Genomic DNA, 115,343 nt, shown 5'->3' with positions numbered 1-115,343 from the left:
GAACGTTTTAAAAGCTTTGAAAAGCTGAAGATTCCATATATCTATGAGGAATTGAGCACCCCTGAAGTTTTAGTGATGGAATGGGTTGATGGTGTTAGGATAACGAATGTTGAGTTTATTAAAGAGCATCACATTGATCAATCGGAACTGGCTGAAAATCTATTTCGGATTTTTTTACCGCAGTGGCTGGAATCTGGAATCTTTCATGCAGATCCACACGCGGGAAATGTGCTTCTGCAGGAGGATGGGACAATTGTTCTTCTGGACTTTGGAATGATAGGGGAGATTACGAAGAAAGATGCAAAGCATTTTCAGGAATTGCTGGAAGCGGTGTTAATGAAAAATGATAAAAAAGCAGCGGATGTTCTTGCAGAATTGGAGTTCATATTGCCGCAGGCAAATCCAGGAATCATTGAAAAGGTGCTTGAAGAAGCGTTATCACTTAATCTTTCACAATTGAAGCAGCTTGATATGATTGCGTTAAAAAAAGAAATGAACGATATGGTAAAGGCGCTTCCCGTCCAGGTCCCTACCCGTTTTGTTTTTTTGGGCCGTTCCTTTGTGACCATTGAAGGGATGATTCACACAATATGTCCAGAAAAGGAAACACTTGAAGTGATTAAGCCCGCTTTTCTTCATTGGCTGAAGAGCAGTGACACGAATAAGTGGAAGCTGCTGATAAATTGGCTTTATTCCCAGCCCATCTTTCATGCAGTGCCTAAACTGCTTAATTCGTTCCAGCCATCAAAGGAACATCAGCAGCGAAGAGAGTTTGAATTCGCCATATTTGAAAATCAAAAGAAATTCACGATATATTTTGGACTGCTTGGTATGGCAGGATCCTTTTCATCCATGCATGTGCAAAACGAGAGCCTTCTTTATATCTCAGCTGGAGTTGCAGGACTTTCAGCTTTCGCCTATTTTTACACTTCTATGAAGGAAAGAAGATGGCTGAAAATGAATTTTATGGGTCAAAAATAGTGGCTTATCTAAAAGACTTGCTTATATAGGCAAGTCTTTTTATAGCAAAATATGGCGATTGATTGAACGCAGGCGTTCTTAATCTGAAAATAGAAGCATTCATAGTTGCTTATTGGTTTTGATTTCCTGTAAATTGATGGGTAACTAGTTTTTATTATGAATTGAAAAGGTGATCGTTTGAAAATAAATACAGCGAAGTTTATTGCCATCCTTTCCGTTTTAGCGACTGTTTTATGGGTTTTTGGCTTAGCATGGACGATTAATAATTATTTTTTCAGCAAGTCTGATAGTGCCATTAAATCAGACACATCTGATATAGCTGAAGTAAATGATTCAGGAGACTATCAAATTATAGCCCTTGGAGATTCATTGACGCGGGGAACAGGTGACCAATCAGGTAAAGGTTATGTGGGTTATTTAATGGATGATCTTAAGGGAAAAACAAAACAGGATATCAGGCTTTCTAATTTAGCAATTAAAGGACAAGTCTCAGAACAGGTAGTCGAACAGCTTCAGAAGCCTGAGATTAAGAGACAGGTCAGCACCGCGGACGCAGTTGTAATGACCATCGGGGGAAATGACTTATTTCAGGGCGGCCGAGCACTGGAGAATTTGTCATCTGCTGAAAACGATCAAGTTAAAGCAAGATACTTAGAGAACTTAGATAAAATCATTCAAGAAATCCGGAATGCAAATCCGGAAGCAATGATTTATCATGTCGGCCTCTATAATCCGTTCAACGACCTTGATGATGCAAAAACGACTTCTGCTATTGTTCGTCAGTGGAATTTCGAATCAGCAGAAATAGCTGCGGGATATCCAAAGGTCATTATGGTTCCTGTCTTTGATTTGTTTGAGCAGAATGTAAACAATTATTTATTCAGCGATAAGTTTCATCCGAATTCAGAAGGCTATAAGCTTATTGGAGAGCGTTTGTCATCTTTGATCGTGTTTAGTGAGGAGGGGAATCAGGATGACTAATATACAAGGAACATTAATAGTAGAAAATTTGCGAAAGTCGATTCGGAAAAAAGAGATTATCAAGGACATCTCGTTTCAGCTCCAGCGGGGAGAAGTGTTTGGTTTTCTAGGTCCAAACGGCGCAGGTAAAACGACAACAATCCGAATGCTGGTCGGCCTGATTAAACCAACATCAGGCAAAATTTCGATTTGCGGTCATGACCTGAAATCTGATTTTTCAAAGGCTATTGCGAACATCGGCTGTATTGTAGAAAATCCCGAGCTTTACCCTTACTTGAGCGGACTTGAGAATCTTCATTATTTCTGGAGAATGGTGCCGGGTATTCCAAAGGAACGAATTGATGAGGTAGTAGAACTTGTTGGTCTGCAAAATCGAATTGGGGATCGGGTCAGCACATACTCCTTGGGAATGCGCCAGCGTCTGGGGATTGCACAAGCTTTAATAGGAAGGCCTAAAGTACTGATTTTGGATGAGCCGACAAATGGTCTTGATCCTGTAGGAATAAGAGAGATGCGCGAATTTATCCGTTTCTTAGCTGAAAAAGAAGGACTTAGTGTGCTCGTTTCCTCACATCTGCTCAGTGAAATTCAGTTAATGTGTGACAGAGTCGCCATTATTTCTAAGGGAGAGATTCTTAAAGTCGACACTGTTGAACATCTTCTTTCTGAAAAAGAACGGGTCATTTGGAAACTGGATCCGCTTGAAAAAGGGAGAGCCATTTTAGAAGCAGAAACAACACTTGTGGATGAAGCTGCTGGCAGGCTTATTACTTATAATGAAGAAGAAAAAATCCCTTTATGGAATGAAAAGCTAGTGAAGGCAGGGGTAAAGGTGAAAGAAATTCAAACAAAGCTGCCTACACTTGAAGATTTATTTATCGAGCTAACTGAGGGTGAGACCATTGATTAACCTTGTCTATAATGAAATGATTAAAATTGTCCGGAAAAAGCGTCTTTTTATTATTATTGCAATTGTTGCTGTCCTTGTAGCTCTTTTTACATATGCACAAATGAGAGAGGCAAAAACGCTGCAGGAAGAGTTGGGTACAAGTGACTGGCGAACACAGCTGCAGCAGGAAATTATTAATGGCCAAAACCGGTTAAGCTCAAGCGGAATTTCAGCTGAGTGGAAAAAATTCCTGCAAATTCGAATGGAACAGCAGCAGTATTACCTCGACAACGACATTAATCCAAGTGCCCCAGGGGCCCCAACCTTTATGCGAATGTTTGTTGAAAATTCAATTAATCTCTTACTTCCGCTGATGGTCATGGTCGTTGCAGCAGACCTCGTATCCTCTGAAGCCAACAGGGGTACAATCAAGCTGCTCCTGACAAGGCCGGTTAAAAGGTGGAGGATTCTTCTAAGCAAATATATTACGTTAATCCTCTCTGTTTCATTCATCGTTTTGTCGGTCGGAGTGCTATCGTATCTCATTTCTGGCACCATCTTTGGCTATGGCGGGTGGACAATGCCGATTTTAACCGGGTTTACGGTGCAGGGAGAAGAGCTGATTACCGATCAGGTTCGCTTAGTTGAACAGTGGCAATATGTATTAATGGAGTTTGGCTTAGTCTGGTTCGTCGCACTTGTCATTGGGACGTTAACATTCACGCTGTCTGTGCTGATGAGAAGCACCGCATCCGTCATGGGAGTAATGCTTGCAGCTTTGATTTCAGGAGCGATCTTGGCGAACATGGTCTCATCCTGGGAATCAGCGAAGTACTTCTTTATGGTCAACTTAAGACTTACCGATTATGTCAGCGGAATGGCACCGCCGATTAATGGAATGACTCTTGGTTTTTCGATGAGCGTACTCGCCATTTGGGCAGCAGCTGGTTTAGTTGTTTCATTCTTTGTTTTTTCGAGAAGAGATATTTATTAGCGGGAAGACCTGACGAGGTCTTTCCGTTTTTGCTTAGGCCGGAAAAATTCATTTTTTGGCCGGAAAAACTTAAATTTTGGCCGAATCAAAGTATGAGGTAAATAAAGGAGGTTGTTTTTATGTGCCGAAGTATATAGAAGGCCAATTAGGAGGAGATCAATTGATCGTAAAAGCACATCCAGCGTCAGTATATATTCAAAAATTAGAAGCTTTATTAAGAAGACTGCCAGCTTCACATTCTAAAAGAAAGCGGGTCGAAGAAAATTTAGCCAAAAGGATGGCTGGAGATAGAGGAGAAAAGGCAATTGACTTTCATTTAAGTTATTTGAATGAGAAAGACTATTACATTTTTTATGATATACGACTATTTGATGGTTCTCACTATTTTCAAATTGATACTCTTATCCTGTCAAAGCATTTATTGTCATTTTAGAAGTGAAGAATATTATGGGAAAGCTGTATTTTGATTCGGATTTTAACCAGCTTATTCGTACCCTTGATGAGAAAGAAGAACCCTTTCCTGATCCAATTTTACAAGTAGAACGCCAAAGTCTTCAATTTAAGAAATGGTTGGGAAGACATATCAAAAAATATATTCCAATAGAATCACTTGTTGTCATTAGTACCTCTCGTGCAATTCTCCAAACTAATCCTCAGAATGAAAACATTTATCAAAAAGTGCTCCTAAGTACAAAGCTTCCATTAAAAATTGATTCATTTAATAGGAATCATCAAAAAGAATTAATAAGTACAAAACAACTGGAAAAAATTTCTGAGAATATTTTGGAAGGTGACACACCTTTAGAAATTGATGTTTTAGAGAATCTGAAGATTTCGAAGAATGAACTATTAAGAGGAGTAAAATGTGCAAAATGTTCGCTGATAAGCATGTATCGAATAAGAGGCAAATGGAAATGTTCAGAATGTCACTTTATTTCTAAAGACGCCCATATTCAATCATTAATTGATTACAGCTTGCTTTTTGAGACATCAATAACAAATAAAAAAATGAGAGAGTTCCTGAATCTAGAATCTAGTAATATATCAAAAAAAATACTCGCTTCACTGAATTTAACTCATTTAGGAAATACAAAAGACCGATTCTACAATCTCTCAAACCTCCAAAAAAAGCACCCGCAATAGCGGGTGCAAAATGAGAATAAAATGGAGAACGAATTGTAAAACATTTGCTTCAAAATAAAATTAAGCTTTTTGCGGAACCGGTAAGCCTAGTCCCTCAGCAACACGCTGTCCAAACTCTGGATCAGCTTTATACAGATGCGCAATTTGGCGCAGTTTGATTTCTTCTTTTGTAACAGGAGTTATGGCTTCAACGTAGTTTTGTACAAGACGAGCGCGTTCTTCTTCACTTAGTAAGCGATAAAGATCTCCAGGCTGAGTGTAGTGATCGTTATGATCGTAAGAAACGCTGTCAGCCACACCTTGAACAGGGTAAGCAGCCTGTTTGTTTTCAGCTGATTCTGCTGGGCCGCCGTAGCTGTTTGGCTCGTAGTATACAGAGCCGCCGCCGTTGTTGTCAAAGCGCATTTGACCGTCGCGCTGGTAGTTGTTTACTTCATTTTTCGCACGGTTAATTGGCAATGCCTGATGGTTCGCACCTACACGGTAACGGGCTGCATCATGGTAGGCAAATAAACGGCCTTGAAGCATTTTGTCTGGAGATACGTCGATTCCAGGTACGAGTGTTCCAGGTGAGAATGTTGCCTGCTCGACTTCCGCAAAATAGTTTTCCGGATTACGGTCGAGTACCATTCGGCCAACCTCGATTAACGGATAGTCTTTTTGAGACCATACTTTTGTAACATCGAATGGATCAAAGCGATATGTGTCGGCATCTTCTAAAGGCATAATTTGTACATACATTTTCCATGCAGGGAAATCGCCTTTCTCAATTGCATTAAATAGGTCTTCTGTATGGTAGTCTGGGTTTTCTCCAGCAATTTTTGCAGCCACTTCAGGAGCCAGGTTTTTAACGCCTTGTTCTGTTTTGAAGTGATATTTGATCCACACGCCATCGCCTTCAGCGTTTGTCCATTTGAATGTATGACTTCCGAATCCATGCATATGACGGAATGTAGCAGGAATTCCGCGGTCAGACATTAAAATAGTAACTTGGTGAAGTGATTCAGGTGATAGTGACCAGAAATCCCAAACTGCATCAGGATTTTTCAAATGTGTTTGTGGATGACGCTTTTGAGTATGAATGAAATCAGGGAATTTAATCGCATCGCGAATGAAGAAAACAGGTGTGTTGTTTCCGACTAAGTCATAGTTTCCTTCTTCTGTATAGAACTTCAATGCAAAACCGCGCGGGTCGCGAACCGTATCAGAAGAGCCGTTTTCTCCAGCTACTGTTGAGAAACGAACGAACATCGGTGTACGTTTGCCTACTTCTGATAAAAAGTTAGCTTTTGTATATTGTGTAAGGTCATTTGTTACTTCAAAATAACCGTGTGCTCCTGCACCTTTAGCATGAACGACGCGCTCAGGCACACGTTCTCTGTTGAAATGAGCAAGTTTTTCTAAAAGGTGGACATCCTGAATTAATGTTGGACCGCGAGAACCGGCTGTTATTGAATTTTGGTTATCCCCAACTGGTGCACCCCAACTGGTTGTAAGATTTTTTTTATCATTAATCATAAAACGAATCACCTCATAGTTTAATAATTTTTAACCCATTTACAATGATAACATCTCTCAGTAAAAAATCAATACTATTTTATAATTATTATAAATAAATAGGTATTAAAATAAATTGAATAATCAATATAGTAATAATTTCGGGATTTCACTCTTTATTACCTTCTTCACTTCCGCACTTTCTGAAAAAAACCTTTAAATTGAAGCGGGCGCACTCTTGTTTTTTTATGTGATAAACTAAAGAAAAAAGAAAGGATCCAAAGTGTATGAAAGAATCAGGACATCAACCGACAGTTGATTCCAAGTATATTCAGCAGCATCTGGCTAATGAAAGAACCTACTTAGCCTGGATCAGAACTGCGATTTCACTTGTTGGAATTGGGTTTGTGGTGGTGAATTTACATTTCACAATTCAAGAGAAGATTAGTCTGCTTGCTGATCAAACTGCTATTTTAATTGGGGCGATCGCATTTATACTCGGGATTCTCACTGTCCTTTTTTCAACTATGGAATATAAGAAAAAAATGGTGCAGATTAATACACAGACATATAAAGCGCCCTTTAATCTTGTTCTCCTTCTTTCCATTTCAATAACACTGGTTATTTTGATTATGGGTTTTTTATTTTTAGTTTACATTTGGAATACGTTTGTATAAGCAATCCGCATTCAGGATTGCTTTTTTTAATGAAAAATTAAGGGTATGTGAACCATAAATATATCTTGCAAATGGTTCGATAATTTGAAATAATACATATATGAACATATACTCATATATTGAGTTTTAAGGGGGATGAAAATGGGACATTCACATAATCATCACGGTCATGATGGGCATCATCACCATCATACAAGCAATAAAAAAGCCCTGTTGCTGGCTTTCGCAATTATCACAGTTTTCATGATAGTTGAAGTAATTGGCGGATTGATGACAAATAGTTTGGCTCTTTTATCAGATGCGGGCCATATGCTCAGTGATGCGGCAGCGTTAGGTTTAAGTTTTCTTGCGTTAACCTTCGGGGCAAAAGGAGCATCTGCGTCTAAAACGTTTGGTTATAAAAGGTTCGAGATTCTGGCAGCCTTCATTAATGGCATTACTCTAATCGTGATTTCGCTCTATATTTTTTGGGAAGCGTATCAGCGTTTTGCAGATCCGCCTGAGGTGATAAGTTCCGGTATGCTCTTGATATCAAGCATTGGACTTGTCGTTAATATCGCTGCCGCTTTCATTCTTATGCGCGGGGACAAGGATGAAAATCTGAATGTAAGAAGCGCTTTTCTGCATGTGATTGGGGATATGCTTGGATCAGTCGGTGCAATTATCGCAGCTCTTTTAATTATGTTCTTCGGATGGGGGTACGCAGATCCGATTGCAAGCATCATTGTGGCGGTGTTGATTATTATCAGCGGACTCCGGGTGACGAAAGATTCTTTTCATATTTTAATGGAGGGTGTGCCTGGAAATTTAGATACCAAGGATATTCGTGAATCTCTGTTAACGATGGAAGAAGTTTGCGATGTCCACGATCTCCATGTATGGTCGATTACTTCCGATTTTCCTGCATTAAGCTGCCATTTAGTAGTTGTTGAGAGCGGGCGAAATCAGCAGGAATTATTAAAAAAAGCGAATATGATTCTGCATGATAAATTTGGACTTCATCATACAACGATTCAGATTGATGTAAAAGACTCAGCCTGCTGCAAAGATGATCACTGTAATTAAAAAAAGAGGTATTTGTGTTTGGAAGATGGTTACAAGCACTGCATAACGTATGAAATCTGACAGTAATTGTCTGAGCGGTCACAAACGAGGTTGAGCGGTCAGAAACAGGGAACGAAAGGTCACAAATAAAGGACGAGCGGTCAGAAAAGGGGCCCGAGGTGGTCAAACCAATGAATCACGGCTATCAAAGTTAAAGAAAGAGTGTTCTGTTGCTAGAAAAAGAGGTAATTGTGTTTAGAAGATGGTATTCCTCACTTCATACCGTTTGGAAATCTGACAGTAATTGTCTGAGCGGTCACAAACGAGGTTGAGCGGTCAGAAACAGGGAACGAATGGTCACAAATAAAGGGCGAGCTGTCAGAAAAGGGGCCCGAGGTGGTCAAACCAATGAATCACGGCTATCAAAGTTAAAGAAAGAGTGTTCTGTTGCTAGAAAAAGAGGTATTTGTGTTTAGAAGATGGTATTCCTCACTTCATACCGTGTGGAAATCTGACAGTAATTGTCTGAACGGTCACAAACGAGGTTGAACGGTCAGAAACAGGGAAACCGGACGGTCATAAATTAAGGGCGAGCAGTCAGAAAAGGGGCCCGAGCGGTCAAACAATTGAATCACGGCTATCACAGTCAAAGAAGGAGTGCACTATTGATAGAAAAAAAGAGACGAATTTTCGTCTCTTTTTTTGTGTGTGCCAGACAAGTTCATCATTATGGAAAATGATAAAAGTTTAAAACTGGTTAATAAGTTCTGCATTTCGGTTGAAGATCGGTTCCGCTTTTCGTAGTGTCCAGCTCCACCGCCTAACTCCTCGGTCAGAACGGATCTGCCAGTAAAGTCAAACCCGGACTTTTCACAGTTCCTTTTCTGCCTTTCGGAGCTAAACAGGCGGTTCTGCTTTTCTCCCTTAATGCCTTGCATGTTCAATGGTTTGTTTTAATAGTCCGATTACATGTTCATCATCATGTGAATAATATAAAGTTGTCCCTTCGCGGCGGAAGGTAACGAGGCGAATGTTTTTTAGAAATCTAAGCTGATGGGACACTGTTGATTGAAGCAGGGATAATGTTTCAGCGATTTCATTGACGGATCGTTCGCCTTGCGTCAGCAGATTTAAAATGCGGAGTCGAGTTGGATCTGATAAAGCTTTGAAGGTCTGGGAAGTGATAAAGAGTGTTTCCTCATCCAAATCATGGAACCCATCAGTTTCTTGCTTTTCTTTTTTCATCTTGAATCTCCTCTGCCTTCTAGTATTGCTTTTATTATAGGAAAGATTGTCTGTTTATACAAACATTCACTTGAGCAACTGCATTTTTATGTTTTTTTGAATTAGTGTAAGGTTTTTTAACATTAAATAATAAAAATTTTTAGAAAATTGGTTGACTAACAAAAAAATTCCGATAAAATAAAGATAAATAAACTCATGTTATATTATATAACATATAATGTTATAAGATGAGCAATTAGGGGGCGCTAAAAATGGATTCAATGTATCTATTAAATAGCTTGTGGGTAGTTCTGGGCGCTATTTTAGTCATTTTCATGCAAGGCGGTTTTATCTTACTTGAAGCTGGTTCAACCCGAATGAAAAATGCCGGTCATATCGCCGGTAAAACAATTTTCACGTTTGGATTGGCATCACTTGTGTTTTGGGCGTTAGGTTTTGGATTTATTTTCGGAGACAATGCAAATTTCCTTGTCGGTTTATCTCATTTTTTCTATTCAGGCTATGAATTGGAAGGGATGAATCTTTCTTCATCGGTGTTCTTTTTGTTTCAGCTTGCTTTTGCAGGGATAGCGATAACGATTGCACTTGGGGGATTTGCAGAACGTGCGAAGCTATCAATCTACCTTGTCTTCACTGTTCTATTTTCAGCGCTGGTTTATCCGGTAGTTGCACATTGGATTTGGGGAGGCGGCTGGCTTGCGGAGCATGGAAAACAGGATTTTGCTGGTTCGACGGTTGTTCATTTAACAGGGGCAATGGCAGCATTTGCGGCGACCATTTTATTGAAGCCGAGAATTGGAAAATTCAATCAGGATGGCTCTGCAAATAACATATTTGGTCATAATCAGGTTTTCACAGCTTTAGGTGTTTTAGTGCTTTGGATCGGCTGGTTCGGATTCAATGCAGCAAGCACACTTGGTGTGGATAATGGATTTTTCGGATATGTTGCACTGAATACTAATCTTGCAGCAGCTGCCGGAGCTGTGGCGGCTCTTCTTATTTCCTGGGTGGTGCTAGGGAAATCTGACGTTCCAACAATGCTGAATGGTGCATTGGCAGGACTTGTGGCTATTACTGCTTCATGTGCGTTTGTTGATACGTGGGCAGCTGTTCTAATCGGGTTTATTGCTGGAATTCTGGTTTTCTATAGTGTGAGATTCTTCGAGAAGAGAAAAATAGATGATCCGATCTACGCTTTATCTGTTCATGGAGCAGCTGGAGTTTGGGGTACGATTTCAACAGGTTTCTTCGCAACACCTGAACTTGCAACAGTCGGGAAGCCAGGTTTGTTTTACGGCGGAGGATTTGATCAGTTAGGTGTTCAGATTATGGGGGTAGGAGTATCTGGCGCGTATGCTTTTATTGTGTCATTTATTATCCTGGCAGCAGCTAAAAAGCTCTTGAACGGGCTTCGGGTAACTGAAGAAGAAGAAATTATGGGTCTTGATATGAGTGAGCATGGAAGTTATGGCTATCCTGAAGTATTCTTATCAAAAGAGGATAAGATCAGCTCTTAATTTGCGGGGGCTAGAGGGATGTGCAGGAAATGAGAGAAACCTATGAATCGATTCGAGAATGGAAAGATGATGAGATAAAAAAACACACATCTGATACACATTCTTTAAATCAATTCCATGATAAAGTCATGCGTGCGGTTTTTAATGTATCTCTGCAAAAAATGAAAGAGGAAAAAGGGAATCCTCCTTCAGCCTATACGTGGTTTGTGATGGGAAGTGCAGGGAGATTTGAGCAGGGGGTCATCAGTGATCAGGATCATGGAATGGTTTACGAGGAAGAAGGAATGGATGCTGATAACTATTTTCTGGCACTTGGAAAAGAAGTATCTCTTGGGCTGCATGTGACGGGTTATCCTTACTGCGAGGGAAAGGTCATGAGCTCCAACCCGATTTGGTGCAAATCGCTTAAAGCCTTTGAAAAACAGCTTTTCAATTGGATGGATGAGGTCAGCTTTGAGTCCATGAGGTATTTGCAGATCTTTGTTGATGCAAGAGCATTAGCGGGTGAGGAAGAGTTTATCACACATTTAAAAAGTGTCATAGACGATTGCCGGAAAAAGTCTCCGAAGCTATTAAAGCGATTTATGGATAACATCATGCACATCAAGCCTTCAGTTGGTCCGCTGGGTCAAATTTTCACAGAAAGCAACGGTCCTTATCAGGGTTCTCTTCATTTAAAGCAGGCAGCCTTTTTGCCGTATGTTAATGCGATTAGGATTTTGGCGGTTAAAGAAGGAGTTTTAGCTGCTTCAACGCTCGACCGGATACAAGAGCTTAGCAAAGATGCATTTTATAAAAAAGAATTAAGCGAATATAAAGAGAGTTTTACGCATTTGCTGCAGTATCGAATGTCAAATTTAAAGAGAATAGAAGAATACGATGATGTTCATTACCTTCCCATTCAGAAGCTCAGCCGTGAGGAGAAAAAAGAAATAAAAACCATTCTGAAGAACGGGAAAAAGCTGCATCACTTTGTTCAAGGCATCATTGAAAAGGGTGTTCATAAATGAAATCGAATCCATTCATTCATTTTATAAGAGAGGTGCATGGGAAGTTTCAAACGAGTGTATTTGGGGCGGTTCAAAATGGACAAAATTCTCAGCAAATCGCCTTCATGCGCCAGCTTCAGCGTGAAATGAAAGCAGAGGAGACGTTATCGATACCATTAGACGATCTGAATGTCGTTGTATTTGATATCGAAACGACTGGCTTTTTTCCAGAGCAGGGGAATGAAATCATCTCGATCGGAGCAGTAAAAGTGAAAGGGCGCCACCTTCAGGAGGAGGATATTTTCTATTCGCTTGTCAGGCATGAAAATAGGCTATCAGACGAAATAAGTGAACTGACAGGAATCAGTAATGAAGATTTAAAGGACGCTCCGCCTCTTGAAGAAGCATTGATTCAGTTTTATCAATTTGTAAAAGGCGACACTCTTGTTGCCCACCATTCTTCACATGAAAAAAACTTTATGCAGCATGCAAGCTGGAAGCTGTTTCGGGCACCTTTTAAGCACCGGATTGTTGACACTTCTTTTTTATCCCGCATTGCAGAGCCGAATGCGGAATATGTAAGGCTTGAAGATTGGTGTGAGCATAAAGAGATACCCGTTGTAGATCGTCATCATGCATTGGGAGATGCGATTTTGACCGCGAAACTTTGGTGTAAATATGTGGATGAGGTTAAGGGGCAGGGCTGCAGGAATTTGAGAGATATTTATGAGAGAATTGCCATCATGTAAAGAGAAGCATTACTTCGGGTTAAAGGAGTAATGTTTTTTTGTGGAAATAGGGTTCAATCCTGTCAATATAAGGGTAAGGGAGAATATAGACCAGTGAAGTCAAGGGGGATATAGTGTGAAGCAGGCGATGTTAATTGTTAATCCATCTTCAGGCAAGGAAAAGGGGATTGAATATACAGATTACGCTTTAGATACAATGAGAAAAATGGGATACGAAACGGAACTGAGAGAAACAAAGGGTGCGGGAGATGCGATGCATTTTGCTCGTGAAGCATGTGATCGCAAGCTTGATTTTGTTGCGGCGATGGGCGGCGATGGAACGATAAACGAAGCAATTAATGGAATGGCTGAGCAAGAGCATCGCCCGTTATTCGGCTTAATTCCGCTTGGTACAGTTAATGATTTTGCCAGAGCGCTGAATATTCCCTTAGATCCCGAAGAAGCAATTGCCATTTTAGAGCATCAGCATTCAAGAAGAATTGATGTTGGAAAAATAAATAACCGTTACTTTATAAATATCGTAGCTGTAGGAGCTTTAGCTGAAGCATCGTTTTCCACCCCTGTTGAACAAAAAACAAAACTTGGTCCACTAGCTTATATCCTAGAGGGTTTGAAGAAGATGAAGGAGAAGCAGCCTTTCGAACTTAGGGTTCAGTCTGACGAAGGTGTCTGGGAAGGTGAGGCGCTGCTGATGCTTGTTGCACTCACAAATTCTGTGGGCGGCTTTGAAACCATTGCTCCTGAAGCAGAGGTGAATGATGGAAAGCTTCATGTCATGATCATAAAGGACATTGCCTTGCCTCAATTTCTGCTGCTGCTTCCTAAAATCATGACCGGAGATCTTAGCAAAAGTGAACATGTTGAGTATTTAAAGGTACCATATCTTGAAGCGTCGTCCACTTATAAAATGATTGCGAACATAGACGGGGATGAAGGGAATAAACTTCCTATAAAAGCAGAAAATCTTAATAGGCACCTTGAAATTTACGTTCCAAAAGAACAATAGGAGGCATGTTTTATGAATTTGACGCTGACAGAGCAGGCAAAAGAAAAACTCCGTGAAATCCCTGGTGATAAAATGATTCACTTATCTTTTGACAGAGGAAGCTGTGATATCGTGAACACGCTGTATGAGATGAAGGTCATTAATATCAGAGAAACAGAATCCTATGAAAAGATCATTCAGTCTGAACAGCTCGATTTCATCGTGGATGATGATTTTGAAGATTCGTATGATCATGAATTGACGATCGATTATAAAAACAACTTTTTTGTTTTCAAAAATAAGAATCAAACGTTTAATAACAGAATAGGGCTCCGATACGTTTGAGAGAAGGGTGAAACAATGCCCTTCTCTTTTTAATTAATGCAATTACCAAAGACAGCTAGAATCTTGATTTTGGTGTTCAAAATGCAGACTGGCGAGTGAAAAGACAGTTCTAGCTTGTTGGATGGGGAAGTCGGCTTGTTGGAGAACTGTTTTGGCTCGTTGGAATGGAATATCGGCTTGTTGGCAGTTTTGGAACAGAATATGATGTTCCAAACGGAAATTCGGACTTATTATCCGAAAAGCTAGATTTATTTCTGCTGAACCTCGGGAGCCGGACTGATCGCTTATTATCCTTACCGGAAATTAAATCATTTCCAGTTGAAATACAAACTGCAATTGGCCATTCCATCTAGTTTCTGCTGATATTCATTCATCGTATTCTGGCTAGCCGATGCGATACACTCAGTCCGTTTTATATTTAGTTAATGCTAATTCACAATGTTTTTTTAGCTGCTGCAGCAGCGACAGCGCCAATTTTTCTGTCAGCTTGCTTGATAGCCTTCCCATTATTTTTGCCATTGTGGATAAATAAATAACATCATAGGTTTGGGTAACATTTGTTTCACCTTGTAAATCCTCAAGCTGATAAGAAATGATCATCTTGAAAGCTTTTCCCTCCAATGAATAAGAGTATGTGGAAGGTTCTAGAGCGGACAAATTTTTCCCGTGAAAAGAAGTTCGCATCGCACCTTCTTTTTGCACTTGGACAAAAGCTGCACCCTCCTTTTTTTCTTCTGCAGGCTGTTCGTATTGAATCTTTTCAATTTCCTTCGTCCATGACTCGCGTGCGGAAGGGGTTGAAATCTGTTCAAAAACAAATCCAATAGGTGCTCCAATAGTGACTGTATGACTCAAGATAGATTATCCTCCCATTTTTTTGAATGAAGAGCTTGCTCTAAATTCAAAAGTGCTGATGTTTCTAATCGTTTTATTTCCTCAATTAATCCAGCCAGGTGGAAAAATAGCTCCTTGCGAACGGACTCTGAAAACTCAAGATGTTCACTGGCTTCTGCTTTTAAATCCAATATTTCTGCAGTCATTTTTTTATATTCTTCTAAGTTAAATCTCTGACAATAAAAATACTCATTCAGCTCCTGAAATTTGTCTTTCATTAAGCGGAATTCAGGATAATCGCTGTTTAATGAATCCTCAGCAATTTGTCTCCAAATATGGCCTGACTTTTCGTATAGAGAGCTTGTCTCAGCTAATAGCGGCTCATTTATTAATGTACCGATCTGATGTAAAAACCTCGCGTATGAGCTGCGCAGCGCGTATCCATCTGTATTTTGTACAATCCAGTAATACGTATAATAAAGGGCATTCACAAGATGCTTCGTATTGTAGAATAGACGCCCGAAGCTTTGTTTGCTGGAAGATGTCAAACTTGTCATCCACCTGTCCAATGCGGTGATTCCAAAATTGCTCATTCTCGGATTATGTGCACTTTTTATACTGATTTCAATGCCAGCTCTGGCGGCAGCTGCTATTTTTTTAGCCGTCATTTCTTCAGCAGCACCTTTCAAGAAAATCGATTGATTAATCACCTTTCTTGTTGCGAGGTGATCCCGTCCTAAAATGAGGTCTTCAATTGATATTTCAAGCGGTTCCTCTTTTCGTAATGCGATTTTGGCAAGTCCTGTATTTGTATTGATTTCTAGAACGAGACCATACGTTTGATAGCCATTTTTGGTAATCGTATTTCTTCGAAATACATCTTCATTAATTGCGACAATAACCGGGGTACCGTTTGAAACTTGCTTATAGAGCTGATCAAAAGCAGCTTTCCGGTCTTTCGTCTGCTTAACCGAAGGCTTTAAATCCAATGCTTTTAATACGCCGGAAATAAACGCTTCACTGCTTTCCCATAGTGCTCGCGTTCCAAGAAAAAAGCTGGAAAAGTCCTCTTGTTCATAAAAGAATGTAAAGTAGCCGTATCCAGCACCTCCTCCGATTCCAAGCAGCATTTCTTCTGAGAGGAGTTCATGTAAAGGTTCTTTTGAATGATGTTTCAGTAAATTTAATAGTGCACTTGTATCTGAGTGAAATCCCATTTTGTACCTCCGTGGTGTTTGCTATTGCAAACTTTCTTTTACTATATCAATCTGTGTTTGCTATTGCAAACAAAATTTATTATATTTAATGATACAGGAGGGATCACGTTGAATATTGGAAAGTATGTAAAAGAGTTCAGACTGCAGAAAGGCTGGACACTAGCAAAACTCTCCAGTGAATCTGGAGTCTCTAAACCTTATCTTTCACAAATTGAGAATACGCCAAACAAACAAGTTTCCGCAGAGAAGCTTTATCAAATTGCAATTTCCCTTGAGGTAACAATGGGCCAGTTGATGGGAAAAGAAGTCGTGCTGAAACGCGAGGCAGATATTCCTCCAAGTCTGCTTTCTTTTGCAGAGAAAATAAATCTTTATGACGATCAAATTCAAATGCTGGCAAACATTAAATATAGAGGCAAGCAGCCATCTTCTGAAGAGGAATGGGAGAAGCTTTATTTGGCGATCAAAACGACAATTGAGAGTGAAGAGAATGGAATCTAGAGAACTAGCGTTTTCGCGTGCCGAAAAATTGATGGATCAATACTTTGGTTTTGGAGGATCTTTTCCTATCAATATGAAAATGCTAGCATCTATAGCTGGAATATCAGTCCAGGAAAAATTTATGCAGAATGATCAATCAGGCAAGCTTATAATTCAAGGCGGAAAACTAGTTGCTTTCGTGAATATTTTCGATTCGCCGCAGCGGCAGAATTTTACGATCGCCCATGAAATTGCTCATACGTTAATGGATGAATTTGATCATATACAATATAGAAAAAAAGCCGGCGTTCACAACGAATTGGAGATGCTTTGTGATGAAATAGCTTCAGAGCTATTGATACCAGCGAATGAATTTGAGAAACAGCTGGAGAAGCATGGCGAAAATGCAGCTTCGTTTAAGCCGCTTGCCAAGTATTTTCATGCCTCATTAGAAGCCATTGCCGTTAAATTTGCAAACTGTGCTCAAAATCAAGATCGTGTCATTCTGATGATTACTGATTTTCATGGGACTAATCGAAAAGACTTAGCTATTGCCAGTGCGATTCCATTGAAGAATTGGGATATTTTCATTCCCCGAGGGCTGTCAATCGGGAGAGAATCTGCATTAATCGATTCTTTTTACCAAAACAAACCAATCGAGAAAAGAATGACTCTCAATCTGGGCATTATTAAAGGAGACTATCTGATCGAAACGCTTCCTTCCAAATTTCAGCAAAGCGGAAAGCTTTATAATAAAGGGTATATTCTTATAACGAAATGAAAAAAGCTGTTTATTGATCAGCTTTTTTCATTTTACTTTATATTTTAAATAACTGTAGTTGGATGTCGGATTCACTTCAACTGTATTTCCATCAGCATCCTTGAGCACTTCAAATTCCTGATAAGTCTCGACAGAATATCCGTCTATCACTTCAGAGGAAATTTTTTTATTCTCATACATTGTGACAATTACCTGTTCCTCTGCCGAAGTCTCTGTCTCATCTTCAGCAATCATAGGAAAGGTGCTCGTTTCGATGTTACGGGCTTGAAATGAATCTATATAGGCCATTGCGCCAATCAGGATGACGAGAAAAAAAAGAGTGAAGATTTTTGAACTCGTAGTAGAAAGCAAATGAGTGGCTCCTTTCATAAATCATCTTATTTCATATGTACGCACGTCCACCTGGAATATGTCCATTCTTCAAGGAGATAATAAGGATAAAAAGGAAAGGGTGTCTATATGAAAAAGATAATATTCATGTCTATCCTGCTCTGTCTTTCATTTACGATGGAACAATCTGCTGCAGCAAAAGCACCTGATCTTAAGCTATCTGACATGCAGCAGAAAGAACACCATTTAAAACCGCCATACGATCAGCCGGTTATCATAAACTTTTGGGCATCCTGGTGTGGTCCATGCAAAATGGAAGCACCTGATTTAGTGAGACTTTCTGAAAAATATCAAGATCAAGTGAAAATCTATGCCATCAACATGACGAACCAAGACTCAGAAGAAGGTGCCTATATGTTTGCAAAAGATTATGGCTTCCGCTTTCCCGTGTTATTGGATAAGACTGGAGATGCGGCCGCTTTATTCAGAGTCGCTGCGGTTCCTACTACTTTTTTTGTGAATGAAAAGGGTGAAATTGTCAGTGTGCTTACTGGGTATGGCGGGGCGGAACTGCTTGAGAAGAGGATAAGGGGTTTGATAAATCACTAAACGGGGATATCAGTGCGTAGAAGAACAAGCATAAAATCCACAAGTCGAAAAAAAGGTAAGATAGAAGCAACAAATTGCTGCTGAGCGAGCCGAAAATTATAATGGGCATAGAATTGCTAGGATAATACCAACAAATTAAAATCACTCTTAAAAAGCAGCCCTTTTTTTTGGACTGCTTTTTATGCTTTATCAGGATATAAGTCTCCAATTTCAATAATAACGTTTCGATAATAATAGGCAGAACACAGTACAGTATGTACCAGACTGTCATAAGGTTTATTAATAGTCTTATGAAACTTTGATTAAAAAAAGCTTATATCACTATAAAATCAATATTTGGTAATAAGATGTTGACTAAATATCTTAATATTCGTATAATTTTCAAGAATCGAAACGTTTCATTTTCTGACTATGTTTTTTCAAAAAGAGTTAAATAGAATGCGAGTTTGAGATTTTCAATTCATATTTTGTAAGCGCTGTTATTATGGGTAAATTCAATTTATTGGAGGATTAAATATGAAAATTCAATTAACTGAAGAAGAAAAAGCAACCAGACAACTAAACCCTGAAACTCTTGAAATTGCAGTAGAGCAAGTAAAGGTAAATGGTTATATTCTTTTTGACAAGGTTATCTCTGAAGAAAAAATCAGTGCAATTCGGAGTGGATTTGACCCATTATTTGACGAATATATTGAAAGAAAAGGATACAACACGGGAACAAATCGTGCACAAATGTTTTTGCCCTTTACAGAACCTTTCATTGATGAGGATATCATCTGCCATCCTATTGCCACTTCATTGATTGATCAACTGCTTGGTGAGGGAAATCATTGCAACTATTTTGCATCAGATACGCCAATGCCTGGCTCAGATTATCAGAATGCACACTGTGATATTATGCCTTTATTTCCTGATTTAACAATTCCCTTGCCGGTATTCGGTCTCGTTTTAAATATTCCATTAGTAGATGTAACGGAGGAAAATGGCCCCCTTGAAATATGGCCTGGCGGAACACACCAAAATCCTGACCGATCTAATCATGATACATTAAACAATACGGTTAATCCGCACTTGCATATTGTTCGCGCGGCAGAGCACATGTATTCTGAGAAAGTATTTATGTCCGCTGGATCAATTTTAATCAGGGATATTCGCATGTGGCACCGCGGAACTCCTAATCAATCCAATTATCGCCGGACAAATCTTGCGATGATTTTTAACAGAAGCTGGTATGGCGCAGGCTCTTCGATTCAGATTCCACAGCAGACATATGATAATCTGCCTGAAAAAGCAAAAGAATTGTATCGTATGGAGAAAATCGGAAGTCCGATTAAAATGCCTTGGGAATAATGATTAAACTAAGAAATTATCATTCTTTTACTTGCTAATAATAGAAGAATCGTGCAATATAAATTCCACTAAAAGAGTACAAAAAAAGGACCAATCAAAAATAGTAAGCTTTTCTCTTTTAAGGTACCCGCACATATAAAAACACATTTAATAGCAACTATACTAGCAGTCCTCATACGAGACAAGAGATTTGGCTAGAATGTTGTTAGATGTAAATCACAATGCCACTGATGCTTTTATACAGTTGATTAGGAGAAGGTTATCTCCTTTGGAACGTCCTCTAGTTAATGCGAGGGGTGATGGTAAATATATATGCAAACTTCAATCCAGAGTATGCACAGTACGCATTGACAATCTAAAGAGTTTACTTTAATTTCTGTTTGCCTTATAAAACAAAAGATGGAGAAAATCTAACACCGGCACAGACGCTAGGAATAACCGATAAAATATTTGAACTGAAAGATATTATCTATATGCAATAAAAAACAGCGGTGAATGAAGGTTTCCGCTGTTTTTTCGTATTAAGAACTGTTCAATTAGAAACATTACCGTATAAAATTTCATTTATATTAAAACGATATTCTGATGGTAATTCATCTATTTCACGAGAAATCTCTGCCCTTAGACTATTTCTGCCCTTAATAACAATTTCATTTTTCTTTAATTGTATTTTACCTATACTATAAGGTGCATAATAAATATCTAACTTATCTATAGCTACGATTCCAGTCTTATTAGTATTTATTTCTGTTAGTCTTAATTTGAATTCAGCCTTTGTAAGATGACTGTGTGGAACATGGTATACGATTTCAACAAGATAATTTTTATTTTGGGCAGTAGCATAAATTAGTTCCATATCAATTCCATTTTTGGCTATATACTTAATTACACCTTCAATTTTATCTTTTTCTAAATGGTCAAAATCAGCAATCAGCCTTAGACCTTCACACATTGAATGAAACACCATATTAGCTTTACCTTTGTCATCTGCTTGATTATACTCAGATAAATTTAATGTGGAGTAAGTGTATTTAAAAAATTCGTCAATAGCAATTGCTTGTTTCGCTTGTTCCATTGTTTCACCAATACTGAAATAAATCTCTTCGTAGTCAGGTGACTTTAATTCGGCTCTGCTCAATAAATTACTAAATAGTTGAGAGTATATATAATCGTAAGGTGCTAATGTATTCCGTTCAAAATGGTCATATAATCTAACACCAATTATTCGTTTCAATAATGGTCTATGATTACTCTTACACGAATATATCAAGCTATCAACACGTTTGACGGTATTCAAATAATTAATTTCTTTTTCTTTTTTTGCATAATTTTTTAATTCTTCATCAGTTTGTGGAGCATTATTAATAATATTTTTAAGGCTATTTAATAACTTATCTTTATTAAAATCCAGCTCTTCTTTTACCTCTATTTGTGGAACCATATTTATTGCTTCTTCAACTTTCAATAATCCATGTTGAAAATCGGTAATGTTTAACTTCACGTTATTAGTAAAGTTCCCCTCAATTTCAACTTCTGCAATAATTTTATATAGCGATTTTAATTTAAATTTCTTCTTAGGTGGTGCATTGTTAATAAAACGAATTAATATGCTCTCAAAAGTTTGTCCATGAAAATCACCAATTAGATGTTCATTTAAAAATGTATCCAGTACATTTAAAGATTTATTTTTCTCCTCTTTGGAACTGAAATCTTTATATTCAATCAAAAACCGCATAGGCAACTCCCTTGTAATAAAAATTCTTTTTTTGTTATTTTATCAATAATACCTGTTAAACTGAACCGCCACGTTAAGAGAAAATACTGAAAATATAAATGAAAAATTCCCTGGAAAAGGGTAAAAGCAGTGCGATTTCTCATGCGAAATCCACTGCTTTTATACTTGTTTTTATATTTACTTTTTCCTATGAGGGTACTCCAAAAGAGAACGGCTTACAAAAATAGACAGGTCCTTTTCCAATTCAATTAAATCCCAAAATAAATACTAACCCATACCCAACAAAAGATAAGAGCACAGACCCGATTAACCCAGCAATAAGCGGTTTTTTCCCGAGATTTTTAAACGTTAATATGTTTACACTCAAACCTAGTCCGGCCATTGCCATCCCTATTAATAAATATGAAAAAGAAACAATGAGAGCAGCAGCTTCATCTGAAACAATACCGATTGAATGGATTCCGCTAACAAAAAGAAATCCTAGAATAAACCATGGAAACGGCAGGGAAGAGCATTCTTCTTCTGTCTTTTTTTCTCGAAATAGAATTCCTACAATCAATGCAACAGGTACGAGCAAAGCAACTCGTGTTAATTTAACGATAATCGCCAAGTCCTCAGACTCTGTTCCTCCTATTGAAGCAGCTGCAACGACATGGGCAATTTCATGCAGTGTTCCGCCGGAAAAAGCACCATACCCTTGCGGTGATAGATTCAATAGAGAATATGCCAATGTGTAAATCAAAGTGAAAGCCGTACCCAATATGGCGATGGTCCCTGCGCTGACGGCTGTTTCCTCATCACTCGCTTTAACTAGAGGTGCGATTGCTACAACAGCAGCAGCTCCGCATATGGCTGTTCCGCAGGCAGTGAGAATCCCGATTTTTTTATCAACCTTCAGCAAGCGGGTAAGGCCATATACGACAGGAATAGTAATGAGGATGATGATAAATGAAAGAATGAAAACGCCGAGTCCGGCATGGTAGAGATCTGCAAGGTTCAGCCTCATCCCAAGCAAGATAATGCCAAGCCGCAATAATTTCTTACTTGAAAAAGAAGCTCCGGCTAATACGGGTTCGCCTGCTCCAACAGCTGCTCTCCAAAGCATTCCGAGGAGCATGGCAATGACAAGCTGCCCCATGATGGATAAAAAGGGGAAGCCTGCTAAATAGGATGCAAGGAGTGCAAAAAGTAAAGTAAGCAAAATGCCTCGCAAAAAAGGCGCCTGTATCTTTTTTTGTTTTATCTTTATTTGAAAGTCAGTCATGATCTACACTTCCTTAAGCAGTTCTAGCTTCTTTTACTTTAACAATGAGTTAATTATTAGTAAAATATATATAACTGATAACAATCATTGAAAATACTAATATAAAGGAGGTTCTAAATGTATTATGATGCGTTAAAAACGTTTATTGCTGTTGTCGAAGAGAAAAATTTCACAAAAGCGGCTGAGAAACTGCTTATTTCACAGCCAAGCGTCAGTCTGCATATTAAAAATCTCGAGAAAGAATTTCAGACAACGCTTCTGATCAGAACGCCCAAGCATTTAAATTTAACGCCTACAGGAGAAATCCTTTACAATCGGGCGAAGCAAATGGTCCATCTGTATGAACAATCCAAAAAAGAGATATATGAACATCATCATTACATTAAAGGAGATTTAAAAATAGGCGCGAGTTTTACGATTGGTGAGTATATTTTGCCTGGAATCTTGGCGGAACTTCACGCAGAATATCCAGATTTAAATTTGGAAATTATCATTGGAAATACAGAAGAAATCGTCAAACATGTCCGTCTTTTTCAAGTTGATATCGGATTAATCGAGGGACAGACAAATGAAAAAGAACTTACGATTCAACCATTTATGGAGGATGAATTATGCATCATTGCTCCTCCTGATCATCCGCTCGCAGAAAGAGGGGAAATTGAAATCGAAGAATTGCAAAAGCAGGAGTGGATCTCAAGAGAGAAGGGGTCAGGGACTAGAGAATATTTGGAGCATTTGTTAAGTTCAAATGGTCTTCAGGTAAAGTCCTTACTAACGATCAGCAGCAATCAGGGAGTCAAGGAGTCTGTCATGAATGGACTCGGTCTTTCCATTTTATCGAGGGTTGTTGCAGGCAGAGATGTTCAGCAAAACAATCTCTCCATCCTGCAAATCAAACATCATGAGTTTCGCAGAAAGTTTTCATACCTTTATTCTCCGATTATCAGCCATAAGAAAAACAGAGATATCTTTATAGAAGCTTTAATTAAGAAAAAATAAAAAATATTGGGTATTCAATCAAAGAGCAGAATAATTGAACATGGATATCTAGTTTTAAAGGATGAGAAATTAATAGAAACCTAGGTGATTTTGACATCTACCCAGGTTTTTTAAAATTATATTCCAAGTGCTTTTTTTGTAGCAGGACCAACGATACCATCTACAGAAAGGTTTTTGGATTTTTGGAAAGAACGAACTGCTTTTTCTGTATTGGACCCAAATACCCCGTCTACGCCTTTAGTGTTGTAGCCCTTTGCAGTAAGTGTACTTTGAAGTATTTTTACTCCGGTTCCACGACTGCCCATTTTTATAGTGCCACTGACTGTTCCCGTTGATGGTTTATCAGGTGTTGTCGGTGGCTTTGTTCCATCTAGTGCTTTTCTTGTTGCGGGACCAACGACACCATCCACTGTTAAGCGGCGGGATTTTTGAAACTGACGAACTGCCTGATCTGTATTATTTCCGAACGCTCCATCAATACCTTTTGTGGTAAATCCAAGAGAAGTAAGTTTGCGTTGCAGCTCTTCGACAGCGGGACCTCGGCTGCCCTTTTTAAGAATTGAGCCATTATTCATTGCAGGAACAGAAGGTGAAACTGTACTCGCAGTCGTTTTGTATCCGTTCGATGCAGCAATAGAATCAAATGACTTACCTGAAGAAGTAATAATTACTGGTGTGTTGGTCGGCACTTGGCCGAACAGCCATTCTACTTCATTGTCGAACATTCGAACACAACCACTGCTAACGTATCCGCCAATTGAGTTCGGATTGTTATTGCCATGAATGGCATACGTTGTACCGTGTGTTCCTCTCGCATTTAATCCTAGCCAGCGGTTGCCAAGTGGATTTCGCGGATCACCACCTGGAATGTTGTCCTTGTAGTAAGGTCTGTTCACAATTTTATTCACAATCTTGAATTTTCCTTCGGGTGTGAGTGATTGACTTCTGCCTGTGCCCACCCTAAACACTTTTTTAAGCTGACTGTTTTCATAATATGCAAGCTGATTATTGCTCTTGTTGATGATGATGAATTTGCTTCCAGCTGCAGATGCAGAACTCAAATCTAAACTAAAAATCATAAGAAAAGTTAACACGAAAAAAATAAATATTTTCTTAATCACGGACAACATCCCCCTTATTCACTCTGTATTCAACCTATATAACGAAGGATATTTCAATATTGTTCCATAAAATAACAATATTTTGAAAATAAAAAACGTTAATAAAAGATTGAGTTCATCATTTAATTTAGAAATAATTGGTATTAAGCAATCGGGCAGGATTGGTATAAGGGGTTAGGTTAAAAGGGGAGATAAAACAATGAGATGTTCTGAAGAAAAAACGGATCAAAGAAAGGCAATTATATCTATTTAGGAGCTGCAATCGGGGCTATTATTGGATTAATTGCTTATACAAACAATTGTTTAGGATGAACGAGAAAAACAAGTGCGTTTATCAGGAATCGGGGGCTATTCTTCAATAAGAAGAAGGGCTTTTTATTGCAATATCGGGGAAGGTAGTTTAAATAAGTATTAAAAAATTTAACAGCAAATTATTAAAAAAAGAAAAAGAGGTAATTTACATAAGGCAATAAAAAGGGCTATAGCATATGCTATAACCCTTTTTATTGCCTTGGTCTGACTGTTTTTTGTTCTTTTTGTTTTTTTCTCCATATATTTTTTACCCCACTCTCCCATAATGTTCAGTGCTGGGATAAAGCTTTTCCCTTGTGGTGTTAGCGAGTATTCTACCTTAGGAGGAACTTCTTTATATACTTCTCTGTGAACCATTCCGTCCTCTTCCAATTCTCTCAGCTATCTTGTCAAAATTCCTTTTGAAATGCCTGGTAACAACCAGCATCAAATGAGATTGTTGGTTATTTACCAGGAGAATGAAAACTTGTTCAAGCAACTTAGATGAAGTTCAGCTTTATTCTATTATCGGGCGATTGCAGCACAGTGTGATTCGCTCTTTGGTTATTGAGGACTTGAACAGGATTGGTGTATAAGTCTTACGAAATCATATTTATTAATTGTACTGTTTAGTGAGGTGGATAAACTTTGAGTGATTCCACAAAGTGAAATAAATATTGAGATGAAAAGGAAGATAATTGAATTAGAAAGAAAAGCAGAAATCATTGAAAAAGAACTTCAAGCCATTAAGTTCGAAAATCAAGGCATAGAGAACCTGAGGATTTGGATTTACAGGGACATTGATGGGTATGAAGCAGAAGCCTTTACTTCTGGAAATTGTCTGGAAAAAGAATATCGCTCTCAAATAGCCATTGACTACGGTGGTTCGAAATTTTCTGACAAAAATCTCGAACTAAATAGTAATATTGAAAAAACATCACTCCAATTAAAGAGTGATGTTTTTTCAATTAGCCATTCGCTTTTAATAACGTTTCATTCTCCTTTTCAGCAGGGTAAACGTTCCTGCCATGAAGGAAATAATAAACAGCAAGAAATCCTAAAATAAAAAACGAACTGTAAAAATAAAGTGTACTAAATGCAACTTTTGTTGTAATGACCCCAACAATGAACGATCCGATCCCAATTCCCATATCAAAGATAGACAAAAAGGTTGCTGTTGCAAGCCCTCTTTTTTTGGGTGCTGCAGATTGAAGGGCGATCGTTTGGAAGCTCGGAAATAGTGTTCCCCAGCCTAAGCCGATTAGAGCGGCAGATAATAGAAAGGTAAATGATGTCTCAGACATACTTAGCAGCACCATGCCGGCTGCAAAGCAGAGAATAGCTGGATATATAATGAAATTTGGGCCGTATTTATCAAACCATTTACCGGTAAATGGTCTTGACATCAGCATGACAACGGCATAAACAACAAAGAAATAGCTCGCAGCTTCTGCTAAGCCAATCTCTTTTGCATAAACGGAAACAAAGGACAGAATAGAAGAGTAGACCAAAGCGAATATTCCGCCAACCAAAGCAATTCGAATAGCAGATGCTTCGAATAGCCCTTTTAATCCTCTATTTTCTATCGATGGGATCACTTTGCTTCTGATTTTCATTATTTTTGGGAGCGTGATAAACAGTCCTGTAATCAATGCGGCTAGTGAAGTGAGTATACTGATGCCAAACATTGTTGCGTTTCCCCATTGTTCCATAGCTGTAAGACCCAGAAATGGTCCGATAACCATCGCCAGGTTCATAGACATCGCATAATATCCCATTCCTTCTCCACGTCGTGATTCAGGAATAATATCTGCTACAATTGCACCTGCAACAGTTGTAGCCATACCAAAACCGATGCCATGAAAGAAGCGCAGTAGAAATAATCCATTCATTGTGCTTGTAAAATAATAAAGAAATGATCCTAATGCAAAAATGGAAAGGGAGGCAATCAGCACAATCCGTTTTCCATGGTTTTCAATCCATTTCCCCGCAAAAGGGCGAATGATGATCGCGGCAAGGAGAAAAATAGTCACGATTAACCCAGCCTGAGATGGTTTGCCATCTAAATCATGCAGAGAATAGATTGGTAGAGTAACAAGCAAATAGTAAAAGGTTAAAAATAGAAAAAAACTGCTTAAAGAAACTGATAAAAAATTTTTTGTCCATAGTTTTTGTACTTTCATTCTTTCATCCCCGTTCTGTATTTCTTATGTGCTGAAGCCACTGCTGGATGTATGTTTGGAGAGGTTCTTGCTTTTGATCAGGAATTCCGGATAGTAAATCTTTCTCCATTTCTAAAACGGATTTTTCCCACTGAGGATAGTGTTCCATCGCTTTTTCGGTCAGTTTGATATGTTTTGTCCGCTTATCCGTTCCTGCTATCTGCAGGACATACCCTTGTTTGACTAGTCTTTGAATCGTACGAGTCATCGGAGGAGCTTCGATGGCGAGATAATCGCAGAGCTCAGTTTGTGTGAGAGTTCCGAATTTTTTCAATGTGAATAATACAGTCCATTGCGCACTGAATAAGCCATGCGGCTGCAATACGTCGTTTAGCCGTTTTGTTAATTGGCGTGAAAGCTGCTGAATGGCATGGAAAATATTTTGATGATCATGTACTGACATATAAAATCTCCTTAAATAATAGTTACCTAGGTAATTATAGCATGAAAATAGTTACCTAGGTAAATATTTACAGAACTTCTTTATTGAAATCATTAATTGTGGGAAGATAGAAATGAATCTATCGAACCCGAGGTGTGATCTGGCATGCAGCTGGTTTTTATCATTGTTTCTTTGCTATATGCAATCCTGGCTATATCCTACACGACCTTTTTCATTTTAGCTTTCTCTGAAGGCAAGCGATACAAAGTACAGCATCTTGTTCATATTTTAATATGGTTCATAGGTGCATTTGTATTAGGGATCCTATATTCGGGAACACACCCGTATTGGATCATCTATTTGCTGGTTTCTATATCTATTGCTGTTTCTGCTTTTATTTTAAGTTATTTTCTCGGTCAGAAAACAATCGAAAAGACTGTGTTTCAAATGATGACAAGTCGAACTTATTAATAAAATAATCCCCAAGCATATGCTTGAGGATTTTTTCTGTATTACTATAAGTAATAAAATTGCGCTTGCGCTTTTCTTATACAAACATGCTAAGAACTAAAATGAATATCAGCGCTGCAACTGAGATAATCGTCTCAAGCACTGTCCAAGTTTGCAATGTTTCTTTTACAGTCATTCCGAAATACTCTTTGATCATCCAGAAACCTGAATCGTTGACATGAGATAGGATGAGTGAACCTGCACCTGTAGCTAAAACGAGCAATTCTAAGTTAACACCTGGAACCACAGCTGCAATTGGTGCTACGATACCAGCCGCTGTCATCATGGAAACCGTCGCTGATCCAGTAGCAATACGAATCATCGCGGCAATTCCCCATGCAAGCAGAATTGGTGAAACATTAGATTGTTGTGCAAGTTCAGCAATATAGTCACCAATTCCAGAATCTAGAAGAACTTTATTGAAAGCTCCTCCAGCACCGATTACTAATAGGATTGTAGCTGTAGGTGCCAAGCAATCATTTGTCAGCTTCAAAATTTTATCGCGGTTCATGCCGCGGAAGAATCCAAGACTAAAGAAAGAGTAAACGGTTGCAATCAAAAGGGCAACTACAGGATCGCCAAGGAAGCGGAATACTTCAAATGCTGTGCTTTCTTTTGATAAAAACAGCTCTGCAATTGAAGCAGATAACATTAGGAAAACAGGGATTAAAACAGTAATAACAGTATTTAAAAAGCCAGGAAGTTCTTTTTCATCTTTTTGTTCAGTCAGCTGATCGCCAATTTCCTTTGGAACGGTTTTGTGGATGCGCTTTCCAATCCATTTACCATAAACAGGACCCGCCAAAATAGCTGTTGGAAGACCAACAATGATAGAGTATAGAATAGTAATCCCAACATCTGCTTTAAAGATTCCAACTGCAGCCATTGCTGCCGGGTGTGGAGGAACCAAACCATGCACAACGGATAAACCAGCTACAAGCGGAACACCAAGACTTACGAGTGAAACGCCAGTACGACGTGCAATTGTGAAAACAAGTGGAATCAGCAGAACGAATCCAACTTGGAAAAATACAGGAATACCAACGATGAAAGCGACGAACATCATTGCCCAGTGAACATTTTTTTCTCCAAATCGGGCAATCAGCGTGTTGGCAATGCGCTCAGCTCCGCCAGACTCTGCCATCATTTTCCCAAGCATCGTTCCTAATGCAAGAACAATCGCAAGGAATCCAAGGGTATTTCCCATGCCTGCTTTAATAGAATCAATGATTCCAGGGACTTCAGGATCGGTTGAAATAAGCGGCATTCCAGTTGCCAATCCAACGCCGATAGCGGTTACAATCAGCGCGACAAAAGGGTTTAACTTTGCCACAGTTATGAGTAAAAGAAGAGCAATGATTGCTGCAAATACGATGAGTAATAACATATATAAAATCCTCTCTTGTGAAAATTTGAAAGCACTTTCAACTAGTGGTTTGATTATATGAAAAATATTTTTTAAAATCAATACATTTATGAAAAAATATTTTATTTTTATTTTCCAACAAAAAAAGAGAACGAATAGGCCCTCTTTCTATACTCGTGTTTCAGAAATTGCATCCCGAACTTTTTCCAAGGATTTTTTCGCTTTATCTTTATTTGAGATCATCATATTAACATAAAGTGCATCAATCAGGCTGAGCTGTCCAATTCTTGAAGAGAGTGCCTCTGAACGATATTCCGTTTCTTCAGAGCTTGTAAAGAGGGAAACATCCGCACTTTGTCCGACTGGAGATTTCGGAAACCCTGTGATGCCAATTGTTTTAGCTCCATTTTTTTTAGCTGTATTCATGATCTTAATGGTGTCTTTATTCGTTCCTGAATGGGAAATAACAACAGCAACATCTTTTTCTGTCAATTGTGAAGCTGCCATCAGCTGAAAATGAGAATCGATAAATGCATACGCTGATATGCCTGTCCGAATGAATTTATGATAGGCATCCATTGCAATGATGGCCGATCCTCCGGTCCCGTAAAACTCTGCCCGATTAGCGTTTGACAGGATGGCTGCCGCTTTTTGAATGGATGAATAATCTAAGATTTGCAGTGTATTTTCAAGCGTTCTAATATTTGAATAAAAAACTTTTTCAGCGACCGCTTTTTCATTATCACTTTCACTGATTTCTTCGTGAATCTGCTGGATCGGGCTCATAATTTCAGAGGCAAGTGCAATTTTCATTGCCTGATAGCCTTTAAAATCGATGCGCTTACAAAAACGGAATACAGTTGCTTCAGCAACTCCAAGCGTGTCCGCAACTTCATTTATCGTACTATGAATAATTTCTTTCGGGTTCTCCAAAATATAATTAGCAATCTTTTTTTCTTTTTCACTTAACCGTGCATAATGAGAACGGATACTTCCTAAACAGTTTTGCCCCATGGTATGACCTCGCTTACATATTCTAAAAAAAGTATAGCATAAAATAATTATGAAAAAAAAATTTCTTGAAAACGATTGCAGAAGAAAAAAATTTTCGTATAATGGGTATAGGACAAAAACAAGATAAAAAGGAGTTTTACAAGATGCATGTAGGTTTAATCGGTTTAGGGAAAATGGGGTATAATCTTTCATTGAATTTAATAGATCATAAACATGAAGTTACCGCGTTTGATATCGATTCAGAAGCTGTAGCTAAAATTTCAAATATGGGTGCAGAGGGTTCTACTTCAATTGAAGACCTGGTATCAAAGCTTTCAGCGCCAAGAACGATTTGGATGATGGTGCCAGCAGGTGAAATTACAGAAAACGTTCTTTCTGAATTAAAAGGTCTCTTGCAGAAAGGCGATATCGTGATTGATGGCGGAAATTCAAATTATAAAGAATCGATTCGCCGCGGCAATGAATTAAAAGAACATGGGATCTATTTCTTTGATGTCGGCACAAGCGGGGGAATGGAAGGTGCGAGAAATGGCGCCTGCACGATGATCGGCGGAGAAAAAGAAGTGTTTGCTTCCATCGAACCACTCTTTAAAGATATTTGTGTAGAAGATGGCTATCTCTATGCAGGAGCAATCGGCAGCGGACATTACTTGAAAATGGTTCACAACGGGATTGAATATGGCATGATGCAATCCATTGCAGAAGGATTTGAAGTGCTTGAGAAGAGTCAATTTGATTTTGATTATGAACAAGTAGCAAGAGTTTGGAATAACGGTTCTGTCATCAGATCATGGTTAATGGAATTATCGCAAAATGCATTCTCAAAAGATTCAAGACTAGATGGAATCAAAGGAGTTATGCACTCATCAGGCGAAGGTAAATGGACGGTTGAAGAAGCATTGGACCTGCAGACAGCTACGCCGGTTATCGCATTATCATTAATGATGAGATATCGTTCACTTGATGAAGATACATTCTCTGGAAAAGTGGTTGCTGCACTGCGCAATGAGTTTGGCGGCCATGCAGTTGTAAATAAAGACTAATACGTTTAGAAAATAAAATCGGAAGGGAAGAGGCTTTATAGAGCATCTTCTTTTTCATTGTTTACGAAATAATAAAAGCAATAGGGTGTAGAAAATGAGATAAGTTATCTACGGCAAGCTTCGGCCCCTAGCTCACTGTGAAAAAGACAATTGCTCAGGAGAAGGCAAAAAGCGCCTTTTCCGGTTAAATGGCACTTGATACTCAGGTGCGTTATTTAACCCAGGTCAATTCCTATTTTCTTCGCGAGCTGACCAAGGCGCCTACGCTTTTGTTCTTTCTCAACTAGAAATGATTTGGGCGCAAGGAGGAATTACCATGAATGGTAAATTTGTAATTGGAGTCGATATTGGGACAACTAGTACGAAATCAGTTTTGTTTAAAACAGACGGAACAATCGTTTCGAGCTTTGGGGTGGAGTATCCCTTATATTCTCCGAACCCGGAAACAGCAGAACAGAATCCTGAAGAAATTTTTCAAGCAGTGGTCAAGACGATAAAGGAAGTTATTGAAGTCAGTAAAATTGATGCTGAAGAACTTTTATGTGTATCTTTTAGCTCAGCGATGCATAGTGTAATCGCGGTCGACCGTGATGGGACACCTCTTTCAAATTGCATGACATGGGCAGATAACCGCAGTAAAAAATGGGCGGAGAAAATTTCAAGAGAAATGAATGGCCATGAAATCTATTTGCGGACAGGTACACCGATTCATCCGATGTCACCTCTGTCTAAGATTACTTGGATTCGAAATGAAAAACAGGATTTATTTTTGAAAACGTTTAAATTTATTTCGATAAAAGAATACGTATTTTATAAACTCTTTAAGCGCTATGTAATCGACTATTCGATCGCTTCAGCAACAGGATTGTTCAATCTGAAGTCTCTTGATTGGGATGCAGAAGCACTTGAAGTGGCAGGAATTACGAAAGAACATCTATCGGATCCTGTAAACACGACGTGTTCTTTAACGGGATTAGATGAAATTTTTGCGAAGGAAATGGGGATTTCTTCAACGATTCCTTTTGTAGTCGGTGCCAGTGATGGGGTTCTGTCGAATCTCGGAGTAAATGCGATCCAGCCTGGAGTTGTTGCCGTAACAATCGGTACGAGCGGCGCGATCCGGACAGTTACGGATAAACCTGTGACCGATCCGAAAGGGCGAATTTTCTGCTATGCATTGACTGAGAATCAGTGGGTCATTGGCGGGCCGGTCAATAACGGCGGAATGATCTTCAGATGGGTGCGTGATCAATTAGGCACAGCTGAAATCGAAACGGCAAAGCGATTGGGCAAGGATCCTTATGAAGTGCTGACTGAGATCGCAGCTAATGTGAAACCAGGTTCCGACGGATTGCTGTTCCATCCTTATCTGGCAGGCGAACGGGCTCCATTATGGGATGCCAATGCCAGAGGTTCCTTCTTTGGACTGTCACTGCATCATAAAAAAGAACATATGATACGTTCTGTGCTTGAAGGCGTTATCTTGAATTTATATACGGTGCTGCTTGCCCTTGAAGAACTAATTGGCGAGCCGAAAAAAATTCAGGCTACAGGCGGTTTTGCACGTTCTGAATTATGGCGGCAAATGATGGCAGATATTTTCGATCAGGAGGTTGCTGTTCCTGAAAGTTTTGAAAGCTCATGTTTAGGTGCAGCGATCCTTGGATTATATGGACTTGGACATGTTGAGACTCTTGATGTAGTATCAGAGATGGTTGGTGCTTCTCACCACCACAAGCCAATCGCAGAAAATGTAGCGATTTATAAAGAATTAACACCTATCTATATTCGCCTCTCACGTCTGCTGAAAGAGGAATACGCAAGCATAGCTGCTTTTCAGCATAAGCATATATAGAAAAGAGAAAGAGGGATTGCATGCGCATCGGAGTTCTTGGCATCGACACAATCAATGAAACAAAGGCTATCACTGAGGCTATTGCCAGGTATGCAAGTGAAAATAATGTTCTGACAGAACGATTAGAATGGCAGACTGCTTCATCAGAAGTGAAGGCAGAGGCTATGGAAAATAGAGTCCGTTCTGTCTCAGAACAGGTTATCATTGAACAAAATGAAAAGTTTAGCATCGCAATGGAAGAATACGATTCTGTTATCGTACTAGGCGGCAGCAAAAAGGTTGTTGATTTGCTGTCATCGTCGAAAGCGAGATTGCTATTTCTCCCGATTTCAATCTTAAATGACAGGTCTTTAGGGTACGATACAGCATTAAATGAAATTGTGACAAACGTTTTAAAAGTTAAAGATACCATCAGCTCGCTTTTATATATGAAGCAAAGAGTCTGCTGTGTTCAGCTCCCGGGTCATGAAGTATCTGATTTAATGCGGGATGCGGCTGCCGCTGTTGGAGGACTTGTTGTAACTGGTGCGGAAGCCGGCTGGATTCATGCTGCTGATTATCTGAAAGAAAAAGATCAAAAAGGGGTAACGTATTCCTTCTTAATCATCAGCGAAGACATTCGCACGGAACAGCTTGGAACATTTTTAGCGAGCCAGATGGATCTTGATTTCAAAGAACTGAAGCTGGATGAATCGCAGTGTATGAGCTCACGGCCGACCGCAACTGATCGGATCATCGAAAGAAATCTGGCTCAAGCAGTTTATGAGTGGCTGAAGAATCCTTCGGAAACGAAACAGCTTTTGATTAAAGATAGACAGGTTAAGTAGATTAAAAGTTGAACCCTGCAGCTGAATTGCTGCAGGGTTTTTCTTGTTGAGCCGTGCAAAATGAAGTCTTGGAATTAGGGGATAAATGGCCAACCGAGCATAAAAACGTGTGACCGGGCACAAATTCATAAAGTGTCATTTCAGGCGCCCGAGTTTGGGGCAAATACAAGTCCCGAGTACAACCAATCACAAAAAAGGGGTATTTATGGTTAAAAACGTAACAAAAAACCTGCAATAAAACGCAGGTTCTTTTGTTACAAACTCTTTGTCATCAGAACATTCAGCCCTTTTGAAGGGAGATGAAAGCGATGTTCGCTCGCTTTGAATCCCAGGTGCTCGTAATAGTCCACATTGTTTATGCTTGTTGTACACCACAGCAGCTTTGCATCAAGCTGTGTCAGTTTATTTTCTGCAAATAAAAGCAGCGTCTGACCTCTGAGCTGATTGCGATGTTCAGGATCAATCGCCAGTCCTCTCAGCCGGTACACATTCTTCTCTTTCAAAGTTTCATGCCGTTCCTTGAAAAAGGAGGCAGTTCCAATCAGATTTTCTTCTTTAAATGCTCCAATGTGAAGCGTTTCTTTCTTTTTATCACGGGAATATCCGCATTCTTCAATTGCATGGTCGGGCATTAGCACTTTTTGTCTTAAAGCGTATGTATGGTCAGCTTCAATTTGTTTGATTTCAAACATATAAAATCCCTCACTTTGGTGTTCAAGAAGTTTCATAGAATAAAGACGAAGCTACGTTCAAAAAAGTTTCATATACGGCTGCAGTCCCAGATATAAAGAGGCCTCAGTCCATTCCGTTCTCTCCCATCTTATCGTATCCTCAATATGAATAGAAGTAAACAGGCTATTATTTGTTGATGAGAATGATAGAATCATTATAATAATAGATACAGAGGAAAAGCGGGAACGGAGTTTGAAAAACATGATGAAATTCATTAAACATATGACAGGTTTCATTTTGGTCGTGTTTCTGGCCTTTTTTGTGCTGACCATTTTTTATTCTGCAGAAAAGAAGCAGCCGGTTACAGTGCAAATGGATGCATTTGAAAATGTGAAGAAGTATGAGCCTCTTATTTCAGAGGAACTGGCCGAATATCAACTGGAGGATTACACGCTTTTGGTCCTCGCATTAATGCAGCAAGAAAGCAAGGGGACAGGCGGTGATCCGATGCAGGCCTCAGAATCAGCTGGACTGCCAAGAAATACAATTGTAGACCCTGCAGAAAGCATTGAGCAGGGTGTGAAGTATTTTCATAAAAGCCTGAAGTATGGAAAAGAACGAAATGTGGACGACCTTACTGTGATACAAGCCTATAATATGGGGCTAGGATATATCGACTTTGTCGTAAAAAATGGCGGCAAGCACAGCGAAGAGCTTGCGAAACAATTCTCAATGATACAGGTCAAAAAGCAGCCGGACCTCTATAATTGCGGCGGAGATAAAGGAAACTTCCGCTATCCATATTGCTATGGCGATTTCACTTACAGTACGAAAGTACAGGAAAATGTGAACACACTGACTGAAACCGCAGCTGTAAAAAAGAGCGATCAGATGTAACAAGCTGGATATATATGATGTTATCAATTGCGAGCAAGAGAACGAGATGTTCTCTTGCTTTTATTGTTGCTTAGAAAATTAAAAATAATCACTATAACTCACCAGAAAGAAGAAAGTGCGCCAAAACAGAGTATGCAGCATGAAGATAGCTACCAGCCAGAAGAAATGCGCCAAAACAGAGTATGCAGCACGAAGATAGCTCCCCAGCCAGAAGAAAGTGCGCCAAAACAGAGTATGCAGCACGAAGATAACCCGACAGCCAGAAGAAAGTGCGCCAAAACAGAATATGCAGCACAAAGATAGCTTACCAGCCAGAAGAAAGTGCGCCAAAACAGAATATGCAGCACAAAGATAGCTCACCACCCAGAAGAAAGTGCGCCAAAACAGAATATGCAGCACAAAGATAGCTCACCAGCCAGAAGAAAGTGCGCCAAAACAGAGTATGCAGCACAAAGAAGGCTCTCGCACTGGAAGAAAGTACTTCAAAACGGGTGAATGCAGCAGCAAAACCGCCTCAGGTTAGAGAAAAGTGAATCATAGAATGATCATCAGTACTAGTAGATTTTCCATGCCCTAAAAATTCCCCTAATGTTTTTAATTCAGATTGCCACCCCTAACGGTAAAAAGCCATCATAGTTTTTCATTTACAGGTTATTAATTTTGGAGAATTGAGATCCAGCTTCTGTCAGAGCGGCTCCGCCAAAGACACTTTTGTTCCATCCTTCATTAAGCTTGATGGGGATATAGCTGCATATTTTTTCATTTGCATATTGACACATCAATCATTATAAAATAAAATTTTAATGAAAATGATAATCGTTTTCAATTAGTTCCTGAGATTTTTTTAGATTTATATGATTCTATGCTGATAGGGAGGAAAAACATACATAGAATGAGAGTTTTTGTTCAATGAACAAAATGATATGCCTTTATAGTCTTTTTTTTATCGATATAAATGAGAATGATTATTATTATAAATTGAAATGTGGAGATGAAAAAAATGAAGAAATATAACAGACAATTCTTTTTAAGTATCATAGCCGTTCTATTAGTCGGCTTTTTGGCAGCGTGCGGCAATGATACAAGCGAAAAAACGAGTGCTGAAGGAAAATCAGATTCCGAACCAAAAATGAGAATCTATAAATCTGAAAATGGTGATGTGGAAGTACCTTCTGAACCGAAAAGAATTGCGATGCTTGCTGCTACATATGCCGGAAATCTTCTGGCACTTGGAAATACTCCTATCGCGGTTAATGAATATCCGAAGGCAAATAAATTTTATGAAGGCAAATTGGATAAAGCAGAAGTTATAACAGCAGATTCTTTCGAAAAGCTTCTGGCATTGGAACCGGATTTAATCATTACGTATTCAGATGATAAAAATTTAAAGAAGTACAGTGAGATAGCTCCAACAATTTCGTTGTCTTATGACAAATATGATTATTTGGAACAGCATATCGAAATTGGAAAAATCATCGGTAAAGAAAAAGAAGCTCAGGCATGGGTAGATGAATGGAAGGAAAAAGCGAAAGTCGAAAAAGAAAAGGTTCAAAAAGCAATTGGTGAAGATGCTACCGCTATGGTCTTTGAAACATACGGAAAAGATATGTACGTATATGGACAGAACTGGGGCCGCGGAACAGAAGTCATCTATCAGGCTCTTGGACTTAAAGCTCCGGAAAAAGTGAATAAAGAAGTATTTGGTCCTGGATATAAAGCCATTTCAGCAGAAGTGATCCCGGAATATGCAGGAGATTATATATTTGTAGGAGATGGCGGGGCAGAAGCTAACAATTCCTTCATGGAAACGGCTCTTTGGAAAGAGATTCCTGCCGTTCAAAAAGGAAACGTCATTCCTTTTGAATCCGAATCGTTCTATTTCAATGACCCTATTTCTTTGGAAAAAGAGATGGAATTTATAGTAGATGCATTAACGAAGAGTAAGTAAAAAAGGATAACATTCCTATGACGATACTTGATACCAATCATATAAATGAAAATAAAGCCTTTGCCCGCCCGGTAATTGGCACTGCAATCCTGGTTTTTGGAATTCTGCTGCTTATATTCAGTCTAATGCTGTCTATTTCGGTAGGGGCAGCAAGCATTGATTTTGCTTCTGTTTGGAGATCGGTATTTCAATATGATTCTGCAAGAGAAGCAGATCAAATCATTGGCAGAATCAGACTGCCAAGAGAGCTTGGTGCGGCAGTTGTAGGTGCAGCCTTCGCCGTCAGCGGTGCTATTATGCAGGGGATTACAAGAAATCCTCTTGCAGACCCTGGCTTACTTGGATTGAACGCCGGCGCGAGTCTGTCGCTTTCACTAGTATTTGCTTTTCAAACAGGTTTTTCTTATGCATTTATTATGTTTATGTCTTTTATTGGAGCGGGGCTGGGTGCAAGCATGGTGTTCGGCCTCGGTTCTTTGAGCAGAGGAGGAATGTCCCCTCTCCGCATCACGCTTGCAGGTGCAGCTGTCTCGGCGTTATTAACAGCTTTAGGCGAAGGGATCGCCCTTACTATAAGACATCTCAAAACCTTGCATTTTGGACAGCAGGGGGCGTTTCAGGAACAACTTGGCTTCAATTGAAATTTGTGTTCCCAATCGTTGCGGGAGGAGTCATCCTTGCCATTTTGTTTTCTAGACAGCTGACCATTCTCAGCTTTGGCCAGGAAGTTGCAATCGGATTAGGGCAGCGTACTGGTTTAGCCAAAGCTGTACTAATGCTCATCGTATTGATCTTAGCTGGAGTTGCTGTTTCACTTGCTGGTTCCATTGCTTTTGTTGGATTGATGGTGCCGCATATTGTCCGTTTTCTGGTCGGGACCGATTATCGCTGGATTATCCCCTGCTCTGCAGTCCTTGGAAGTATCCTATTGGTTTTGGCAGATACAGCAGCGAGAATGGTCAATGCTCCGTTTGAAACTCCGCTTGGTGCAATTGTATCTATGGCAGGTTTTCCGTTCTTTCTTTACCTTGCACGAAAGAGAGGAAGAAAACTGGCATGATAAATTCTGATCAGCTTACAAGAGTAAGAATAACTTTGATAGCTTCATTCGTTTTGCTTGTTTCGGCTTTTGTCATAAGTGTAGCATCAGGATATGTATCTTTATCCCCTGCTCAATTGTGGCGCACCATAATTGGACAAGGAACCCCAAAGGAACATTTAATTCTATTCGGCTTCCGCCTCCCGAGAATTTTTGTGACAATTTTGGCAGGAATGGGCCTTGCTGTATCTGGAGCGATTCTTCAAAGCGTTACAAGAAATCCGCTTTCAGACCCTGGTATTTTAGGAATTAATGCAGGAGCCGGGCTGATGGTCGTTTTTTATGTCATGTTTTTTTCGGGAGAATCAAGCATTTATTTATACGCACTGCCGCTTTTTGCTATGTTGGGAGGAATAGCTGCAGCAGCCTTTATTTACCTCATGGCATTTGAAAAAGGAGAGGGAGTTGATCCTGTCAGGCTCGTTTTGATTGGGGTCGGACTTTCGGCAGCTCTTTGTGGCGCCATTCTGACTCTTTCCACAAGGCTTGAACGTGAGCAATATGATTTCTTCGCCAATTGGATAGCAGGCAGAATATGGGGAGACGACTGGGTGTTTGTTCTTGCATTGCTTCCTTGGCTTCTTGTCCTGCTTCCAATCGTGTATGTGAAATCGAGAGTACTGAACACGTTAAATTTAAATGAGCAGGTGTCTGTTGGATTGGGAGTCCATGTGGAGAGGGAAAGGCTGATTCTTATCTTCATTTCTGTGGCACTTGCATCCGTTTCCGTTTCAGTCAGTGGAGGAATTGCATTTGTTGGGCTGATGGCGCCACATATTGCAAGAAGTTTAGTTGGGCCACGGCATCAAAACGTTCTGCCGGTTGCCGCGATTCTTGGGGCCATTCTGCTCTTGGCTGCAGACACAATCGGAAGGGTCGTATTAGACCCAAGCGGAATTCCGGCTGGAGTCATTGTGACAATCATTGGTGCACCTTATTTTATGTACTTAATGGTAAAAAAATAAAGAACGCTTAGGAAAACTTCCTAAGCGTTTTTGATTTGGAAAAAAATCGAATAACCAGCAATTATTTCGACCAGTCCTTCACCCATGTACCGATTTCATCCATAATCGGCTTGATCGCTTTGCCTTTTGGCGTTAATTCATATTCTACCCTTGGGGGGATTTCCGGATAAAGTTTTCTCGTGACAATTTCTTCTGCTTCTAATTCTTTCAGGCGATCGGAAAGCAATCTTCCGCTGATTGCCATTTCTGACTCAAGCTCTGAAAAACGCAGGGGACCATCCAGGAGTTTATACATAATAAGAATCACCCATTTTTTTGCAAGGAGCTCGGTGGCTTTCGTAATAGGGCAAAAAGCTTGTTCTTTCATTGGAAATCACTTCTTTCAAGTAGTTCTGTATTAAGTGTAATACAAATGAATTAATTTCACTAACAATCGAATTCTCCATCATGTTTGGTAAGTAATGGGGTTTTTCTGTATATAGGAAAAATACCTTGACGCTATTCAAAAAGAGAGATAGTATAAAGATAATACTTTATTGCTTAAAAGCATAAACGCTTAAAAGCTAAAAAGAGCCGAGCGCAGCTGAGACATAGCTTAGATTAGGGGAACATAGTGAAGTCAGCAAGAATGACTTCACTGTGTTCCCTTTTAGTATTCTTGCTGGTGTAATGGAAAATATAACTAGTAAAGGTGTTTGTGATGTTAAAGGGAATTGAAACACTAAAGAATATGGTCAAACTAAGCGTTCCGCTGCCGCCCACTTTAGAAGAAAACCAATATCCGATACAGGCGATGTTCCTTATGGCGTAAGATTAAAATCGCCAATTTCTTAAGTGTAAAAACGGCAACATACATTACATTTTGCGGAACGACGCTTGCTGAGACCATTCGAAATGATGTAGCTGTGTTGTTATTAACCTTTTTGACTTCTGTGATCCAATATAGCATTAATTTAAAAAGTTTAATGATTGAAAGAAACAGGATAAAGGTACCGCCATATTTTAGGCCACCGGGACACCCGCAAAATACATAGTCTTTGAAAACTGCGTATTAAGTCCTTTTCCGCAGTTTTTTGCATTGTATAGAAAATTATATTAATTATTAGGCTGTGGATAATGAAAGTAAGTTATCTGCGTCAACTCCGGCGCCTAGCTCACTGTGAAAAAGACAATTGCTCAGGAGAAGGAAAAAGCGCCTTATCCGGTTCATTGATACTTGTTTCTCAATTCGTCAATGAAATGTAATTAACCTCTCATTCTTAATGTGCTTTCCGAATCTTGTCCGACAGGTATATACTGTTGATATGAGGAGGAATGTTCCATGAATAAGGTCATTCTTAGCGTGAAAAATCTAACTAAATCTATAGGCAAAAAACAGCTGCTTCATCAAATTTCATTAGACATTTATGAAGGTGAGATCTATGGGCTTCTGGGACCAAATGGGTCAGGGAAGACGACCTTGATTAGATCTATACTGGGACTTGTTCATATTGATTCAGGTGAAATTGTCATCAATCAGCTTTCCATAGACACACATTTTGAAAAAGCCATTTCAAATATAGGTGCAATTGTTGAGAATCCAGAGTTTTATCCGTTTATGACCGGTTACCAAAATCTTACCCACTACGCAAACATGCATGATGGTGTGACTAATGAGAGAATAGACGAAGTCATTGATCTTGTGAATCTGAAAGATGCTATTTATGATAAGGTTGAAACATATTCACTGGGAATGAGACAGCGGCTTGGAATTGCACAGGCTGTCTTACATAAGCCAAAACTGCTGATACTTGATGAACCCACAAATGGGCTTGACCCTGCAGGCATCCGGGAGCTTAGAACGTATTTAAAGGATCTTTGTGAAAAAGAAAAGGTCTCCGTAATGATCGCTTCACATCTTCTAAAAGAAGTAGAAGACTTGTGCTCAAGGGCTGCGGTCATTCGAGATGGACGAATTCTTGCTGTAAAGGAAATAAAAAAACAGAATGAGGAAATAATTGAGGTCCGCTTTGAAGTAACGGAATCTGAACGTGCTCTGCACATTTTGATGCCAGAATTTAATGCAGTCATACATAAAAACGGCATCACTCTAAAGGCAAAGAAAGAAGATATTCCAAAAATCAATCACATTCTCGTCCAGGAAAAGATGGAAATCTATTCCATTTTGCCTGTGTACAAATCATTGGAAGATTCCTTTATGGAGCTTACGGAGGATATAGTGCATGATGAAGTTAATTAAGAATGAACATATGAAATTGATTTTACAGAAAAGCAGTATGATTCTATTTATTGCAGTAGCTGTTATTAGTATTTTAATGGGGGTCGTTACAAAAAGAATGATGTCTGGTGCAGGTGTGGGAGAAAACGTGCTCGGTTATCTATCCTTCAGTACTGGTTTTTTATTTATCCTGCCATTTTTCGCTCTCGTCATTGCCGGTTCTATTGTAGCAAATGAGTTTAATTGGGGAACGATAAAATTTCTGCTTATTCGGCCTGCCGTTCGGACAAAAGTGCTCTTAGCTAAATACATAACAGCCTTATTATTTGGAATTTACTTTCTGATTTTCTTTTTTGCAGCTGCTATTTTACTTGGCCTTCTTTTATTTGGAACAGCCGGGGCAGCAAATGATACAGCTTTCATAAAAAGCATCGGGTTGAACTATCTGACTGTACTTATTGAGATCATTATGATGTCAACATTCGCTTTTATGATCTCATCTGTATTCAGAAATAGCTCTCTTGCGATTGGCCTATCTATTTTTATTACATTCTCGGGTAAAACATTCGTGCAGCTGCTTGCTCACTATAATTTGGAGTGGGGTAAATATATATTATTTGCCCATACAAATCTTAGTCAGCATCTTGAAGGAAATAGGCCTTTATTTGAAGGAACAACGATGGTCTATTCAACCTTCGTTTTATGTATTTATCTATGTTTATTCCTTGCAGCGTCGTGGTTTGCTTTTACAAAGAGAGATGTATCGATTTAAGAACGGGGAGGTGTAAAGACCTTGATAAAAGCGTTAGCAGTTGACCATAATGGGACACTTGTTCATACGATTGATTTAAAGAATTTTTCACTTGATTCATATAAAATGGTCTGGCTCGATATTTATCCTGAAAAAGATGAGGAAGGGCGAGTGTTAAAGGATCTTTTCAACTTTCATCATCTTGCAATAGAAGACTGTTTTCACTTTTTGCAGCGTCCTAAACTGGATTATTATGAAGGGTATCATTTTTTTGTTCTTCATTCTATTAACAAAGAGACGATGGAGCCGGAAGAATTGGATGTTTTCCTGTCTGAGAAATATATAGTGACCTTTCATTTGAATAAATCGGAAGAAACAGACCTTCTTTATGAAAAAATGAAGCAAACAAAATATATGAAATCTTTGACACCCAATTTTGTATTTTATGAGCTTCTGGATAAACTGGTAGATTTCTATTTTCCTTGTATTACAGAAATGGAAGAAACGCTGAATTCGCTTGAGAGCGGAGAGTTCCGGATTAAACAAATTATGAAGCAGGTATTTGAAACGCGGTCAGGTCTGCTGAAATTAAAGCGGACCATTTATCCGATGCGGGATTTGCTCTACCGCTTATTGAATTCCGAAAGAGTAAATATCCCAAAGAGCGAAAGAACGTATTTCATGGATGTTTATGACCATCTATTAAAGCTGTCAGAACTGATATCTGCCAATATGGATTTTACGGCCGAAATAAGAGAAAATTATATTTCAGTCAATTCATACCGTGCGAATAATGTCATGATGACCCTGACTGTGATTACCACCATTTTTATGCCCCTGACATTTATAGCGGGTGTATATGGAATGAATTTTGACAATATGCCTGAACTAAGGTGGGAGTTCGGTTATTTTTATGTATTGGGCGGAATGGGCTTTTTAAGTTTGATGATGTTTCTTTGGTTTAAACGGAAGGGATGGTTTGATAAAGACCAAATCTAGGTGCCAGAGTGCCTCTGTTTTCATTGCAGCGGCAGTCTGGCATTCTGTTTAATACATCCTCTTTGTATAACTCTCAGCCAAAGACTCGTTCACTGCCTTCTCTGTATATTCCGGAAGCTTTGCATGCGAGGCCATCATTTTTGCCGGTGATGGGAGGTTTTCTTTGTCTTCCCAAGTTGCGGGCTGCCACATGCTTGATCTTTTCAAAGCCTTCGCACAATGAATAAAGCATTCTTCAACCTCGATTACTATTGCCACTTTTGGCAGTTTACCCTGTACTTCAAATAAGTTTAAAAGATTTGAATCCGAAGTGATAGAAGCCTTTCCGTTTATTCTAAGTGTTTCCTCAAGTCCTGGAATGAGAAAAAGCAATCCGGCATGCGGGTTTTCAAAAATATTAAGAATGGAATCAGCTCTTCTGTTCCCCGGGCGTTCTGGAATGACTACATGCTTTTCATCCAGAACATAAACAAATCCTGGCGAATCTCCTCGCGGCGAAGAATCACACATTCCCTTATTATTTGATGTAGACATGATCAGAAAGGGTGACTTCGCAATAAATTCCCGGCAATGCTGATCAATATGCGCAATGACTTTATGTTCTGCCAGTTTTCCGGGATGTCCAATTTCTGCTCTTAGTTCTTCTTCGGTTGTGATGGTTTTCATAAGGTCTCCTTTTTGACTGCGGTTAGCCTCGGTTGTAATGCTGTCTCAGTCCTTCACCGATAAAATTAAAGGTGAAAATGACTAATGTCAGTGCAAGTGCCGGAAAAAACGGGATCCAAAACCCTTTTAAGATATCAGATCTAGCCATTCCAAGAAGGGTAGACCAATTCATGCTCGTGTTTTGAAGTTCACCAAATCCATAGCCGGTCTGAACAAAAACCTGAGAGACAAAAATGGAAAAGATACCGAGCTGTCCTAATAAAAGTGCAACTTTTCCCAGGTCCATAAAAAATTGTACCATGATTTCGGGAAGCAAATTAGGTAAGTAATAGCGTGTAAACATTCCAATAGATGTGTTCCCGACGGTCACTCCTGCTTCAACAAATTGGGAGTGTGAAATGCTGCTCATTGTTTGCTGAATAATATAGGCAACCCGGCCAACATCTGTCAGAGAAAGGAAGATGATGACCCAGATAATCCGATTAGGGCTAAAAGTAAACATAGGCATTGTGATAAACAAAATAGCAGCGAAAATAATCGGCAGACTTGCTGCAAAACCGTTCAAGCCATAGATCAGCAAACGGAACGGACTTTTTTTATTTAGTCCTAAAAAAGTGAGCAGGATGGCTGCAAGATAACGAATGGCAGTAATGGAAAAGATGAGAAGCAGCGTATCTTTTGCTCCTATAATGATGAGACTGAGAATATCCTTTCCATCTTGATCAGATCCAAATGGATATGTCAGAGAAGGAGGAAAAGGTGCCCGTTCGTAGGTTGTACTGTCAACAAACACCATTCTTTGTTCTTTAATCCCTTCTTGTACACTGGGAATGAGAGGGCCAATCAAAGAGAATAATAGAATAGCAGCAAGCATAATGCTGCCTATCATCAGCGGTTTATTTGTCATACTCCTCCCTCCCTCGGATCTACCCATTTCTTTATCAGGTTGCTCATAATCTGAACAACTAAGACAATCAGCATGAAACATGTTCCAAAGACGATAATCACATTTGTCTCGATGGCAGTGTGAAGACCAACGCTTAAAACGGGTGTCACATCAAATGCCTGAAACAAGCGAAAAGCAGCTCCTTTGTAATCGAGCAAGTATTCTACAATTAATAGATTAGATAGAATATAGATCATCATTGACCCTGTATGATTCAAAATTGGAACCACGCTGTTTTTTAGAATATGTTTAAACGTTATAACGTATTGCGGCAATCCTTTAGAATGTGCAACCGTAATATATTGCTTATCTTCTTGTTCTTGGAAAGCGGCAGCAGTAATTCGGCTTATGTAAAGTGCAGGATAAATAGAAACAAGTAAAGCTGGATATAGAAAGCTGTACCAATCATCGTGGCCAAAAATATCAGCAAAATCCCTAAAATAAATAATGAGAACCCACTGAGCACATAGAAAGAGAAAGAAATCGGGAATCGACTGCAGCACCCAAGTGAATCCTTTTCCAAAAATCATTCCGAGCCGATTTGGACGAGCCGCATCATAAATTCCTTTTAAAATACCGAAGAACAAACTCAAGAATAGAGCAGTCACAATGATCTTGATGCTTCTTGAAAAATACAGCGCCGCTTCTTCTTCGACTGGACGCTCAAACTTTGTTAGACCAAAGTTTTTATCATGATAAAGACTGCTGAAAAATGATGTAACATTCTCTTCATAGGCCGACCAAGAAAACTGATAATCATAGATAACAGTTTGAGCTGTGCCTTCTGCCGTTACTTCAACATCCCTTGGAAAAAGAACGACAAGAATAAGGCAGGTCACAATAAATAGAAAGAGCAGGATATGAATACCGATTTCTTTTGCTAAATTCATAAGGAATCCTCACGTTCACTTTTCTGATTATTATAAAAATTTTACCATGACTAAAGAGTGATGAATAGGTATATAAAGGAAAAAAGAAATGTGAAAAACTTCACAATATCTCTTGCGTATTTTTAATTAAGGGAATATAATATGGATACAGGAAACATGTGAAGAACTTCACAATATTATGTGAAAACATTCACAAACATATTTTCAAGGAGGAACTACATTTATGAAAATCGCGGTTATTGGCTGTACACATGCTGGAACAGCAGCAGTATCTAATATGACGAAGCTTTATCCGGAAGCTGAAATTACTGTTTATGAAAAAAATGATAATGTTTCATTCTTATCTTGCGGCATCGCTTTATATGTAGGGGGAGTTGTTCAGGACGCACATGGTTTATTTTACTCCTCACCTCAAGAACTTGAGAACATGGGAGTCACGATGAAAATGAAGCATGCCGTAACCTCTATTGACGCGGAAGCCAAAACGCTGACTGCAAAGAATCTTGCAACAGATGAAATAATTGAGGATACCTATGACAAACTGGTCATGACAACGGGTTCCTGGCCAATTGTCCCGCCGCTCGAAGGGATTAAATTAAATAATATTGTTCTTTCTAAAAACTATAATCATGCAAATAATATCATTGAAAAAGCGAAAGATGCTCAGAAAATTACAGTCGTAGGAGCGGGGTATATCGGAATCGAGCTGGTAGAAGCATTTGAATCATACGGAAAAGACGTGACTTTAATTGATAGCGCAGACCGGATCCTAAGCAAATATTTAGATCCAGAATATACCGAGGTCATTGAAAATGATTTTAAAAACCGCGGCGTCACACTTGCTTTAGGCGAAACCGTCAGCAAATTTGAGGGTGAAAATGGCAATGTTACAAAAGTAGTGACAACGAAAGGCGATTACGAAACAGATCTTGTTGTTCTATGCATCGGATTTAAACCAAATACAGAGCTGCTTAAAGGTCAGGTTGATATGCTTGATAACGGGGCCATCATTGTTAATGAGTATATGCAAACAAGCAACAAGGATATATTTGCAGCAGGCGACAGCTGTGCCATCCTATACAATCCAACCGGTAAGCATGCTTATATTCCTTTAGCTACAAATGCCGTTCGCATGGGTACACTTGCTGCTAAGAATTTAGTTCAGAAATCGATAAAATATATGGGTACGCAAGGAACATCAGGCATCAAAATTTATGACAATAATATTGCTTCAACAGGAATGACAGAAACGGCTGCTTCTTTTTTGGATATGAATGTGAAAAGTATCACAATCTTAGAAAATGATCGTCCAGAATTTATGCCAACTTATGAACAAGTTACATTAAAGGTTGTGTATGAAGAAGACACAGGAAGAATAGTCGGAGCGCAAGTGATGTCAAAAGCAGATCTGACACAGTCTATCAATACATTATCTGTCTGTATCCAAAATGGAATGACAATTGAGGAACTGGGTTTTGTCGACTTCTTCTTCCAGCCTCATTACAACAAACCGTGGAACTTTTTGAATCAGGCTGGATTGCAGGCAATGCAGTAACATATGAAAACAGCGGAATGCGTGGATTCCGCTGTTTTTTTCTTCATCAGCATTGAAAGGTATTCGGCAATAATTAGGAGGCAGATGGAAAAAAGAAAGTATTTCTCTCAAATCGGAAAGTAATGTTCAAATCTTGGCAAGTAATAATGGCATTTCGGCAAGTAATTTCCCTCTCTGGAAAGTAAATCAGGTTTCGAACGGAAAATGAGTTATGAAACTGGCTGATTAAACCCGAATTCAGAATAAAAGCCTGAATAGCCAAATGTACCGATGAAAAAAATGCTAAAACCTAGTTGTTTCGCCGAAAACATTTTTCAGTGCTTTAACTCATAGGATGTATTTGTAAAACCAGTTGAAAGAGCATTTATTTTATTGATAAATAGCTGATCCGCTATCCACAAATTCCTTTGATTTTTGCCTTAGTCCGTCTTCAATTTCTTGATCACGGACTGTGTTTCTTAAGTCATGTGAAATTCTCATCGAGCAGAATTTAGGACCGCACATTGAGCAGAAATGAGCGGTTTTTGCTCCTTCAGCAGGCAGGGTTTCGTCGTGATATTCTTTCGCACGTTCAGGATCAAGGGAAAGATTGAATTGATCTTCCCAGCGGAATTCGAACCTTGCTTTGGACAAAGCGTCGTCTCTATACTGTGCATTTGGATGGCCTTTGGCGAGATCGGCTGCATGGGCCGCAATTTTATAGGCGATGACTCCTTCACGGACATCTTCTTTGTTTGGCAGTCCGAGATGTTCCTTCGGTGTGACATAGCAAAGCATGGCTGTGCCGAACCAGCCTATCATCGCTGCTCCGATCGCTGAGGTGATATGATCGTAGCCTGGTGCGATATCAGTTGTTAAGGGTCCAAGAGTATAAAAAGGTGCTTCCTGGCAAATTTCCTGCTGCTTCTCTACATTTTCACGGATCATGTGCATTGGAACATGTCCAGGACCTTCAATCATCACTTGAACATCATGCTTCCATGCGATTTTCGTCAGCTCTCCAAGTGTTTCAAGCTCAGCAAATTGTGCTTCATCATTTGCATCTGCAATCGATCCGGGGCGAAGGCCATCACCTAAAGAAATAGAAATGTCATATTGCTTTAATATTTCACAAATTTCCTCGAAGTGAGTGTAAAGGAAGTTTTCTTCATGGTGGGCTAAACACCATCCAGCAAGAATCGAACCGCCTCTTGATACGATTCCTGTTGTTCTCTTAATCGTGAGCGGAATATAGCGCAACAAGACCCCGGCGTGAATCGTAAAGTAATCGACTCCTTGTTCTGCTTGTTCGATTAAAGTATCTCGATAAACTTCCCATGTTAGATCTTCTGCAACTCCCTTCACTTTTTCAAGCGCCTGGTAAATAGGAACTGTGCCAACAGGGACAGGGGAATTCCGGATAATCCATTCACGGGTTGTGTGAATGTCCTTGCCTGTTGATAAATCCATGATGTTATCTGCGCCCCATTTGATCGCCCACGTCATTTTTTCCACCTCTTCTTGGATAGAAGAAGTCACGGCTGAATTTCCAATATTGGCATTGATTTTGACATGAAAGTTTTTGCCGATGATCATTGGTTCGCTTTCTGTATGATTGATATTTGCAGGAATGATGGCCCTGCCGCCCGCGACTTCACTTCGAATGAACTCAGGATCCATATTTTCACGAATCGCGATAAACTCCATTTCGGGTGTAATGATTCCTTTTCGTGCATAGTGAAGCTGAGTGACGTTTCTGCCTTTGCGGGCTTTTAGTGCTTTTCTATCAGCGGAAAATACATTCCCTTTATCCGTTTGGTTCACCTGATAGCCATTGTCCTCAGGTTTAATTGTTCGTCCAATGTATTCCTCGGCATCTTCGCGTTCGAGGATCCATTTTCTTCTGATTTCTGGCAGACCTTTATTAATATCAATGATTGCTTTTGAATCTGTATAAGGTCCACTCGTATCATACACAAGTACTGGTTCATTATCCTGTGACAAACTAATTTCCCGAAACGGAACGCGAATGTCCTCTCTTGATCCGATTTTGTACGCTTTTCTGCTGCCATCAAACTGTGTTTTAAATGCGAAATTCAATCTTAACTCCTCCTTGTAAATAGTTAGTAGGGTTTCGATCAAAACCTGCGAAAAGAATAGAAAAAGGGTTCTGCATGAACAGAACCCTTGGGACAGTATGTGTAAAAACCAAAAAGATTGGCCTACGCCACACTGCTTCCCTACGCTGGTATGACCCAGATCAGGTTCAAAGGGTCAAAGAATCATGTTCTTCTCTCAGTCCAGCATCATGGACTCCCCTAGCAGAATGAAAAAATATTCATTTGTTAGCAAATATAACAGCTAAAAGAAAAGGCTGCAAGTGATATTTTTCACAATTTAGAATTCTCCTGATAATATTGGGGTTTGCAATCAGAGGAAACAGCAGCTAAGCTTCAAGCAGCCAAATGCGACTTTTTTGGTATTGACAGAGAGCTTATTGCCTACCATCCAGCTATCTGGAAAAAGGTAAAATGGGACGAAGATTATCAAAATGGCCTGATTGAACCAAAGGTAAGTGTGGAAATAATCCATCATGGTATTATTAATTAAATGGCAATCAGCTCAGTTCAATCATACAATACGGGCCATTCCTATTTTAGGTTACTAGGGACTTCGGGCAGTACCTTATATTTTGAAAATTTGATATATTAAAGGTGTGACTGTATTTGGAGGAGGATGGACACATAATGAAGAATCTGGACCAGAATCATGAAGAGAAAGTCCTTTCTCAGGAAAAACTTGAGGATTTTAGACAGGTCTATCTTAACCAGCTTGAACACTCTCCTACAGCATTTTTGATACATGAAGGCCGGAAATGGAAGTACATAAATTCTGCTGCAATGAAACTATTAAAGATCACCTGTAAAAGTGAACTGATAGGAAAGCCGATTTGGAACCTGATCGATCCCCAATATAGAGAAACAATTGAACAGAGAATTACGGAAACGAATAATGGAGTAACGCCGTCTTCAATGGAACAAATTTGGTACACAAATGAAGGTCTGCCCATTGTTGTGGAAGTGACCAGTTTGCCAAGTGTATGGGGTGACAGCCTTTCAACACAGGTTATCATCAGAGATGCATCAAATAAGAAAAAATTAGAAAAGGAACATGAAGATACTATAAAAAAATTCCGGCTGATAACTGGAAATATGCGGGATATAGTCGGACTGCTTGACGACAATGGACTGTTTACCTACGTTTCACCCTCCTATAAAGAAGTGTTAGGGTATGATCTTTCAGAAACTGTAGGGGACAGTCCATTCCAGTTTGTGCACCCGGAAGATCGTGAACTCATTTCAGGACAATTTTATAAAATGTTCAAGGATCATAGCCAATTAACGGTCGAATATCGGTATTTATGCAAGGATGGTTCTTACGTATGGCTTGAGTCGCATGGGATTCCTGTCGCTGAAAATGAATCCTTAAAGCTTGCTATCGTGATTTCACGCAACATTACAAAGAGAAAACAAACGGAAGAAAAGCTGAGAAAGAGCGAAAGCAAGTATCGGATTATTTTAGAGCACAGCAACGATTTAATTTGCGTTGTCGATTTGGAAGGAAACTATAAATATGCATCACCCTCCTACGAAAAAATTCTTGGATACGATCCTGAGAGTATGGTAGGACAAAACGTATTCACTTATATTCATGAAGATGATAAAAAAATGGCTGAGGAAATTGTAGAACGGCTATTCACAACAAAAGAACCTTTTACAATCCCATATCACAAGGTAAGTAAATCAGGACAAGCTGTTTTGTTTGAGGGAAAGGGAATGGCGGTCCTAAACAAGCATGGGGAGCCGGAAAGCATAGTATTTATTTCAAGAGACATTACAGAAAAAAGAAAAGTTGAGGAGTATATGCGCAATTACGAAAAGCTCTCTGTATTAGGAGAGCTGGCAGCGGGAGTCGCGCATGAAATCCGGAATCCGCTCACATCCATAAAGGGCTTTTTTAAGCTATTAACCGAAAAAGAATGCGATCAGCAGGATCAAGAATACCAGAATGTCATCATAGAAGAGTTAAGCAGGATCGAGCAGATTATCAATGAGTTTATGGCTTTGGCCAGACCGCAGGCGGTTCATCTAAAAGAATCGGCTGATATCGTGCAGCTCCTTAAAGATACGGTTATTCTGTTAAATCCTGAAGCTGCATTAAAGAACGTTCACTTTGATCTGCAATTTGATTCTGATGGTTCTTATATAGAATGCGAAAAAAATCAAATGAAGCAAGTTTTCATAAATGTCATGAAAAATGCTATCGAAGCAATGCCAAATGGGGGTACCCTAAAAATAAAGGGGCAAGAAAAGGAGCTTGTATCGTATCAGCTTACCTTTGAGGATAATGGAACAGGAATCGATGAACACCGATTAAAAAAGTTGGGAACTCCTTTCTTTACAACAAAAGAAAAAGGCATTGGACTTGGGCTTACGATCAGCAATAAAATCATTACAGATCATAAAGGACAATTTAAGATGGAAAGCGAAATTGGCAAAGGGACAAGGGTTATAATTACACTGAAGAAATAATGGGGGTCAGGATAATGAAGCTGTTTACAAACGAACAATTTCATAAAGCTCGTACATTTATGCTTGAAAAAGCACGCAAGGTTGACCGGGCATTATATCTTTTTGAGTTTGAGAATGGGGCAAAAGAAGATGTCATAACAGAATTAGAGGTATTTCAAAATCGTGATGGCGGCTTTGGAAATGGGCTTGAACCAGATTTTAGATGCGAGGAATCATCGGCTATGGCTTCAACAATTGGCTTGCAGTACTTATCAAGAGTCAAAGCAGATGAGGGGGACGCGATTCTTAAAGATGTCATCGCCTATTTCCTTCAGACATACCAAAAGGACATCCCAGGCTGGGAAAAAGTGCCGCCTGAAGTGGAATCAGCACCAAGGGCACCTTGGTGGAACTACCAGCAGGGAGGATCAGATTGGGGAAATCCAAATGCTGAAATCCTCGGCTATTTTTACGAGTATAAGAGTTTGATCCCTGCAAATCGATTATCGGGGCTTACAGATTACGCCATCAGCCATCTTCAAAACCAAAAGGAATATGAATTTCATGAATTGCTGTGCTACCTAAGACTAGCAGATAAAGCATCCCAAGATATTCTCCGTGAAATGACACCTTATTTGGATGAATTTGTAAACAAATGCATTGTCGAGAATCCGGAAAACTGGGGCGGGTATGGGCTGCAGCCTGCAGGCGTTATCCACTCTCCAAACTCCAGATATTATCCGTTATTTGCAGAAAGCACAGAACAAAACATAGATGCCATCATTGACCAGCAAACGGAGGATGGCAGCTTTGAACCAAACTGGTCATGGGGACAATACGAAGACACATGGCTCCTTGCAAAGGAAGAGTGGAAGGGCTGGATCACACTTGAGAAATTAAGACTGCTGCGTGAATTTAACCGAATTGAGGGATTATAAAAAAACTTCAGTGCTTCCGCTGAAGTTTTTTACTTAATACCCCAGCGAGACATAGGGTTCCAAGGATCATCAACCAATATCTCAACAATCCCATTCCGAATGGTGCCCTAGAAACCGGGAAAAGTGAAATGCAGGTCCCCAATAGAGCGATATGGTGCCTTTTCAGACACAGAGAAAGCCCCCGTTTTCCACGGATGTATTTCTAAAATAATTTGATAAACTCCTCATATCCTTCTTTCTCCAGGTCTTCACCAGGTACAAAACGCATTGCAGCTGAATTCATACAATACCTTAGTCCTGTTGGCTTTGCTTGAACGGCAGTACTGCCTGCTGATCTCGTGAATAAAGCTTCTCCGCCCTTGAACAGCACAAATGTAAGAATTGGAATCAGCACGATTGACATGATAATCTTCACACTTCTTTTTTTCAATCATCCCATCCTTTACATGTTTAAAAAGGAAACGTGTCAGCAGTTAAATAGGATCATTTAGTCTTCCTCTTTATCGTACAAAATTTGAGGATTCATGAACAGCTTTAACGCTCCAGACATCTTTGATATGCAGAGGCAGGCATTCAAAAAAACTTGTTTGTGAACACATAAAAAAACGGGTGATAAACGTTGCGTCTATCACCCTGTCCATTAAATGCTTCTTATGTAGCGTATGCTTTTATATGTTTCATTTTTGACATTTCCAAATCTTTCCAGTTCTTCTTGAAAAGTAAAGCCGCGAGCCTCGTAGAATGGAATGCCTAAATCGTTTCCTTTTGCTACAGAGACTCTCTGTTTGGATGCGCCATATTTTTTTTGATCCTCTGTTATGGCGTTTAAAAGAAGGGTTCCGATCCCTTCTCCGCGTCTCTTTGGATCAAGGTAAAGGACATAAAGTTCAGCTGTCGTATCATCAGCCATCCCGCCTCCGCCTGCACCAACCACATGATTATGTTCAATAGCAGCAAACCAGCCATTCCAATAGCGGCTATGCTTGATAACTTCATCAGAAATGCGCTTTTCATTGTAAAACTCTTCAATTACTCTATCAATATAATTAGAGCTGTGTGAGTGTTGGTACGTGTTCCTATACCCATCACTGCAGACTTGGATGATGCCATGGACATGTTCCGGTTTTCCTTTTAGAACCGTAATCACCCATTAATCCTTCACATGGTTTTTTACTCTTCGGGAATAAAAGCTGAAAATAAATACTACCATGGCACAAGCAGAACCTGCCATAACGAACATTCCGTCAAACGTGTTGTGACTGCCTGTTAGTTGCCACAATTTAAATGGAATGACCAGAACGACGATGCTGATAATTATACCTAAATAAATTTTGAGGATATTTTCACTCGTATTTTTACTTGAACCTTTCAGCTTTGCAAGTGAATCTAAAACAAAGACCAAGAGCAGCAATGCTGCTATCAAAATGAAAAAATTTCCCATTATTTCACCTCATTTATAGTTAAACAAACGTTTGATTAAGCTGTGTATTTTCTTGTTGCAGCAAGGACTTTTTTAGTTCGCTCACCGATAGTGCAATGATATCCGGTTCAGCTGAACAGATTTCTTCTTTTGACCCATATCCATACAAAACGCCAATCGATGAGATGTCATTTTGTTTAGCGCCGATTAAATCATGCACACGGTCACCAATCATGACGATCTCGGGTTTTGATATATTCGGATAATGTTTTAAAACCTCTGCGATAATTTCTGATTTAGCTGTTCTTGTGCCATCGAGATGGCTTCCGACAACTCTATCAAAAAAGGAATCCATTTTAAAATGGGAAAGTATTTTTTCCGCAAAGATTGTTGGTTTCGATGTAGCAACAGTGAGGATTATCTTTTCATGCTGCAAGGCTTCAAGCAGGTCAATCATTCCAGGATAAACCTCATTTTCATACATACCCTTCTGCGTAAAATATTCTCGGTAGTATTGAATGGCTTCGCTGGTCCTCTGTTTGTCAAATTTTAATTGTGTTTTGAACGATTCTTGAAGTGGAGGGCCAATAAATGGTTTCAAATCAGCGGGCTGGGGTACTTCACAATTCAAAGCTCTTAATGCGTACATAATGGAATGGATGATTCCTGATCCCGGATCTGTCAGTGTTCCGTCTAAATCAAACATTACGAGCTTATAAGGATGCATGGCCATACCTCCGCCGTTTTTCTATATTTTATCAAAAAAATTGGAAGAGGATAGGGGTCTTAAAAAGGTTTATATGAACTTTTCTTGAATAAAAAGAGTAACGGAAAAAAATACGGAGGTGGACTAAATGGAATTTCGAATTGAAAAGGATACAATGGGCGAGATAAAAGTTCCTGCAGATAAATTTTGGGGAGCACAGACCCAGCGGAGCAAAGAGAACTTTAAAATTGGAGCTGAAAGAATGCCGCAGGAACTGATTGAAGCATTTGCAATATTGAAAAGAAGTGCAGCAAAAGTCAATAAACAACTGGGAAAACTGAGCGAGGAAAAAGAAAAAGCGATTGTAAAGGTTTGTGATGACATTCTCAGCGGTAAGCTGAATGATCATTTTCCCCTAGTTGTTTGGCAAACGGGAAGCGGAACGCAAAGCAATATGAATGTAAATGAAGTGATAGCGAATAGGGGCAATGTTTTCCTTGAAGGCAGCAATCAAGCCATTCATCCTAACGACGATGTGAATATGGGGCAAAGCTCAAATGATACCTTTCCGACTGCGATGCATGTATCAGGAGTGATAGCGGTATTAGATACACTCGTTCCTGCGATTGATAAACTGTATTTAACACTAGCAAACAAAGCGAAGGAAAACGAAGAGGTTGTCAAAATCGGCCGAACCCACCTGCAGGACGCAACACCGCTCACGTTGGGCCAGGAAATAAGCGGCTGGGTCCATATGCTGCAAAAATCAAAGGATATGATCCTCCTGTCGATCGAAAAAATGCGGGATCTTGCTATAGGCGGAACAGCAGTTGGTACAGGGATCAACGCTCATCCTGATTTCGGAAGGCTCGTTGCTGAGGAAATCAGTCTGTATACAGCAACAAAATTCCGTACTTCGGAAAATAAGTTTCACGCACTGACAAGCCATGATGAAATCGTCTTTGTACATGGAGCATTAAAAGGGCTGGCTGCTGATTTAATGAAAATTGCAAACGATGTCAGATGGCTTGCAAGCGGTCCAAGGTGCGGGATCGGTGAAATCACCATTCCTGAAAATGAACCAGGTAGTTCTATTATGCCTGGAAAAGTAAACCCGACGCAAAGTGAAGCGATCACAATGGTAGCTGCACAAGTGATGGGCAATGATGCGACCATCGGATTTGCAGCGAGCCAGGGCAATTTCGAACTGAATGTATTTAAACCTGTCATTATGTACAATTTCCTGCAGTCTGTAAGATTGCTAGCAGATTCCATTCATTCCTTTAATGACCACTGTGCGATCGGGATCAAACCAAATTTGGAAGTGATTGATAAATATTTGAATGAATCACTTATGCTTGTTACAGCTTTAAATCCACATATTGGCTATGCAAATGCAGCGAAAATTGCGAAGGAAGCCCATAAAGATGGGAACACTCTAAAGGAAGCGGCACTAAAACTCAATTTACTGACAGAAGAAGAGTTTGATGAGTATGTGAATCCGCTTGATATGATTGGACCTCGGGGAGAGTAGGCAAAAGGTTATCCACGTTCTGGGTACGCCGAAACATAGGCTGATAAACAAAGAGAGAATGTTTCAACACGTTTCTAATAAGTCTTCTCGTATCCTATGAAAAAACAGCTAACTATTGGAGATTTACCATAAAGGCTTGTCTTCCTCAATATATTCATAATAATAAGGAGACAGCAGGACTGAGATGATTCCAGCAATGAGGATGAGTGTAATTCTCCCGGCGGTTGGCGCACCGATCATCGTTCCAGTTAAACTCGCTGCAACAATAGGAATCACTATGAAGAGAGTACCTTTGGATCCAGAATTAGGTGTCGGATACAGGTTAAAATCCGAGTGAATTTAAGATTGTGATATTATTGTACCATTATTCAGATTTTACAAATTGATATTTTGGTTTTCGCTTATAAACTGATAAAGCCTTGAATTACACTGATAAACTCTGGATTTACACTGATAAAACTTTCAAATAGCCCTATTGCTCTATAAATCAAAGGAAAGAGCCCATCAAGCGGGCCTTTCTGTTTACAAACAGCTATATTTCTTATCTTGCGGGTACTTTTACATAAAACGTACTCATTCCACCCTCATTCACAGCCCAAACGGTTCCATGATGAAGTTCAGCAATTCGTTTTACAATGTTCAATCCCAAGCCGAATTCGCCATCGCTGCCTTTATGGAATGGTTCAAATAAATGCGGCAGGATATTTTCATCAATTGGCGGTCCGTCGTTCCAAATTTTAAGCAGGACATCATTTCCCTTTTTGTTTAACCTTACGCCAATGATGGAATGAGCATATCTAAGCTGATTCTCATACAGGTTTTCGAGAAGTTTTACCCATAGTTCTTCATCGTCGTAAATAACAGCACGTTCAAGGTCTATTTCAAAGTCAAGCTCCTGGCGTGACCATTTCATCCGTTCTATGACATGATGAATCGTAACATTCAGTTCAAATCCTGATTTATTTGAGTTTCTTGATGATAAGTAATCCAGTTTCGTGATATAAAGCAAATCCTTGATTTTTTTCTCAAGGCGTTCTGATTCTTCTTCGATGACGTCCATCGTACTTGCTAAATCACCTTTCGGATAAATGCCGTCATTCACGGATTTTGCATATCCGCGAATGACCATGACAGGAGTTTTTAAGTCATGAGAAATATTTTGCAGCAGGGTCCGTTGGGCTTCATCTTTTTGAACAAGTCTTTTCCTCATATGTTCAATCGTTTCTCCCAGTTTTCCGATTTCATCGCTTCTATCAAGGATAACAGGTTCGTGCCAATCCTCATTCGATATCCGCTTGACATCTTTTTCAAGAGACACCAATGGCCGCGATAAATACTTTGCAAGCCAAATCGAAGGAATCCAGCTGAAAAGAAACACGATGATCATCACTAACACCAGCTGTTTGAATAAAGTCAAAACGAGATCATTTCGGTAGGAATCCCACGCATATGAAAGGAGAAAGGCTGATTCACCATTATATGAAACTTTTTTTATGACAAAAAAGAGCCTTTCATCATTTATCTCTCTTGAATATTCTTCTGTGATAGCTTCCTGCTTCGAAGCTAAAAATTGGGTTTCCTGAAGAAACTTTGTCGGCAATTTTTTCTGGTTATTGATAAATGGTGCACTCTCAGGAAGAATAAGATGCTGAACAGAACGATCCGGAGATAGCTTTTTATTGAATGGATTCATACCGCCATCGCCTTGAAGCTGATATTCAGTTAAAATGTGCTGTTCATTTTCGATTGTCGTATAAATTTCATTTGTGAAAAAATTCCGCAGTGTGGTTGGGAAAATAATCATCAGCAATATAGAAATGACGAGCAGAATTCCTGAAATGACAACCCATATTTGAAACGTCAGTGATTTATTTTTCATTCTCCAGTCAGCATCCTGTATCCATATCCGTAGATGGTTTCGATTTTTAAATCAGGCATCTTTTTCCGCAGGCGCCTGACGAGATCGTCAACTACCCGGTCTGTTCCAAAGTAATCGCTTCCCCAAATGTGCTCAATCATTTGCTCGCGTGAAAAGGCCTGGCCTTTATTGTGTAAAAACAGGAGCAATAAATCAAATTCCTTTGAGGTTAAATTTAAGTTTTCCCCATTTAGGGAGACGGCCCGCACTTTTTCATCAATTGTGTAAGGAGGGAGCTGCACACTTGTTTTTACTGTACTTGATTCGTAAACACGGGTCAGAAGCTTTTGTACACGGATGACTAGTTCTCTGGGAAGGAATGGCTTTGAAATGTAGTCATCACTTCCAAGCTCCAGCCCTAAAACCCGGTCAATATCCGTATCTCTTGCTGAAATAAAAATAACAGGAGTATCTGGTGCAGCTGCTTTTATTTCTTTTATTAATTGATATCCGTCAACATCAGGAATCATAATATCGAGAACCCAAAGATGGGGAGCTTCATGAATGGCCTGGCGTGCTTTTTCCCCATTTGTAAATGAGGTTATATTCCAGCCTTCTTTTTCGAGGTATTTTGTTAATAAATCATTTAAATTCTGTTCGTCTTCTACGAGAAAAATAGAATAAGACAATCTGATTCACACTCCTTCTTACACGTCATTATACAACGTCTTTCCTGATATGGTCATCATTTGACAATTTCCCATAATCTTTTCATCTTTCTCCCAAAAAGATTATTTATAGTAGGGTTAACAAAGAAAATACTAGGAGGAAGTAAAATGGGATATTACGATGATACAGAACGGAAAGATACATTATTGGATAAAGATTCTCGTGAAATCATGGTCAGAACACAGCCGCAAAAAAAGCCATCAAGATGGAAAGGAATTATGTCATCGGTCATCAGCGGTGTTGTCGGCGGAGCGCTTGTGCTTGGAGTTCAGCCTTTCTTTGATGATGAGACAGGCAGCAATGAACCTTCATATTCCATTGATTCTAATACGACAGAAGAAAACGATTCAAATCCAGTGAATACACAGCCGATCAGTCAAACGAGCGATATTGCGGATATGGTGGAAAAACTAACGCCGGCAATCGTCGGGATATCAAATAAACAGCAGCAACAGCAAGGATTTGGCGGCGGAACCCAGGATGCTGAGGCTGGAACGGGGTCAGGTGTTATTTTCAAAAAAGATGGAGATACAGCTTATATCATTACTAATAATCATGTAATTGAAGGTGCAAACAGCATTGAAATCTCTTACTCAGATGGAGAAAAGTCTCAGGCTGAACTTGTTGGGGCCGATCCTTTAACAGATATGGCTGTCCTGAAAATCGACAGCAAATATGCAAAAGCGGTTGCTGACTTTGGTGATTCAGGCCAGCTCCGTGCCGGTGAAAGAGTTGTTGCAATCGGAAACCCGCTAGGTCTTGATTTCTCCCGTACAGTAACAGAAGGCATCATTAGCGGAACAGACCGTACGATTCCAATCTCGACTTCTGAAGGAAATTGGGAGCTAAATGTTATCCAGACAGATGCTGCGATTAATCCGGGTAATAGCGGAGGACCGCTTCTGAATATGAACGGTCAGGTCATTGGAATCAACAGCCTGAAAATCAGCCAGGATGGTGTTGAAGGATTGGGATTTGCGATTCCAAGCAACGACCTGCAGCCCATCGTCGATGAACTATTAGAAAAAGGAAAAATAGACCGCCCATTCTTAGGGGTCGGATTGCTGGACCTAAGCGAAGTGCCGGAGCAATACCGCACAAACACACTTCAGCTGCCAAATGAGGTTACAGAGGGAGTGTTCGTCCAAGGTGTGAGTCCATCTTCACCAGCTTCTGAGGCTGGCATGCAGGAAGGTGATGTCATCGTGTCAATGAACGGCACTGAAATAAAGAATTCAAATGAACTTCGGAAATTCCTCTACTCACAAACAAGCATTGGCGATGAAATCGAAGTTGAATTTTACCGCCAGGGAGAGAAGGTAACCGAGAAAGTGACTCTGTCTCAAAAAGAGGTTGTGAATAGTTAATACAGATTCCAAAGCGGCTTCAAATATCGAAGCCGCTTTTTTCCACTATTTAGAAATAGGGATTGAAAACCGACACTTATGTCGTTTATAATAACGACATAAGTGTCGGTTTTATTTCGAATAGGGAGAGGACAATATGGCAGATGCCAGAGGGTTACTAAAGAACAAATCGTATCTTTACTTGATTTCGTCACAAGCTGTTTCAAGCCTTGGGGATTGGCTTGATATGCTGGCCATTTTTGCTTTGGTCGGATTAAAATGGGAAGCTGGTTCATTTGAGATGGCGATGACAGGAATGGCCATGTTTGCACCAATGATTGTACTTAGTCCATTTTGCGGTGTTCTTGCCGATCGGTATGATCGGAAAAAGCTCATGATTTTTTCAGATGTTATAAGAGCGGCAGTTGTCGTTGGCTTTGTTTTTGCTCCATCGCTGCCTTATCTTCTTGTTCTGCTGGTGATGAAAAGCGGATTTGGAGCCCTGTTTGATCCAGCAAAGAATGGGAAAATAAAGGAGATCGTAGACGGAGATCATATGCAGCAGGCCGTTTCCATTAGCGGAATCATTGAAAATGGAAGTAAAATCATTGGACCAGTGATTAGTGGAATCCTGGTTTCAACAGCAGGAGTTTATTGGGCATTTTACTTAGATGCATTAACGTTCGTTGTTTCTGCTCTCCTGTTAATCAAAGTGCCGAAAAGTAAATTTTTGATGGAAAAGCATGAAGGAGATACTGGCTTTATGCTTTGGAAGCAAATGAAGGAAGGTTTGTTCGTTTTACAAAAAACTAAACTCGTTTTTACAGGTTTATGGATCTTGTGCCTTACCTTGCTTGTTATCCAAATTATTGACACTCAGCTTATGATTCTTTTAAGAGAAATTGAAAATGTGAACCCTGTTTCTCTTTCTGGTATTGCTATCGCGGCAAATGGAATAGGAATGCTCGTTTTCTCCATCTTCCTGACCAGATTGAAAATACCAGCTCTATTGCCCTATCTTGGGATGGGGGCGCTAATTTTAGGAATATGTATTGTAACAATGCCGCTTTCGATTCATCTGCCAATTACTGTGATATGGATCATGTTTCCAATCGGATTTTTCCTGAGCGGAATTGCAGCAGGTGCTATTTTCATTCCCTTTCAGCTCTCTGTTCAAAAAGCTGTGCCGGTAGAGTATACAGGCCGGGTTTTTGGTACAATTGATGGGATGACAACTTTGGCTGCATTGATTGGCATGGTTGGTGGAGGAATACTCGCTGAACGATTCGGTGCTGTGTTTGCTTATCTTTTTTCAGGAACACTCCTCATTGCAGTAGGAACCATTACAATGCTTGCCAAAAATAGACTAGAAGGCGGGAAAGTCAGTGCCAAAGGTGAGCGAAACGTACAAGGAGAAACGCCGGCTTGAACTGCTTCAAAAAGCTGAAAAGGTATTTATAGCAAAAGGCTTCAGTTCTACAACAATGTCAGACATAGTGGAAGCATCGGGTTTGAGCCGCGGCGGAGTCTATCATTATTTTTCCAGCACAGATGAGATCTTCAGAGCCATTATTGAAGAGGATGACAGAGGGGGAAAGCTGTATTTCAGCAATCTTGCTGCCAAACACAAAAGTGTGTGGGAGGCCATTGAACATCATCTTGAGGAATATAAAAAGGCCCTTCAACATGCAGAGGAAGACCTCGGTATCGTGAAAATAGAATATTTTATGATGGGTTGGCGTGATCAAGAAAGAAAAAGCTATATTAGCAAACGATTTGGCCTTTGGAATGAAATGTTTTCTGGCTTGATTCAGACCGGTGTGGAACGCGGAGAATTTAAGCCGCTCCAGCCGGTTGATACGATTGCCTTATTTATGATTAATGTGCTTGATGGCATTCACCTCCAGACTCTGATTATTGGACATGAACAGTATGAAGCAAAAGGGCAAATAGATTCATTGCGATTCTATTTGAAAACAGCCTTGCAAGTTAATGAGTAAAAATCAGTCCACAGCTAAATGCTGTGGATTTTTGGTATGGTTTTTTAAGAGGTAATTGACAGAGCGGTCAGAAACCCGGTGTAAGCGGTTAAAAACCATTGGGTCATAAATACAAGACAAGCAGTCAGAATTAGGTTCGAACGGTCACAAATTAATTCTGTAATTTTTCACCCATAACTATTCCACAATAATTATCCAGCATTTTCTTTCCGCACCTTCCCTCATAAAACCGGAATCATTTCGAACAAATATGATAACACAAAATCATGGCTCGCAAATAACATTGCAGCTAGTTACATAAAATAATCAAAACATAAATGGATGCCATTATATAAGGAGCACAACGATGAACTTACAACTTTTACTAGGGGAGATCGGTCATCCTGCTAGAACAGAGGGTGGCATGGAAACAGTTGATATAAAAGGAATCGAGGCTAATTCTTCGATGGTTGAAGAAGGCTATTTATTTGTGGCCATTACAGGATATGAAAGAGACGGACATGATTTTATTCAGGACGCAATCAGCAGAGGGGCAGCTGCTATTATTGGGGAGAAAGATATACATGATTTACCGGTTCCTTATACTAAGGTAGAGAATAGCCGGGATGCCCTCGCTAAGCTTGCCGCGGGTTTTTATGATTTTCCTTCAAAGAAACATCTCATGATCGGAATTACGGGCACCAACGGGAAAACAACGACTTCGTTTATGCTGCGGCATATCCTTGAACGTGCCGGCTACTCATGTGCATTGTTTGGAACGGTTCATAATGTGATAAATGGAAAAACGTACGATTCAAAGAATACGACTCCTGATTCACTTGATTTGCAGCGTTTGCTCGCTAAAAGCAATGATGAGATTGTCATTATGGAAGTATCTTCGCACGGCTTGGCACAAAAAAGGCTTGAAGGCATCGAATATGATATCGGCCTGTTTACAAATCTTGCTCATGAGCATTTGGATTTTCATGATACGATTGAAGAATATTTCGAAGTGAAGCAGCTGCTTTTTTCTAAGTTAAAACATGGAGGACAAGCTATCATCAGTACACATGATGAGTGGGGAGTGAAGCTTGCAAGTATATTAAAACAGCGGGATATTCAAGTATCGACTTTTGGGAAATCGCTTGAAGACGATCTTATTTTTGATTCAGACAGTGATGTTCACTGTTCTGATTTTGACTTGAATGAAGGGGGCCATCAGCTTCATTTTCAGATGACGATTCCAGGTCTGCATAATATCTATAATGCATCGATGGCCTATCTTACTGGCAGAAAGATAGGGATTGATTCTGACCGGCTAAGAGAAGCATTCCAATCGTTTCCTGGCGTGCCGGGAAGATTTGAAATGTACAGTCATCCTAAAGATGCAACAGCAGTTATTGATTACGCCCATACGGCAGATGCTTTTTCTTACTGTCTAAAAACAGCAAGGGATTGCGGAGCAAAACGGATTCTTCATGTGTTTGGCTTCAGAGGAGACCGTGATGAAAGCAAACGTGCGGAAATGATGGAGATTTCCTCAGCAATAAGTGACTGCACGTTTTTAACTTTAGATGACCTGAATGGCATCGATAAAGATGAAATGATCGCTGAGTTGGAAAAGTACTGTAAAATGTCAGGGAAAGAGACAAATCAAGTGATACCTGACAGAACGCTTGCGATAAAAAAGGCTTGGGATACCGCCGAAGCTGGAGATTGGATTCTCGTGACAGGAAAAGGGAGTGAATTGTATAAAGAAGAATATGCACTTCCATCCAAATCTGATCAGGAAACCTTCGCATTGTTACTTGATCAAAATAAAATAGCAGCAACCTAAAAAATAAACGCGAAGAGGTTATTCTCTGCGCGTTTATTTTTGTAAAGGGCATTTGACATTCGAAAGTAATGTAAAGCTTCCTATACGTAAAGGGAGCTTTACAAGGGTGGCTGAACAGCATGAAAAACAGGATTAAAGATTTGCGTGCTGTTTGGGGTGTAAGTCCGTGCTGCTGTTATTTTATCAATCATTTTATTGGTTCACTTAGGCGGATGCGCTATTTCTAAAATTATCCTTTCTGTGAAATTAAGCAGCGTGTCAGTTGATGAGAAGCAATACAATGCTTGACTCTCATATACGATAGCTGGATGGAATTGGTGCTGCTATTTTTCTAATGACTTCATTACTTACAGGAGATTGGAAATTTTTCATATTTAGCGTGCCATCCGTCATCATTGTGATTCTCGCGGCAAATTTTTCAAAAGAAGCCCAGAGTATCTTGACATAAATCAGTTTCAATCATACACTAACAGTAGACATTAGTTTATCAGAAAATTCAGTATGAAGTGAGAATAGATATGAGCATACAACCAGATCACCGAATTGGAAAAAATGCAATGCAGCTCGTTCTTCTTGGAGAAGATGATAGTCATTACGGAGAACTGCTGACACAGCAGGGGTTCCAATTTTGTCAGGGAAAAACGGGTTCAATGGAGACGCATAAAGTAGTGGCGGCCATTGAAACTGCGGCAAAGCGTTCTGGCGTTATTTCAGCTGAAGGGTATCGTGAAACACATTCGCTTTATCATGCCATCATGGAAGCGCTTCATGGCGTGACGAGGGGCCAGGTTCAGCTTGGAAGTGTACTGCGGACCGTTGGTTTGAGATTTGCCATCGTAAGAGGAAAGCCTTACGCAGCAGAAGCGGAAGGTGAATGGATTGCAATTGCTCTTTATGGCACAATAGGTGCTCCTGTTAAGGGATCAGAGCATGAGGCAATGGGTTTGGGAATTAATCATATATAAGATGCGCCCATAGTTATGAGATAGCAGGGGGCTGTATCGGTAGAAAACACTGTTTAGAGTGTTTCTATTGGTATGGCCTCCTTTTTGTTTTTCATTTGGCTCTTTTCGGTTGTTGCTTTTCGGGTCGTATTCCGTGCATTCAATTTTTATATCCGAGTCAATTCTAAAAGTTTTAGCAGAAAAGACCGAGGCGTAACGATGCATTTGACGAAAAAATAGCACGCTATTCGAAAAACAGCCATTCATTTTGATCAAAAGAGGAGCAGGCAAATGATTGAATTAACGGGGGATTCACTGACAATTGAAGCTGCGAAAAAGGTTTTATATGAGAAGGCTGTTATTCATATTCCTGAATATGTATGGGAGAAGGTTGAAAAAAGCCGCAAAGCTGTTGAAAACATTGTGGCTCAGAAGAAAGTTGTTTATGGAATCACGACGGGATTTGGAAAATTCAGCGATGTGCTGATTGATGCGGAGCATGCAGAAGAGCTGCAAATCAATTTGATTCGCAGTCATGCATGCGGTGTAGGGGATCCTTTTCCTGAAGAAGTATCAAGGGGAATGCTTTTGCTTCGGCTTAATGCATTGTTAAAAGGATTTTCTGGTATACGCAAAGAGGTTTTATCTTTATTTGTTGAGTTATTAAATCATGAAATTCATCCGGTTGTACCCCAGCAAGGATCACTCGGTGCAAGCGGAGATTTAGCGCCGTTGTCACACATGGCTTTAGTTTTGGTAGGTGAAGGGGAAGTCTTTTATCATGGGCGGCAAATGCATACAGAGGAAGCATTTAAGATGGCGGGGCTGCATCCAGTCACGCTGCAGGCAAAAGAAGGTTTGGCTTTAATCAATGGAACCCAAGCTATGACGTCAATGGGTCTTGTCAATTACATTGAGGCTGAAGCGGTTGCTCTGCAAGCAGATTATATCGCATCGATGACGATTGAAGGTCTCAGGGGAATTATTGATGCGTTTGATGAGGATATTCATATTGCCCGGGGCTATTCAGAGCAAATTCAAATAGCAGAGAGAATCAGGGGGATTTTAAAAGGCAGCTATCTCGTGACACATCAGGGAGAGCTGAGAGTGCAGGATGCGTACTCCTTAAGATGTATTCCTCAGGTTCATGGAGCAAGCCATCAAGTCCTTTCATATGTAAAAGATAAACTTGAAATTGAAATGAACGCTGCAACCGATAATCCGCTGATTTTCGATGAAGGAAAAAAGGTTTTGTCTGGAGGCAATTTTCACGGTCAGCCAATTGCGTTTGCAATGGATTTCTTGAAGGTGGGCATGGCAGAGCTTGCGAATATTTCAGAACGTAGAATTGAAAGGCTGGTCAATCCGCAGCTGAATGATCTGCCTCCGTTTTTAAGCCCGATGCCAGGTCTGCAGTCCGGGGCAATGATCATGCAGTATTGTGCAGCGTCGCTTGTCTCTGAAAATAAGACGCTTGCACACCCGGCTAGTGTTGATTCGATCCCCTCGTCAGCTAATCAGGAAGATCATGTCAGCATGGGGACCATTGCCTCAAGGCACGCCTATCAAATCATACAAAATTGCAGGCGTGTGCTTGCGATTGAAATGATTTGTGCAATGGAAGCAGCAGCTTTCCGCGGAATAGAAAAAATGGCAGAGACAACGAGAACGTTTTATCTTCACGGGAGAAATGTGGTGCCGGCGATAACGAAGGACAGAGTTTTTTCAAAAGATATCGAAGCTGCAGCAGCATGGCTAAAGAAAGCGGACTTAAAGAGACTGGAAAAAGACAATTACGACACGAAGGGGGAAATCGTATCATGAAAACAAAATTTACAGGGGCAAAACGCGGACTTGAATTAGAATGCAAAGGATGGGAGCAGGAGGCAGCACTGCGAATGCTAATGAATAATTTAGATCCTGAGGTTGCAGAGAAGCCTGAGGAGCTTATCGTATATGGCGGAATCGGAAAGGCAGCCCGAAATCAGGAGGCGCTTGAGGGAATCGTCAGGTCATTAAAATCTTTAGAAGATGATGAGACGCTGCTCATTCAATCAGGCAAACCTGTTGGGATTTTTAAAACGCATGAGCATGCACCCCGGGTTCTTCTTTCGAATTCAGTGCTCGTACCGAAATGGGCAGATTGGGAAAATTTCCATGAGCTTGATCAGAAGGGGCTCACGATGTATGGGCAAATGACAGCGGGAAGCTGGATTTACATTGGGACACAGGGCATTCTTCAAGGAACATATGAGACGTTCTCCGCGGTTGCGAAGCAGCATTTTGGCGGAAGCTTAGAAGGCACGATTACTCTTACGGCAGGTCTCGGCGGAATGGGAGGAGCACAGCCGCTTGCTGTCACAATGAACGGCGGAGTTGTCATTGCCGCAGATGCTGATCAAAGCAGGATTGAGAAGAGACTTGCGACTAAGTATTGTGACAAGATGACTCATTCCTTCGATGAAGCGCTGCAATGGGCAATGGATGCTAAGACAGAAGGCAGGGCGCTTTCAATTGGATTAGTTGCAAATGCTGTGGATGTGCTTCATGAAGTTTTAGAGAAAAAGATCGCAATTGATATTCTTACCGACCAGACATCTGCGCATGATCCTCTGAACGGATATTTCCCGCATGGTCTTTCAATAGACGAGGCACTGCAGCTTAAGCAGGATCATCCAGATGTCTATGTCGCGAAAGCAAAAAAATCAATGGCTGAGCATGTACGATGTATGGTTGAACTGCAAAAGAGAGGAACGATTGTGTTTGATTACGGCAATAACATTCGTCAGGTAGCGAAAGATGAAGGGGTAGAAAATGCCTTTGATTTTCCAGGCTTTGTTCCGGCCTACATTCGACCGTTATTCTGCGAAGGAAAAGGTCCATTCAGATGGGCTGCTCTATCTGGAGATCCGGCAGATATCCATCGAACGGATCAGCTTATCAAAGAACTTTTTCCTGAAAATGAAGCACTGCTTCGCTGGATCGACATGGCACATGAGCACGTAGCCTTTCAAGGCCTCCCAGCCCGAATTTGCTGGCTTGGCTATGGTGAACGAGTAAAAATGGGCCTCGCAATTAATGAATTAGTGCGGACGGGCGAATTAAAAGCACCGGTGGTGATTGGACGTGATCACCTTGACTGCGGTTCAGTAGCTTCTCCAAACCGCGAAACAGAGGCGATGAAGGATGGCAGCGATGCAATTGGGGATTGGGCTGTACTGAATGCACTCGTCAATACATCGGCAGGCGCGAGCTGGATATCGTTTCATCATGGGGGCGGAGTTGGAATGGGCTACTCACTTCATTCCGGTATGGTAGTCGTAGCAGACGGGACAGAAACGGCAAAAAGAAAACTAGAGAGAGTTCTCGTGTCAGATCCGGGAATGGGCATTATCCGTCATGCAGATGCTGGATACGAAGTGGCAAAGGATTTTGCTAAAGAAAATAATGTACGAATTCCGATGCAGGAATAGGAGGATTTGTTCATGAAATATGATCTTATTCTTGAAAATATCGGTCAGCTCTTAACAATGGAATATGAAAAAGGCGGGCCTCTCTGCGGCAAGGACATGGATCAGCTGCTTGTTCTTGAAAACAAGGCACTTGCGATTGCTGACGGAAGAATCGCTCTAATCGGCTCAAATGAAGATGCATCCGGGTGGCCAGCTGATAAAAGGATCGATTGTGGAGGGAAGCTTGTCACACCTGGCCTCATTGATCCGCATACCCATTTAGTGTTTGCCGGCTCACGGGAGCATGAAATGGGACTGAAACAGAAAGGTGTGCCTTATTTGGAAATCCTCAAACAAGGCGGCGGCATCCTTTCAACTGTAAACGCAACACGGGCTGCAAGTGAAGCGGTCCTGTTTGAAAAAGCAGCTTATCATCTTGACCGAATGCTTTCTTACGGAATGACGACCGTGGAGGCGAAAAGCGGATACGGACTTAACGCTGAAACAGAGCTGAAGCAGCTTCGTGCTGCGAAAAAATTGAATAACGAGCACCCAGTTGAAATCGTTTCAACCTTTTTGGGCGCACATGCGATTCCTCCAGAATATAAGCACCAGCCAGAGGTATTCTTAAATGAAATGCTTCAATTATTGGATGTCATTCAAAAAGAAGAATTGGCACAATTCGTAGATATTTTCTGTGAAACGGGTGTTTTCACGATTGAACAGTCCAAAGCGTTTTTATCAAAAGCGAAGCAAAAAGGATTTCAATTGAAAATACATGCAGATGAAATTGATCCATTAGGCGGGGCGGAATTAGCATCTGAGCTTGAAGCTATCAGTGCTGAGCACTTAGTTGGAGCATCAGAAGAAGGCATTAAACAGCTGGCTGCATCAGGTGTTATTGCCTGCCTGCTGCCGGGAACGTCCTTTTACCTAAATAAACCCGATCATGCAAAAGCGAGAAAGATGCTGGAAGAGGGAGTGGCAGTGACTTTGGCCACAGATTTTAACCCAGGAAGCTGCCCGACTGAAAATCTGCAGCTGATTATGTCATTTGCAGCGGTTATGTACAAAATGACGGTAAAGGAAATTTGGAATGCCGTGACAGTTAACGCTGCTCATGCAATTGGGTTAGGGGATGAGCGAGGCGTAATTGCTCCAATGAAGCAGGCGGATCTTGTCATTTGGGATGCAGTTAATTACGAGTACATTCCCTATCATTTTGGAGTAAATCACACTCAAACCGTAATTAAAAAAGGCGTTATTGTTTTTGAGAAGGGGGATCACCGTGAGCAGTCTGCCTTTTCTTTCACATGATGCAAAATTTATAGATCGCGGAATTTCGCGTGCAGGTACATTATTAAAAAAACGGGAAAGTGAGATAGCAGAAGGTATAGGATTAATTGGAATTCCTTTATCGAAGCCATCCATCAGTCATTCAGGAGCATCCTTTGCTCCTGATGCGATCCGAAGAATGATGAATGCTTTTACCACTTATTCAGTTCATGAAAAGCTAGATTTAAAAGAAGAGAGAATCATAGATTTTGGCGATATTTTAATGCATGTGACCGACCTTGCAGAATCGCGCCGCAGGATTGAAGAGACGGTTGAAAGAGTTGTAAGTGAACACCCTTTGATGATACCTGTTTTTCTTGGAGGCGATCATTCCGTCACAGCACCGATTGTTACTGCTTTAAAAAAAGCTAAAGAAAAAGTGGGCATCATTCAATTTGATGCACATCATGATCTGCGCAACCTTGAAGATGGCGGGCCATCAAATGGAACTCCCTTTAGACAGCTTATTGAAAAAAGTGCGCTGCAGGGGAAACACCTCCATCAGATTGGCATCCGTGATTTTTCAAATGGGAAAGAATACACTGATTTTGGCAGTAAAAATGGTGTTAATATCTACACAATGCAAGACGTATACACAAGAGGGATTCTCCCAATTTTACAAGAGAGTGTGAGCGAACTCCTGAAAGAAGTTGATGTCATCTACGTATCTCTTGATATGGATGTAATGGATCAGGCGTTTGCACCAGGATGCCCTGCCATTGGTCCAGGCGGGATGGATTCACGCACGCTGATTGAAGCCATTCGATTTTTAGGAGAAGTTCCAGCTGTTGGAGCAATGGATATTGTTGAAATTGACCCGACCCTCGATTTTCGGGATATGACGAGCCGGTTGGCTGCTTACTGTGTCCTAACCTTTTTAACAGGTTATAAAAGCAGAAACTAGTGATATCTATGCTTTCCTAAAAAGGGATTGAGAGTTTGAAAAGTTTTAGCAGTTTGGATAATAAGATCCTAATTTCAGATAGTAAATTCTATTTCCCAGCTAATAAGATTGCTTAAGCGGATAGGAAAAACTCTCATAAACATAAGCGCTCTAAAAAGACTAAATGGCCTTGTTCAGCTAGAAACAGGACATTTAGTCTTTTTTTAGTTTGGCTCTTTTCGTAAAGTTTGTTGCTTTTAGAAAAAATGGTTTATTCCTTTAGTGGATTGCAGTGAAGACACTTGACTCCTCTCGGGAAATAGAGGCTCCCATCCCTCCTCGCGGAAAGCAAGTGCCTGCAGCGTTAATCCACGGGTACAATTAATAACCAAAACCAACATTCAATGCGAAAACAGCCTTTGGTTAAAAAGGAATAATTGATAAGGCAAGAGCTACTAAAATCATAACGGCTGTCGATCCGCAGGCCCATTTCAGGAAAGTGCGCTGCAAGTCCCCGAAATCTTCTCCAACCATTCCGACTAATAGATACGTCGACGGTACTAGCGGACTTAATAGATGGACAGGCAATCCGAGAAGGGATGCGCGTCCAATAAATGCAGGATCAATTCCATATCCGGAGGCAGCCTTAGCCAGCAAGGGCAAAACGCCGTAGTAAAAAGCATCATTGGACATAAAAAATGTAAAGGGGGCACTGAGTATCGCTGTAATAAGAGCTAAATGTGAACCAAAAGCATCAGGAATATGCGTAATCATGGTGTTTGCGATGGCATCTACCATTTTTGTTCCGGAAAGGATTCCGGTAAAAATACCTGCTGCAAAAACCATAGAAATGACAGATAAGGCGTTATCAGCATAGTTTGAAATCCGTGCCTTTTGGTCACTTAGTTTTGGATAATTTATTGTGATAGCAATAGCAAATCCAACCATAAATAAGACGGTAGTAGGGAGAACTTCTCTAATTAGCGCGACTAATAATAAGATCGTTAACAGGTAGTTCACGACAATAAGTCTAGGCCGTTTAATGCTAGCTTCCTCTGCTGAAGCTGCTGTTTGCTGCATGGCCATTGTACTGTAATCAATGTCAATTATCCCTACTCTTTTACGCTCTTTTTTCCCAAGACAATAAGCCATGAATAACACAAATAATATTCCGCCTATCATTGAAGGAATGACCGGAGTAAAAATATCTGACATCTCAAGATTCAATGCTGTCATTGCTCTGGCGGTAGGACCTCCCCATGGAAGGAGGTTCATAACACCTGAAGCAGATACGGCAATACCGGCTAATATGAGTGGTCTCATGCCAATGCGTTTATACAAAGGAAGCATGGCTGAAATTGTAATGATGTAGGTTGTGGTTCCATCACCATCTAAGGAAATCAGAAGAGCGAGGACTGCCGTTCCGATGGCTATCTTTACCGGATCTCCTTTAACAACTTTCAAGATGGTTGAAATAATAGGATCAAATACTCCTGCATCAATCATAATCCCGAAAAAGAGAATGGCAAATAGGATCATGATACCTGTAGGTGCTACACTTTTTATGCCCTCAAGCGCCATGGGCCCAATTTCACTTCCGAATCCGCCGATTAATGCAAAAACAACTGGAACAACCATCAGTGCAATCATAGCCGTTAGCCGTTTTGTCATGATTAAAATCATGAATGTGATTAGCATTAAAAACCCTAATAATGCGAGCATAGTTTTCACCTCTTTTGTTAGTAAATAAAGTGTAAACAAAATATTCTGAAATGAAAACGTTTACAAAATAAAGTTATTAAAGTAAGTTAACTATATTTTGTACATTAAGTTCACAGTAAGGACTATATATACAGCAAAGTTTTAGCGAGCAAGCCAAATTGAAGGTAGGAACTGAATCTTCATTATAAGCCTGATATTTTTTAAAAAAGGGAGGCTGGTTCCTTGTAACGGGTTCAGTTAAAAGATTGTCCATCACCTTTAAAATACTTTCCATAACAAAATACCCAGTTGATTTCTGGATAATCATGAAGATCTTTGAAAATACTTTAAATCAATGATACAGTCGCGGTAATTGAGATGAGGTGCAGACTTTTGCTGTTCATGACAATCGCATCAATTGTAGTCAATCTAATCGTCTGGTTTATGCCCAAGCGACTGACTTTGAAAGAAATGTACTGCACCTGGTTGTTGATGGTGTTTCTTACACGTACCTCTGATCAGCTGTTAGACCTTGTTTTACATCTATATGATCAACTTGGCCCTGGCATCCAATGGCAAGCCGTCGTAATCCAAACTATTTTTTCAGGTGCGGTAGGGATATTAATCCTAAACTTTATGCCAAAGAATAGATTAAAGTTTTTCGCTTATACGATTGGATGTATGCTATTAGCAGTTGTCTTTGAATGGATAACAATACGCGTCGATTATCTGACCTATAATAACTGGTCGCTATGGTATTCTGCAGTAGTGTATATACTTGGGATTATCTTTCTGCGCTGCCATCTTTCTTTTCTACGAAGAAATATTAAAGACGTTATCAAAAAAGGATGAACAAGATCTGATTTTTACATTCAACATACGGGATATTGCTCAAATGATTTGAACAAGGAAGAAAAAGAAATGACCAAAAGAAAAGAAGATGAAAACCATCATCTTCTTTTAGTACTAATTATTTTTCCCATCGAACTTTTCTTTGTAATATAGATAATCAACCTTATGTTTAGCAGCCATTAGTTGTGATGCTAATATCGCTGTATAAATTGTTGTTAAAAGTATTTCCGTTGTTAGCAATGCTTAGTATAGAGTTGCGGTTACTATTGTTACTGCTTGAGGTGTTTGGGTAATATGTGTTGTTGCTAGTCAAATTAATCGCTCCCTTTTTATTTCAATATATAAATTTAAAATAGGCTAATCCATATAATATAGCCCCAACTTGAGCATATTAATAACGATAATATTTGAAAGCGAGATGGGTTAATAATGTCTAAACAAGGTATGCAAAATAAGGATCAAACGAGAGAGCAAACTGAGAAACAGGATAAAAGAAACGATGTCGAATTTGGAAGTGAATATCAAATTGGCAACACAAGCTCACAGAGCCAAAAAAAAAGCGGAAGCCAAGTAAATAAAAAATAACCTCAATCTTCTGAGGTTATTTTTTTCAGTATATCACTTAATACAGATTATTAATTTTTGGCTCTTTTCGAAAAGTTTGCTGCATTTAGAAAAAATGGTTAAATCCACGGGTACAATTAATAACCAATAACAACAATCAATGCGAAAACAGCCTAATTTTTAATTCTTTTATAAATTCAAATTGAGAAATAGACATTGGTGGTAGTGAGTATACTCACTACCTTGCTGGGTAAATACCGCAAATAACTTTACCTGTGCTCCACAAATTACCTAAGAAGATGTTATTGCCAATTTTGCTAAAAAAGCAGCACAATTAAATAAAATCCTATCTAACTGAGAGGAATCATTCCTTTTCTCTTTTTACACCTTAATCGGGAACTTTCAAAGAAGTATATAGTGACGTAGAAAGGATAATAAGTCAATTCTTTTAGGGTTTACACCTTGAAACAGGAACCGTTACTTATTTTCCATAGTTCTATACCTCGGAATAAAGATAGAATAGAGACGTTTTTATTAACAAGCAACGTTTTGAAGTAATTGTCTAATAGTTGACTGAGTCAACTATTAGGATTATACTATTGTTAATTTGAAATTTCTGAATATTAAAGGGGACTATCCATGGAATTAATTCAATATGTAGAAAAAATTCGTAAATTCAACAGGAATTATGCGAATGTTCTAGGCAAAATCGATCAAGAAATCTATAATCAACCTTTTCCATTAACAGAAGCACGGGTAATAACAGAAATCAAGAATCGAAATGGCTGTACTGCAACTGAAGTTAGAGAAAATCTAGGAATTGACCGAGGCTATATGAGCAGAATTGTCCAACGATTTGAGGATGAAAATATCATCGTGAAAAAACAGGTAAAAGAGGACAAAAGACAGTATTCAATCTATCTAACCGAATATGGCAAAAGTATTTATGAGGGCCTCGTTGAAAATGCAAATCGCGGAGTAGATAAAATGATTCAAAATTTTTCGAAAAGCGATCTCTCTAAGCTAGTCACATCCATGGAAACAATCGAATCAATATACTCGAAAGAACGTTCTTTCCATTCAGAAGTCTGCATTCGCCCATTTCAACCCGGAGATGTTGGATACGTCGCACACATTCATGGAAGGTTATATGATAAGACCTATAAGTTCGGACGGATGTTTGAATATTACGTCATGAAAGGTTTAACAGAATTTATGATTGATACGGATGGGGGGGAGCTATGGGTTGCTGAAGTGAATGGTGAAATCGCCGGTTCAATTGCCATTACAAAGTCTAGTGATACAATAGCACAGCTAAGATGGTTTGTTTTAGATGAAAATTATCAAGGCATGGGCATAGGGAAAAAACTCATGGAGACTGCCCTCATCTTCTGTAAAAAACAAAACTATCTGCATGTGTTCTTATGGACGGTAAGCACATTAGAAACGGCTCGCCATCTTTATCAAAAATATAATTTTAGACCAACTGAGGAAAAAAAGAATGAAGAATGGACAGGAACGATATTAATCGAAGAACGATGGGATCTCAGCCTTTCCGATGATAGCAAATATAGTAAATAAGTGAAAAATCAAAATTGGAAAAAGGTTATTATATTTTAATCTACTCTCATCACACTATATCTGATGCTGCTTTATATTCACCATACATAGACAGGGTAATTCTTTCTTAGGGTGACAAGAAACATTTAATCCTCCAGTCAGAAAAAAAGGCGCTTTGAAGAACGAAGGGAACTCTATGTAAGAATGGAGTTCCCTTCGTTTTTTGCAGTCGTTTTAGCATATCTTCACAAAATGACAAAGGAAATAGAACACCAATTAGCGGGACTTGGCTGTTCAACAATGTCCTGCTAATTACTATGCTTATGAAATGTTCCTTGAAAATCAGCTGAATCTACTAGAAACCCTAATAAGCAAACGGCTAAACTAATTGGAGTACTTATTTATGAACTTTTCAACAGAATCCGTTAAGTTTATTATTCATCTCCTTAAACCGGATAATATTTTCTTTCTGGTCTCCCGACAATGCCATACACCACTTCCGCCTTTAATTGATTGACAGAGGAGAGATATTCCAAATATCTGCGTGCAGTGATCCGGGAAGCACCTATTTCCTTAGACACTTCTTCAGCTGAAAGCCCATTTCTATTTGCTTGAAGTACGGCCTTCACTTTACCGAGTGTGATTTCATCAATTCCTTTTGGAAAACCTTTCTCTGAATTTTGATTGTTTTCCTTACTAAAAAGAAGATCGATATAGTTCTGATTCACTTGTTGATCGGATGACAGGAGGGAGTGCTTTTTTATGAATTTTTTAATGATATCGTCAAATCTCTCCCTGCTTACAGGCTTGATCAAGTAATTCTCTACTCCATAGCTCAGTGCTTTTTCGAGAAATATCTTATCTGTTGCAGCAGTTATCATAATGATGCTCACCTTCGGAAACATCTCACGTATGAGGGGAAGCAGCTCAGATCCCATCATATCAGGCAAATACACATCTAATAGAAGTAAGTCAGGTTCTTTCGTCTTCAGCAATTGGAGAGTCTGCTCCCCGTTCAATGATTTTCCAACCACAACGATTTCGTTGAATGTCTTTAAAAACTTTTCATGGATATCGGCGATTCGGAAGTCGTCTTCTGCGATGGCTACTTTTATCATTTCAATGTCTCAGCTCCTTAGGAAGATACACCGTAAATACAGTCCCTGTATCTGTATTGCTTTGTACCTCAATAATCCCGTTCATTTCCTGTACAGCCTCTTCGGCATTCGATAGGCCAAATCCCCTCGGTTCATTTCCGTCTTTAGATGTAAAGCCTCTTTCAAAAAGAAGAGGTATGTCTCTTTCGCGTATTCCTTTGCCATTGTCCTCAATTTCAAAGATGATATCACTTCCGATGTCTGTCACGAAAAGTTTAACCGTCGGGGTTTCCACTCCATATACAGCTTCGAAAGCGTTATCAATTAAGTTGCCAAGAATAACGATCAAGTGGGAAAGTTTAAAGTGCGGCGGCAATTCTTCTAAATAACTGTCAGAAGCTATATCAAACTGCAGCTTCTTTTCTGAAGCTTTTCCCAGCTTTCCCAAAAGGATAGCCTGTACCTTGGTATCTTTGATCTGGTTAAAGACGACTGAATTTTGAAATTGCAGAGCCTGTGTTTCACTTTTTATCATATGAATCGCCTGATCGAATTCACCAAGTTGAAGAAGGCCAGATAACACGTATAATTTATTGGTAAACTCATGTGTTTGGGAACGGAGATCTTCTGAATATCTTTTGACTTCCGATACGGTGTTTATCATCTGCTCAATTTCCGTTTTGTCGCGAAAAGAAGCAACAACACCTCTTATCCCACTTTCATCAAAGAGTGGAGTGCTATTCACGATAACTGTTTTATCTTTCCAAACCATTTCTTGATCAACGTGCGGATTTCCCTGTTTTAAAACTTCATAAAGATAATCGGAAGGAAACAGTCCATCCACTTTCATATGCCTGACAGACCCTTTAATATGAAGGAGCTTCTTAGCCGGCTGATTCATCATTGTAATGTAGCCTTCTTTATCTATAGCTAAAATACCCTCTTTGACCCCATGCAGCACAGCGTTTTTTTCTTTATAAAGAGCAGCAATTTCGTACGGTTCGAGCCCCATAGTGTCCTTGCGGATATTGCTTGACAGCAAAATGCTTCCGAGCACAGATATAAAAAGGGCAAAGAGAGAAACAAGCAGAACTTTAATGAAATTCTTCATGATTTGCTGGTTGATGTCTTCTAATAAAAATCCTGCTGAAACGAGACCGATAATCTCTCCCTGTTTGTTAAAAATAGGAGATTTCCCTCTAAGAGACGGTCCGAGTGATCCGCTCGCTTTTGAAACATAAAACTCCCCTTTAAGAATGGCTCTATCGTTATCTCCTCCCGTCATTTTTTTCCCAATTTCTGACTTCATGGGATGTGAATAACGAATGCCATTTTTATTCCCTACTACAATGAACTCAGCGCCTGTTTGTTTCCTGATCTCTTCTGCTAAAGGCTGGATCGTTTCGGAAGGATTGTCAGATTGAAATGCATCGATAATGGTTGGCATGAGGGCGACGGTTTTTGATAACTCCAGTGCCATCCTTCCTTTATTTTCTTCGATTTGTTTGCTTTCCATATAGCTGAAAAAACCTGTCAGCAGCAGGATCAATAATAACCCCAATAAAAGAACCAGCCCGAGTATTTTAATCTGTAAAGACACTTTTATCGTCTTCAGGCAGCATTCCTCCTACTATTAAATCCTTTTTATCTTAATTTTCTAATCTATTGAACTTATTAAAGAAAGAATACAAGTAAATTCTGCATACGTCAAAGAACCTTGTATTGGTTGTTTTAATTGCTTTTAATTTTCAACAAGTGAGGGAATCTCAAAAAGACCGGGCAAACATTAGCCTGGTCTTCCTGAGATTTAAGAGCCCAATCTAGAAACTTCCTCTTCTATCCGGTTTATATCAATCCGTTCAAATAATGGTTTAACTTGGCTCAGCTCAATTACTGAATCAAGCGGAGTATAGGACCACTTATCAGCTTTCAAGCCCATTAATTCTTGAATTTCTCTGCTCGAAAATGGCAGAAATGGCTGCAGTAAAATAGATAAGTTTGCAATGGCGACAGTGCAGGTGAAGAGTGTATTTTCACAAGCAGCAGCGTTATCTTTAACAGAAATCCAAGGTTTTTGCTCATCAAAATATTTATTCATGCGGCGAATAAAAGAAAAGAGATGGTCGAGGGCTGCTTTAAATTGCCCGCTTTCGATTTGTTTGCCAATCGTTTGATAGAGCTGATTTATGTTGCTTTCTACTTCGCTGTCAAGAACCGCTGGCCTTACTATTGATGAAAAAGACTTTTCGATAAACTTAAATGTCCGATTTACTAGATTCCCATATGCGCCGAGCAGCTCACTGTTATGAGAGTGGATGAACTCACGCCAGGAAAAATCAGTATCTCTTTTTTCAGGAGCATTTACAGTTAAAAAATATCGTATGGAATCAGGATGATAGTTCTCCAATATTTGCGGTACCCAAACTGCCCAGTTCTGGCTTGTTGATAATTTTTTCTTTTCAATTGTGAGGTATTCGCTTGAGATGATATGATCTGGAAGATGCAAGCTGCCAATCCCCATCAAGATGCCAGGCCATATTATTGAGTGAAAGGGGATATTATCCTTACCATGAACATAATAGGCTTTCGTACCTTCACTCCAAAAAGGCTGCCAATCCTGCTGATTTTCCACTGACCATAACTTGCTTGCTGACAAGTAGCCTGAAACAGCTTCGATCCAAACGTAGATTTTTTTCTCCTCATAACCCTTTATAGGAACAGGTACGCCAATCGGAAGATCTCTTGAGGCAGCCCTGTCCTGCAGCCCTTCGGATAAATACCGCTTTGTCAGTTTGATGGCATTATCGCGCCACAGCTGTTTGTTTTCTGCCGATGTTGCATACTTTTCAAGTTTTTCCTGCAGAGCTGATAGTTCAAAGTAGTAATGTCTTGTCAATTTTAAAGCGGGCTCATGAGCGCAAAGCTTGCATGTTTTATTTATGAGATCTAGCGGATCGAGAATACTTGCACAAGCATCACACTGATCCCCTCTTGCATGAGCTGAACAATTCGGACAAGTTCCCTCTACAAACCGATCAGGCAAAAATTGTTTACAGTGACCGCAGTAAGCCTGGAGCGTTTCTTTTTCATAAAGAAAGCCATTATCTAAAAGGGTCATAAAGATTTCCTGCACAGCTTGATGGTGATGCTGGTGATCTGTACGAGTATAACAGTCATAGGTAAATCCAAGTTTTTGAAAAGAATCGGCAAATTCCTTATGATACCGGTCAGCAATGACTTGGGCCGGTACATTTTCCTGCCTTGCTCTGATTGAAATGGGCGTTCCATTGCAATCACTGCCTGAAACGTATAATACCTTTTCCCCTTTCAAACGATAATATCTTGCTAAAATATCACCGGGCAATAGACTTGCGATATGTCCGATATGCAGAGACCCATTTGCGTAAGGCCATGCTCCTCCAATAAAAATAGACATTTCATTATCCTCCTTTTGAACATAAGGTCTGTTTTTGCATAGATTTTTTTTATTCGTATATCGACTAAAGCCGTATATAGGAGGATTTCGTGCTTTTTTCTAATAAATTTTTATAATGAATCTTAGAAAAGAGCCAACAAAAAAACCTCGTCCATAGACTTAATAAGTCTAAGGACGAGGTTTGATTTCGCGGTACCACCTTAGTTTACAGATTACTCACATAACCTGTCTTCATTCGTACGGAACATGAGAAAATGTCGATACGCAGGCTGTTGTAACGTCAGCCACCACGTCACAGCCTACTGATGATGACAGTTGTCATGATGTTCGGTGTGAAGCTCAAAGGTCATTTTCTGTGAAGGATTTCTTGCTTCTTTTCAGCTCCCGAAGCTCTCTGGATAGACGTCCGACTCACATACTTTTCCTTATCAATGCTTTTCATGTTTTATATAGTTTATCCAAAAAGAGGAAAAATGTAAATAGTCAGATTATTCTTCTTTGAAAAGCTCCTTCAAAAATTTCTCGCGGTTTTCCAAAAAGTACTTCGTAATCTGATAATGATCCGTTTCAGTATAATTGATTTCTGCAATACGATCCTCATCGAAATTCAAGATACTTGCCCCAGGATATCCAAGCAAGATGGGGGAATGAGTGGCGATAATAAACTGTGTGTCGCCATCTTTTGTTAAGTCATGCAGGATGCGGAGCAAGGTCAGCTGCCTTGTTGGTGAAAGAGCGGCCTCTGGCTCATCCAATAAGTAGACGGCTTTTGTGCCGAAGCGATTTAGAAAAAGAGATAGAAATGATTCGCCATGTGATTGATGATGAAGGGATTTTCCACCATACGGTCCAAATACATCACCTGACCAGGGATCTTCATTCAGTTCCTCCAAATAAGATGCAAACTGGTAAAACGATTCTGCTCTCAGGAAAAAGCCATTCCTAACCTTAGGCATCCAGGCAAGCCTGATATACCTTCCCAGGTCCGATTGAGAGCTTCTCGTTTCGTAAAGATGGTGGCTGCCGCCCGCGGTATTAAAGCCGCATTGATAAGCAATCGCCTCCATCAAAGTGGATTTGCCCGAGCCATTTTCCCCGACGAAAAAGGTAACTGGACTTTTAATTTTGATCTCATCCAAATTGGAAATGGCAGGAATGGAAAATGGATATTCTTTAATTGAAGGTACTTCTTCTTTGATTAATCGAATTGATTTTAAGAACATTTTATCACCTGTTCTTAGTTTAACAGGAATTATAGCTGCAAGTCATCGGCTTACAGGAATTTCAATTTCCGGATGACAGCACATGCGAATATAATCTGCTGTTTGATTCGCAATAATCTCTTTATCGTAATCCATCGAAGCTACATGATAGGAATTTGTCAGACTGATGATTTGTTTCATTGGGGAAGAAACGGACTCAAAAAGAAAATCAGAGCTTTCCGGCGGAACGACATGATCTTCCTCAGATTTAAAAATAAGAATGGGACATTCTACATCGGCAATTTTTGATTTTGTGAATGTAATCAAGCCTAATAGCTTTTTAACAGCAGTGATAGGAACAGCTGAGTAAGTAATTTCTTCAATTCCCTCCGCTTTTATATCTGGTTTTCCTTCAGGTATGAAGCGCGGCTCTGTCTTATCCCGAAAAAACTCATATCCAGGTACGTCCAAGGCTGCATTAATCGTTATAACGCCGCTAATTTCCTTATGTTTGCCCGCTAATTGAACAGCAAGCGTTCCACCCATGGATTGACCGGCAATAAATACGTTCTTGCAGACTTTTTTCAGCTTTAAATAAGCCTTTTCCAGATCTTCAAACCAATCCAAATAACAGCAATTTTCAAGTTCTTCAGCATGTGTTCCGTGGCCCTTTAGCCTGGGAGCAAGGACAGTAAAACCTTTATCAGCAAGCAATTTGCCAAGTTCCCCGACACTTTGAGGCGTTCCGACAAATCCGTGGCACAGTAAAATTCCAATCTCATTGCCTTTATGAAAAAAACTTTCTGCACCAGGCAGAACAGGGAATATCGTTTTACTCATCTTTCGTTCCTCCAATTCAAGCAATTATAAAAGAAAACCCTCTCTTCCATTGGCAATAAAGAGAGGGTTTTTCTTTATCAACCAAAGCGCGATGCTTTGCTGGTGGGAGCACCTTTTCCGTTCTTACGGTGGTTGCTGTGAAGTCATGGAGCCAGATCTCTCGTTCACTCTTGATAATTTATTTAATTCTGATTGGTTTAGTTGGTTTTAATGATCTTATCACGAGCAGCTTTTAACTGTCAATAGATTATGTGAAAGCGGAAAGCCCGAGAATTTAGTACTTCAATTTGTCGTTTTGGATCAGTGAAAATGGAGAGCTGATTTAGTTAGCTCATCATCCAGAAGAAAGTGCACCAAAGTGGGTGTTTGGTGCACAAAGAGTGCTCTTCAACCATAAGAAAGTGCGTCAAACTGGAGATTGCCGCACAAAGTTAGCTCATCATCCAGAAGAAATTGCGCCAAACCGGAGTTTGCCGCAGAAAGTTAGCTCACCATCCAGAGGAAAGTGCACCAACCGTAGTTTGCCGCACAAAGTTAGCGCATCATCTAGAAGAAAGTGCGCCAAACCGGAGTTTGTCGCACAAAGTTAGCTCATCATCCAGAAGAAAGTGCGCCAAACAGGAGTTTGCCGCAGAAAGTTAGCTCACCATCCAGAGGAAAGTGCGTCAAACCGGAGTTTGCAGCACAAAGTTAGCTCATCATCCAAAAGAAAGTGCGCCAAACCGGAGTTTGCCGCAGAAAGTTAGCTCACCATCCAGAGGAAAGTGCGCCAAATGGAGTTTGTCGCACAAAGTTAGCTCATCATCCAGAAGAAAGTGCGTCAAACCGGAGTTTGCCGCACAAAGTTAGCTCCCCATCCAGAAGAAAATGCGCCAAACAGGGGTTTGCAGCAATTTAGTACCCTAATATGGCATTTTGTGGCCGAGGAGTACCTCATTCATGCATTTTTAGGGCAGTGAAATCGCCCCTGAAGCATTTATCTTCACAAATGACAAAAACAGGAGTAAGATACTTATATTCCAATCAGACAGGTGGGGTTTTATGAAAACAATTCCTAAACCTCTTGTATTAACAAATCAATGGTTTATTGTTTTATCCGTTGCGGCAACCTGGATATCAGGTTTGGGGTGGATTCTTCTTATCCCTCTTATTGCAGGCATTATGGGTCTTCTTTTTAAATTTAATCCGGTTATGAAAACGGCGAAATTGTTTTTGAAGAAGCCTATGTCAGAATATATTCCAGAGGATTTTGATCAGCAGCAGTTTAACCAGGCAATTGCAGTTATTTGCCTTAGTCTTGGATTCATTGGCTACGTTCTTAACTGGATGATCCTTGCATACATTTTTACAGCAATGGTCGCTCTCGCTGCATTCATCGCCATTTTAGGTTTTTGTATTGGCTGCTTTATTCGGTTCCAGTGGCAGCAATATCGTCATCGGAAACTTTCAAAGCAGGCTTAAAAAAAGTGTTGACTTTCTGAAAATACGAGAGTAAAGTAAGACTCACATCGAAAATATGAAACTTCTTATCACGAGAGGTGGAGGGATTTGGCCCTTTGATACCTCGGCAGCAGACTCAGATTTAATGAGAACTGTGCCAACTCCAACAAGCGTGATTTTGCTTGAGAGATAAGAAGAGTGAACGGTCTATTTCTTATGATCATTACCTCTTCTTGGCTTTCAGGAAGAGGTTTTTTATTTTCCTTGACTAAATAGATTTCTTATCCAGAGAAGCGGAGGGACTGGCCTGATGATGCTTCGGCAGCGGACTTTTTAAAAAGTACTGTGCCAATTCCAGCAAGCTGAATATAAGCTTGGGAGATAAGAAGAGACCTGGTAATTCGTTATGAATTCATGCCCTCTTCTTGTCGGATAGAAGAGGGCATTTTTTATGGTCTATTATAGGTGTTTTTACAAATTGAACCTGTTTTCACTGCCAAATCATACGAACTCAAAAAAAGAACAAGCACATAAATATCAGGGGAGGAATCGAAATGATTCAATTTAAAGGCGTTAAGAAGGTGTATAACAGCGGAGGAAAAGAGATTCGGGCTCTTGATGGCATTGATCTTCATGTCGGGCAGGGAGACATATACGGGGTCATCGGTTTCAGCGGCGCAGGCAAAAGTACGCTGATCCGGACAGTAAATTTATTAGAGCGCCCAAGCTCAGGAAATATAATTGTTGACAATCAGGACTTAACCGCTCTTTCTCAAAAGGAAGTACGCCAAGTCAAACGTAAAATAGGAATGGTCTTTCAGCATTTCAATTTATTAAATTCAAAAACCGTATTTGCGAATGTTGCAATGCCGCTTCTTCTTGCAAATGCATCGCAAAAAGTAATCAAAGAAAGAGTAACTGAATTATTGTCTTTTGTCGGCTTGGAGGACAAAGCCAATCAATATCCAGACCAATTATCAGGGGGACAAAAGCAGCGGGTTGGCATAGCAAGAGCACTTGCAACTCAGCCTTCGATTCTGTTATGTGATGAAGCAACATCTGCACTTGATCCGCAAACAACAGGTTCCATCCTTCAGCTACTAAAGAAAATTAATCAGGAATACAAAATTACGATCTTGATGATTACGCATGAAATGTCAGTCATCAGAGAGGTTTGCAATAAGGTTGCTGTGATTGAGGCCGGGAAAATCATCGAGTCAGGCTCCGTTTTTGATGTTTTCTCAAATCCGCAAACAAAAACTGCTTCTAACTTTGTCAGCTCCGTTCTAAACGATAGCATTCCAGAGTCTGTTTTGAAACTAGTGCAGGAGGAGAATAGTCAGGGCCAAATATTTAAAATTAATTTTGTTGGAAAATCATCGGGACAGCCGCTGCTTTCTCAAATTGCAAAGCGATTTGACCTTGATATCAATGTTTTGTTTGGAAACATCACAGAGCTTCAGGGCATCCCATTTGGGCATTTGATTGTTGAACTGCAGGGATCAGAAAGTGAAATTAAACGGGCCTTATTAGTTATGAATCAGGAAAATGTCACAGTGAAAGAGGTGAATGCACATGCTAGTTGATTCACAGCAAATTATTGATGCACTTATAGAAACACTTGCGATGACAGGGTTTTCATTGCTTTTTTCAACCTTAATCGGGCTGCCGCTTGGTGTCTTGCTTGTCATTACGCGCAAAGGGCATTTGTGGGAAAATAAAATCCTTTTTAATATCTTGAACGGGGTCGTAAATCTTTTCCGCTCAGTCCCTTTTATTATTTTGATGGTAGCCATTGTACCACTGACAAGATTGATAGTGGGAACTTCAATCGGTACAGCTGCAGCTGTTGTTCCGCTTGTTTTTTATGCAGGACCTTATATTGCAAGACTGATAGAGAACTCATTATTAGAAGTGGATCCGGGTGTCATTGAGGCTGCAGAAGCGATGGGTGCAACCCCAAACCAAATCATCTTTAAATTCATCGTTCCAGAAGCTTTAAGCTCACTTGTACTAAGTCTGACAATCGCGACGGTTGGTCTTGTCGGAGCATCAGCAATGGCAGGTGCTGTCGGCGGCGGCGGACTCGGCGATCTGGCGATTACATACGGCTATCAGCGCTTTGATACAGTCGTCATGATTATTACCGTTGCCATTCTCGTCATCCTTGTTCAGGGACTTCAGTCATCAGGAAACTTATTATCTAAAAAAATCAGAAGACGCTAAGGAGAGAATCAGAATGAAAAAATTCATCATATTAGGACTAATTCTTGTATTAGGAGCTTTTGCAGCAGGCTGCGGAAATAAAACAGCAAACGGCAAAGAAGAAGTAAATGTGAAAATTGGCGTAAGCGGATCAGACAACCGCATTTGGGATTTCGTTGCAAAGAAAGCCGAAAAAGAAGGCATTAACATTGAAATTGTCACGTTCTCAGATTACGTTCAGCCAAACCTGGCACTTGCTGAAGGAGAGCTTGATGCGAATGCCTTCCAAACGATTTCTTACTTTAACGCCTTCAAAAAGGAGCATAACATTGATCTTTCCCCCATCGGTACGACTGTAATTGCACCACTTGGTCTTTATTCTGAAAAATATAAATCAATTAAAGAGATTCCTGAAGGCGGAAAGATTGCTGTTCCAAACGAAGCGACAAATATGGGCAGAGCATTCCTGCTGCTTCAAGATGCAGGATTGATTGAACTTCCGAAAGACTTTGATGGTAATGGTTCATTGGACAAAATTGTTTCAAATCCGAAGAATTTAAAAATTGTCCCTGTAGTAGCAGGCCAAACTCCGCGTGTATTGCCTGATGTTGCAGGTTCTATTATCAACAATGGCATTGCAGTAGACGCAGGATTTAACCCTGTAAAAGACTCGATTTTCCATGAAGATGACACAGCTACACCTTATATCAACATTATTGCGGCACGTACAGAAGATAAAAACCGCAAAGAATTAAAACGAATTGTCGAGCTATATCAGGAAGAGGATACAGCCAAATTTATTGAAAAAGAATATGACGGAAGCACAATTCCTACTTTTGTTCCGCTTAGCAAAATTGGAGAGTAAACAAAATGGGGTCTGACCCCGCTTCAGTAAAGTGTTAAATCAAAGGAGGCCCCGGCATGAGTATAGTTGTTGAAACATTGAAGGAACAAATCATATCTAATGTGGAAGAAAATGAAAGCAAGTATCTTCAAATCAGCCACTCGATTCATGAAAATCCTGAGATTGGAAATGAAGAGTTTTTCGCATCAAAGCTGCTTGCAGATTTACTTCATTCTGAGGGATTCAGCGTTGAACGAGGAGTAGCAGGCCATGAAACGGCTTTTCTCGCCCGGAAAAAATCTTCTGTCAAAAATGGACCGGTCATAGCTTTTTTAGCGGAATACGATGCACTGCCTGGGTTAGGCCACGCTTGCGGGCATAACATTATCGGCACAACCAGTGCCTCAGCAGCCATTGCTTTAAGCAAAGTTATCGAAGAAACAGGGGGAGAGATTGTTGTCCTCGGAACTCCAGCTGAAGAAGGCGGTCCAAACGGAAGTGCGAAGGGCAGCTTTGTAAAACATGGTCTTTTAGAAGGAATTGATGCAGCATTAATGGTGCATCCTGCTAATGCTACAAGGATAACCGGCAATTCTCTCGCAGTTGATCCACTCGACTTTGAATTTATCGGCAAGCCTGCACATGCAGCGGCAGCTCCCCATCATGGGATCAATGCATTAGACGCTGTTATCCAGCTTTTCAATGGGATTAATGCTTTGCGGCAGCATGTGACAAATGATGTGAAAATTCACGGCATCATTACACATGGCGGCGATGCACCGAACATTGTACCTGAATATGCAAAAGCCCGTTTTTATATACGGGCCGCTACCCGTAAAAAATGCAATGAAGTGACAGAACGTGTAAAAGCAATTGCACAAGGTTCAGCACTTGCGACAGGTGCAAAACTTAATGTTATCGCCTTTCAGAATGAAGTGGATAATCTGGTTTTGAACCGGACGTTTGATGAGGTGTTCAAACATGAGCTTGAGGACCTTGGCGAAAGTGTTGAAACAAGTGAACGTGATGGACTCGGATCCACTGATGCCGGAAATATCAGCCAGGTTGTGCCAACGATCCATCCTTATATTAAAATCGGTCCGGAAAGTTTAATTGGCCATACAGACGAATTCAGGGAAGCAGCAAAATCTAAGCAAGGTGATGAAGCTCTCTTACTTGGTGCAAAAGGACTTGCGCTCACTGGATTAAGGCTGCTTACGGATGAAGCAGTATTGCGTGAAATTAAGGTTGAGTTTGAGGGACGCAAAACCCTTGAAGCTTAATACACGTCTTAAATGAAAGAACCCGTCAACATTCGGGTTCTTTCTGCTTTTTAGGAAGCAGTTTGCGAATAATCACAGATTCCCAAATTCTCCAAGGAAGGACTCTTTTCAAGGATAGTGATAACCAAACTCCTTTTCCTACGGTATATCTTAACTTTGTCTCTTCTTTTTTTTTACATATCTTCTTGATCAGATCTATCACTTCCATCGGATCTCCAAGCTTTTCTCTGCCCCGTTCAAGCTCTTCTTCAATACCGGTCATGTATTCATAATATGGAGAGTCTTCTATCATTGAAAGCGGGGAAACTCTTTTTCCTGATGTCCAAATGTTTGTAGAAAATGAGCCTGGTTCGATTAAAATAACATCAATACCGAATGGCTTTACTTCAAGGCGCAAGCTTTCACTGAAGCCTTCAAGTGCATGCTTTGAAGAAACATAGGGTGATAGACCTGGAAATCCAATTAATCCGCTAATGCTGCTCATGTTGATGATCTTGCCGCTGCGCTGTGATCGCATAATAGGAAGTACAGCCTGTGTAACAGCTATCACGCCAAAGAAGTTTGTTTCAAATTGTTCGCGATATTCATCGACAGTGATTTCTTCCCCGAACCCCCCAAATGCAAAGCCGGCGTTATTAATTAGAATGTCAATTTTTCCTGATTCATTAAGATACTGTTTAAGTGCATGAATAGAATCAGCAGACGTTACGTCCAGGTGAAGAAGAGTCACATTTTCATCTAAGCCATCATTCCTCACTATCTCCTTAAAGTCAGCAGCTTTTTCCATATTTCTCATTGTGGCGATTACGTGATATCCTGTTTTTGCAAGCTTATGTGCAGCAAGCATTCCAAATCCGCTCGACGCACCGGTAATTAGCACCGTCTTATTAGACATTCGGTTTCTCCTTTAATGAAAGTTTAGAATCTATCATTATTATAAGGGCTATCTTTAAAAAGAAGAATGACAAAACATGTGGTGAAGATATGGTTTATCAATCCTGACCGTGCATTGCCGACCTTGGGCGGAATGTTTTTGGGTGCTCAATTACAATGCTGGCATGGGTTTGATTATTGGACTTTATTAAAAATAAAACCATCACTGACAGACTGAGGATTCTCGTCTGTTTTTTATTTCATTCTAGTCTTGACCCTCCTGTGCAGGGGATGGTTTATTATGAAAAAGAACAGAAATCCGGAGGTTGTTCATGTATCGTATTGGCGAATTTTCTAAAATAACGAACTTAACGGTAAAAACATTGAGATACTACGATGAAGAAGGGATTCTACGACCGGCAGTAAGAGATGAAGATACGGGCTACCGGTTTTATGATGCAAGAGACTATGAAAAAGCACAGCTTATTCATCTCTTAAAAACGCTGGAATTCAGCATTGCTGAAATAAAAGATGTTCTGAATCAACATGAGGACGATCTCGATCTCAGTTATTTTATTAAAGAGAAAAAAGAAATGCTGGAAGAAAAGATCAGTCATTTAATAAGTGTTCAAAAGAAAATGGAGGCTTACTTGCTGCCAGAAAAAGGAGATCAGAAGATGAATTATGAGGTAAAAATAAAAGAAACACAGCCGATTAAGGCTGCTTCGCTTCGCTACAGAGGAAAGTATGAGGAAACAGGACACTACCTTGGACAGCTATTTAAAAAGGTTAAGTTTAAAGCGAATGGAAAGCCGTTTAGCTTATATTATGATGCGGATTTTAAGGATTTCGGTGCAGACATTGAAGTGTGCATTCCCGTAAAGTCAGAGGTAAGCGGCAAAGATGTGAAAACTAGGACACTTCCAGAAAGAAAAGTCCTATCAGCCACTCATATTGGTCCATATGAAACCATCTCAAATGCTTATAAAGCATTAACAGATTATGCAAAGGAAAATGAAATTGAATATGAAGTGCCATTCCGAGAAATATATCATAAAACGCCCGGAGTGATTCTAAAGGGAAATCCAAATAAATATGAAACAGAAATACAATTCTTAATAAAGCATTAATCCGTAACATTCAGTCTAAAAAAAGACTGAATTTTTTTCTTTTAAGTGAGAGAATTAGGAAAAAACATCGTCTAATTAGTAAAAGCATCAAAGGGGTGGGTGAATGAACGAACATCATAGAGCAGTAGAGCGTTTGTTTACAGATTATGGTGATGATATTTATCATTTTCTTGTTTACTACAAGGGAACACATGATGTTGAAGATGATGTACAGGAGGTTTTTTTGCGCGCTTTGAAAGGCAGCTTCCGGGGTGAGTCTCATCCGAAAACATGGCTGATCAGCATTGCTAGAAGAATCGTCATCGATCAAAGAAGAAAAATGAGATTTTTTCCATGGCAGCCTATTTTGCATACACAGAAAACTCCGGATGACATTCTGCTTGAAAATGAAGAACTGAAAACTATTTACAATTCCATACATGAGCTAAAAAAAGAATATAGGGATGTAGTCATGCTGAGAATGATTTCTGAACTTTCAGTGGAAGAAACGTCAGAGGTGCTTGGCTGGTCAAAGGAAAAAGTGAGCAGGACATATTACAGGGCGCTTAAGAAATTAAATCAAACGTTACAGGCTCCATTAAAGGGAGGAGGGGCAGAACTTGAATCCTGAGAATCTTAACTTTCCGAAAAAAATATTATCAGACGTTCAGAGAACTAAAATCAGCAAGGTTTTGGCGGAAAAACAATCTGGTGTTTCGATGTCTGTCTGGCACCGAATGTTCCAGCTTTCCGTTACGTTGATTTTCTTAATAGGGATAGGCTTATTTGCTTCCTATTTTATTAACCAGGATGCCGGGGGAAGATCTGCGAATGAAGGCATGCCATATAAAATAAAGCTTCCAGGCAATGTGACGCTTGAGAACGCCGGAAGAAATGAGATGGTTTTTAAACAAGGTGATCGTGTTGTGGGCGGTATTATGCCGAGCTCAATAGAAGAAAAGGAAACCCTTGAGAGCGGCCCTGGAATTTTTGAAAAAAGAGAAGTAACCGAATTGAAATACCCTGCTGTGAGAATTCTTGAGCATGTGAAAACGATGACTGCTACGCAAACGTATCATTATTTTGTTGAAGTAGATGAAAAAACTATGGTTAGAGTGTACTTTCATACTCCATATGTAACAGAAGAACCAGCAGCTGCAGCCATGCGTACATTTGAAGTGAATTGATAAAGAATATTAGGATAGCAGATTGGATGTAAAATGCAAAACAAAAAGGCACATTATTTTGATGTGCCTTTTTTGTGATATCTATACGATCTATTTAATACACCTTATCACCGTTAAAAATAGAATTCTTCACGACAACATAGTCAACATGACGAATGGCTTCCAGATTAGTGCCTCCAGCATAAGAAATAGAGGATTGAAGATCTTGCTCCATTTCATTCAATGTATCTTTTAATGAACCTTTGTGTTCAACAAACATTTTTTTGCCTTCTACATTTTTCTTTTCGCCTTTTTGAAATTCCGATGCTGACCCAAAGTATTCTTTATAGAACTTTCCATCTTTTTCAAATGTTTGTCCTGGGGATTCTTCATGACCGGCAAACAATGAACCAATCATCACCATTGTTGCACCAAATCTGACTGACTTAGCTATATCGCCATGTGTACGAATACCGCCATCAGCAATTATTGGTTTACTTGCTGCCTTCGCGCACCAGCGCAGTGCAGCTAATTGCCAGCCGCCAGTTCCAAATCCGGTTTTAATCTTAGTGATACATACCTTCCCAGGTCCAATGCCGACTTTTGTTGCATCCGCTCCGGCATTTTCTAATTCTCTTACTGCTTCTGGAGTACCTACATTACCTGCAATAACAAAACTATTTGGCAAGTGTTTCTTAATATGCTGAATCATCTCAATTACTGCATTGGAATGACCGTGTGCGATATCAATCGTAATGAAATCTGGTGAAAGCTGCTCATCTGATAATTGTTGGATGAAGCTATATTCTTCAGCTTTGATTCCAACACTTATTGATGTGATTAATCCACGTGATTGCATCTCTTTAATAAAAGAAAGTCTCTTCTCAGGTTCGAAACGATGCATAATATAGAAATAACCATTTTCCGCTAAGTAAATTGCAATCTTTTCGTCTATAATTGTCTGCATGTTTGCAGGCACTACAGGCAATTTAAATGTATGTCCGCCTAATGATACAGTTGTATCACACTCAGATCTACTGTTTACTACACATTTCGCCGGAATTAATTGAATATCTTCATAATCAAACACGTTTTCCATAGTTAACACCCCTAAAAACGAATATTAAATTAATATCTTTTAATAATGTTCGTACATAACGTAATTTACATTATTTTTTCCAATCTGTCAATTTATAATCCACAATCCGTCTATTTAATGGAATAAGTGGAGAGGTCTCTCTCAATTTAATAGACATTCAGATCTATATATTGATAGAATAATCAGAAATATGGTAGAGGTGAATGGAAATGAGAAAAAGGTTAGGATGCTTACATGCACATTATTCGAATATAGAATACATAGAAAATGCGCTTTCCTCTTTTCAGATTGAATTAATACATTTTGTTGACCCAGCATTAATGTATCGAGTTACAGCAGATGATAATTTTCAAGAATCAGACGCTCAAAATAAAGTTAAAGAGCAAATAGAATGGATTAGCCAGTGTAATGTTGATGCGATCCTAATTACTTGCACAAACTATATAGCAATTTTACAAGAAGACCCACTCTCATTATCAGTCCCAATTATTAAAATGGATGAACCTTTCTTTGATTTCATATGCAATATACAGAAGCCGCACACAATTCTTTTTACAAATCCTTCAACTGTTGAGGGTACAGTTGAACGTCTAAGACATTATGCTTATAACCATCAAAAATCTTTAGATTTAGAAGTTATTGTTATAAATGATACTTTTGAATTGATCATGCAAGGACAAAAAGAAGAATACAATCAAGTAATCTCAAAGTTCTTAAATTGCAATATTAAAGATGAAAAGAAAGTGATTTCCGTTGCTCAATTATCTATGGTGGAGGCAGCCCGGCAATTTGAGTATAAAACATCAAAGACTATTATTAACCCATTGAATACATTAGTATCTGCGATTGTTGATCAATTAGAATTAGAGAAGAAAAATCAATCATAAACTGACTTGTCCTGGTTCGATTAAAAGGCGCCACTCATTCATTAGAAATCTCCTTGATATTATGTCAAAAAAATTGTCTTGTTTTCTGACCTAATAATGAAATATAAAGAGTTATGAGGAAAACTAACTAGTATAATACAGATATTTATTTTCAAGGAAAATATACATAAAAAAAGCGAATGTAAGAAAAAGGAGTTTAAATAATCAAGCAGAATAAAAGGAATAAAGGATTTTTATGACAAAGCGGTGGGTCTAATTGAAAAAGAATGCTCCTAATAAAATACATATTATAGGTTCAGTTGGCAGCGGCAAAACAACTGTAGCAAAAGAGTTATCTTTTAAGTTAAATGTTCAATTTTATGAATTGGATAATGTTGTTTGGAAAAGAGAAAAATCTGGAGAAATAAAAAGAACTGAAAAAGAAAGAGAAGAATATTTGAATACTCTTCTAAGTTCAGATGCTTGGATTATTGAAGGAGTTCATAATGAAGAGTGGGTATCTAAAAGTTTTCATAATGCAGAATTAATTATCTTTTTAGATACAAGGTATTCTATAAGAATCTATCGAATTATTAGGAGGTTTATCTTACAAAAAGCCGGATTAGAACATTCAAATTATAAACCAACATTTAAAATATTTTTTAACATGTTTAAATGGAATAAATATTTTGAAGATGTAGGGAAACCAAAATTCTTTGGCGATTTTGAAATGTATAGAGACAAGATAGTAGTTGTAAAAAATAAAAATGAGATTGAAAACTACTTTAACTAAGGAACAGCTTTGATTTTACTTTTTTGAGGTAAGTGATCATTAAAAAAACTGCTAAGGGGATATTTATGGATATTAAAATAGATGATTTAACTGGATCTGAAGTGATTGAATTGGTGAGAGAGCACCTATATGGCATGACCCTGCATTCCCCTCCAGAAAGTATACATGCACTAAATCTTGAGGAATTGCGAAAACCTGAGATTACATTCTGGAGTGTATGGATAGGAGATGAATTAGCTGGATGCGGGGCACTGAAAGAGCTTGATGGTCAACATGGAGAGATAAAATCAATGCGAACGTCTTCTGCACATCTAAGAAAGGGTGTTGCAAAACAACTGCTTCAATACCTAGTTGAAGAAGCTAAGCGACGCGGGTATCGGCGTTTAAGTTTGGAAACGGGATCAATGGATGCTTTCGAACCAGCAAAAAGACTATATGCAAAATTTGGATTCCAATTTTGCAAACCGTTCTCAGATTACATTGAGGACCCAAATAGTGTATTTATGACAAAGGAAATATGAGTTGCTTTTTAACTACTATGATATATGTACCTTTTCCTGAACAGCAGTATTGGAAGTCATAATTTTAGAACACATCCAGTATCTTGAAAGGATAACAATATGATTTCAGATGAGGCGCTACCGTTTAGAGAGTATCATCTAAAAATCAAGGAGGTACATATGTTATGGCAAAAAGTGTTTCAAAAAGCCGTTTATTAACAGCCCGGGTGATGAGCGGACTTGTAATCCTGTTTATGTTATTTGACAGTGTTATGAAATTTATCAAGCCTGCTGAAGTTGTAGAAGGGACCCTTTCGCTTGGTTTTGAGGAGCATCATATTTTTATCATTGGCTTGCTTGGACTTTTATCTGCAATTCTGTATCTTGTACCGCGGACATCTATCTTGGGGGCAGTGCTCCTGACCGGCTACTATGGAGGGGTCATCGTCACACATTTGCGAATGGATGCCCCGCTCTTTTCTCATACACTGTTTCCCGTATATCTAGCTGTCTTGGCATGGGGAGGACTTTGGCTGCGGGATGAAAGCGTGCGCAGTCTTTTCCCGTTTAGAAAGCAGCATTTTGCTGACAAGGGGATTGAATCGGATATTTAAAGATATGGAAAAAATCTGGTCAGCGCTGATGATCAGGTTTTTTCATTTTGCTTTTATATCGGTATTTTAATTGTCACTATTGTCGATTTCGACTTTTGAAAGGCATCAGTTCGTTGCATATATCTCTTCAGTATCCAATTTTATCATCAGGTAAAATCTCATAATTCAAATTCATATTTTTGCTCCTTTTTTAATTCAATCCAACTCCCTGCGGTATAATTTTATTACACTATGACGCGATAAGAAGGACCCCATGTCTATTTAGAAGAAATAGTAAAAGAGTGAACATAGACGCACTATACTATAAAATGACAAAAAAATAGAAAGGTAAAAGAATATGTCTAAATGTCCATTATGTGATAGGAATAACAATTGTGCGATCTCTAAAGGAGAAAAACCTGAGTCTTGCTGGTGCATGAAAGTATATGTTTCAACCAAACTATTTGAAAACATTTCTTTAGAGAAAGATCGCTGCTTTTGTAGAGAATGTATAGAAAGAGCAGATGATAGTTGAGCTGAAAGTTTATTATGGTTGTTAATTGAGTATGTGGCATAAGCAGTTCGAAATTTGTTTAGGGTGACCAAAAGAGAGACTTTTGGAACACCCTCTTTTTTTTAATATTTTTCTCTATATTCATTTTACATTGCTGTTTTCCTCTTTGTATTTCTTAATTGAAACCATTATTTACGGCGAAATGCTTTTTTTCTTCATTATATTCCATTTCAAAAAATAATAGAGCTGCGGAGTTACAATTCCAAGAAGAATCATGGCGATGCCAGCTATTTGTACAGCCGTAACCTGCTCTTTTAAAATGATAATAGAACAGAGAATGGCAGTCGGCAATTCAGCTGCACCTAAAATGGTAGCAATACCTGATCCAATTTTGGGTGTTCCAATGGAAAATAGTACAACCGGTATGAAGACGCCGAAAAAGCCGAGAAGCAATGCGTAAATCCATAAACCTGACTGCATTGAGTCATTTACAAGAAACTCCGGAGAAAATATGACTAATAAAAAGCCTGCAGCACCCAGTGACATAAATAAACTTCGATTTAAAGATGGAAGCTCAGTAGCAACTCTTCCGCTTGCAAAAATAAAAAGCGAAAATGAAACAGCTGATAGCAATCCCCAAATGATTCCTGGATCATTAAGGCTCCAAGCGTCATTCCCGAATATATTTCCCGCCATGAATGTCCCTATCAAAAGAATGCCGGCAGCAAGCACCTTATCAGGACTTGGCATCTTTTTCTCAGCGATCGATTCAATGACAATGCCAATCCATGTAAATTGAAATAATAGAATAATTGCAATCGATGCAGGAATGGTTTGGAGAGACATTCCGTAAAAAATACCAGTCAGACTGGTCGTGATTCCTGTAAAAATTAAGATAAGCGCCTGCTTTAAAGAAGCTTTTTTTCTTGAAAATAAAATGACACAGAACAAGAACATGAAAAACCCAGCTAAATATTGGCTTCCAATCACTTCATTTACGGTAAAGCCCTGAGCGTATGCCAGTTTAATAATCGTAGAGATGACTCCATAGCTGCAGGCGCCAATCAAAACCAGGAATGAGTATTTGAATAATTGGCTCACAAACAAATCTCCTTATGAAACAAGCTTTAATCCAACTGTAGCAGAGATAATCATACTAATAAACAGTATTCTCTTCCAGCTGCTTGAATCCCCGTATAATAAAATTCCGACCAGTGCACTGCCTGCTGAACCAATCCCTGTCCAAACAGAATAGGCTGTTCCGAGTGAGATGGTTTGAAGGGATTGATTCAAGAGAAGAAAGCTGATTGTAAACCCGGCAATCATAATCAGTAAGGGAACAACGCCCTTTGCATCTTTCATTTTGTTGATGCCAATGACTCCGACAACTTCAAAAAGGCCTGCTGTTATCAGTAAAATCCAATCCATTAGTGTGCAGCCTCCTCTTTTTTATCATCTGACAATGTTTTTAAGCCTGTTACACCTGCAACTAAAATCACAATCAGCAATATTTTAATGAGCTGAAATGGCTCATTGAAAAAGAGAATTTCAGAAATAACGGTTCCCGCAGCGCCGAGTCCTGTAAATACGGCATACACCGTACTGACCGGCAGCCTTTTTGTTGCTCCTATCAATAAATAAAAACTCACACATATTGTAATGATCGTTATCAGCCATTCATACCAGCTGTCAGAATATTTTAATCCTGCAACCCAAATGACTTCAATGAAGCCGGCTAAAAATACTTTGATCCAGTCACGATTCATGATGTTCTTCCTTTCAATTACGAGATTCCATTCCAAAAAACGTTCCAGCAGGGAGGGAGTCTCTTATTAAAGCGTTCTTTACCTCCATAAAGCATTTCAACAAGAACCGCATCTACCAGCCCCATATATGCAATTGCAGCTTCTGAAACATTGACTGAAATAACATGTTCATTAGTGAAAATTGCTGTGAGAAGTTCTTCAAAGGTATCGAGATAGCTGTAAACATGGTTCATAACCTCTTCATATAAGTGAGAGGGCGGCAAAAAACAAATGCGCAGCATGAATTTTGTATTGTCATCTTTTTCGTAGCGATTGCTGTACTCTGCAAGATATTGATAGAGGACGTTCTTTAATGGTTTTGTATCAGATGGTACGAAGTATTTTTTAATATACTCGACTTCTTTATTCAAAACTTCTGTCATCACAGCGAGAAACAGTTCATCTTTGCTTTTGAAATGAGTATAAATCGATTGTTTTTTTATCCCGACTTCATTAGCTATTGCAGCTAATGATGCACCTTCAAATCCTTGAGCTGCAAAATGATGGATCGCAGCTTCTTTTATTTGATCAGATGTCATTCATTTATCACCTTCCTGACGTTCGTCAGTTTATTATATTCCCATTGAAATTGGAAGTCAACAACAACTTAAACGGAATGAATATCCGTCTATTTCTATATCTTTACATTGTCATTCGTTATTAGTTGCTGTTATGCTTATTTATGGACTGAAATCAGAATAAATTTTTTATAATAAAATCCATATACAGGAGATTTTCATATATGAAGAAAGCACCTTTGATTCTTGTAGTATGCTTCTTTTTTTCGGCCTTATTATCGACCCAGGCTCGTGCTGAAGAGAAGAATGTAAATGAGCCTGACATTCAAAGTGAATCAGCTGTATTAATAGATGCGAAGTCAGGTCAAATTCTTTATTCGAAAAACAGTGATTCTGCGATGTATCCCGCTAGTGTAACAAAGATTGCAACAGCTATCTACGCGATAGAAAAGGGAAACGTGGAAGATGTTGTGACGGTCAGCAAAAATGCGAGAAGTGCAGATGGGACAAAGGTTTATCTTGAAGAAGGTGAACAAGTCACATTAAAAAAACTCATTCAGGGTCTGCTTATTAATTCAGGAAATGATGCAGGAGTAGCGATTGCTGAACATATAAGCGGGGATGCTGAAACCTTTTCAAAAGAAATGACAGCTTTTCTAAAAGAAGAAGCAGGCTTAAAACAAACGAATTTTAAAAATCCCCACGGTCTTTTTGATCCTGAGCATGTAACGACTGCGGAAGATCTTGCAAAATTGACACAGTACGCTGCAAAAAATGAGCTTTTCAAAGAAATTTTTTCGACAGAAGAGCTAAAGTGGGATGGGGAGTCGTGGGATACTACCCTGCACAATCATCATAAACTTCTCAAGGTCACTCCATATGACGGGATGATTGGCGGGAAAAATGGTTATGTGAGCGAATCCGGTTTTACCTTATCTACTCTTGCTGAAAGAGAAAATATCAGCCTTATTGCAATAACTCTTAAAGCACAAACAGACAGAATTTCTTATAAAGATACCGTGAAATTATTAGATTACGGCTTTTCAAATTTCACATCAGAATCTATTGCAGAAGGCACAGCGTTTGAAGATCAGAGCGGCCAGGAATTTACTCTGAGTGAACCGCTGTATTACGCAAAAAAAACGAATGAAAGCATCTCAACTGACGTTAATCTGGACGGAAAACTAGAAGTCGAAGGGGAGGATGGCAGAGAAATCACTTCCCATGAATTGAAGCCTGTTTTGGGTGATGCAAAAAGTGGCATGAAGCAAACTGTGGCAGAGACTCAGCCGGCTGTTGGACAAAGTATTCTGCATGATCATTTAAAACTGATTGTCATGTCTTCCTTTGCGGTTGTTTTGCTGCTTGTTGGTTATTTCTTTACGCAAGTGAAAGGATTATAAAATTATAAAAAATCCTTTCTCCATTTAAAGGAGAAAGGATTTTTTTTATTTTTCTAAACGGCCAAGTTTGCTGTTCTTTCTGGCGTATAAAAAGTAAATGACTGTTCCAATGCCGATCCAGATGAAGAAAGATATCCACGTAATGGCAGGTAAACTAATCATCAGATAGACGCAGAACAGAGCGCTGATAGCTGGAAGTACCGGAACAAAAGGCACTTTAAAGGCGCGTTCCAAGTTTGGGTGTGTTTTTCTTAACACGATGACTGCGATTGATATTAATGTGAATGCTGCGAGTGTTCCCATGTTCACAAGGTGTGCGAGCGTCGTTAAATCAACAAATCCTGCGATTGCTGCTGCAATGAAACCAGTAATCCATGTGTTTTGGAACGGTGTTTTAAACGATGGGTGTACTTTTGATAAACGTTTCGGAAGCAGTCCATCTCTGCTCATCGCAAATGAAATTCTGACTTGAGCATACATCATAACAAGCAGAACAGTTGTTATTCCTGCAATTGCACCTACTGAAATCAAACCTGCAAGAGAATCTTGTCCTACAAATTGAAGAGCAAAAGATACAGGGTCTGCGACATTTAATTGAGTATATGGAACCATTCCTGTCAAAACAAGCGAAACGATAATGTATAAAGCTGTACAAACTGTCAGTGAAGCGATAATTCCGATTGGAACATCCCGCTGAGGTCTTTTTACTTCCTCAGCGGCAGTTGCTACTGCATCAAATCCTATATAAGCAAAAAAGACTGTAGCTGCACCAGTTACAATACCATCAAATCCAAAGGGTACGAAGGGTGTCCAGTTATCAGGCTTTACATACCAAACGCCTGCAACAATAAATATCACGATTACAGCAAGTTTTACAAATACCATAATGTTATTTACCCGAGTGCTCTCTTTGATTCCCTTTGATAGGAGTGCCGTTATGAGCAGGATAATAATTACTGCGGGCAAATCGACAAATCCGCCTTTTCCAGCCCCAGGTGCTGAAGTAATGACAGCAGGTAGTTCTGCTCCAAACCCTGCTATGAGGGATTGAAAGTAAGCGGACCAGCCTGTGGCAACGGCTGAGGTTGCAAGGAGATACTCAAGCATTAAGTCCCAGCCAATCAGGAACGCAAACAGCTCACCAAGGGTTGCGTATGTGTATGTATAAACACTTCCCGAAATTGGAACCGAAGAAGCAAACTCCGCGTAGCAAAAGGCAGCGAGAGCACAGGCAATTCCAGATAAAATGAACGATAAAATAAGAGCTGGGCCTGCTGTTTCTGCCGCAACGACGCCAGTTAATACGAAAATACCAGTTCCTACAATTGCACCAATCCCAAGCAGAGTTAAATCAAATGCACCCATTGTACGGGCAAGTGATTTTTGCTGGCTTTGTGCTAATAAATCTGTAATAGATTTTTTTCTGAACAAAGAACTCATATGATCCTCCATTAATTTAGTCATGACTAAGAAGTGAACATTTTGTAGTATATTGTCGAATTGAAAGAATGTCAACAATTTTTAGAATATTCTCTTGATTAATATGTAGATATAGTATTGGGAATTAATGTTATTGTTAAATAATTAGTTTTGTTATATTATTTATAAATGTGTTTTATGTTAAATGTTAAAATGGTTTAATTCTAAACTTTTCCAAAGGCCATTTTATTTTTAATAACTAACAAACTAAGGGGTGGATTGAATGAAAAAAATTGGCCTAGCATGGCAAATTTTCATCGGGTTAATTTTGGGTATTGCACTTGGTGCTATTTTTTACGGTAACCCAACCATCGAAAATTATTTACAGCCTATCGGTGATATTTTTATACGCTTAATTAAAATGATTGTCATTCCTATTGTTATTTCAAGTATCATTGTTGGCGTAGCAAGCGTCGGCGATTCAAAAAAACTTGGTAAAATCGGCGGGAAAACACTTTTATATTTTGAAATCATTACAACAATTGCAATTATTGTTGGTTTAGTAGCAGCAAACCTATTTACTCCAGGTGCCGGAGTTGATATGGACAAGCTTGAGAAAACGGATATTAACAGCTATGTGGATACTGCTGAGGATGTAGAATCACATGGGTTTGCAGATACCTTTGTCAATATTGTTCCCAGCAACTTATTTGAATCGATTGTTCAAGGCGACATGCTTCCAATTATTTTCTTCTCCGTTTTATTTGGACTAGGAATTGCTGCTATTGGAGAAAAAGGAAAACCAGTTCTGGCCTTTTTTCAGGGGACAGCTGAGACCATGTTCTATGTAACAAATCTTATTATGAAATTTGCTCCATTTGGTGTTTTTGCATTGATTGGCGTAACCGTATCTAAGTTCGGTTTAGAGTCGCTGATCCCTCTTGGTAAATTAGTTATTCTAGTATACGGAACAATGATTTTCTTTATCGTTGGCGTTTTAGGATTAGTTGCTAAAATGGTTGGAATTAACATTTTCAATATTATCCGTTTGCTCAAGGATGAGTTAATTCTAGCGTATTCTACCGCTAGCTCTGAAACAGTTTTACCTAAAATCATGGAGAAAATGGAGAAGTTCGGCTGTCCAAAAGCCATTACGTCTTTTGTTATTCCGACAGGCTACTCTTTTAACCTTGATGGTTCAACGCTTTATCAAGCATTAGCAGCTGTATTTATCGCTCAAATGTACGGAATCGACTTATCGATCTCTCAGCAAGTATCGTTATTGCTTGTGTTAATGGTAACCTCTAAAGGTATTGCTGGTGTTCCGGGCGTATCATTCGTTGTATTGCTCGCTACATTAGGAACAGTAGGAATTCCGGTTGAGGGATTAGCCTTTATTGCAGGAATTGATCGAATTCTAGACATGGCAAGAACTGCCGTAAACGTTGTAGGAAACTCACTTGCAGCTGTTGTTATCTCCAAGTGGGAAGGCGAGTTTGATGACAAAAAAAATAAAGAGCATATAGCTGCATAAAAGAGAGCCCGATTCGAAAAGAATCGGGTTTTTTATATCATTCAAAACTTCATTTGGTAATTTTCTATCTCCCATAAATGGACTGTATTTCGAATATAACGGTGCAGGTTCAGGATCCAATAACTTTGCCCCTTCAAATGAAGATATGATGAAACGGACGCAAGAATCGATTGATGAATGGAAGAAAAACAACCCTGAAACACAAATCAGCGATGTACCAAATGACCTTTTAACGAATTCAGGTTCCGGGCTGGATCCGCACATCAGCCCGAATGCGGCTTATATACAAAATAAAGAGGATTTCTAATGAAACAGGAATTGAGTCATCAAAACTAGAAGAACTAGTGAAGAAACATAGTCAGGGCAGGGAACTTGGTCTTTTTGGAGAAGAGAGAGTAAACGTTCTTCAATTAAATCTAGATCTAAAAAACTTAATAAATGAATGATGTGTGCCCTCAGCTGAATCAAGCTGAGGTCATTCATCTTCCTGAGGTGATAGGGATGAATAAAAACATCCATACTATAGAAGGAAAACACCGCAAGAACTATTAGATGAAATTGCTGAAGCAAAGCGGGGAAAGCTAAAGCTGTATGTAGGTGCAGCACCCGGCGTTGGAAAATCCTTTAAAATGCTTCAAGATGCCCATGATATGAAGATTGAAGGAATTGATGTGGTCATTGGTCTCATTGAAACACATGGAAGAAAAGAAACCGAGGACCTCATTAAAGACATCGAGATCATTCCCTTAAAGACTATGCAGTATAAAGGCAGCATGTTTAGAGAATTAAATCTGAACGAAATCATTGAAAGAAAGCCAAACACGGTCGTAATTGATGAACTTGCCCATACAAACATTCCGGGTTCAAAAAACAAAAAACGGTATATAGACATTGAAGAGCGATATTGCAAGTCAGCATCATATCACGCAAATCCTGCTGGGGCAATCAGCGAGAACGAGATGGGAAGAAATCAAAAAGGGTTCAATTGTTAATACGATTATGAGGGAAACATCGAATATTGATATCCATATTGTATCAGATGAACGATCATAAAGGAGCTCTATAGAAATGAATATTGCTTTTTTCATCATACCAAAAAAAGAAGTTGTTCATTTAAACATTCATTCAACCATGAGGCAAGCACTCGAACGGATGGAGCATCATCGCTATTCAGCCGTTCCGCTGCTTGATGACGAAGGGAAGTATGTGACAACGTTAACAGAAGGAGACTTATTATGGAAGCTGAAGAACACGCATGACTTGAGTTTTCATAATACAGAAAAAATCCGTTTAACAGATATTCCGTTTCATCGTAAAAATGAACCGATTTTTATTGATGCTGAAATGGAAAATATCATATCGAGAGCGATGGAGCAAAATTTCGTCCCAGTTGTGGATGATCAAGGGATATTTATTGGGATTATAAGGAGAAGAGAAATCATCGAATATTGTGCTAATCAGCTTTTTGGGGTGGAAAAAGAATAGTAAAAACGGCTGCATTTAATATGCAGCCGTTCATCATTATAGTGAACTGGAATCTTGTCTTTTCATATATTTCGTCAAAAATGGATAAATTACAAACCCTGCCAAGAAAAGGCCGACTCCTAATACAAATGTTTTTAAATCAGCTGTTCCAGTCACAATCACCCATACCGAATAAATACAGGCGAATGAGGCAATGATTCCGTCTCTTACACGTGATCCTTTCAGCACATCATATGTTTCTCCTTTAGCAATCAGCTTCAAGAAGAAAATAGAGGATACAAGGTATGGGAAAAGATACGCAAGTGTTGCTGATGTTGTTAAAAATGTATAAGCTTCACTGATAGTTCCCGAAATGGTTGAGAAAATAAAGATTTGAGACATTAAATTTGTAATCAGCAAAGCATTGCTTGGGCTTCCTTTTTTATTTGTCTTAGCAAAGAAAGCAGGGAAGATACCCGATTTTGCCGCTTGAAAAGGCACTTCAGATGAAAGTAAAATCCAGCCGATCGTTGAACCAAACAAGGATACGACAGCTAAAAGCGCCATTGCATTTGCACCTGCATCGCCAATAATCACAGACAGTACATCTACAAATGGTTTGTCAGATGCCTGCAGCTGATCGTGCGGCAGTACACCCATTGTGATAAGTGTGATTATCATATAGATGAACACAGCAATGATTAAGCCAGTAATCGTAGCTCTTTTTACATCACGCTGAGATTTGGCCCGACCTGAAAGAATGACAGCAGACTCAATCCCTACAAATGCCCATAATGTAGATATCGCAGCGAATTGCACTTGATTTGTCAGACCAAAAGTCACGCCAGGCTCTGTTTCTACCGGAAAATAAAATTCTCCAAATGATGCCGATTCCAGTGCAAATAAACCAGCAACAATAAAAAGCATAAATCCAATTACTTTAGAAGCTGTAGCGACAAAGTTCAGTTTGCCAGCTCCATTCATATTCGTTATAAGGATGGTATGAGTGCCCCAAAGCAAGAATGTACAAACAATAAATGTGACTGCTCTTCCTAATTGAATTTCCTGTGAACCGACTGAAAATAAAATCGATTTGTCAGACATAATAGGAAAGAATGTAGAAAGATATCCTGCAAAACTAGTGATGATCGCGACATTGCTTATCCAGTTCGCGACCCAATATCCCCAAACCATACTGAATCCGGCGACTTTGCCTTTTTTAGGTGAATCGAATAATGCTTTTGCATAACTTTGCGGACCAGCCGTAAGATCAGGTCTGCGAATCGATAAGTTTCCGAAAACAAGTGCGATCATTAACACACCAAATCCCGTTACGACCCAAGCGGTAGTGACTCCAAGCGGACTTGCTGTCTGAGCCAATGTGCTTGGAAGCATAAATATCCCTGACCCAACCATGTTTCCAACAACAAACGCTGTTAAAAGCCAAAATCCCCATTTTTTTTGCTTCATTGTAAAACCTCCTATATAGAACCATAAAAATGGCTGCATCATTAGTGTGTGTATTTTTTAGTTAAACCGATCCATTCGGACAAACAAAAAAGCACATGGAACAAGTCCATGCGCAAATACATACACAAAAACTCACGATAATCTCCTGATAGCACTCCGCAGATCAACTCTGCGGCAGTCCAGCACCTATTCGATACTGTCCCAGCATGAAACAAAGCGGTTGTTTCAAACTTCGGCACCAAGTCCTTTCGGATTTGCAGTCAACAGCTCCACTAGCCTCTTGCAATCTACTCATAATTGGCGCAACCTCTACCTCACCGAGATTATAGTGAGGATTTTGATTTATTATTTTAGTAAACTAAAGTTAACAATTCCTCTTAAAGATGTCAAGAGAAACTGCTAATTTCCAAAACTTTCATTTTAAAATAGATCCTGCTGTTACGGAAACTTCATTTTGCAATTCACGGTGATATCGACTATAATTTACAAAGATAGCGTTTTCTTAATATATTCGATTTTCTGTAAAAATTATTATGGAAGAAGGGTTCATGATGAACTTGGGATTCGGCGAAATAATGCTGATCGTCTTTGTTGCATTGCTTCTTTTCGGACCGAAAAAATTGCCTGAATTAGGAAAAGCTGCAGGCAAAACGTTACGGGAGTTTAAGAATGCTACTAAAGGACTTATGGACGATGATGATGCGAAATCAGATAAACAAGTAAAATAAATAAAACTCGTAAAGGCAATGACACATCGTCATGCCTTTTTCTTTTTGCCATTAACCGGTTAAATTGTACAAATTTTTCGTTAATTGTTTTATAATGACAAGTGAGGAATTATTTAGTGTTCCGAAATACATACGAGGGGGAATGGCAATGAAAGCTGCTACATATGTTGAGACATGGGATTTGGATGTGTTTTTTGAGGGTGGAAGCGGGTCAGAAGCCTTCAAAAAATATTTAGAGGAGCTTGCACTGGATGTTCCTGCGTTTAAGGATCAGGCAGAACATCTAAAAGTGCCTCAATCTGCAGCAGATAGCGTCTATTTAGACGAGATACTTGAGAAATTTCAGGGAATTGCCAAACGGATGAGACAGGCAGGGGCCTTTGTCGGCTGTTTACAGGCCCAAAATACAAATGATAAACATGCTTCCATTCTAAGAGGTAAGATTACTCAATTAAGTTCTCAATTTCAAAATGCCCTGGCAATCTTCGATCAAAAGCTTGTACAAGTTGAGGATACTGTTTGGACTGAGCTTGTGAATTCTGAAACATTGGCTGAATTGAAATTTGCACTAAGCGAACGGCGCGGCAAAGCAAAGAACAAGCTGCCGATTGAACAGGAAACGATAATCAATGCGATGTCAGTTGATGGTTATCATGCATGGGGCCAGCTTTATGATACGCTTGTTTCTAAAGTGAAAATACCGTTTGAGGAAGATGGGAAAATGAAAGAGCTGTCAGTTGGCCAGGCGGCTAATAAGTTTTCCAATGGAGATCGTTCTGTTAGACAATCAGTCTTCAATGAATGGGAAAAAGCATGGGGAAGCCAGGCAGACTTATTCGCTCATACGCTTAATCATTTGTCTGGATTCCGTTTAAATGTATATGAAAAGCGGGGCTGGGATGATGTACTGAGTGAACCGCTTGAAATCAACAGAATGAAGCGTGAGACGCTGGATGTGATGTGGAAGGTTATTTCAGAAAATAAACAGCCGCTCGTAAAATATTTGAAACGAAAAGCAGAATTGCTTGGCATCGAGAAACTCAGCTGGTTCGATCTTGATGCACCTATAGGCGGCAGTGAAACCAAGGTGAGCTATCAAGAGGGAGCTGAGTTTATTTTGGATCAGTTCAGCAACTTTGGCGAACAGCTTACCTCGTTTACGGAAAAAGCATTTGCGGACCGCTGGATTGAGGCTGAAGATCGTCCAGGTAAAGCACCAGGCGGATTTTGCACGAGCTTTACTGAGAGCGACCAATCAAGAATCTTTATGACATTCTCAGGAACACCGTCTAACATTGCAACACTTGCCCATGAACTCGGCCATGCGTTTCATCAGCATGCAATGGCTGGAGTCCATCCGCTCAATCGCAACTATGCGATGAACGTGGCTGAAACAGCATCAACCTTTGCTGAAATGATTGTTGCAGATGCTTCAGTTAAAAAAGCAAAAACAGAGGAGGAGCGATTAGCTCTTTTAGAAGACAAGGTTCAAAGAAGTGTTGCCCTTTTGATGAACATTCACGGCCGCTTCTTATTTGAGACCTCTTTTTATGCGGAACGCAAAAAAGGGATTGTCAGTACGGAAAAGCTGAACACATTGATGGAGGATGCTCAGAGAGAAGCTTATTGTGATTCATTAGGCGAGTATCACCCGCATTTCTGGGCCTCCAAGCTGCATTTCTATATTACCGGGGTGCCATTTTATAATTTTCCGTATACCTTTGGCTATTTATTCTCGCTTGGTATTTATGCGAAAGCATTGGAAGAAGGAGCTGCATTTGAAGAAAAGTATATTGCCCTTTTAAAAGATACAGGATCCATGCAGGTTGAAGATCTGGCAATGAAACATCTGGGCGTTGATCTGACTAAAGAAGATTTCTGGAAAAAGGCCGTGCTGCTCACAGTACAGGATGTTGAGGAATTTTTGGAAGCTACTAAGTAAACGATGTTGAACTAAAAAAACGAGAATGGACATTGTTTTGCTGTCCATTCTCGTTTTTTTATGGGTCTGAATTTGTACGAATGGCAGTAGGGATGGATTACCTTCCTACCTTTTTTCAATCCTTTCAATCCAGTTATTGATTTCTCGGATGATTTGATCTTGCTGGACAAATACGTTAATATCCGCTTTGTTATCTCCTTTTTGCTCTCCGTACATGCCAAACTGGGCATGATTTCCGCCATTGATTTTGTGGAAAAAGGTATAATCAGACAAACGATGTTTTGTTTTTTTTATGTCTTCAAGTGTTGATATTCCGTCATGTTCTGCATAAATGGTCAGGATCGGAAAGTCTGTATTTGAAAAATCACTGGAATTAGTTGGGTATGCTGCGAGCAAGAAAAGACCCTTGATTTCTTCTTGATGTTCAAATGCATAAATCGAGGCGGCTGCACCTCCTTGAGAATGTCCGCCGATATACCAGTTGTTGATCTGTTCCAGATTTTTTATGATAGTATCTGCTTTGTCTATCCCAGCTATGGCAAGATTAAAAGGCATTTGCGGAATCACAGTGGTGTATCCTTTTTGAGAAAGCTGATCCGCTAGATAGGCATAGGCTTCTGGCTCTACTTTTGCACCTGGATACAGGATGATCCCCTTATCCGTTTTTTGATTTTCAGGTTCAAAAATCAAATATTCGTTTGTTTCCTTTTGATCCTGCAAATTCGCTGTATTATAGAGCTCTTCTGATGGTGAATAAGTGATTTGCGACCATATGTAAAACCCTCCAAATCCTAGAATGAGGACGGCTAATGCGCCTAATAAAAAATTTTTTATGAATCTTTTCATCGAGTAAAACCCCTTAATTCATGACGTTTTCTGCTAAATTTTATGATTAAATACAGCTAAAAGGCAAATGTTGATGTTTGCAAAATCATTATATTTTCTTTTAGAATAATAGTATAACTTAATAAATATACGCTTAATCCTTAATTGGAGCGGGGGAACCGAACTGTGCCATGCACTGGGGTGAATCCTTATAGTAAAAAAGGTAGGACAGCTCTTCGTCCGAATCCGACAGCTAACCTCGTATGCACTGGAGAGACACATCTGTGGTAAAGTCATAATGATCCAAATTGACGAATACAACCGCGAGAATTCTCTCGCGGTTTTTTGTATTTTTCAAAAAAATCACTTAAATGTGTTTCTCCACCCTTGTATTTAGGGAATAAAACACTATCTTTATATCCATACTATTTTACGGAGGTTTTATATGAAACTAGCAACGAAAATCATCATTGGTCTTATTTTGGGTGCAATTGTAGGTCTTATTCTAAATATTACGGCTCCAGATCTATTTAAACAGCTTGATACGTTTTTATTTACCCCGCTCGGAAAAATATTCTTAAACTTAATTAATATGCTTGTTGTGCCAATCGTTTTCTTCTCTATTACTCTAGGAGTAGCTGGGTTGGGCGATCCGAAAAAACTTGGAAGAATTGGGGTTAAAACCGTATCTTACTTTTTAGTAACGACTGCTGTAGCCATCGTGATTGGCTTAATCCTTGCACTGACAATTCAGCCTGGAAACATCGGTGAATTTGATACAAAGTCCGCTGAATATAAAGCAGAAGAGGCGCCATCTGTTGGGGAAACATTCTTAAACATGATTCCGACGAATCCTATTAAAGCATTTGCTGATGGCAACATGCTGCAAATTATTATTTTCTCAATCTTTGTAGGTCTGGGAATCACGTTCCTCGGCAAAAAAGCCAGTACTTTATATAAGGTAGTCGAACAAGGCAACGATCTGATGATGTATTTAGTAAATGTGGTCATGAAATTTGCTCCATACGGTACGTTCGGTCTTATCGCAACTGCTGTTGGCAGCCAAGGGCTAGACGCTCTTAAAGCAATGGGTTTGTACATGGGTGTTGTTATGCTCGCTCTTGTGATTCATGCTATCGTAACATACGGAGCATCCATCCTTTTCTTGGCGAAGCAAAGTCCGATCTGGTTCTTTAAGAATTTTGCTCCTGCAATGGCAGTAGCTTTCAGTACATCAAGCAGTAATGCAACCCTTCCTGTTTCGATGGAAACGGCGCAAAAACGCCTGAAAGTTCCAGAACCAATCTCAAGTTTTGTTCAGCCTTTAGGTGCAACCATCAATATGGATGGAACGGCCATTATGCAAGGTGTAGCAACAATCTTTATTGCCCAGGTTTACAATATTGACCTTTCCTTCACACAATTGATAACAGTCGTTTTAACAGCTGTTCTTGCATCAATTGGAACAGCCGGGGTACCAGGTGTTGGACTGATCATGCTTGCAATGGTATTAAACTCAGTCGGTCTTCCAGTTGCAGGTATTGCCTTAATCATTGGTATTGACCGTTTGCTTGATATGGCACGTACTGCAGTCAATATCACAGGTGATGCAGCCTGTGCTGTTATTGTAGCTGAAACAGAAAAGAAACACGGAGATTATAAGATTCCAGAGTTTGAAGAAAAATTATCGTAATTAGGAAAGTTGCAGCGCCGTAAAAAAGTCAGGCGCTGGAATCAATAATCTGATCTAAATAGAAAGGCGGCCTGTTAACGGCCGCCTTTTTCTTAAATTTCAACGGAGATGTGCACATCTTTCTGGTAATGTAAAATAAATAGTTCCAATAAGATTTTTTATTTAGGAGTTAAGAAAATGAACAAACTCGCCATAAAGATTGGATTATTATTTTTTACAATTATTCTAGTAGTTGAAACATGTTTATTCTTATTTTTATATCGCAATCTCGTAAACACCCGCGTGGAAGAAGAAATTACGGTCCTTCAGGCAAGAGGCAACAGTCACAGGGATGTTCTATTGAAGCATAATAATGAAATGACACGGGAGCATGTAGTCTTAATGGAATCCGAAGCAGACACAGATGTTGTTTTGACAAATGAAGCAGGAGACGTTCTTCATTCCTCAAAAGAAATACATCCATATATGCAGAGGGTAATCAATCAGAGGGCGAAAGAAAGGGAAAATGCTTCACAGGATTGGCAGGATCATCCGTTTATTTCATCGGTAAGCCCAATCAGTGATAATGGTGAAACAACAGGCTATGTTTTTATGTTCAAAGGAACAGACTCGCTTCAATCAATGATAGCGAGATTAAATGATCACTTTATCTTTATTGGAACGGTGTCTGTTATTTTAACAATTATAGCAGTTGTTTTTCTTTCGAAGATTGTGACAAAACCGCTGCTCTCCATGAAGCAGGCAACTGAACGCTTAAGTGAAGGCGACTTTACAGTAAAACTTCATATGCAAAGAAATGATGAGCTTGGAGAGCTGGGGGATTCCATCCAAAAGCTAGGGAATGATTTATCACATTTAAAGCAAGAAAGAAATGAATTTCTGGCTAGCATTGCACATGAATTACGTACACCCCTTACGTATATTAAAGGGTATGCAGATGTAGCAAAAAGGTCCGAAATCTCTAAAGATGATCAAATGAAATATTTATCCATTATAGGCGAACAAACAGAGCACCTATCATTGCTTGTTGAAGATTTGTTTGAACTTGCAAAGCTTGATCACCATTCTTTTCATGTTGAAAAAGAACGAATTGAACTTGGTTCCTTTCTTAAAAAAATGACTGAAAAGATCAATCCTATCTTAATCAAAGAAAATAGGAAGGTGATTTTCCAGCTTCCTTCCTGCTTCGTGCATCACATGAACGATGCAGCCAGGTTTGAACAAGTGCTGCATAACATCATGGATAATGCGATTCATTATTCGGAAAAGGGTTCATCTATTACAATTAAGCTAACGGATGAAGATGAAAAAATTGAAATTATCATTTCTGATGAAGGGATTGGCATTCCTAAAGAGGACCTGCCTTTTATATTTGACAAATTATATCGCGTTGATAAATCAAGATCCCGTAATAGCGGGGGAACAGGCCTTGGTCTTGCAATTGTAAAAGAAATCGTAGAATCTCTTGGCGGCCAGGTTCAAGCTAAAAGCCAACTCGGAATTGGGACTTCAATTATCATTGTTTTTAGAAAGGATTAAGCTGATGAAAAAAATTTTGCTTGTAGACGATGAAACGCTGATGCTGGATTTGCTTGCCCTTTACTTGGAGCCAGCGGGATATGCGTGCATAAAATCCTCTTCTGGACACGACGCTGTGCATCTTGTTCAAAAAGACGAACCAAATCTCATTATACTTGATGTCATGATGCCAGGTAAGAATGGCTTTGAAGTGTGCAAAGAAATCAGGAACTTTTCAGATGTTCCCATAATCATGGTGACGGCAAGAGGTCAAAAACAGGACATTGTAAAAGGACTGCATACTGGGGCAGATGACTACCTTACAAAACCATTTAACGAGAGTGAATTGCTTGCACGAATTGAAGCGATATTAAGAAGGGTGAAGAATCAAAGTGCAATTGATTTTAAAGGATTAAAATGGGATGAAAGGAGCCAAGAGGCAAGCTATCATGGTGAAACACTTCTTTTTACTCCAAAGGAATTTCAGCTTGCAGGTGTTTTTTTGAAAAATCGAAACAGAGTTTTTAACCGTGAGCATCTCATAACATCAATATGGGGATATGATGCAGATACAGAGGACCGGACGGTAGACTCGCACGTCCGTCACTTACGGGAAAAACTGAGAAAGACAGGCTTTCCAATTGATGATCATCTGCAAACGGTCTGGGGAGCAGGATATAGATGGAATGATGAAATAAAAAACAATTAAAAAATCGTTAGAGGCTTAATGGCTGGAAAAAGACATGATAACCTAATTTTAATTGAATTCTTCCATTCAATCATAAGAATCCAAAATAAACAGCCTGGCTAAGAAAACGAGACTTAAAAGCGCTTAAATGGTTGATTCAGGTCATTTTTAAGATTTTTCAACAGAAATTGACTCTTTACTGTCATATCCAACAGGAGTAAGATACTGACATAAATACATTTCAGATATTCTTAAATCGCTTAATCCATGATGGAGCGGAGGACCCAATTTTGCTGGCTTTTATTGCAGCTTGGGGTGAATCCTTTACAGGTAGGGCTACTCTCATTGCCCGAACCCGACAGCTAACTTCGCAAGCGTTCTTGAGAGAGGATTATGAAACATATTGTGATGAGAAAATTCAGACACAGTGGTTCATGGGACCTCTGTGTCTTTTTGTGTGCAAAAATCAGTATTGAAAGAAGGAAACTCTGTTGAAAAAGCAATTTGCTGTGTTTGGTCTTGGCCGATTTGGAGGAAGCCTAGTTAAGGAATTTCATGATTTGGGTATTGAAGTATTAGCGGTTGATAAGGATGAAGAGAAAGTCCAGTATTACTCTCAATATGCCACACTTGCAGTAAAAGCAAATGCGATTGATGAAGCGACACTGAAGCAGCTCGGCGTGCGTAACGTAGATCACGCCTTTGTGTCGTTTGGAGATAATATTGAAGCAAGCATTTTGACATCACTTCTGCTGAAAGAACTCGAGATACCCCAAGTATGGGCAAAAGCTCAAAATGACTACCATCAGAAGGTTTTAGACAAAATAGGTGTAAATAAAGTCATCCATCCTGAACGTGATATGGCAAAGCGCATTGCACATCATATTATTTCAGAAAAAATGATTGATTATATTGAGCTTTCAAAGGAATACAGCATGGTAGAGCTTATTGCTTCAGCAAAAATACACCGAAAAACATTAATTGATCTAGATATTAGGGCAAGATATGGTTGTAACATTGTCGGGATTCAGCGCGAGGAAGAAATGATTGTTTCTCCCCCTGCGGAAGAGTCCATTAAATCAGGAGATATTTTACTAGTCATTGGACGCAACAAGGACATCAGCCGTTTCGAGGAGGAGGGTATGTAGGTGATGAATGGGCAAAAGCTGCAAAAAATGATTCGGTTTAATCCTTCTCAGCTGCTGGTTATTATTTTTGCTGTTGGAATAATTGTGGGATCTGCATTATTAATGCTGCCATTTTCAACTCACGAGCCGATAAGATGGATTGATGCGCTATTCGTCGCTACATCAGCAATGACTGTAACAGGACTTTCGCCAGTCGATCCTGGATCAACCTTTACTTTTACAGGTCAGTTTATCATTGCTATGCTTATCCAGCTTGGCGGATTAGGAATCATGTCATTTGGCGTTTTGATTTATATGATGCTTGGCAAGAAAATTGGGATAAAAGAAAGATTAGTTATGCAAACCGCGCTAAATCAAACTTCAATTGGCGGAGTCATTAATTTAGTGAAGTATGTGTTTTATTTCTCCCTTTCTATCGAGTTTATTGCAATGATCTTCTTATCCTTCAGGTGGGTTCCTGAGTATGGATGGTCTAAAGGTCTTTTTTACAGCTTTTTTCACTCAATTTCCGCATTCAATAATGCTGGGTTTGCACTTTGGCCGGATAATTTGATGAGATTTGTAGGTGATCCGCTCGTAAATCTTGTGCTTTCATCTCTGTTTATTATTGGGGGTATAGGTTTTACAGTATTAGTTGATATATGGAGGAAAAGAAGCTTTAAAAAATTTTCCCTGCACACAAAGCTGATGCTTGTCGGTACATTTGCAATTAATATCACTGCGATGTTTATAATCTTTGCTATTGAATACTCCAATCCTGCTACGCTTGGAGACCTATCTTCTGGAAGCAAGCTATTAGCCTCTTACTTTCAGGCTGTTTCTCCAAGAACCGCCGGGTTTAATACACTGGATATGGCAAGCTTAGAAGATACAACTCTTTTTTTAATGATCATTCTTATGTTCATTGGAGCGGGAAGTGCGTCGACTGGCGGAGGAATTAAGTTAACAACAGCTATTATTATCCTCTTGGCAACCATTACTTTTTTGCGCGGAAGAGAAGATATAAGTATTACAAATCGTTCAATCAACTCTAGATTTATCGTTAAAGCCCTTGCTATTACGGTGGCAAGTCTGCTTTTTGTACTAGCAGCTGTATTTATTTTAACCTTATCGGAAGATCTTACCTTTATGGAAATCGTGTTTGAAGTTGTTTCTGCTTTTGGTACAGTGGGACTTTCCATGTCTGTTACTCCCAAATTAACCGATATAGGGAAAGAAGTAATCATTTTTATTATGTTCTTAGGTAAAGTGGGTCCTTTGACACTGCT

At 39.5% G+C, this 115,343-nt stretch carries 113 protein-coding genes, 5 pseudogenes, 7 riboswitches and 1 other annotated feature (1 of these 126 cut by a window edge); of the genes and pseudogenes, 77 read left to right on the top strand and 41 right to left on the bottom strand.

The genetic code is table 11. From position 1 onward, the window contains the following. From CYJ36_RS14900 to CYJ36_RS14875, 6 genes are all read left to right on the top strand, one after another. A protein-coding gene (locus CYJ36_RS14900) for an ABC1 kinase family protein (RefSeq protein WP_101568049.1) crosses the window boundary here: on the top strand, positions 1–981 show its 3' portion. 621 nt of this gene lie to the left of the window's left edge; the window shows 981 of its 1,602 coding nt (coding positions 622–1,602); its start codon lies beyond the left edge, outside the window; it ends in the stop codon at positions 979–981. Positions 982–1,158: 177 nt separating this feature from the next. After that, a complete protein-coding gene (locus CYJ36_RS14895; protein ID WP_101568048.1) occupies positions 1,159–1,962 on the top strand; it encodes a GDSL-type esterase/lipase family protein in 804 nt (267 codons plus the stop codon). Further along, positions 1,955–2,872 (top strand): ABC transporter ATP-binding protein, encoded by a 918-nt coding sequence (locus CYJ36_RS14890; protein WP_101568047.1) that lies wholly within the window; start codon positions 1,955–1,957, stop codon positions 2,870–2,872. The genes CYJ36_RS14895 and CYJ36_RS14890 overlap by 8 nt, the downstream gene beginning before the upstream one ends. Then, a complete protein-coding gene (locus CYJ36_RS14885; RefSeq protein WP_101568046.1) occupies positions 2,865–3,845 on the top strand; it encodes an ABC transporter permease in 981 nt (326 codons plus the stop codon). The genes CYJ36_RS14890 and CYJ36_RS14885 overlap by 8 nt, the downstream gene beginning before the upstream one ends. A gap of 121 nt (positions 3,846–3,966) precedes the next feature. Beyond that, positions 3,967–4,278, top strand: coding sequence for a nuclease-related domain-containing protein (locus CYJ36_RS24855; protein WP_101568045.1), 312 nt, complete (start codon positions 3,967–3,969; stop codon positions 4,276–4,278). Between the two features lie 2 nt (positions 4,279–4,280). After that, positions 4,281–4,988 (top strand): nuclease-related domain-containing protein, encoded by a 708-nt coding sequence (locus CYJ36_RS14875; protein WP_219621110.1) that lies wholly within the window; start codon positions 4,281–4,283, stop codon positions 4,986–4,988. Between the two features lie 60 nt (positions 4,989–5,048). Here the strand turns inward: CYJ36_RS14875 and katA are convergent, their stop codons facing one another. Next, entirely contained in the window at positions 5,049–6,506 is a 1,458-nt protein-coding gene (katA, locus tag CYJ36_RS14870; protein WP_101568043.1) for a catalase KatA, read from the bottom strand. Positions 6,507–6,772: 266 nt separating this feature from the next. Between katA and CYJ36_RS14865 the strand changes: the two genes are divergently transcribed. Further along, the gene (locus CYJ36_RS14865; RefSeq protein ID WP_101568042.1) at positions 6,773–7,162 is read left to right on the top strand and encodes a YidH family protein; all 390 of its coding nucleotides are present in this window, start codon (positions 6,773–6,775) and stop codon (positions 7,160–7,162) included. Between the two features lie 141 nt (positions 7,163–7,303). Then, the gene (locus CYJ36_RS14860) at positions 7,304–8,227 is read left to right on the top strand and encodes a cation diffusion facilitator family transporter (RefSeq protein WP_101568041.1); all 924 of its coding nucleotides are present in this window, start codon (positions 7,304–7,306) and stop codon (positions 8,225–8,227) included. Between the two features lie 903 nt (positions 8,228–9,130). On the opposite strand, the gene CYJ36_RS14855 is transcribed toward CYJ36_RS14860, so the two are convergent. Further along, positions 9,131–9,451, bottom strand: coding sequence for an ArsR/SmtB family transcription factor (locus CYJ36_RS14855; protein ID WP_101568040.1), 321 nt, complete (start codon positions 9,449–9,451; stop codon positions 9,131–9,133). Between the two features lie 251 nt (positions 9,452–9,702). On the opposite strand from CYJ36_RS14855, the gene CYJ36_RS14850 reads away from it, so the two are divergent. The 6 genes from CYJ36_RS14850 (at position 9,703) to CYJ36_RS14825 (ending at position 14,389) form a co-directional block, all read left to right on the top strand. Next, on the top strand, positions 9,703–10,968 hold the full coding sequence (locus tag CYJ36_RS14850; RefSeq protein WP_101568039.1) for an ammonium transporter: 1,266 nt from the start codon (positions 9,703–9,705) through the stop codon (positions 10,966–10,968). 29 nt (positions 10,969–10,997) lie between these two features. Continuing rightward, on the top strand, positions 10,998–11,978 hold the full coding sequence (locus tag CYJ36_RS14845; protein WP_101568148.1) for a DUF294 nucleotidyltransferase-like domain-containing protein: 981 nt from the start codon (positions 10,998–11,000) through the stop codon (positions 11,976–11,978). After that, on the top strand, positions 11,975–12,706 hold the full coding sequence (locus tag CYJ36_RS14840; RefSeq protein ID WP_101568038.1) for an exonuclease domain-containing protein: 732 nt from the start codon (positions 11,975–11,977) through the stop codon (positions 12,704–12,706). The genes CYJ36_RS14845 and CYJ36_RS14840 overlap by 4 nt, the downstream gene beginning before the upstream one ends. A gap of 115 nt (positions 12,707–12,821) precedes the next feature. Next, complete coding sequence (locus tag CYJ36_RS14835) at positions 12,822–13,712, top strand: diacylglycerol/lipid kinase family protein (protein WP_101568037.1); 891 nt, start codon at positions 12,822–12,824, stop codon at positions 13,710–13,712. 12 nt (positions 13,713–13,724) lie between these two features. Beyond that, a complete protein-coding gene (locus CYJ36_RS14830; protein WP_101568036.1) occupies positions 13,725–14,036 on the top strand; it encodes an iron-sulfur cluster biosynthesis family protein in 312 nt (103 codons plus the stop codon). Positions 14,037–14,200: 164 nt separating this feature from the next. Continuing rightward, positions 14,201–14,389: a hypothetical protein gene (locus CYJ36_RS14825; RefSeq protein ID WP_101568035.1), complete on the top strand. Its 189-nt coding sequence runs from the start codon at positions 14,201–14,203 to the stop codon at positions 14,387–14,389. Between the two features lie 49 nt (positions 14,390–14,438). Here the strand turns inward: CYJ36_RS14825 and CYJ36_RS14820 are convergent, their stop codons facing one another. Next, complete coding sequence (locus CYJ36_RS14820; protein WP_101568034.1) at positions 14,439–14,891, bottom strand: SRPBCC family protein; 453 nt, start codon at positions 14,889–14,891, stop codon at positions 14,439–14,441. Next, positions 14,888–16,087, bottom strand: coding sequence for a BtrH N-terminal domain-containing protein (locus CYJ36_RS14815; RefSeq protein ID WP_101568033.1), 1,200 nt, complete (start codon positions 16,085–16,087; stop codon positions 14,888–14,890). Before CYJ36_RS14815 ends, CYJ36_RS14820 begins: the two co-directional genes overlap by 4 nt. A 108-nt stretch (positions 16,088–16,195) precedes the next feature. Between CYJ36_RS14815 and CYJ36_RS14810 the strand changes: the two genes are divergently transcribed. Continuing rightward, on the top strand, positions 16,196–16,588 hold the full coding sequence (locus CYJ36_RS14810; protein WP_180850345.1) for a helix-turn-helix domain-containing protein: 393 nt from the start codon (positions 16,196–16,198) through the stop codon (positions 16,586–16,588). Further along, positions 16,578–17,348 carry an ImmA/IrrE family metallo-endopeptidase gene (locus CYJ36_RS14805; RefSeq protein ID WP_180850343.1) on the top strand — a complete coding sequence of 257 codons (771 nt, stop codon included), beginning with the start codon at positions 16,578–16,580 and terminating at the stop codon, positions 17,346–17,348. The genes CYJ36_RS14810 and CYJ36_RS14805 overlap by 11 nt, the downstream gene beginning before the upstream one ends. Positions 17,349–17,375: 27 nt before the next feature. Here CYJ36_RS14805 and CYJ36_RS14800 read toward each other — a convergent pair whose 3' ends face one another. Further along, the gene (locus CYJ36_RS14800) at positions 17,376–17,699 is read right to left on the bottom strand and encodes a hypothetical protein (RefSeq protein WP_142382716.1); all 324 of its coding nucleotides are present in this window, start codon (positions 17,697–17,699) and stop codon (positions 17,376–17,378) included. A 108-nt stretch (positions 17,700–17,807) separates the two neighbouring features. Here CYJ36_RS14800 and CYJ36_RS14795 point away from each other — a divergent pair, with 108 nt between their 5' ends. The 3 genes and pseudogenes from CYJ36_RS14795 to CYJ36_RS24660 form a co-directional block, all read left to right on the top strand. Further along, positions 17,808–18,287, top strand: coding sequence for a TlpA family protein disulfide reductase (locus tag CYJ36_RS14795; RefSeq protein WP_101568029.1), 480 nt, complete (start codon positions 17,808–17,810; stop codon positions 18,285–18,287). A 516-nt stretch (positions 18,288–18,803) separates the two neighbouring features. Continuing rightward, positions 18,804–19,637 carry a phytanoyl-CoA dioxygenase family protein gene (locus CYJ36_RS14790; RefSeq protein ID WP_101568028.1) on the top strand — a complete coding sequence of 278 codons (834 nt, stop codon included), beginning with the start codon at positions 18,804–18,806 and terminating at the stop codon, positions 19,635–19,637. Positions 19,638–19,830: 193 nt separating this feature from the next. Next, positions 19,831–20,119: pseudogene (locus CYJ36_RS24660) on the top strand (insertion element protein); the annotation flags it as partial. Positions 20,120–20,169: 50 nt separating this feature from the next. Here the strand turns inward: CYJ36_RS24660 and CYJ36_RS14785 are convergent. Then, positions 20,170–21,372: a hypothetical protein gene (locus CYJ36_RS14785; protein ID WP_101568027.1), complete on the bottom strand. Its 1,203-nt coding sequence runs from the start codon at positions 21,370–21,372 to the stop codon at positions 20,170–20,172. Between the two features lie 244 nt (positions 21,373–21,616). Continuing rightward, positions 21,617–22,636 (bottom strand): YeiH family protein, encoded by a 1,020-nt coding sequence (locus CYJ36_RS14780; protein ID WP_101568026.1) that lies wholly within the window; start codon positions 22,634–22,636, stop codon positions 21,617–21,619. A gap of 117 nt (positions 22,637–22,753) precedes the next feature. On the opposite strand from CYJ36_RS14780, the gene CYJ36_RS14775 reads away from it, so the two are divergent. Further along, positions 22,754–23,635: a selenium metabolism-associated LysR family transcriptional regulator gene (locus CYJ36_RS14775; RefSeq protein ID WP_101568025.1), complete on the top strand. Its 882-nt coding sequence runs from the start codon at positions 22,754–22,756 to the stop codon at positions 23,633–23,635. 116 nt (positions 23,636–23,751) lie between these two features. Here the strand turns inward: CYJ36_RS14775 and CYJ36_RS14770 are convergent, their stop codons facing one another. Both CYJ36_RS14770 and CYJ36_RS14765 read right to left on the bottom strand, forming a co-directional pair. Continuing rightward, positions 23,752–24,756, bottom strand: a complete 1,005-nt coding sequence (locus CYJ36_RS14770; RefSeq protein ID WP_224773386.1) for a L,D-transpeptidase family protein — start codon at positions 24,754–24,756, stop codon at positions 23,752–23,754. 540 nt (positions 24,757–25,296) lie between these two features. After that, positions 25,297–25,488: pseudogene (locus tag CYJ36_RS14765) on the bottom strand (winged helix-turn-helix transcriptional regulator); the annotation flags it as partial. Between the two features lie 211 nt (positions 25,489–25,699). On the opposite strand from CYJ36_RS14765, the gene CYJ36_RS14760 reads away from it, so the two are divergent. Beyond that, entirely contained in the window at positions 25,700–26,113 is a 414-nt protein-coding gene (locus CYJ36_RS14760; protein ID WP_101568024.1) for a hypothetical protein, read from the top strand. Here CYJ36_RS14760 and CYJ36_RS14755 read toward each other — a convergent pair. Then, complete coding sequence (locus CYJ36_RS14755; RefSeq protein ID WP_101568023.1) at positions 26,016–27,230, bottom strand: MFS transporter; 1,215 nt, start codon at positions 27,228–27,230, stop codon at positions 26,016–26,018. The two genes, CYJ36_RS14760 and CYJ36_RS14755, sit on opposite strands and share 98 nt — an antisense overlap. 4 nt (positions 27,231–27,234) lie before the next feature. Next, on the bottom strand, positions 27,235–27,672 hold the full coding sequence (locus CYJ36_RS14750; protein ID WP_101568022.1) for a MarR family winged helix-turn-helix transcriptional regulator: 438 nt from the start codon (positions 27,670–27,672) through the stop codon (positions 27,235–27,237). 144 nt (positions 27,673–27,816) lie between these two features. On the opposite strand from CYJ36_RS14750, the gene CYJ36_RS14745 reads away from it, so the two are divergent. Then, the gene (locus tag CYJ36_RS14745) at positions 27,817–28,122 is read left to right on the top strand and encodes a hypothetical protein (RefSeq protein WP_101568021.1); all 306 of its coding nucleotides are present in this window, start codon (positions 27,817–27,819) and stop codon (positions 28,120–28,122) included. A 76-nt stretch (positions 28,123–28,198) separates the two neighbouring features. On the opposite strand, the gene CYJ36_RS14740 is transcribed toward CYJ36_RS14745, so the two are convergent. Both CYJ36_RS14740 and CYJ36_RS14735 read right to left on the bottom strand, forming a co-directional pair. Next, positions 28,199–29,548 (bottom strand): GntP family permease, encoded by a 1,350-nt coding sequence (locus CYJ36_RS14740; protein ID WP_101568020.1) that lies wholly within the window; start codon positions 29,546–29,548, stop codon positions 28,199–28,201. Between the two features lie 147 nt (positions 29,549–29,695). Further along, positions 29,696–30,541 carry a MurR/RpiR family transcriptional regulator gene (locus CYJ36_RS14735; protein WP_101568019.1) on the bottom strand — a complete coding sequence of 282 codons (846 nt, stop codon included), beginning with the start codon at positions 30,539–30,541 and terminating at the stop codon, positions 29,696–29,698. Between the two features lie 143 nt (positions 30,542–30,684). Here CYJ36_RS14735 and gnd point away from each other — a divergent pair, with 143 nt between their 5' ends. The 3 genes from gnd to CYJ36_RS14720 all read left to right on the top strand — a co-directional run bounded on the left by gnd (position 30,685) and on the right by CYJ36_RS14720 (position 34,266). Continuing rightward, a complete protein-coding gene (gene gnd / locus CYJ36_RS14730) occupies positions 30,685–31,584 on the top strand; it encodes a phosphogluconate dehydrogenase (NAD(+)-dependent, decarboxylating) (RefSeq protein WP_101568018.1) in 900 nt (299 codons plus the stop codon). Positions 31,585–31,900: 316 nt separating this feature from the next. Next, the gene (gene gntK, locus CYJ36_RS14725; RefSeq protein WP_101568017.1) at positions 31,901–33,439 is read left to right on the top strand and encodes a gluconokinase; all 1,539 of its coding nucleotides are present in this window, start codon (positions 31,901–31,903) and stop codon (positions 33,437–33,439) included. Positions 33,440–33,459: 20 nt separating this feature from the next. Beyond that, complete coding sequence (locus CYJ36_RS14720) at positions 33,460–34,266, top strand: 6-phosphofructokinase (protein ID WP_101568016.1); 807 nt, start codon at positions 33,460–33,462, stop codon at positions 34,264–34,266. A 254-nt stretch (positions 34,267–34,520) separates the two neighbouring features. Here CYJ36_RS14720 and CYJ36_RS14715 read toward each other — a convergent pair whose 3' ends face one another. Then, positions 34,521–34,958: a GNAT family N-acetyltransferase gene (locus CYJ36_RS14715; protein WP_180850339.1), complete on the bottom strand. Its 438-nt coding sequence runs from the start codon at positions 34,956–34,958 to the stop codon at positions 34,521–34,523. Between the two features lie 244 nt (positions 34,959–35,202). On the opposite strand from CYJ36_RS14715, the gene CYJ36_RS14710 reads away from it, so the two are divergent. From CYJ36_RS14710 to CYJ36_RS14690, 5 genes and pseudogenes are all read left to right on the top strand, one after another. Further along, complete coding sequence (locus CYJ36_RS14710; protein ID WP_257962490.1) at positions 35,203–35,835, top strand: lysozyme family protein; 633 nt, start codon at positions 35,203–35,205, stop codon at positions 35,833–35,835. A 132-nt stretch (positions 35,836–35,967) separates the two neighbouring features. After that, complete coding sequence (locus CYJ36_RS24095) at positions 35,968–36,138, top strand: hypothetical protein (RefSeq protein ID WP_219621109.1); 171 nt, start codon at positions 35,968–35,970, stop codon at positions 36,136–36,138. A 697-nt stretch (positions 36,139–36,835) separates the two neighbouring features. Further along, on the top strand, positions 36,836–37,783 hold the full coding sequence (locus tag CYJ36_RS14700; protein ID WP_224773387.1) for an iron-hydroxamate ABC transporter substrate-binding protein: 948 nt from the start codon (positions 36,836–36,838) through the stop codon (positions 37,781–37,783). A gap of 17 nt (positions 37,784–37,800) precedes the next feature. Further along, positions 37,801–38,843 (top strand): annotated as a pseudogene (locus CYJ36_RS14695) (FecCD family ABC transporter permease). Next, positions 38,840–39,847: a FecCD family ABC transporter permease gene (locus CYJ36_RS14690; protein WP_101568011.1), complete on the top strand. Its 1,008-nt coding sequence runs from the start codon at positions 38,840–38,842 to the stop codon at positions 39,845–39,847. Before CYJ36_RS14695 ends, CYJ36_RS14690 begins: the two are co-directional and overlap by 4 nt. Before the next feature lie 61 nt (positions 39,848–39,908). On the opposite strand, the gene CYJ36_RS14685 is transcribed toward CYJ36_RS14690, so the two are convergent. Then, entirely contained in the window at positions 39,909–40,214 is a 306-nt protein-coding gene (locus tag CYJ36_RS14685; protein WP_101568010.1) for a winged helix-turn-helix transcriptional regulator, read from the bottom strand. A gap of 954 nt (positions 40,215–41,168) precedes the next feature. On the opposite strand from CYJ36_RS14685, the gene CYJ36_RS14680 reads away from it, so the two are divergent. From CYJ36_RS14680 to corA, 3 genes are read left to right on the top strand one after another with little or no spacing between them, the layout of a single operon-like run. Beyond that, entirely contained in the window at positions 41,169–42,086 is a 918-nt protein-coding gene (locus CYJ36_RS14680) for an ABC transporter ATP-binding protein (protein ID WP_101568009.1), read from the top strand. Then, positions 42,070–42,837, top strand: coding sequence for an ABC transporter permease (locus CYJ36_RS14675; protein ID WP_101568008.1), 768 nt, complete (start codon positions 42,070–42,072; stop codon positions 42,835–42,837). The genes CYJ36_RS14680 and CYJ36_RS14675 overlap by 17 nt, the downstream gene beginning before the upstream one ends. Before the next feature lie 21 nt (positions 42,838–42,858). Beyond that, positions 42,859–43,815: a magnesium/cobalt transporter CorA gene (gene corA, locus CYJ36_RS14670; protein ID WP_101568007.1), complete on the top strand. Its 957-nt coding sequence runs from the start codon at positions 42,859–42,861 to the stop codon at positions 43,813–43,815. A 48-nt stretch (positions 43,816–43,863) separates the two neighbouring features. Here the strand turns inward: corA and CYJ36_RS14665 are convergent, their stop codons facing one another. From CYJ36_RS14665 to CYJ36_RS14655, 3 genes are read right to left on the bottom strand one after another with little or no spacing between them, the layout of a single operon-like run. Then, entirely contained in the window at positions 43,864–44,481 is a 618-nt protein-coding gene (locus CYJ36_RS14665) for a pyridoxamine 5'-phosphate oxidase family protein (RefSeq protein WP_101568006.1), read from the bottom strand. Between the two features lie 22 nt (positions 44,482–44,503). Next, on the bottom strand, positions 44,504–45,388 hold the full coding sequence (locus tag CYJ36_RS14660) for an ABC transporter permease (protein ID WP_180850337.1): 885 nt from the start codon (positions 45,386–45,388) through the stop codon (positions 44,504–44,506). After that, positions 45,385–46,317, bottom strand: a complete 933-nt coding sequence (locus CYJ36_RS14655) for an ABC transporter permease subunit (RefSeq protein WP_101568004.1) — start codon at positions 46,315–46,317, stop codon at positions 45,385–45,387. Before CYJ36_RS14655 ends, CYJ36_RS14660 begins: the two co-directional genes overlap by 4 nt. 223 nt (positions 46,318–46,540) lie before the next feature. On the opposite strand from CYJ36_RS14655, the gene CYJ36_RS14650 reads away from it, so the two are divergent. Beyond that, on the top strand, positions 46,541–47,872 hold the full coding sequence (locus CYJ36_RS14650; protein WP_101568003.1) for an FAD-dependent oxidoreductase: 1,332 nt from the start codon (positions 46,541–46,543) through the stop codon (positions 47,870–47,872). Between the two features lie 369 nt (positions 47,873–48,241). Here the strand turns inward: CYJ36_RS14650 and thiC are convergent, their stop codons facing one another. Then, positions 48,242–49,972: a phosphomethylpyrimidine synthase ThiC gene (thiC, locus tag CYJ36_RS14645; RefSeq protein ID WP_101568146.1), complete on the bottom strand. Its 1,731-nt coding sequence runs from the start codon at positions 49,970–49,972 to the stop codon at positions 48,242–48,244. A 99-nt stretch (positions 49,973–50,071) separates the two neighbouring features. Further along, positions 50,072–50,181, bottom strand: a riboswitch (TPP riboswitch). A gap of 94 nt (positions 50,182–50,275) precedes the next feature. Between thiC and CYJ36_RS14640 the strand changes: the two genes are divergently transcribed. From CYJ36_RS14640 to CYJ36_RS14630, 3 genes are all read left to right on the top strand, one after another. Then, a complete protein-coding gene (locus CYJ36_RS14640; RefSeq protein ID WP_101568002.1) occupies positions 50,276–50,461 on the top strand; it encodes a Ger(x)C family spore germination C-terminal domain-containing protein in 186 nt (61 codons plus the stop codon). A gap of 137 nt (positions 50,462–50,598) precedes the next feature. Then, a complete protein-coding gene (locus CYJ36_RS14635; RefSeq protein WP_101568001.1) occupies positions 50,599–52,443 on the top strand; it encodes a PAS domain S-box protein in 1,845 nt (614 codons plus the stop codon). Between the two features lie 14 nt (positions 52,444–52,457). After that, a complete protein-coding gene (locus CYJ36_RS14630) occupies positions 52,458–53,360 on the top strand; it encodes a hypothetical protein (RefSeq protein ID WP_101568000.1) in 903 nt (300 codons plus the stop codon). 202 nt (positions 53,361–53,562) lie between these two features. On the opposite strand, the pseudogene CYJ36_RS14625 reads toward CYJ36_RS14630, so the two are convergent. The 4 genes and pseudogenes from CYJ36_RS14625 to CYJ36_RS14610 all read right to left on the bottom strand — a co-directional run. Next, positions 53,563–53,664, bottom strand: a pseudogene (locus CYJ36_RS14625) (methionine sulfoxide reductase); the annotation flags it as partial. 336 nt (positions 53,665–54,000) lie between these two features. Then, positions 54,001–54,507, bottom strand: coding sequence for a GNAT family N-acetyltransferase (locus CYJ36_RS14620; RefSeq protein WP_101567999.1), 507 nt, complete (start codon positions 54,505–54,507; stop codon positions 54,001–54,003). A 3-nt stretch (positions 54,508–54,510) separates the two neighbouring features. Further along, positions 54,511–54,801, bottom strand: a complete 291-nt coding sequence (locus CYJ36_RS14615) for a hypothetical protein (RefSeq protein ID WP_101567998.1) — start codon at positions 54,799–54,801, stop codon at positions 54,511–54,513. A gap of 19 nt (positions 54,802–54,820) precedes the next feature. Next, a complete protein-coding gene (locus CYJ36_RS14610) occupies positions 54,821–55,507 on the bottom strand; it encodes an HAD hydrolase-like protein (RefSeq protein WP_101567997.1) in 687 nt (228 codons plus the stop codon). 127 nt (positions 55,508–55,634) lie between these two features. On the opposite strand from CYJ36_RS14610, the gene fumC reads away from it, so the two are divergent. Then, positions 55,635–57,020, top strand: a complete 1,386-nt coding sequence (fumC, locus tag CYJ36_RS14605; protein ID WP_101567996.1) for a class II fumarate hydratase — start codon at positions 55,635–55,637, stop codon at positions 57,018–57,020. Between the two features lie 123 nt (positions 57,021–57,143). Here fumC and CYJ36_RS23720 read toward each other — a convergent pair whose 3' ends face one another. The 3 genes from CYJ36_RS23720 to CYJ36_RS14595 all read right to left on the bottom strand — a co-directional run bounded on the left by CYJ36_RS23720 (position 57,144) and on the right by CYJ36_RS14595 (position 59,567). Beyond that, a complete protein-coding gene (locus CYJ36_RS23720; protein WP_180850335.1) occupies positions 57,144–57,296 on the bottom strand; it encodes a hypothetical protein in 153 nt (50 codons plus the stop codon). 265 nt (positions 57,297–57,561) lie between these two features. After that, positions 57,562–58,899: a sensor histidine kinase gene (locus CYJ36_RS14600; protein ID WP_101567995.1), complete on the bottom strand. Its 1,338-nt coding sequence runs from the start codon at positions 58,897–58,899 to the stop codon at positions 57,562–57,564. Then, positions 58,896–59,567: a response regulator transcription factor gene (locus CYJ36_RS14595; protein WP_101567994.1), complete on the bottom strand. Its 672-nt coding sequence runs from the start codon at positions 59,565–59,567 to the stop codon at positions 58,896–58,898. Before CYJ36_RS14595 ends, CYJ36_RS14600 begins: the two co-directional genes overlap by 4 nt. A gap of 147 nt (positions 59,568–59,714) precedes the next feature. Here CYJ36_RS14595 and CYJ36_RS14590 point away from each other — a divergent pair, with 147 nt between their 5' ends. From CYJ36_RS14590 to hutG, 9 genes are all read left to right on the top strand, one after another. Further along, positions 59,715–60,974 carry a S1C family serine protease gene (locus tag CYJ36_RS14590; RefSeq protein WP_257962489.1) on the top strand — a complete coding sequence of 420 codons (1,260 nt, stop codon included), beginning with the start codon at positions 59,715–59,717 and terminating at the stop codon, positions 60,972–60,974. 136 nt (positions 60,975–61,110) lie between these two features. Further along, positions 61,111–62,382 (top strand): MFS transporter, encoded by a 1,272-nt coding sequence (locus CYJ36_RS14585; RefSeq protein WP_101567993.1) that lies wholly within the window; start codon positions 61,111–61,113, stop codon positions 62,380–62,382. Next, the gene (locus tag CYJ36_RS14580) at positions 62,339–62,953 is read left to right on the top strand and encodes a TetR family transcriptional regulator (protein WP_101567992.1); all 615 of its coding nucleotides are present in this window, start codon (positions 62,339–62,341) and stop codon (positions 62,951–62,953) included. The genes CYJ36_RS14585 and CYJ36_RS14580 overlap by 44 nt, the downstream gene beginning before the upstream one ends. Positions 62,954–63,299: 346 nt before the next feature. After that, on the top strand, positions 63,300–64,769 hold the full coding sequence (locus tag CYJ36_RS14575; RefSeq protein ID WP_101567991.1) for a UDP-N-acetylmuramoyl-L-alanyl-D-glutamate--2,6-diaminopimelate ligase: 1,470 nt from the start codon (positions 63,300–63,302) through the stop codon (positions 64,767–64,769). 518 nt (positions 64,770–65,287) lie between these two features. After that, complete coding sequence (gene hutP / locus CYJ36_RS14570) at positions 65,288–65,734, top strand: hut operon transcriptional regulator HutP (protein WP_101567990.1); 447 nt, start codon at positions 65,288–65,290, stop codon at positions 65,732–65,734. A 270-nt stretch (positions 65,735–66,004) separates the two neighbouring features. Next, a complete protein-coding gene (gene hutH, locus CYJ36_RS14565) occupies positions 66,005–67,537 on the top strand; it encodes a histidine ammonia-lyase (protein ID WP_101567989.1) in 1,533 nt (510 codons plus the stop codon). Then, positions 67,534–69,186, top strand: coding sequence for a urocanate hydratase (gene hutU / locus CYJ36_RS14560; RefSeq protein ID WP_101567988.1), 1,653 nt, complete (start codon positions 67,534–67,536; stop codon positions 69,184–69,186). Before hutH ends, hutU begins: the two co-directional genes overlap by 4 nt. 12 nt (positions 69,187–69,198) lie before the next feature. Continuing rightward, a complete protein-coding gene (hutI, locus tag CYJ36_RS14555; protein ID WP_101567987.1) occupies positions 69,199–70,482 on the top strand; it encodes an imidazolonepropionase in 1,284 nt (427 codons plus the stop codon). Next, positions 70,454–71,404: a formimidoylglutamase gene (hutG, locus tag CYJ36_RS14550; protein ID WP_101567986.1), complete on the top strand. Its 951-nt coding sequence runs from the start codon at positions 70,454–70,456 to the stop codon at positions 71,402–71,404. The genes hutI and hutG overlap by 29 nt, the downstream gene beginning before the upstream one ends. A gap of 402 nt (positions 71,405–71,806) precedes the next feature. Here the strand turns inward: hutG and CYJ36_RS14545 are convergent, their stop codons facing one another. Further along, positions 71,807–73,144, bottom strand: a complete 1,338-nt coding sequence (locus CYJ36_RS14545) for a CitMHS family transporter (protein ID WP_257962488.1) — start codon at positions 73,142–73,144, stop codon at positions 71,807–71,809. Between the two features lie 435 nt (positions 73,145–73,579). On the opposite strand from CYJ36_RS14545, the gene CYJ36_RS24090 reads away from it, so the two are divergent. From CYJ36_RS24090 to CYJ36_RS14530, 3 genes are all read left to right on the top strand, one after another. Continuing rightward, positions 73,580–73,936 (top strand): hypothetical protein, encoded by a 357-nt coding sequence (locus CYJ36_RS24090; RefSeq protein WP_219621108.1) that lies wholly within the window; start codon positions 73,580–73,582, stop codon positions 73,934–73,936. Positions 73,937–74,365: 429 nt separating this feature from the next. Next, positions 74,366–74,521: a hypothetical protein gene (locus tag CYJ36_RS23715; protein ID WP_180850334.1), complete on the top strand. Its 156-nt coding sequence runs from the start codon at positions 74,366–74,368 to the stop codon at positions 74,519–74,521. Between the two features lie 618 nt (positions 74,522–75,139). Next, on the top strand, positions 75,140–76,081 hold the full coding sequence (locus tag CYJ36_RS14530) for a bifunctional helix-turn-helix transcriptional regulator/GNAT family N-acetyltransferase (RefSeq protein WP_101567983.1): 942 nt from the start codon (positions 75,140–75,142) through the stop codon (positions 76,079–76,081). Between the two features lie 425 nt (positions 76,082–76,506). On the opposite strand, the gene CYJ36_RS14525 is transcribed toward CYJ36_RS14530, so the two are convergent. From CYJ36_RS14525 to CYJ36_RS14505, 5 genes are all read right to left on the bottom strand, one after another. Then, entirely contained in the window at positions 76,507–77,178 is a 672-nt protein-coding gene (locus CYJ36_RS14525; RefSeq protein ID WP_308315312.1) for a response regulator, read from the bottom strand. A gap of 1 nt (position 77,179) precedes the next feature. Next, the gene (locus CYJ36_RS14520; RefSeq protein ID WP_101567981.1) at positions 77,180–78,772 is read right to left on the bottom strand and encodes an ATP-binding protein; all 1,593 of its coding nucleotides are present in this window, start codon (positions 78,770–78,772) and stop codon (positions 77,180–77,182) included. Between the two features lie 192 nt (positions 78,773–78,964). Then, on the bottom strand, positions 78,965–80,671 hold the full coding sequence (metG, locus tag CYJ36_RS14515; protein WP_257962495.1) for a methionine--tRNA ligase: 1,707 nt from the start codon (positions 80,669–80,671) through the stop codon (positions 78,965–78,967). 89 nt (positions 80,672–80,760) lie between these two features. Next, positions 80,761–81,034 (bottom strand) — a binding site (T-box leader). A 47-nt stretch (positions 81,035–81,081) separates the two neighbouring features. Continuing rightward, complete coding sequence (locus CYJ36_RS14510) at positions 81,082–81,816, bottom strand: AAA family ATPase (RefSeq protein WP_101567979.1); 735 nt, start codon at positions 81,814–81,816, stop codon at positions 81,082–81,084. A gap of 42 nt (positions 81,817–81,858) precedes the next feature. Beyond that, complete coding sequence (locus tag CYJ36_RS14505) at positions 81,859–82,635, bottom strand: alpha/beta hydrolase (protein WP_101567978.1); 777 nt, start codon at positions 82,633–82,635, stop codon at positions 81,859–81,861. 71 nt (positions 82,636–82,706) lie between these two features. Then, positions 82,707–82,815, bottom strand: a riboswitch (SAM riboswitch). A gap of 861 nt (positions 82,816–83,676) precedes the next feature. On the opposite strand from CYJ36_RS14505, the gene CYJ36_RS14500 reads away from it, so the two are divergent. From CYJ36_RS14500 to CYJ36_RS14480, 5 genes are all read left to right on the top strand, one after another. Next, a complete protein-coding gene (locus tag CYJ36_RS14500; RefSeq protein ID WP_101567977.1) occupies positions 83,677–84,096 on the top strand; it encodes a DUF4395 domain-containing protein in 420 nt (139 codons plus the stop codon). A 62-nt stretch (positions 84,097–84,158) separates the two neighbouring features. Then, a riboswitch (SAM riboswitch) is annotated at positions 84,159–84,271 on the top strand. An 82-nt stretch (positions 84,272–84,353) separates the two neighbouring features. After that, positions 84,354–84,463: riboswitch (SAM riboswitch) on the top strand. 166 nt (positions 84,464–84,629) lie between these two features. Continuing rightward, positions 84,630–85,661, top strand: coding sequence for a methionine ABC transporter ATP-binding protein (locus tag CYJ36_RS14495; protein ID WP_101567976.1), 1,032 nt, complete (start codon positions 84,630–84,632; stop codon positions 85,659–85,661). After that, positions 85,651–86,301 (top strand): methionine ABC transporter permease, encoded by a 651-nt coding sequence (locus CYJ36_RS14490; protein ID WP_101567975.1) that lies wholly within the window; start codon positions 85,651–85,653, stop codon positions 86,299–86,301. Before CYJ36_RS14495 ends, CYJ36_RS14490 begins: the two co-directional genes overlap by 11 nt. A 13-nt stretch (positions 86,302–86,314) precedes the next feature. Continuing rightward, a complete protein-coding gene (locus CYJ36_RS14485; protein ID WP_101567974.1) occupies positions 86,315–87,145 on the top strand; it encodes a MetQ/NlpA family ABC transporter substrate-binding protein in 831 nt (276 codons plus the stop codon). 56 nt (positions 87,146–87,201) lie between these two features. Then, complete coding sequence (locus CYJ36_RS14480; protein ID WP_101567973.1) at positions 87,202–88,407, top strand: M20 family metallopeptidase; 1,206 nt, start codon at positions 87,202–87,204, stop codon at positions 88,405–88,407. A 25-nt stretch (positions 88,408–88,432) separates the two neighbouring features. Here CYJ36_RS14480 and CYJ36_RS14475 read toward each other — a convergent pair whose 3' ends face one another. Next, positions 88,433–89,302: an SDR family oxidoreductase gene (locus CYJ36_RS14475; RefSeq protein WP_101567972.1), complete on the bottom strand. Its 870-nt coding sequence runs from the start codon at positions 89,300–89,302 to the stop codon at positions 88,433–88,435. Between the two features lie 66 nt (positions 89,303–89,368). Between CYJ36_RS14475 and CYJ36_RS23710 the strand changes: the two genes are divergently transcribed. From CYJ36_RS23710 to CYJ36_RS14460, 4 genes are all read left to right on the top strand, one after another. Then, positions 89,369–89,518: a hypothetical protein gene (locus CYJ36_RS23710; protein ID WP_219621107.1), complete on the top strand. Its 150-nt coding sequence runs from the start codon at positions 89,369–89,371 to the stop codon at positions 89,516–89,518. 94 nt (positions 89,519–89,612) lie between these two features. Then, a complete protein-coding gene (locus CYJ36_RS14470) occupies positions 89,613–90,410 on the top strand; it encodes a MerR family transcriptional regulator (protein WP_101567971.1) in 798 nt (265 codons plus the stop codon). A 103-nt stretch (positions 90,411–90,513) separates the two neighbouring features. After that, a complete protein-coding gene (locus tag CYJ36_RS14465) occupies positions 90,514–91,020 on the top strand; it encodes an RNA polymerase sigma factor (protein WP_101567970.1) in 507 nt (168 codons plus the stop codon). Next, on the top strand, positions 91,010–91,576 hold the full coding sequence (locus tag CYJ36_RS14460) for a hypothetical protein (RefSeq protein ID WP_101567969.1): 567 nt from the start codon (positions 91,010–91,012) through the stop codon (positions 91,574–91,576). The genes CYJ36_RS14465 and CYJ36_RS14460 overlap by 11 nt, the downstream gene beginning before the upstream one ends. Positions 91,577–91,670: 94 nt before the next feature. Here CYJ36_RS14460 and guaC read toward each other — a convergent pair whose 3' ends face one another. Beyond that, complete coding sequence (gene guaC, locus CYJ36_RS14455) at positions 91,671–92,654, bottom strand: GMP reductase (RefSeq protein WP_101567968.1); 984 nt, start codon at positions 92,652–92,654, stop codon at positions 91,671–91,673. Positions 92,655–92,857: 203 nt separating this feature from the next. Between guaC and CYJ36_RS14450 the strand changes: the two genes are divergently transcribed. From CYJ36_RS14450 to CYJ36_RS24850, 5 genes are all read left to right on the top strand, one after another. After that, complete coding sequence (locus tag CYJ36_RS14450) at positions 92,858–93,541, top strand: hypothetical protein (RefSeq protein ID WP_101567967.1); 684 nt, start codon at positions 92,858–92,860, stop codon at positions 93,539–93,541. 256 nt (positions 93,542–93,797) lie between these two features. Beyond that, on the top strand, positions 93,798–94,313 hold the full coding sequence (locus CYJ36_RS14445; protein WP_101567966.1) for an AAA family ATPase: 516 nt from the start codon (positions 93,798–93,800) through the stop codon (positions 94,311–94,313). Positions 94,314–94,378: 65 nt separating this feature from the next. Next, complete coding sequence (locus CYJ36_RS14440) at positions 94,379–94,834, top strand: GNAT family N-acetyltransferase (protein WP_101567965.1); 456 nt, start codon at positions 94,379–94,381, stop codon at positions 94,832–94,834. Positions 94,835–94,998: 164 nt separating this feature from the next. Then, entirely contained in the window at positions 94,999–95,427 is a 429-nt protein-coding gene (locus tag CYJ36_RS14435; protein ID WP_101567964.1) for a DoxX family protein, read from the top strand. 337 nt (positions 95,428–95,764) lie between these two features. Then, complete coding sequence (locus CYJ36_RS24850) at positions 95,765–95,941, top strand: cysteine-rich CWC family protein (protein ID WP_101567963.1); 177 nt, start codon at positions 95,765–95,767, stop codon at positions 95,939–95,941. A gap of 171 nt (positions 95,942–96,112) precedes the next feature. On the opposite strand, the gene CYJ36_RS14425 is transcribed toward CYJ36_RS24850, so the two are convergent. Genes CYJ36_RS14425 through CYJ36_RS14410 form a run of 4 tightly spaced genes read right to left on the bottom strand, consistent with a single transcriptional unit; the run spans position 96,113 to position 98,264 of the window. Then, complete coding sequence (locus CYJ36_RS14425; RefSeq protein WP_142382714.1) at positions 96,113–97,021, bottom strand: EamA family transporter; 909 nt, start codon at positions 97,019–97,021, stop codon at positions 96,113–96,115. A gap of 12 nt (positions 97,022–97,033) precedes the next feature. Beyond that, positions 97,034–97,348, bottom strand: coding sequence for a DMT family transporter (locus CYJ36_RS14420; protein WP_101567961.1), 315 nt, complete (start codon positions 97,346–97,348; stop codon positions 97,034–97,036). Then, positions 97,348–97,686, bottom strand: coding sequence for a DMT family transporter (locus CYJ36_RS14415; protein WP_101567960.1), 339 nt, complete (start codon positions 97,684–97,686; stop codon positions 97,348–97,350). The genes CYJ36_RS14420 and CYJ36_RS14415 overlap by 1 nt, the downstream gene beginning before the upstream one ends. A 17-nt stretch (positions 97,687–97,703) precedes the next feature. After that, the gene (locus CYJ36_RS14410; protein ID WP_101567959.1) at positions 97,704–98,264 is read right to left on the bottom strand and encodes a TetR/AcrR family transcriptional regulator; all 561 of its coding nucleotides are present in this window, start codon (positions 98,262–98,264) and stop codon (positions 97,704–97,706) included. A gap of 203 nt (positions 98,265–98,467) precedes the next feature. On the opposite strand from CYJ36_RS14410, the gene CYJ36_RS14405 reads away from it, so the two are divergent. Further along, positions 98,468–99,646, top strand: a complete 1,179-nt coding sequence (locus CYJ36_RS14405; RefSeq protein WP_101567958.1) for a D-alanyl-D-alanine carboxypeptidase family protein — start codon at positions 98,468–98,470, stop codon at positions 99,644–99,646. Positions 99,647–99,691: 45 nt separating this feature from the next. On the opposite strand, the gene CYJ36_RS14400 is transcribed toward CYJ36_RS14405, so the two are convergent. After that, positions 99,692–101,086 carry an amino acid permease gene (locus CYJ36_RS14400; RefSeq protein WP_101567957.1) on the bottom strand — a complete coding sequence of 465 codons (1,395 nt, stop codon included), beginning with the start codon at positions 101,084–101,086 and terminating at the stop codon, positions 99,692–99,694. 262 nt (positions 101,087–101,348) lie between these two features. Here CYJ36_RS14400 and gltP point away from each other — a divergent pair, with 262 nt between their 5' ends. The 5 genes and pseudogenes from gltP to CYJ36_RS14380 all read left to right on the top strand — a co-directional run bounded on the left by gltP (position 101,349) and on the right by CYJ36_RS14380 (position 104,084). Continuing rightward, entirely contained in the window at positions 101,349–102,599 is a 1,251-nt protein-coding gene (gltP, locus tag CYJ36_RS14395; protein WP_101567956.1) for a glutamate/aspartate:proton symporter GltP, read from the top strand. 145 nt (positions 102,600–102,744) lie between these two features. Continuing rightward, positions 102,745–102,906 carry a potassium-transporting ATPase subunit C gene (locus CYJ36_RS24655; RefSeq protein WP_308315311.1) on the top strand — a complete coding sequence of 54 codons (162 nt, stop codon included), beginning with the start codon at positions 102,745–102,747 and terminating at the stop codon, positions 102,904–102,906. Continuing rightward, positions 102,872–103,045, top strand: a complete 174-nt coding sequence (locus CYJ36_RS24650; RefSeq protein ID WP_308315310.1) for a potassium-transporting ATPase subunit C — start codon at positions 102,872–102,874, stop codon at positions 103,043–103,045. The genes CYJ36_RS24655 and CYJ36_RS24650 overlap by 35 nt, the downstream gene beginning before the upstream one ends. A 111-nt stretch (positions 103,046–103,156) precedes the next feature. Then, positions 103,157–103,498: pseudogene (locus CYJ36_RS14385) on the top strand (sensor histidine kinase KdpD); the annotation flags it as partial. A gap of 169 nt (positions 103,499–103,667) precedes the next feature. After that, positions 103,668–104,084 (top strand): CBS domain-containing protein, encoded by a 417-nt coding sequence (locus CYJ36_RS14380; RefSeq protein ID WP_101567954.1) that lies wholly within the window; start codon positions 103,668–103,670, stop codon positions 104,082–104,084. A gap of 36 nt (positions 104,085–104,120) precedes the next feature. Here the strand turns inward: CYJ36_RS14380 and CYJ36_RS14375 are convergent, their stop codons facing one another. Then, the gene (locus CYJ36_RS14375; RefSeq protein WP_101567953.1) at positions 104,121–105,533 is read right to left on the bottom strand and encodes an amino acid permease; all 1,413 of its coding nucleotides are present in this window, start codon (positions 105,531–105,533) and stop codon (positions 104,121–104,123) included. Between the two features lie 141 nt (positions 105,534–105,674). Further along, positions 105,675–105,853: riboswitch (Lysine riboswitch) on the bottom strand. Positions 105,854–106,084: 231 nt separating this feature from the next. Between CYJ36_RS14375 and CYJ36_RS14370 the strand changes: the two genes are divergently transcribed. Both CYJ36_RS14370 and CYJ36_RS14365 read left to right on the top strand, forming a co-directional pair. Continuing rightward, positions 106,085–106,261 carry a twin-arginine translocase TatA/TatE family subunit gene (locus tag CYJ36_RS14370; RefSeq protein WP_101567952.1) on the top strand — a complete coding sequence of 59 codons (177 nt, stop codon included), beginning with the start codon at positions 106,085–106,087 and terminating at the stop codon, positions 106,259–106,261. A gap of 148 nt (positions 106,262–106,409) precedes the next feature. Further along, positions 106,410–108,203: a M3 family oligoendopeptidase gene (locus CYJ36_RS14365; protein ID WP_101567951.1), complete on the top strand. Its 1,794-nt coding sequence runs from the start codon at positions 106,410–106,412 to the stop codon at positions 108,201–108,203. A gap of 105 nt (positions 108,204–108,308) precedes the next feature. Here the strand turns inward: CYJ36_RS14365 and CYJ36_RS14360 are convergent, their stop codons facing one another. Continuing rightward, positions 108,309–109,049 (bottom strand): alpha/beta hydrolase, encoded by a 741-nt coding sequence (locus CYJ36_RS14360; protein ID WP_101567950.1) that lies wholly within the window; start codon positions 109,047–109,049, stop codon positions 108,309–108,311. A gap of 120 nt (positions 109,050–109,169) precedes the next feature. Continuing rightward, positions 109,170–109,311: riboswitch (cyclic di-AMP (ydaO/yuaA leader) on the top strand. A 162-nt stretch (positions 109,312–109,473) separates the two neighbouring features. Here CYJ36_RS14360 and CYJ36_RS14355 point away from each other — a divergent pair. From CYJ36_RS14355 to CYJ36_RS14330, 5 genes are all read left to right on the top strand, one after another. Beyond that, positions 109,474–110,721, top strand: coding sequence for a dicarboxylate/amino acid:cation symporter (locus CYJ36_RS14355; protein ID WP_101567949.1), 1,248 nt, complete (start codon positions 109,474–109,476; stop codon positions 110,719–110,721). A 177-nt stretch (positions 110,722–110,898) separates the two neighbouring features. Continuing rightward, positions 110,899–112,260, top strand: a complete 1,362-nt coding sequence (locus CYJ36_RS14350) for a sensor histidine kinase (RefSeq protein ID WP_101567948.1) — start codon at positions 110,899–110,901, stop codon at positions 112,258–112,260. A 4-nt stretch (positions 112,261–112,264) separates the two neighbouring features. Beyond that, a complete protein-coding gene (locus tag CYJ36_RS14345) occupies positions 112,265–112,948 on the top strand; it encodes a response regulator transcription factor (RefSeq protein WP_101567947.1) in 684 nt (227 codons plus the stop codon). A gap of 226 nt (positions 112,949–113,174) precedes the next feature. Next, positions 113,175–113,319: riboswitch (cyclic di-AMP (ydaO/yuaA leader) on the top strand. A 99-nt stretch (positions 113,320–113,418) separates the two neighbouring features. After that, positions 113,419–114,075, top strand: coding sequence for a potassium channel family protein (locus tag CYJ36_RS14335; RefSeq protein ID WP_101567945.1), 657 nt, complete (start codon positions 113,419–113,421; stop codon positions 114,073–114,075). Positions 114,076–114,078: 3 nt separating this feature from the next. After that, positions 114,079–115,343 (top strand): TrkH family potassium uptake protein (locus tag CYJ36_RS14330; RefSeq protein WP_101567944.1); only part of this gene is annotated, 1,265 nt, incomplete at its 3' end.

It is taken from the genome of Bacillus sp. UMB0893, from assembly GCF_002858905.1.
Classification (GTDB): Bacteria; Bacillota; Bacilli; order Bacillales; family Bacillaceae; genus Bacillus_P.
Note: the sequence above shows the minus strand (reverse complement) of the source record. Positions and strands in the feature narration are given on the sequence as shown.

Coding starts and splice junctions, on each gene's coding strand:
- CYJ36_RS14715 (WP_180850339.1), bottom strand. CDS start 34,958: ATGTTTGAAATCAAACAAATTGAAGCTGACCATACATACGCTTTAAGA.
- CYJ36_RS14495 (WP_101567976.1), top strand. CDS start 84,630: ATGATTCAATTTAAAGGCGTTAAGAAGGTGTATAACAGCGGAGGAAAA.
- CYJ36_RS14470 (WP_101567971.1), top strand. CDS start 89,613: ATGTATCGTATTGGCGAATTTTCTAAAATAACGAACTTAACGGTAAAA.
- CYJ36_RS14415 (WP_101567960.1), bottom strand. CDS start 97,686: ATGAATCGTGACTGGATCAAAGTATTTTTAGCCGGCTTCATTGAAGTC.
- CYJ36_RS14575 (WP_101567991.1), top strand. CDS start 63,300: ATGAACTTACAACTTTTACTAGGGGAGATCGGTCATCCTGCTAGAACA.
- CYJ36_RS24095 (WP_219621109.1), top strand. CDS start 35,968: ATGCAGCATGAAGATAGCTACCAGCCAGAAGAAATGCGCCAAAACAGA.
- CYJ36_RS14630 (WP_101568000.1), top strand. CDS start 52,458: ATGAAGCTGTTTACAAACGAACAATTTCATAAAGCTCGTACATTTATG.
- CYJ36_RS14750 (WP_101568022.1), bottom strand. CDS start 27,672: ATGTCAGTACATGATCATCAAAATATTTTCCATGCCATTCAGCAGCTT.
- CYJ36_RS14700 (WP_224773387.1), top strand. CDS start 36,836: ATGAAGAAATATAACAGACAATTCTTTTTAAGTATCATAGCCGTTCTA.
- CYJ36_RS14420 (WP_101567961.1), bottom strand. CDS start 97,348: ATGGATTGGATTTTACTGATAACAGCAGGCCTTTTTGAAGTTGTCGGA.
- CYJ36_RS14600 (WP_101567995.1), bottom strand. CDS start 58,899: ATGAAAAATAAATCACTGACGTTTCAAATATGGGTTGTCATTTCAGGA.
- hutP (WP_101567990.1), top strand. CDS start 65,288: ATGAGCATACAACCAGATCACCGAATTGGAAAAAATGCAATGCAGCTC.
- CYJ36_RS23715 (WP_180850334.1), top strand. CDS start 74,366: ATGTCTAAACAAGGTATGCAAAATAAGGATCAAACGAGAGAGCAAACT.
- CYJ36_RS14865 (WP_101568042.1), top strand. CDS start 6,773: ATGAAAGAATCAGGACATCAACCGACAGTTGATTCCAAGTATATTCAG.
- hutH (WP_101567989.1), top strand. CDS start 66,005: ATGATTGAATTAACGGGGGATTCACTGACAATTGAAGCTGCGAAAAAG.
- gltP (WP_101567956.1), top strand. CDS start 101,349: ATGAAAAAAATTGGCCTAGCATGGCAAATTTTCATCGGGTTAATTTTG.
- CYJ36_RS14650 (WP_101568003.1), top strand. CDS start 46,541: ATGAAAATCGCGGTTATTGGCTGTACACATGCTGGAACAGCAGCAGTA.
- CYJ36_RS14735 (WP_101568019.1), bottom strand. CDS start 30,541: ATGGGGCAAAACTGTTTAGGAAGTATCCGTTCTCATTATGCACGGTTA.
- CYJ36_RS14405 (WP_101567958.1), top strand. CDS start 98,468: ATGAAGAAAGCACCTTTGATTCTTGTAGTATGCTTCTTTTTTTCGGCC.
- CYJ36_RS14840 (WP_101568038.1), top strand. CDS start 11,975: ATGAAATCGAATCCATTCATTCATTTTATAAGAGAGGTGCATGGGAAG.
- CYJ36_RS14500 (WP_101567977.1), top strand. CDS start 83,677: ATGAAAACAATTCCTAAACCTCTTGTATTAACAAATCAATGGTTTATT.
- CYJ36_RS24650 (WP_308315310.1), top strand. CDS start 102,872: ATGCGGCTTATATACAAAATAAAGAGGATTTCTAATGAAACAGGAATT.
- CYJ36_RS14665 (WP_101568006.1), bottom strand. CDS start 44,481: ATGAAAACCATCACAACCGAAGAAGAACTAAGAGCAGAAATTGGACAT.
- CYJ36_RS14465 (WP_101567970.1), top strand. CDS start 90,514: ATGAACGAACATCATAGAGCAGTAGAGCGTTTGTTTACAGATTATGGT.
- CYJ36_RS24850 (WP_101567963.1), top strand. CDS start 95,765: ATGTCTAAATGTCCATTATGTGATAGGAATAACAATTGTGCGATCTCT.
- CYJ36_RS14755 (WP_101568023.1), bottom strand. CDS start 27,230: ATGAAAGTACAAAAACTATGGACAAAAAATTTTTTATCAGTTTCTTTA.
- CYJ36_RS14845 (WP_101568148.1), top strand. CDS start 10,998: ATGAGAGAAACCTATGAATCGATTCGAGAATGGAAAGATGATGAGATA.
- CYJ36_RS14815 (WP_101568033.1), bottom strand. CDS start 16,087: ATGGGATTTCACTCAGATACAAGTGCACTATTAAATTTACTGAAACAT.
- CYJ36_RS14485 (WP_101567974.1), top strand. CDS start 86,315: ATGAAAAAATTCATCATATTAGGACTAATTCTTGTATTAGGAGCTTTT.
- CYJ36_RS14775 (WP_101568025.1), top strand. CDS start 22,754: ATGTATTATGATGCGTTAAAAACGTTTATTGCTGTTGTCGAAGAGAAA.
- CYJ36_RS14530 (WP_101567983.1), top strand. CDS start 75,140: ATGGAATTAATTCAATATGTAGAAAAAATTCGTAAATTCAACAGGAAT.
- CYJ36_RS14490 (WP_101567975.1), top strand. CDS start 85,651: ATGCTAGTTGATTCACAGCAAATTATTGATGCACTTATAGAAACACTT.
- CYJ36_RS14685 (WP_101568010.1), bottom strand. CDS start 40,214: ATGAAAGAACAAGCTTTTTGCCCTATTACGAAAGCCACCGAGCTCCTT.
- hutI (WP_101567987.1), top strand. CDS start 69,199: ATGAAATATGATCTTATTCTTGAAAATATCGGTCAGCTCTTAACAATG.
- CYJ36_RS14655 (WP_101568004.1), bottom strand. CDS start 46,317: ATGAATTTAGCAAAAGAAATCGGTATTCATATCCTGCTCTTTCTATTT.
- CYJ36_RS14475 (WP_101567972.1), bottom strand. CDS start 89,302: ATGTCTAATAAGACGGTGCTAATTACCGGTGCGTCGAGCGGATTTGGA.
- fumC (WP_101567996.1), top strand. CDS start 55,635: ATGGAATTTCGAATTGAAAAGGATACAATGGGCGAGATAAAAGTTCCT.
- CYJ36_RS14680 (WP_101568009.1), top strand. CDS start 41,169: ATGAATAAGGTCATTCTTAGCGTGAAAAATCTAACTAAATCTATAGGC.
- CYJ36_RS14805 (WP_180850343.1), top strand. CDS start 16,578: ATGGAATCTAGAGAACTAGCGTTTTCGCGTGCCGAAAAATTGATGGAT.
- CYJ36_RS14380 (WP_101567954.1), top strand. CDS start 103,668: ATGAATATTGCTTTTTTCATCATACCAAAAAAAGAAGTTGTTCATTTA.
- CYJ36_RS14795 (WP_101568029.1), top strand. CDS start 17,808: ATGAAAAAGATAATATTCATGTCTATCCTGCTCTGTCTTTCATTTACG.
- CYJ36_RS14740 (WP_101568020.1), bottom strand. CDS start 29,548: ATGTTATTACTCATCGTATTTGCAGCAATCATTGCTCTTCTTTTACTC.
- CYJ36_RS14375 (WP_101567953.1), bottom strand. CDS start 105,533: ATGAAGCAAAAAAAATGGGGATTTTGGCTTTTAACAGCGTTTGTTGTT.
- CYJ36_RS14745 (WP_101568021.1), top strand. CDS start 27,817: ATGCAGCTGGTTTTTATCATTGTTTCTTTGCTATATGCAATCCTGGCT.
- CYJ36_RS14635 (WP_101568001.1), top strand. CDS start 50,599: ATGAAGAATCTGGACCAGAATCATGAAGAGAAAGTCCTTTCTCAGGAA.
- CYJ36_RS14610 (WP_101567997.1), bottom strand. CDS start 55,507: ATGCATCCTTATAAGCTCGTAATGTTTGATTTAGACGGAACACTGACA.
- gnd (WP_101568018.1), top strand. CDS start 30,685: ATGCATGTAGGTTTAATCGGTTTAGGGAAAATGGGGTATAATCTTTCA.
- CYJ36_RS14855 (WP_101568040.1), bottom strand. CDS start 9,451: ATGAAAAAAGAAAAGCAAGAAACTGATGGGTTCCATGATTTGGATGAG.
- CYJ36_RS14345 (WP_101567947.1), top strand. CDS start 112,265: ATGAAAAAAATTTTGCTTGTAGACGATGAAACGCTGATGCTGGATTTG.
- guaC (WP_101567968.1), bottom strand. CDS start 92,654: ATGGAAAACGTGTTTGATTATGAAGATATTCAATTAATTCCGGCGAAA.
- CYJ36_RS14350 (WP_101567948.1), top strand. CDS start 110,899: ATGAACAAACTCGCCATAAAGATTGGATTATTATTTTTTACAATTATT.
- CYJ36_RS14830 (WP_101568036.1), top strand. CDS start 13,725: ATGAATTTGACGCTGACAGAGCAGGCAAAAGAAAAACTCCGTGAAATC.
- CYJ36_RS14890 (WP_101568047.1), top strand. CDS start 1,955: ATGACTAATATACAAGGAACATTAATAGTAGAAAATTTGCGAAAGTCG.
- CYJ36_RS14780 (WP_101568026.1), bottom strand. CDS start 22,636: ATGACTGACTTTCAAATAAAGATAAAACAAAAAAAGATACAGGCGCCT.
- CYJ36_RS14785 (WP_101568027.1), bottom strand. CDS start 21,372: ATGCGGTTTTTGATTGAATATAAAGATTTCAGTTCCAAAGAGGAGAAA.
- CYJ36_RS23710 (WP_219621107.1), top strand. CDS start 89,369: ATGACAAAACATGTGGTGAAGATATGGTTTATCAATCCTGACCGTGCA.
- CYJ36_RS14450 (WP_101567967.1), top strand. CDS start 92,858: ATGGAAATGAGAAAAAGGTTAGGATGCTTACATGCACATTATTCGAAT.
- CYJ36_RS14615 (WP_101567998.1), bottom strand. CDS start 54,801: ATGGGAAATTTTTTCATTTTGATAGCAGCATTGCTGCTCTTGGTCTTT.
- CYJ36_RS14590 (WP_257962489.1), top strand. CDS start 59,715: ATGGGATATTACGATGATACAGAACGGAAAGATACATTATTGGATAAA.
- CYJ36_RS14710 (WP_257962490.1), top strand. CDS start 35,203: ATGAAATTCATTAAACATATGACAGGTTTCATTTTGGTCGTGTTTCTG.
- katA (WP_101568043.1), bottom strand. CDS start 6,506: ATGATTAATGATAAAAAAAATCTTACAACCAGTTGGGGTGCACCAGTT.
- CYJ36_RS14675 (WP_101568008.1), top strand. CDS start 42,070: ATGATGAAGTTAATTAAGAATGAACATATGAAATTGATTTTACAGAAA.
- CYJ36_RS24655 (WP_308315311.1), top strand. CDS start 102,745: ATGATGAAACGGACGCAAGAATCGATTGATGAATGGAAGAAAAACAAC.
- CYJ36_RS14365 (WP_101567951.1), top strand. CDS start 106,410: ATGAAAGCTGCTACATATGTTGAGACATGGGATTTGGATGTGTTTTTT.
- CYJ36_RS14690 (WP_101568011.1), top strand. CDS start 38,840: ATGATAAATTCTGATCAGCTTACAAGAGTAAGAATAACTTTGATAGCT.
- CYJ36_RS14410 (WP_101567959.1), bottom strand. CDS start 98,264: ATGACATCTGATCAAATAAAAGAAGCTGCGATCCATCATTTTGCAGCT.
- CYJ36_RS14370 (WP_101567952.1), top strand. CDS start 106,085: ATGAACTTGGGATTCGGCGAAATAATGCTGATCGTCTTTGTTGCATTG.
- CYJ36_RS14720 (WP_101568016.1), top strand. CDS start 33,460: ATGCGCATCGGAGTTCTTGGCATCGACACAATCAATGAAACAAAGGCT.
- gntK (WP_101568017.1), top strand. CDS start 31,901: ATGAATGGTAAATTTGTAATTGGAGTCGATATTGGGACAACTAGTACG.
- CYJ36_RS14825 (WP_101568035.1), top strand. CDS start 14,201: ATGGAATATCGGCTTGTTGGCAGTTTTGGAACAGAATATGATGTTCCA.
- CYJ36_RS14440 (WP_101567965.1), top strand. CDS start 94,379: ATGGATATTAAAATAGATGATTTAACTGGATCTGAAGTGATTGAATTG.
- CYJ36_RS14400 (WP_101567957.1), bottom strand. CDS start 101,086: ATGAGTTCTTTGTTCAGAAAAAAATCTATTACAGATTTATTAGCACAA.
- CYJ36_RS14435 (WP_101567964.1), top strand. CDS start 94,999: ATGGCAAAAAGTGTTTCAAAAAGCCGTTTATTAACAGCCCGGGTGATG.
- CYJ36_RS14505 (WP_101567978.1), bottom strand. CDS start 82,635: ATGAGTAAAACGATATTCCCTGTTCTGCCTGGTGCAGAAAGTTTTTTT.
- CYJ36_RS14360 (WP_101567950.1), bottom strand. CDS start 109,049: ATGAAAAGATTCATAAAAAATTTTTTATTAGGCGCATTAGCCGTCCTC.
- CYJ36_RS14510 (WP_101567979.1), bottom strand. CDS start 81,816: ATGTTCTTAAAATCAATTCGATTAATCAAAGAAGAAGTACCTTCAATT.
- CYJ36_RS14480 (WP_101567973.1), top strand. CDS start 87,202: ATGAGTATAGTTGTTGAAACATTGAAGGAACAAATCATATCTAATGTG.
- CYJ36_RS14790 (WP_101568028.1), top strand. CDS start 18,804: ATGAAAATTCAATTAACTGAAGAAGAAAAAGCAACCAGACAACTAAAC.
- CYJ36_RS14850 (WP_101568039.1), top strand. CDS start 9,703: ATGGATTCAATGTATCTATTAAATAGCTTGTGGGTAGTTCTGGGCGCT.
- CYJ36_RS14525 (WP_308315312.1), bottom strand. CDS start 77,178: ATGATAAAAGTAGCCATCGCAGAAGACGACTTCCGAATCGCCGATATC.
- hutU (WP_101567988.1), top strand. CDS start 67,534: ATGAAAACAAAATTTACAGGGGCAAAACGCGGACTTGAATTAGAATGC.
- CYJ36_RS14355 (WP_101567949.1), top strand. CDS start 109,474: ATGAAACTAGCAACGAAAATCATCATTGGTCTTATTTTGGGTGCAATT.
- CYJ36_RS14860 (WP_101568041.1), top strand. CDS start 7,304: ATGGGACATTCACATAATCATCACGGTCATGATGGGCATCATCACCAT.
- CYJ36_RS14585 (WP_101567993.1), top strand. CDS start 61,111: ATGGCAGATGCCAGAGGGTTACTAAAGAACAAATCGTATCTTTACTTG.
- CYJ36_RS14660 (WP_180850337.1), bottom strand. CDS start 45,388: ATGACAAATAAACCGCTGATGATAGGCAGCATTATGCTTGCTGCTATT.